Annotated in this window: 113 protein-coding genes (1 of these 113 cut by a window edge); 57 read left to right on the plus strand and 56 right to left on the minus strand. The window is 61.4% G+C overall.

Annotated elements, in window-relative coordinates; genetic code table 11:
* Positions 1-585, plus strand: a 585-nt coding sequence (locus ACR0EZ_RS15145) for a hypothetical protein (protein WP_480614491.1), incomplete at its 5' end; no start/stop codon positions are given.
* Positions 586-596: 11 nt separating this feature from the next.
* On the opposite strand, the gene ACR0EZ_RS15150 is transcribed toward ACR0EZ_RS15145, so the two are convergent.
* From ACR0EZ_RS15150 to ACR0EZ_RS15160, 3 genes are all read right to left on the minus strand, one after another.
* A complete protein-coding gene (locus ACR0EZ_RS15150) occupies positions 597-1331 on the minus strand; it encodes a tyrosine-type recombinase/integrase (RefSeq protein ID WP_480614493.1) in 735 nt (244 codons plus the stop codon).
* 138 nt (positions 1332-1469) lie between these two features.
* On the minus strand, positions 1470-1751 hold the full coding sequence (locus ACR0EZ_RS15155; RefSeq protein ID WP_480614496.1) for an integrase arm-type DNA-binding domain-containing protein: 282 nt from the start codon (positions 1749-1751) through the stop codon (positions 1470-1472).
* Positions 1752-1970: 219 nt separating this feature from the next.
* Positions 1971-3242 carry an MFS transporter gene (locus tag ACR0EZ_RS15160; RefSeq protein WP_480614499.1) on the minus strand — a complete coding sequence of 424 codons (1272 nt, stop codon included), beginning with the start codon at positions 3240-3242 and terminating at the stop codon, positions 1971-1973.
* Between the two features lie 288 nt (positions 3243-3530).
* Between ACR0EZ_RS15160 and ACR0EZ_RS15165 the strand changes: the two genes are divergently transcribed.
* The 3 genes from ACR0EZ_RS15165 to ACR0EZ_RS15175 all read left to right on the plus strand — a co-directional run bounded on the left by ACR0EZ_RS15165 (position 3531) and on the right by ACR0EZ_RS15175 (position 5469).
* On the plus strand, positions 3531-4604 hold the full coding sequence (locus ACR0EZ_RS15165) for an anhydro-N-acetylmuramic acid kinase (RefSeq protein WP_480614952.1): 1074 nt from the start codon (positions 3531-3533) through the stop codon (positions 4602-4604).
* 102 nt (positions 4605-4706) lie between these two features.
* On the plus strand, positions 4707-4994 hold the full coding sequence (locus ACR0EZ_RS15170; RefSeq protein WP_480614502.1) for a hypothetical protein: 288 nt from the start codon (positions 4707-4709) through the stop codon (positions 4992-4994).
* Positions 4995-5004: 10 nt separating this feature from the next.
* Complete coding sequence (locus ACR0EZ_RS15175) at positions 5005-5469, plus strand: hypothetical protein (RefSeq protein ID WP_480614505.1); 465 nt, start codon at positions 5005-5007, stop codon at positions 5467-5469.
* 8 nt (positions 5470-5477) lie between these two features.
* On the opposite strand, the gene ACR0EZ_RS15180 is transcribed toward ACR0EZ_RS15175, so the two are convergent.
* Together ACR0EZ_RS15180 and ACR0EZ_RS15185 are read right to left on the minus strand one after the other, a co-directional pair.
* Positions 5478-6368: a fatty acid desaturase gene (locus ACR0EZ_RS15180; protein WP_480614507.1), complete on the minus strand. Its 891-nt coding sequence runs from the start codon at positions 6366-6368 to the stop codon at positions 5478-5480.
* 3 nt (positions 6369-6371) lie between these two features.
* A complete protein-coding gene (locus ACR0EZ_RS15185) occupies positions 6372-6791 on the minus strand; it encodes a cupin domain-containing protein (protein ID WP_480614510.1) in 420 nt (139 codons plus the stop codon).
* Between the two features lie 84 nt (positions 6792-6875).
* Between ACR0EZ_RS15185 and ACR0EZ_RS15190 the strand changes: the two genes are divergently transcribed.
* Positions 6876-8294 (plus strand): protein adenylyltransferase SelO, encoded by a 1419-nt coding sequence (locus tag ACR0EZ_RS15190; RefSeq protein WP_480614954.1) that lies wholly within the window; start codon positions 6876-6878, stop codon positions 8292-8294.
* On the opposite strand, the gene ACR0EZ_RS15195 is transcribed toward ACR0EZ_RS15190, so the two are convergent.
* Positions 8270-9187 (minus strand): adenylate/guanylate cyclase domain-containing protein, encoded by a 918-nt coding sequence (locus tag ACR0EZ_RS15195; protein WP_480614513.1) that lies wholly within the window; start codon positions 9185-9187, stop codon positions 8270-8272. The genes ACR0EZ_RS15190 and ACR0EZ_RS15195 overlap by 25 nt on opposite strands.
* A 188-nt stretch (positions 9188-9375) precedes the next feature.
* On the opposite strand from ACR0EZ_RS15195, the gene ACR0EZ_RS15200 reads away from it, so the two are divergent.
* The 5 genes from ACR0EZ_RS15200 to ACR0EZ_RS15220 all read left to right on the plus strand — a co-directional run bounded on the left by ACR0EZ_RS15200 (position 9376) and on the right by ACR0EZ_RS15220 (position 13516).
* On the plus strand, positions 9376-10080 hold the full coding sequence (locus ACR0EZ_RS15200; RefSeq protein ID WP_480614516.1) for an endonuclease/exonuclease/phosphatase family protein: 705 nt from the start codon (positions 9376-9378) through the stop codon (positions 10078-10080).
* An 86-nt stretch (positions 10081-10166) separates the two neighbouring features.
* Positions 10167-10580 carry a Fur family transcriptional regulator gene (locus ACR0EZ_RS15205; protein WP_480614519.1) on the plus strand — a complete coding sequence of 138 codons (414 nt, stop codon included), beginning with the start codon at positions 10167-10169 and terminating at the stop codon, positions 10578-10580.
* Positions 10581-10715: 135 nt separating this feature from the next.
* On the plus strand, positions 10716-11597 hold the full coding sequence (locus tag ACR0EZ_RS15210) for a DMT family transporter (RefSeq protein WP_480614522.1): 882 nt from the start codon (positions 10716-10718) through the stop codon (positions 11595-11597).
* 123 nt (positions 11598-11720) lie between these two features.
* Positions 11721-12998 (plus strand): phosphopyruvate hydratase, encoded by a 1278-nt coding sequence (gene eno, locus ACR0EZ_RS15215; protein WP_480614525.1) that lies wholly within the window; start codon positions 11721-11723, stop codon positions 12996-12998.
* Between the two features lie 347 nt (positions 12999-13345).
* Positions 13346-13516 carry a hypothetical protein gene (locus ACR0EZ_RS15220; RefSeq protein WP_480614527.1) on the plus strand — a complete coding sequence of 57 codons (171 nt, stop codon included), beginning with the start codon at positions 13346-13348 and terminating at the stop codon, positions 13514-13516.
* Positions 13517-13558: 42 nt separating this feature from the next.
* On the opposite strand, the gene ACR0EZ_RS15225 is transcribed toward ACR0EZ_RS15220, so the two are convergent.
* The 3 genes from ACR0EZ_RS15225 to mazG all read right to left on the minus strand — a co-directional run bounded on the left by ACR0EZ_RS15225 (position 13559) and on the right by mazG (position 15876).
* A complete protein-coding gene (locus ACR0EZ_RS15225) occupies positions 13559-14008 on the minus strand; it encodes a GNAT family N-acetyltransferase (RefSeq protein WP_480614530.1) in 450 nt (149 codons plus the stop codon).
* Complete coding sequence (locus ACR0EZ_RS15230) at positions 14005-14946, minus strand: nucleoside hydrolase (protein WP_480614531.1); 942 nt, start codon at positions 14944-14946, stop codon at positions 14005-14007. Before ACR0EZ_RS15230 ends, ACR0EZ_RS15225 begins: the two co-directional genes overlap by 4 nt.
* A 63-nt stretch (positions 14947-15009) precedes the next feature.
* Positions 15010-15876: a nucleoside triphosphate pyrophosphohydrolase gene (mazG, locus tag ACR0EZ_RS15235; RefSeq protein WP_480614534.1), complete on the minus strand. Its 867-nt coding sequence runs from the start codon at positions 15874-15876 to the stop codon at positions 15010-15012.
* A gap of 66 nt (positions 15877-15942) precedes the next feature.
* On the opposite strand from mazG, the gene ACR0EZ_RS15240 reads away from it, so the two are divergent.
* The 5 genes from ACR0EZ_RS15240 (at position 15943) to ACR0EZ_RS15260 (ending at position 19952) form a co-directional block, all read left to right on the plus strand.
* Positions 15943-17106 carry a M20 aminoacylase family protein gene (locus ACR0EZ_RS15240; protein WP_480614536.1) on the plus strand — a complete coding sequence of 388 codons (1164 nt, stop codon included), beginning with the start codon at positions 15943-15945 and terminating at the stop codon, positions 17104-17106.
* A gap of 23 nt (positions 17107-17129) precedes the next feature.
* A complete protein-coding gene (gene speB, locus ACR0EZ_RS15245; protein WP_480614539.1) occupies positions 17130-18095 on the plus strand; it encodes an agmatinase in 966 nt (321 codons plus the stop codon).
* 63 nt (positions 18096-18158) lie between these two features.
* On the plus strand, positions 18159-19106 hold the full coding sequence (gene speB / locus ACR0EZ_RS15250; RefSeq protein WP_480614542.1) for an agmatinase: 948 nt from the start codon (positions 18159-18161) through the stop codon (positions 19104-19106).
* A 57-nt stretch (positions 19107-19163) separates the two neighbouring features.
* Entirely contained in the window at positions 19164-19565 is a 402-nt protein-coding gene (locus ACR0EZ_RS15255; RefSeq protein WP_480614544.1) for a DUF1499 domain-containing protein, read from the plus strand.
* A 39-nt stretch (positions 19566-19604) separates the two neighbouring features.
* A complete protein-coding gene (locus ACR0EZ_RS15260; protein WP_480614547.1) occupies positions 19605-19952 on the plus strand; it encodes a DUF6404 family protein in 348 nt (115 codons plus the stop codon).
* Positions 19953-19956: 4 nt separating this feature from the next.
* Here ACR0EZ_RS15260 and ACR0EZ_RS15265 read toward each other — a convergent pair whose 3' ends face one another.
* On the minus strand, positions 19957-20247 hold the full coding sequence (locus tag ACR0EZ_RS15265; RefSeq protein ID WP_480614549.1) for a hypothetical protein: 291 nt from the start codon (positions 20245-20247) through the stop codon (positions 19957-19959).
* Between the two features lie 63 nt (positions 20248-20310).
* On the opposite strand from ACR0EZ_RS15265, the gene prfA reads away from it, so the two are divergent.
* From prfA to ACR0EZ_RS15280, 3 genes are all read left to right on the plus strand, one after another.
* The gene (prfA, locus tag ACR0EZ_RS15270; protein WP_480614956.1) at positions 20311-21366 is read left to right on the plus strand and encodes a peptide chain release factor 1; all 1056 of its coding nucleotides are present in this window, start codon (positions 20311-20313) and stop codon (positions 21364-21366) included.
* Entirely contained in the window at positions 21363-22208 is an 846-nt protein-coding gene (gene prmC, locus ACR0EZ_RS15275; RefSeq protein ID WP_480614551.1) for a peptide chain release factor N(5)-glutamine methyltransferase, read from the plus strand. Before prfA ends, prmC begins: the two co-directional genes overlap by 4 nt.
* Before the next feature lie 240 nt (positions 22209-22448).
* Positions 22449-23033 (plus strand): DUF4167 domain-containing protein, encoded by a 585-nt coding sequence (locus ACR0EZ_RS15280; RefSeq protein WP_480614554.1) that lies wholly within the window; start codon positions 22449-22451, stop codon positions 23031-23033.
* Between the two features lie 54 nt (positions 23034-23087).
* On the opposite strand, the gene rsmA is transcribed toward ACR0EZ_RS15280, so the two are convergent.
* The 5 genes from rsmA to lptG all read right to left on the minus strand — a co-directional run bounded on the left by rsmA (position 23088) and on the right by lptG (position 29467).
* Positions 23088-23930 carry a 16S rRNA (adenine(1518)-N(6)/adenine(1519)-N(6))-dimethyltransferase RsmA gene (gene rsmA, locus ACR0EZ_RS15285; protein WP_480614555.1) on the minus strand — a complete coding sequence of 281 codons (843 nt, stop codon included), beginning with the start codon at positions 23928-23930 and terminating at the stop codon, positions 23088-23090.
* 80 nt (positions 23931-24010) lie between these two features.
* Complete coding sequence (pdxA, locus tag ACR0EZ_RS15290) at positions 24011-24976, minus strand: 4-hydroxythreonine-4-phosphate dehydrogenase PdxA (RefSeq protein WP_480614558.1); 966 nt, start codon at positions 24974-24976, stop codon at positions 24011-24013.
* A complete protein-coding gene (locus ACR0EZ_RS15295; protein ID WP_480614561.1) occupies positions 24973-26226 on the minus strand; it encodes a peptidylprolyl isomerase in 1254 nt (417 codons plus the stop codon). Before ACR0EZ_RS15295 ends, pdxA begins: the two co-directional genes overlap by 4 nt.
* Entirely contained in the window at positions 26217-28367 is a 2151-nt protein-coding gene (locus tag ACR0EZ_RS15300; protein WP_480614564.1) for an LPS-assembly protein LptD, read from the minus strand. The genes ACR0EZ_RS15295 and ACR0EZ_RS15300 overlap by 10 nt, the downstream gene beginning before the upstream one ends.
* Positions 28367-29467 (minus strand): LPS export ABC transporter permease LptG, encoded by a 1101-nt coding sequence (gene lptG, locus ACR0EZ_RS15305; protein ID WP_480614958.1) that lies wholly within the window; start codon positions 29465-29467, stop codon positions 28367-28369. Before lptG ends, ACR0EZ_RS15300 begins: the two co-directional genes overlap by 1 nt.
* Positions 29468-29696: 229 nt before the next feature.
* Here lptG and ACR0EZ_RS15310 point away from each other — a divergent pair, with 229 nt between their 5' ends.
* Genes ACR0EZ_RS15310 through ACR0EZ_RS15320 form a run of 3 tightly spaced genes read left to right on the plus strand, consistent with a single transcriptional unit; the run spans position 29697 to position 32710 of the window.
* Positions 29697-31163 carry a leucyl aminopeptidase gene (locus tag ACR0EZ_RS15310; protein ID WP_480614568.1) on the plus strand — a complete coding sequence of 489 codons (1467 nt, stop codon included), beginning with the start codon at positions 29697-29699 and terminating at the stop codon, positions 31161-31163.
* A 4-nt stretch (positions 31164-31167) separates the two neighbouring features.
* Complete coding sequence (locus tag ACR0EZ_RS15315; protein WP_480614571.1) at positions 31168-31626, plus strand: DNA polymerase III subunit chi; 459 nt, start codon at positions 31168-31170, stop codon at positions 31624-31626.
* Between the two features lie 37 nt (positions 31627-31663).
* The gene (locus ACR0EZ_RS15320; RefSeq protein ID WP_480614574.1) at positions 31664-32710 is read left to right on the plus strand and encodes an aldo/keto reductase; all 1047 of its coding nucleotides are present in this window, start codon (positions 31664-31666) and stop codon (positions 32708-32710) included.
* 76 nt (positions 32711-32786) lie between these two features.
* On the opposite strand, the gene ACR0EZ_RS15325 is transcribed toward ACR0EZ_RS15320, so the two are convergent.
* Positions 32787-33773, minus strand: a complete 987-nt coding sequence (locus ACR0EZ_RS15325; RefSeq protein WP_480614577.1) for a GlxA family transcriptional regulator — start codon at positions 33771-33773, stop codon at positions 32787-32789.
* A 132-nt stretch (positions 33774-33905) separates the two neighbouring features.
* On the opposite strand from ACR0EZ_RS15325, the gene bcoG reads away from it, so the two are divergent.
* The 3 genes from bcoG to ACR0EZ_RS15340 all read left to right on the plus strand — a co-directional run bounded on the left by bcoG (position 33906) and on the right by ACR0EZ_RS15340 (position 37116).
* Positions 33906-34823 carry a 3-dehydrocarnitine:acetyl-CoA trimethylamine transferase BcoG gene (bcoG, locus tag ACR0EZ_RS15330; protein WP_480614579.1) on the plus strand — a complete coding sequence of 306 codons (918 nt, stop codon included), beginning with the start codon at positions 33906-33908 and terminating at the stop codon, positions 34821-34823.
* A gap of 77 nt (positions 34824-34900) precedes the next feature.
* Entirely contained in the window at positions 34901-36364 is a 1464-nt protein-coding gene (locus tag ACR0EZ_RS15335; RefSeq protein WP_480614581.1) for a carnitine 3-dehydrogenase, read from the plus strand.
* Positions 36361-37116, plus strand: a complete 756-nt coding sequence (locus tag ACR0EZ_RS15340; RefSeq protein WP_480614584.1) for an SDR family oxidoreductase — start codon at positions 36361-36363, stop codon at positions 37114-37116. The genes ACR0EZ_RS15335 and ACR0EZ_RS15340 overlap by 4 nt, the downstream gene beginning before the upstream one ends.
* 8 nt (positions 37117-37124) lie before the next feature.
* Here the strand turns inward: ACR0EZ_RS15340 and ACR0EZ_RS15345 are convergent, their stop codons facing one another.
* Positions 37125-37307, minus strand: a complete 183-nt coding sequence (locus ACR0EZ_RS15345) for a hypothetical protein (protein WP_480614587.1) — start codon at positions 37305-37307, stop codon at positions 37125-37127.
* Positions 37308-37394: 87 nt separating this feature from the next.
* Complete coding sequence (locus ACR0EZ_RS15350; protein ID WP_480614590.1) at positions 37395-38267, minus strand: helix-turn-helix domain-containing protein; 873 nt, start codon at positions 38265-38267, stop codon at positions 37395-37397.
* 108 nt (positions 38268-38375) lie between these two features.
* Between ACR0EZ_RS15350 and ACR0EZ_RS15355 the strand changes: the two genes are divergently transcribed.
* From ACR0EZ_RS15355 to ACR0EZ_RS15365, 3 genes are read left to right on the plus strand one after another with little or no spacing between them, the layout of a single operon-like run.
* Positions 38376-38579, plus strand: a complete 204-nt coding sequence (locus ACR0EZ_RS15355; RefSeq protein WP_480614593.1) for a DUF2061 domain-containing protein — start codon at positions 38376-38378, stop codon at positions 38577-38579.
* Positions 38572-39474 (plus strand): fatty acid desaturase, encoded by a 903-nt coding sequence (locus ACR0EZ_RS15360; protein ID WP_480614596.1) that lies wholly within the window; start codon positions 38572-38574, stop codon positions 39472-39474. The genes ACR0EZ_RS15355 and ACR0EZ_RS15360 overlap by 8 nt, the downstream gene beginning before the upstream one ends.
* Positions 39475-39495: 21 nt before the next feature.
* Complete coding sequence (locus ACR0EZ_RS15365) at positions 39496-40398, plus strand: EamA family transporter (RefSeq protein WP_480614599.1); 903 nt, start codon at positions 39496-39498, stop codon at positions 40396-40398.
* Here ACR0EZ_RS15365 and ACR0EZ_RS15370 read toward each other — a convergent pair.
* From ACR0EZ_RS15370 to ACR0EZ_RS15385, 4 genes are all read right to left on the minus strand, one after another.
* A complete protein-coding gene (locus ACR0EZ_RS15370) occupies positions 40395-41741 on the minus strand; it encodes a DEAD/DEAH box helicase (RefSeq protein WP_480614601.1) in 1347 nt (448 codons plus the stop codon). The genes ACR0EZ_RS15365 and ACR0EZ_RS15370 overlap by 4 nt on opposite strands.
* A 184-nt stretch (positions 41742-41925) precedes the next feature.
* A complete protein-coding gene (locus ACR0EZ_RS15375) occupies positions 41926-42855 on the minus strand; it encodes a glycosyltransferase family 2 protein (protein ID WP_480614604.1) in 930 nt (309 codons plus the stop codon).
* A complete protein-coding gene (locus ACR0EZ_RS15380) occupies positions 42852-43607 on the minus strand; it encodes a hypothetical protein (RefSeq protein ID WP_480614607.1) in 756 nt (251 codons plus the stop codon). The genes ACR0EZ_RS15375 and ACR0EZ_RS15380 overlap by 4 nt, the downstream gene beginning before the upstream one ends.
* A gap of 49 nt (positions 43608-43656) precedes the next feature.
* Positions 43657-45261 (minus strand): peptide chain release factor 3, encoded by a 1605-nt coding sequence (locus tag ACR0EZ_RS15385; RefSeq protein ID WP_480614610.1) that lies wholly within the window; start codon positions 45259-45261, stop codon positions 43657-43659.
* A 109-nt stretch (positions 45262-45370) separates the two neighbouring features.
* Here ACR0EZ_RS15385 and ACR0EZ_RS15390 point away from each other — a divergent pair, with 109 nt between their 5' ends.
* From ACR0EZ_RS15390 to ACR0EZ_RS15430, 9 genes are all read left to right on the plus strand, one after another.
* Entirely contained in the window at positions 45371-45733 is a 363-nt protein-coding gene (locus tag ACR0EZ_RS15390) for a nuclear transport factor 2 family protein (protein ID WP_480614612.1), read from the plus strand.
* 97 nt (positions 45734-45830) lie between these two features.
* Positions 45831-46538, plus strand: a complete 708-nt coding sequence (locus ACR0EZ_RS15395; protein WP_480614615.1) for a hypothetical protein — start codon at positions 45831-45833, stop codon at positions 46536-46538.
* A gap of 123 nt (positions 46539-46661) precedes the next feature.
* Positions 46662-47441: an SDR family oxidoreductase gene (locus ACR0EZ_RS15400; protein ID WP_480614618.1), complete on the plus strand. Its 780-nt coding sequence runs from the start codon at positions 46662-46664 to the stop codon at positions 47439-47441.
* A 3-nt stretch (positions 47442-47444) separates the two neighbouring features.
* Positions 47445-48557, plus strand: coding sequence for a hypothetical protein (locus tag ACR0EZ_RS15405; protein WP_480614620.1), 1113 nt, complete (start codon positions 47445-47447; stop codon positions 48555-48557).
* A gap of 102 nt (positions 48558-48659) precedes the next feature.
* Complete coding sequence (locus ACR0EZ_RS15410; RefSeq protein WP_480614623.1) at positions 48660-49706, plus strand: methyltransferase domain-containing protein; 1047 nt, start codon at positions 48660-48662, stop codon at positions 49704-49706.
* 80 nt (positions 49707-49786) lie between these two features.
* Entirely contained in the window at positions 49787-50872 is a 1086-nt protein-coding gene (locus ACR0EZ_RS15415) for an ABC transporter ATP-binding protein (RefSeq protein WP_480614626.1), read from the plus strand.
* Positions 50873-50984: 112 nt separating this feature from the next.
* Positions 50985-51767 (plus strand): 5'/3'-nucleotidase SurE, encoded by a 783-nt coding sequence (surE, locus tag ACR0EZ_RS15420; RefSeq protein WP_480614629.1) that lies wholly within the window; start codon positions 50985-50987, stop codon positions 51765-51767.
* Entirely contained in the window at positions 51764-52414 is a 651-nt protein-coding gene (locus ACR0EZ_RS15425) for a protein-L-isoaspartate(D-aspartate) O-methyltransferase (RefSeq protein WP_480614631.1), read from the plus strand. The genes surE and ACR0EZ_RS15425 overlap by 4 nt, the downstream gene beginning before the upstream one ends.
* Before the next feature lie 63 nt (positions 52415-52477).
* Complete coding sequence (locus ACR0EZ_RS15430) at positions 52478-53650, plus strand: peptidoglycan DD-metalloendopeptidase family protein (RefSeq protein ID WP_480614634.1); 1173 nt, start codon at positions 52478-52480, stop codon at positions 53648-53650.
* Between the two features lie 63 nt (positions 53651-53713).
* Here ACR0EZ_RS15430 and ACR0EZ_RS15435 read toward each other — a convergent pair whose 3' ends face one another.
* Positions 53714-54385 carry a helix-turn-helix transcriptional regulator gene (locus ACR0EZ_RS15435; protein ID WP_480614637.1) on the minus strand — a complete coding sequence of 224 codons (672 nt, stop codon included), beginning with the start codon at positions 54383-54385 and terminating at the stop codon, positions 53714-53716.
* Positions 54386-54406: 21 nt separating this feature from the next.
* Complete coding sequence (locus tag ACR0EZ_RS15440; RefSeq protein ID WP_480614640.1) at positions 54407-54712, minus strand: hypothetical protein; 306 nt, start codon at positions 54710-54712, stop codon at positions 54407-54409.
* Positions 54713-54932: 220 nt separating this feature from the next.
* Between ACR0EZ_RS15440 and ACR0EZ_RS15445 the strand changes: the two genes are divergently transcribed.
* The 4 genes from ACR0EZ_RS15445 to ACR0EZ_RS15460 all read left to right on the plus strand — a co-directional run bounded on the left by ACR0EZ_RS15445 (position 54933) and on the right by ACR0EZ_RS15460 (position 57447).
* Entirely contained in the window at positions 54933-55148 is a 216-nt protein-coding gene (locus ACR0EZ_RS15445) for a twin-arginine translocase TatA/TatE family subunit (RefSeq protein WP_170450201.1), read from the plus strand.
* Between the two features lie 6 nt (positions 55149-55154).
* Positions 55155-55613 (plus strand): Sec-independent protein translocase protein TatB, encoded by a 459-nt coding sequence (gene tatB, locus ACR0EZ_RS15450; RefSeq protein WP_480614643.1) that lies wholly within the window; start codon positions 55155-55157, stop codon positions 55611-55613.
* The gene (gene tatC, locus ACR0EZ_RS15455) at positions 55610-56488 is read left to right on the plus strand and encodes a twin-arginine translocase subunit TatC (RefSeq protein ID WP_480614645.1); all 879 of its coding nucleotides are present in this window, start codon (positions 55610-55612) and stop codon (positions 56486-56488) included. Before tatB ends, tatC begins: the two co-directional genes overlap by 4 nt.
* 116 nt (positions 56489-56604) lie before the next feature.
* Positions 56605-57447 (plus strand): ATP-binding protein, encoded by an 843-nt coding sequence (locus ACR0EZ_RS15460; protein WP_480614648.1) that lies wholly within the window; start codon positions 56605-56607, stop codon positions 57445-57447.
* A 59-nt stretch (positions 57448-57506) separates the two neighbouring features.
* Here ACR0EZ_RS15460 and ACR0EZ_RS15465 read toward each other — a convergent pair whose 3' ends face one another.
* From ACR0EZ_RS15465 to purF, 3 genes are all read right to left on the minus strand, one after another.
* A complete protein-coding gene (locus ACR0EZ_RS15465; RefSeq protein ID WP_480614651.1) occupies positions 57507-58151 on the minus strand; it encodes an SDR family NAD(P)-dependent oxidoreductase in 645 nt (214 codons plus the stop codon).
* A 42-nt stretch (positions 58152-58193) separates the two neighbouring features.
* A complete protein-coding gene (locus ACR0EZ_RS15470; protein ID WP_480614654.1) occupies positions 58194-58442 on the minus strand; it encodes a hypothetical protein in 249 nt (82 codons plus the stop codon).
* A 284-nt stretch (positions 58443-58726) separates the two neighbouring features.
* A complete protein-coding gene (gene purF, locus ACR0EZ_RS15475; protein ID WP_480614655.1) occupies positions 58727-60250 on the minus strand; it encodes an amidophosphoribosyltransferase in 1524 nt (507 codons plus the stop codon).
* 361 nt (positions 60251-60611) lie between these two features.
* Between purF and ACR0EZ_RS15480 the strand changes: the two genes are divergently transcribed.
* The gene (locus tag ACR0EZ_RS15480) at positions 60612-60833 is read left to right on the plus strand and encodes a hypothetical protein (protein WP_480614658.1); all 222 of its coding nucleotides are present in this window, start codon (positions 60612-60614) and stop codon (positions 60831-60833) included.
* A gap of 59 nt (positions 60834-60892) precedes the next feature.
* On the opposite strand, the gene ACR0EZ_RS15485 is transcribed toward ACR0EZ_RS15480, so the two are convergent.
* The 15 genes from ACR0EZ_RS15485 to ACR0EZ_RS15555 form a co-directional block, all read right to left on the minus strand.
* The gene (locus ACR0EZ_RS15485; RefSeq protein WP_480614660.1) at positions 60893-61459 is read right to left on the minus strand and encodes a CvpA family protein; all 567 of its coding nucleotides are present in this window, start codon (positions 61457-61459) and stop codon (positions 60893-60895) included.
* A gap of 41 nt (positions 61460-61500) precedes the next feature.
* On the minus strand, positions 61501-62865 hold the full coding sequence (gene radA, locus ACR0EZ_RS15490) for a DNA repair protein RadA (protein ID WP_480614663.1): 1365 nt from the start codon (positions 62863-62865) through the stop codon (positions 61501-61503).
* A gap of 132 nt (positions 62866-62997) precedes the next feature.
* A complete protein-coding gene (locus ACR0EZ_RS15495) occupies positions 62998-63780 on the minus strand; it encodes a DNA repair protein (RefSeq protein ID WP_480614665.1) in 783 nt (260 codons plus the stop codon).
* Positions 63781-63928: 148 nt separating this feature from the next.
* Positions 63929-64381 carry a paraquat-inducible protein A gene (locus tag ACR0EZ_RS15500; RefSeq protein WP_480614668.1) on the minus strand — a complete coding sequence of 151 codons (453 nt, stop codon included), beginning with the start codon at positions 64379-64381 and terminating at the stop codon, positions 63929-63931.
* A 14-nt stretch (positions 64382-64395) separates the two neighbouring features.
* Positions 64396-64797 carry a hypothetical protein gene (locus ACR0EZ_RS15505; protein ID WP_480614671.1) on the minus strand — a complete coding sequence of 134 codons (402 nt, stop codon included), beginning with the start codon at positions 64795-64797 and terminating at the stop codon, positions 64396-64398.
* 38 nt (positions 64798-64835) lie between these two features.
* Positions 64836-65582, minus strand: a complete 747-nt coding sequence (locus ACR0EZ_RS15510; RefSeq protein ID WP_480614674.1) for an ABC transporter ATP-binding protein — start codon at positions 65580-65582, stop codon at positions 64836-64838.
* Positions 65579-66361 (minus strand): MlaE family ABC transporter permease, encoded by a 783-nt coding sequence (locus ACR0EZ_RS15515; protein ID WP_480614677.1) that lies wholly within the window; start codon positions 66359-66361, stop codon positions 65579-65581. Before ACR0EZ_RS15515 ends, ACR0EZ_RS15510 begins: the two co-directional genes overlap by 4 nt.
* A complete protein-coding gene (gene alr / locus ACR0EZ_RS15520) occupies positions 66358-67392 on the minus strand; it encodes an alanine racemase (RefSeq protein WP_480614680.1) in 1035 nt (344 codons plus the stop codon). The genes ACR0EZ_RS15515 and alr overlap by 4 nt, the downstream gene beginning before the upstream one ends.
* Before the next feature lie 238 nt (positions 67393-67630).
* Positions 67631-68677, minus strand: coding sequence for a Hint domain-containing protein (locus ACR0EZ_RS15525; RefSeq protein ID WP_480614682.1), 1047 nt, complete (start codon positions 68675-68677; stop codon positions 67631-67633).
* Positions 68678-68791: 114 nt separating this feature from the next.
* Complete coding sequence (locus ACR0EZ_RS15530; protein WP_480614685.1) at positions 68792-70282, minus strand: replicative DNA helicase; 1491 nt, start codon at positions 70280-70282, stop codon at positions 68792-68794.
* 259 nt (positions 70283-70541) lie between these two features.
* Positions 70542-71219, minus strand: a complete 678-nt coding sequence (locus tag ACR0EZ_RS15535) for an orotate phosphoribosyltransferase (RefSeq protein WP_480614688.1) — start codon at positions 71217-71219, stop codon at positions 70542-70544.
* A gap of 137 nt (positions 71220-71356) precedes the next feature.
* Positions 71357-72538 (minus strand): ammonium transporter, encoded by a 1182-nt coding sequence (locus tag ACR0EZ_RS15540; protein ID WP_480614691.1) that lies wholly within the window; start codon positions 72536-72538, stop codon positions 71357-71359.
* 196 nt (positions 72539-72734) lie between these two features.
* Positions 72735-73211 (minus strand): CinA family protein, encoded by a 477-nt coding sequence (locus ACR0EZ_RS15545; protein WP_480614694.1) that lies wholly within the window; start codon positions 73209-73211, stop codon positions 72735-72737.
* Positions 73208-73705, minus strand: coding sequence for a phosphatidylglycerophosphatase A family protein (locus ACR0EZ_RS15550; RefSeq protein ID WP_480614697.1), 498 nt, complete (start codon positions 73703-73705; stop codon positions 73208-73210). The genes ACR0EZ_RS15545 and ACR0EZ_RS15550 overlap by 4 nt, the downstream gene beginning before the upstream one ends.
* Positions 73702-74832, minus strand: a complete 1131-nt coding sequence (locus tag ACR0EZ_RS15555) for a bifunctional 2-C-methyl-D-erythritol 4-phosphate cytidylyltransferase/2-C-methyl-D-erythritol 2,4-cyclodiphosphate synthase (RefSeq protein WP_480614700.1) — start codon at positions 74830-74832, stop codon at positions 73702-73704. The genes ACR0EZ_RS15550 and ACR0EZ_RS15555 overlap by 4 nt, the downstream gene beginning before the upstream one ends.
* A 181-nt stretch (positions 74833-75013) precedes the next feature.
* Here ACR0EZ_RS15555 and dusB point away from each other — a divergent pair, with 181 nt between their 5' ends.
* The 7 genes from dusB to ACR0EZ_RS15590 all read left to right on the plus strand — a co-directional run bounded on the left by dusB (position 75014) and on the right by ACR0EZ_RS15590 (position 84057).
* On the plus strand, positions 75014-75997 hold the full coding sequence (gene dusB, locus ACR0EZ_RS15560; protein WP_480614703.1) for a tRNA dihydrouridine synthase DusB: 984 nt from the start codon (positions 75014-75016) through the stop codon (positions 75995-75997).
* Positions 75994-77082 carry a two-component system sensor histidine kinase NtrB gene (locus ACR0EZ_RS15565; protein ID WP_480614705.1) on the plus strand — a complete coding sequence of 363 codons (1089 nt, stop codon included), beginning with the start codon at positions 75994-75996 and terminating at the stop codon, positions 77080-77082. Before dusB ends, ACR0EZ_RS15565 begins: the two co-directional genes overlap by 4 nt.
* Positions 77082-78449, plus strand: a complete 1368-nt coding sequence (locus tag ACR0EZ_RS15570; protein WP_480614708.1) for a response regulator — start codon at positions 77082-77084, stop codon at positions 78447-78449. Before ACR0EZ_RS15565 ends, ACR0EZ_RS15570 begins: the two co-directional genes overlap by 1 nt.
* Positions 78450-78548: 99 nt before the next feature.
* Complete coding sequence (locus tag ACR0EZ_RS15575; RefSeq protein WP_480614711.1) at positions 78549-80837, plus strand: sensor histidine kinase NtrY-like; 2289 nt, start codon at positions 78549-78551, stop codon at positions 80835-80837.
* Positions 80834-82243, plus strand: coding sequence for a nitrogen assimilation response regulator NtrX (gene ntrX / locus ACR0EZ_RS15580; RefSeq protein WP_480614714.1), 1410 nt, complete (start codon positions 80834-80836; stop codon positions 82241-82243). The genes ACR0EZ_RS15575 and ntrX overlap by 4 nt, the downstream gene beginning before the upstream one ends.
* A 16-nt stretch (positions 82244-82259) precedes the next feature.
* A complete protein-coding gene (locus ACR0EZ_RS15585) occupies positions 82260-82829 on the plus strand; it encodes a helix-turn-helix transcriptional regulator (protein ID WP_480614717.1) in 570 nt (189 codons plus the stop codon).
* Positions 82830-82872: 43 nt separating this feature from the next.
* Complete coding sequence (locus ACR0EZ_RS15590; RefSeq protein ID WP_480614720.1) at positions 82873-84057, plus strand: MFS transporter; 1185 nt, start codon at positions 82873-82875, stop codon at positions 84055-84057.
* On the opposite strand, the gene ACR0EZ_RS15595 is transcribed toward ACR0EZ_RS15590, so the two are convergent.
* Positions 83984-84511: a hypothetical protein gene (locus tag ACR0EZ_RS15595; protein ID WP_480614723.1), complete on the minus strand. Its 528-nt coding sequence runs from the start codon at positions 84509-84511 to the stop codon at positions 83984-83986. The genes ACR0EZ_RS15590 and ACR0EZ_RS15595 overlap by 74 nt on opposite strands.
* 96 nt (positions 84512-84607) lie before the next feature.
* Here ACR0EZ_RS15595 and trkA point away from each other — a divergent pair, with 96 nt between their 5' ends.
* The 4 genes from trkA to hflX all read left to right on the plus strand — a co-directional run bounded on the left by trkA (position 84608) and on the right by hflX (position 89153).
* Positions 84608-85984, plus strand: a complete 1377-nt coding sequence (gene trkA, locus ACR0EZ_RS15600; protein WP_480614726.1) for a Trk system potassium transporter TrkA — start codon at positions 84608-84610, stop codon at positions 85982-85984.
* Positions 85984-87522, plus strand: coding sequence for a TrkH family potassium uptake protein (locus ACR0EZ_RS15605; RefSeq protein WP_480614729.1), 1539 nt, complete (start codon positions 85984-85986; stop codon positions 87520-87522). Before trkA ends, ACR0EZ_RS15605 begins: the two co-directional genes overlap by 1 nt.
* 120 nt (positions 87523-87642) lie before the next feature.
* Positions 87643-87882: an RNA chaperone Hfq gene (gene hfq / locus ACR0EZ_RS15610; protein WP_010440340.1), complete on the plus strand. Its 240-nt coding sequence runs from the start codon at positions 87643-87645 to the stop codon at positions 87880-87882.
* Positions 87882-89153 carry a GTPase HflX gene (hflX, locus tag ACR0EZ_RS15615; RefSeq protein ID WP_480614732.1) on the plus strand — a complete coding sequence of 424 codons (1272 nt, stop codon included), beginning with the start codon at positions 87882-87884 and terminating at the stop codon, positions 89151-89153. Before hfq ends, hflX begins: the two co-directional genes overlap by 1 nt.
* A 1-nt stretch (position 89154) precedes the next feature.
* On the opposite strand, the gene ACR0EZ_RS15620 is transcribed toward hflX, so the two are convergent.
* From ACR0EZ_RS15620 to hemB, 4 genes are all read right to left on the minus strand, one after another.
* Positions 89155-89550 carry an SgcJ/EcaC family oxidoreductase gene (locus tag ACR0EZ_RS15620; RefSeq protein ID WP_480614735.1) on the minus strand — a complete coding sequence of 132 codons (396 nt, stop codon included), beginning with the start codon at positions 89548-89550 and terminating at the stop codon, positions 89155-89157.
* 108 nt (positions 89551-89658) lie between these two features.
* The gene (locus ACR0EZ_RS15625) at positions 89659-92121 is read right to left on the minus strand and encodes a penicillin acylase family protein (protein WP_480614739.1); all 2463 of its coding nucleotides are present in this window, start codon (positions 92119-92121) and stop codon (positions 89659-89661) included.
* Positions 92122-92287: 166 nt separating this feature from the next.
* Positions 92288-92860, minus strand: a complete 573-nt coding sequence (locus ACR0EZ_RS15630; protein WP_480614742.1) for a lipid-binding SYLF domain-containing protein — start codon at positions 92858-92860, stop codon at positions 92288-92290.
* A gap of 144 nt (positions 92861-93004) precedes the next feature.
* Complete coding sequence (gene hemB, locus ACR0EZ_RS15635; protein ID WP_480614745.1) at positions 93005-94003, minus strand: porphobilinogen synthase; 999 nt, start codon at positions 94001-94003, stop codon at positions 93005-93007.
* A gap of 117 nt (positions 94004-94120) precedes the next feature.
* Between hemB and ACR0EZ_RS15640 the strand changes: the two genes are divergently transcribed.
* Entirely contained in the window at positions 94121-94645 is a 525-nt protein-coding gene (locus ACR0EZ_RS15640) for a component of SufBCD complex (RefSeq protein ID WP_480614748.1), read from the plus strand.
* A 21-nt stretch (positions 94646-94666) separates the two neighbouring features.
* Positions 94667-98122, plus strand: coding sequence for a transcription-repair coupling factor (gene mfd / locus ACR0EZ_RS15645; RefSeq protein WP_480614751.1), 3456 nt, complete (start codon positions 94667-94669; stop codon positions 98120-98122).
* Here mfd and ACR0EZ_RS15650 read toward each other — a convergent pair.
* The 5 genes from ACR0EZ_RS15650 to ACR0EZ_RS15670 all read right to left on the minus strand — a co-directional run bounded on the left by ACR0EZ_RS15650 (position 98119) and on the right by ACR0EZ_RS15670 (position 103972).
* A complete protein-coding gene (locus ACR0EZ_RS15650; protein WP_480614754.1) occupies positions 98119-98793 on the minus strand; it encodes an SH3 domain-containing protein in 675 nt (224 codons plus the stop codon). The two genes, mfd and ACR0EZ_RS15650, sit on opposite strands and share 4 nt — an antisense overlap.
* Entirely contained in the window at positions 98790-100454 is a 1665-nt protein-coding gene (locus ACR0EZ_RS15655) for a tetratricopeptide repeat protein (protein ID WP_480614756.1), read from the minus strand. The genes ACR0EZ_RS15650 and ACR0EZ_RS15655 overlap by 4 nt, the downstream gene beginning before the upstream one ends.
* Before the next feature lie 59 nt (positions 100455-100513).
* The gene (locus tag ACR0EZ_RS15660) at positions 100514-101722 is read right to left on the minus strand and encodes a multidrug effflux MFS transporter (protein ID WP_480614759.1); all 1209 of its coding nucleotides are present in this window, start codon (positions 101720-101722) and stop codon (positions 100514-100516) included.
* A gap of 76 nt (positions 101723-101798) precedes the next feature.
* The gene (locus ACR0EZ_RS15665) at positions 101799-102458 is read right to left on the minus strand and encodes a DsbA family oxidoreductase (RefSeq protein ID WP_480614762.1); all 660 of its coding nucleotides are present in this window, start codon (positions 102456-102458) and stop codon (positions 101799-101801) included.
* Complete coding sequence (locus ACR0EZ_RS15670) at positions 102455-103972, minus strand: class I adenylate-forming enzyme family protein (RefSeq protein ID WP_480614765.1); 1518 nt, start codon at positions 103970-103972, stop codon at positions 102455-102457. Before ACR0EZ_RS15670 ends, ACR0EZ_RS15665 begins: the two co-directional genes overlap by 4 nt.
* Before the next feature lie 65 nt (positions 103973-104037).
* Between ACR0EZ_RS15670 and ACR0EZ_RS15675 the strand changes: the two genes are divergently transcribed.
* Entirely contained in the window at positions 104038-104661 is a 624-nt protein-coding gene (locus ACR0EZ_RS15675; protein ID WP_480614768.1) for a helix-turn-helix domain-containing protein, read from the plus strand.
* On the opposite strand, the gene ACR0EZ_RS15680 is transcribed toward ACR0EZ_RS15675, so the two are convergent.
* Both ACR0EZ_RS15680 and ACR0EZ_RS15685 read right to left on the minus strand, forming a co-directional pair.
* Positions 104650-104889 carry a hypothetical protein gene (locus tag ACR0EZ_RS15680; RefSeq protein WP_480614770.1) on the minus strand — a complete coding sequence of 80 codons (240 nt, stop codon included), beginning with the start codon at positions 104887-104889 and terminating at the stop codon, positions 104650-104652. The two genes, ACR0EZ_RS15675 and ACR0EZ_RS15680, sit on opposite strands and share 12 nt — an antisense overlap.
* Before the next feature lie 510 nt (positions 104890-105399).
* A complete protein-coding gene (locus ACR0EZ_RS15685) occupies positions 105400-107214 on the minus strand; it encodes an extracellular solute-binding protein (protein WP_480614773.1) in 1815 nt (604 codons plus the stop codon).
* A 286-nt stretch (positions 107215-107500) separates the two neighbouring features.
* Between ACR0EZ_RS15685 and ACR0EZ_RS15690 the strand changes: the two genes are divergently transcribed.
* Together ACR0EZ_RS15690 and ACR0EZ_RS15695 are read left to right on the plus strand one after the other, a co-directional pair.
* Positions 107501-108274, plus strand: coding sequence for a 3-hydroxybutyrate dehydrogenase (locus ACR0EZ_RS15690; protein ID WP_480614776.1), 774 nt, complete (start codon positions 107501-107503; stop codon positions 108272-108274).
* 64 nt (positions 108275-108338) lie between these two features.
* Positions 108339-109364 (plus strand): patatin-like phospholipase family protein, encoded by a 1026-nt coding sequence (locus tag ACR0EZ_RS15695; protein WP_480614779.1) that lies wholly within the window; start codon positions 108339-108341, stop codon positions 109362-109364.
* Here ACR0EZ_RS15695 and ACR0EZ_RS15700 read toward each other — a convergent pair whose 3' ends face one another.
* Both ACR0EZ_RS15700 and ACR0EZ_RS15705 read right to left on the minus strand, forming a co-directional pair.
* Positions 109365-110042, minus strand: coding sequence for a DUF502 domain-containing protein (locus ACR0EZ_RS15700; RefSeq protein WP_480614782.1), 678 nt, complete (start codon positions 110040-110042; stop codon positions 109365-109367). It abuts the gene before it with no gap.
* A gap of 64 nt (positions 110043-110106) precedes the next feature.
* On the minus strand, positions 110107-111010 hold the 3' portion of the coding sequence (locus ACR0EZ_RS15705; RefSeq protein WP_480614785.1) for a pseudouridine-5'-phosphate glycosidase. It continues 8 nt past the right edge of the window; only the last 904 of its 912 coding nucleotides appear in the window; the start codon falls outside the window, past its right edge; it ends in the stop codon at positions 110107-110109.

The raw sequence follows: 111010 nt of genomic DNA on the forward strand, positions 1-111010 counted from the left end.
TCATCCAACCAATATAGATCGCTCATATCACCGCTCGATTTTCGACCGGTGAATCACGCCGACATACAGAAATCAATGGGTCCTGACCCTAAGCGAGGGTACCTAGTGGGTGAGCTGGTGGAACTAGTGGATCGTCGCTCAATACAAACGACATCTTCGGCCCAAACTAAGCCCTTCACGTCTAACTTTTTGCAAAATTTACTCAGGGCTTTGAGCAAACCAACCATAGGCATTCCAAATTTTCTGACAGCGGCATGTGCCATTACTATGGGCATAGGTTGGTTGGTGCCCTGGTATTTGTGGTTTCCAGTATGTGCGATTCTTTGGGTATTCGCATGGCTGTTTGTTCGTGCGCGGGATCGGGCATATATGTTCCGAAGTTTGCTAAAATTATGGGCATTGACGGGCTTAGGCTTAATAGCGTTACGCCAGATGATTTCCTTTGCCGTTGACTCAGGTTGGCTTAGGGTGGAGTTCGGTGATTTCGACATAAAGTTTCTGTCAGTGTATATTCTGATTGGGATTCTCACTGGCGCAATGGCCTTTAAGGAGACTGAAAATTCCAATGCAACCGGATTCAACTAGACCAATTCAAGTTAGTCTTTGAGGTTCTTTTGTTGTTGTTTGCCAACTCCAAAACCTATCCTTTGCGTAGCTTCCCTTGTCTGCGCCTCGGTACTGATGGCGTAGTGTTTCATTAGTATTGAAGCGTCCTTGTGTCCGGACACTTGTTGAACCACGTGAACAGGAAACCCTTGTGACAAAAGGTTTGAGATAACCGCCTTTCTGAGTTGATGAACGCCGAAGCCTTTAACTTTGGCTTTGCGCCCCTGAACTTTTCCAAAGTCTGAAAGCCAATTGTGGTGCGCCATTGGAAAAATCGGGCCTTTACCCCCACGAAGATAGGATAGGGCCTCACGAGCCAGATCATTCAGCCACACAACGTGTTCTGTTCGTTGCTTTCGAATTTCTGCTGGAAAGACAATTGAATCTTTTTGGATATTTTCCCAACGAAGCTTCATAATCTCTGATCCCCGTTGTCCCGTAGCAGCACACAAAAGGAGGGCGCAAACCTTGTGTTTGTTGCTGTGTTCCCTTGCTACGTTCAGAACTTTCGAAATTTGGTCGTTGTCAACCAATAGCCTCTTGGGCTGCATAGTAATAGGTTCGATTGTTAGGGTTCTGTCTTTGGTGCACCACTCATTGATGAGTGCAATCTTGTATATCGCCTTAAGCAGCCTTCTCACATGAAACGCGGTTCCCTTTCTTTCTGTCGCAATCGCAACCACGAGATCGGCTAGGCGGTACAAAGGCACCTGATCAAGCAGCATTGCCCTCAAGTCAGTTGGGACGCATCTCCAAGCTTGATCAATCTGTTGAAGGAACGATGTTGACTTGCCTTCTTGTGACTTCTTGCGTTGGTAGTACTCAAAGGCTTGAGCCAGTGTCAGATGTATTTCGTTTTTGACCTATTTGTTTTCTTCTTGCTCACGCCTCAGCTTGTCCAATGCTTTGATTGCCAGAGAACAAGACATGTTAGGCCATTCGCCCAACTTGCGTCTTAGAACTTTCTTCGTTCTTGGGTTCCACAGCCGTGCATAAAATACCTTGGACCCGCTACACCTGACTCGGATGGTCAAACCTCTGGTGTAAGTTTTGGTGTAAGTCAGCTCCCCTTTTTCGGGTAAGGGAATATTGCGAAGCGTTTTCTCGGTGATCTTGCCGAGCTTAAGTTTTTTCGAGTGTTCCATGGAGATTCAGCCCTTTTTTCAATGAGCTGAAAGACTCAAGGCACGATTTGACCCCCAGGAGCGAAGCGAACGACCGTGCCAAATCGTATCATCGTGGCGATGAAATCCGATTTGGGGTGGTAGGTCATATCGTGCCCTTTGGGTTAATGTTGCGCGGCAACGTATAGGGCCGTGCAATGCCAAGTAAAAGGTGCATTTGCCCGTTTTAACGTGCAGAGCTCAGCTTTTGGTCGGCGGCAGGCGGAAGGCAAACACCATCGCAATCAGGTTCAACGCCGCCAGCACGAAGATCGGCGTGACCGGGTCGTGCAGATGTGCCACGGCCCCCAGAACTGCTGCAAAGGCGATGCCGACCAGGCCGGCGGTGACATCCCCGAGGGCGACGAGATAGGGGCGCTCGTTCTCGTTGGTCATTTCGATGACATACAGGTAGCGACCATAGATTACGCCGTTGCCGCCCAGCGACAACAGCAGGATCACCGCCGCATACAGCCAGACGTTCTGCGCATAGCCCATAAAGGTGAATGCCAGCGCCAACACCGCCGACAGGGTCGAGATCAGGCATCCCAGCCACATCACCGGCTTCACGGAAATCCGCCCGCTGAGCCAGCCCCAGATGATCGAGCCGATCACGACGCCTGCGCTGGCTCCGATCACGAAGTAGCTCAGCGAGTGCTTCGTGCCCACGTGATAGGTGGCGGCGTGGATGGTGTAGAAGGGCATTGCAAGTTCGACCGATACGAACAGCAGCCGGGTGAACAGGAACTTGCGGTACCAGGGATAGCCCATGCCGGTCTTGAAGCCTGTCGCCAGTTCGGCCAGCGGTTTGGGTTTGGCGGCGGCAGCAGGGTTGGGCGGCTGGTCTTCCTCGAAGATGCGCACACCGGCAAAGCTGATCCCGGCGGCGAACATGGCGACAACGCCGCACCACATGACGACGATATGACGCTGCATGGGTTCTTCCGAAACCAGAAGGTCTTTCGTCACCCAGACAACGACAATCGCCAAAGTGCCCGAGATGGTGGCCTGCGCAAACACCATCCGGTTGCGCTTGGCATCCGGCACCGAGACGCCATAAATCTGGCTGGTGCCGAGACTGGACAGCCCCTGACACAGGCCCATGATGGCCGCCGTGGTCAGGAAAAGAAGAACGACCAAAACCTGCGGCAGGTTGGTCGCAAAAAGCGCCACGATGGACAGGATCACCCCGGTCAGGATGTTGGGTATGTAGACGGCCAGCTTCGCCCGCGTGACACGGTTGATGAAGGGTGAAACAAAAATCTCGGCAATCAGGCGGGCACCGGTCACGCAAGGCAGCAGCAGACCCGCGATAAACGTAGGCGCACCCAGGGCGAGGTACAGGAACGGCAGCACCAGACGCGGGTTGACCAGTTGCGACCCGATGGTCGATAGCGCCCCCGACCAGAAGATCAACTGGTAGTTCCGGTTTTCAACCGTTCGCGTTTGCTTTGACGTCTCGGGTTGTCCCATTCTTTCTCTTCGCACGACTGTATTGGTGTCCCGCTTTCCCTCAATGCTGGCTCAGATATCGATTTTCTGCAATGGGATTGGGGCTTTGGTGTTGATCCCGGGGCGCAGGCGGCGAAAAAAGCGGAAGGATGCGGCGCAAGGCCCTTGCCATGGGCCGCGGATAGGTTGCAGTTTGATCGGGTCGCAACCCAAGGGTGTAAAGCCCCTGCGAAAATCCACATCACCAAGCAGGAGAGAGGCGTGGGCCTGGCCATCAAGACGAACAAGGCGATCCGGGCGCTGGGCGCGATGTCGGGGACTTCGCTGGACGGGGTGGATACCGCCGTGGTGGAAACCGACGGGCACCGGATATTCGGGTTCGGCGAAAGCGGCTATCGCGCCTATTCTGAGGCCGAGCGTGCCCAACTGCGCGCCGCGCTTGGACAGTGGAGCGGGCCGCAGGTCGATGCGGCGGCGGAACTGGTGACGCTGGCCCATGCCGAGGCGCTGTCGGAATTCGAAGATGTCGACCTGATCGGCTTTCACGGCCAGACCCTTGCGCATGAGCCGCGCGGGCGGGGGACACTGCAGGTGGGCGATGGCTTTGGTCTGGCGCAGGCGCTGGGCCTGCCGGTGGTCTGGGACTTTCGCAGCGACGATGTGAAAATGGGGGGCGAGGGCGCGCCGCTTGCGCCGTTCTTCCATTTTGCCTGCGCCAAGTGGATCGGGGCAGAGGAACCCTTGTGCTTTCTGAACCTCGGCGGTGTCGGCAACCTGACCTATGTGGACCCGTCCTTTGACGGGCCCGAGATGCCGGGGGCACTGCTGGCTTTCGACACCGGCCCAGCCAATGCGCCGGTCGATGATCTGATGCAGGTGCGGCTGGGCCTGCCGATGGATCGCGACGGTGCGGTTGCGCGCGGAGGGACGGTCGAGACCGGCGCGCTGGAACTGTTCCTGGCCGAGCCGTTCTTTGCCCGCATGCCGCCGAAGTCGCTGGACCGCAACGACTTTGCCGAGATGATCGGGCTGGTGCAGGAACTCAGCGATGCCGATGCTGTCGCCACGCTGACCGGCATGTGTGCCGCCGGGGTGGTGCAGGGGATGGAGCATTGCCCCAAGCCGCCCGCGCGGCTGCTGGTGACAGGCGGCGGGCGTCATAACCCGGTGCTGATGGAGATGCTGCGGGCCGCGTTGGACTGCCCGGTCGAACCGGTCGAGACGGTTGGTCTGGACGGCGACATGCTGGAAGCCCAAGCCTTTGCCTATCTCGCTGTGCGCGTGGCGCGCGGGCTGCCGACCTCGTGCCCCGGAACGACTGGTGTGCGGGCTTTAGTGGGCGGCGGGGTTGTCAGCGCAGTGTCGATGGATCGCGCTGTCTGAACCGCTTTGCAGGAACCGCCACAGAACAGCAGTTCAAAAAACCGCAATGATGTGCAAGGGTTAGGGCGCGGTCTGATCCGGGCATATTGAAGGTGGGTATTGATGGCGACCAAGGCGGAACTGGAAGCTGAGCTGAACGCGCTTCGCGCGCGCAACGCGACGTTGGAGGCAAAGGCTGAGGAACCTCCGAGGCCCGAAGCCTCGCCGCCTTTGAAAACGGCGGACGAGATTCGGAAACTGTTGGAAGAGCACGGCATAGACCTAAAAAAGGCCGAAGCGCTGGGCGAGGATGTGGTCGAAGAATTCGGCAGGCTGCAGAAGCAGTACCCGATCACCGCTTTGCTGATTGCCTTTACCCTTGGATATGTCGTTGGCCGCGCGCGCAGTTAGGATACGGGACATGAACAGACTCAGCAAAAACCTGACAACGATCTATCGCACCGAACGCCTGATCACGCGCCGCCGTTTTGCCGTCATGCAACAGCAGACCATTCTGATGGTCCTGGCGGGAATCTCGGCCCTTGCAGGTCTGGTTCTGTTGGATGTCGCGCTGTTCTTTATGCTGAAAACATGGATGTCCTCGGGGGCCTCCGCCGCTGTTCTGTCGCTGGCCAACCTGCTGCTGGCCGTGCTGCTTGTGCTGTTTGCAAAACGCACGAATGTCGAGGATGAGATCGCCCCGGCGGTCGAGGTTCGCGACATGGCCATCGCCGATATCGAGGATGAGCTGGAAGAACTGGCGGTTGAGGCACGTGAGGTTGTTCAGGCGGTCAAAAGCATCGGTGCGAACCCTCTGGGGTCTCTGCCGGCCCTGTTGGTTCCGCTTCTGACCGCGATTCTGCGTGCGAAAGAGCGTAAGGAATAACGCGGGTCTCAGGTCTTCAAGGTGCGCGCGTAGTCGGCCGCAAATTCGGTATAGCCGTCCGAAGTGGATTTCAGATGCGCCTGCGTCCAGCCATGGAAGGCGGGCAGTTGGTGGAACGGCACGTTAGGGAACGCATGGTGTTCCGCATGATAGGGCATATTCCACGCCACGAACCGAACGATCCGGTTGGTGAAGGTGGTGCGCGAGTTTTCCAGCATGTTGGCGACGGGCGGGCACAGCCCGTGCTCTGCCAGCAGGTAGAGGCGCAGAAAGGGCTGGCCGATCAGCACGGGCAGCAGCCACAGCCAGAACAAGACGGACGTATAAAACAGGCTGAGCGCTGCGAGGGCATAGAGCGCCAGAAGAACCCGCGCCTCGGCCCGGATGGCGCGATGCTGGCGGGCGGGCAGGTAGGGCGCGTCAATCTTTCCGGCGGCGTTGCGCAGAAGGGTCTGCGCCATGCCGGACCAGTAAGGCCATCCGCTGAGGTAAACGATCAGGCTGCGCCAACTGTCGGGGCGCGGTTTGCCGTCCAACTCGGGGTCTTTCTGCGGATGATTGGTCCATTTGTGATGCGCCAGATGGAAATACCGGAACCACGTAAAGGGCAGGGCGATGGGCACCGAGACCAGATGCCCAACCGTGTCATTCAGCCATTCGGTTCTGAACGGCGTCTTGTGGGTGCATTCGTGGCTGAGCGTGAACAGGAAGACGAACAAAATCCCCTGCGGCAGGATCAGCAGCGGCCACAGCGGGATTTGCGCGGCGATCCCGGTGCTGGTCACGGCGAGCGCCCCGAAATACAGCGCCAGATGCTTCAGACCTGCTGCATCGGACCGTTTTTGCAGACGATCTTTTGCTTCGGGCGGAATTGCGGCGATCAGGGCGCGGTGATCCATCTTTTAACCCTTCGGGATATCGAAATCCGGGGCGGCCAGTTCGAAGCCTTCGAACTCAAACCCCGGTGAGACGGTGCAGCTTACCAGAGTATAGTCGCCGGTACTATGCGCAGCCTGCCAATGACCTTTGGGCACGATCACTTGCGGCGCGCCTTGGGACAGGTCGGGCGTCAGCAGGTGGTCGCTGGCAGGCCCTGTGTCGGATTCGCTCAGCGACAGGACCAACGGCGCACCAGCGTGATACAACCAAATCTCGGTCGCATCGACCCGATGCCAATGGCTGTTTTCTTCGGCCTTGAGCAGGAAATAGATACAGGTCCCGGTGGCGCGGCCCGGATTGTCGGCGCGCCAGGTCTCTTTGAACCAGCCACCTTCGGGGTGTTGTTGCAGGTTCAGGTGGTCGATGATCTGGTCAGCGGTCATGGGGGCCTCGTGGTTCAGGGCGATTATGCACGCAAGCGCGCGATCCGCTATGGCAATCATGCGCAGGGGGCATATGTTTGCGACATGACCCTGACGATCCCTTTTGATAACTCCTACGCCCGCCTGCCGGACGGGTTCTTTGCACGGCAAGCCCCTGTTCCGGTGCGCGCGCCGCAGATGATCGCGTTCAATGACGACCTCGCGCGGCTGTTGCGGGTCTCGCCCGGTGACGTGCAGGAAATGGCCGAGGCCTTTGCCGGGAACACCCTGCCCGAAGGGGCCGAGCCGCTGGCGCAGCTCTATTCCGGGCATCAATTCGGTCACTATAACCCGCAGCTTGGCGACGGACGCGCCGTTTTGTTGGGCGAGACCATCGGGACCGACGGTATCCGCCGTGACATTCAGCTTAAAGGTTCCGGCCCCACGCCGTTCTCGCGGCAAGGGGACGGGCGGGCCTGGCTGGGGCCGGTTCTGAGGGAATACGTAGTGTCCGAGGCCACGCATGCGCTGGGCATCCCGACCACCCGCGCACTGGCCGCCGTTGAAACGGGTGAGGTGGTTCTGCGCGAAGGCCCGATGCCCGGCGCGGTTCTGACCCGTGTGGCGCAAAGCCACCTGCGTGTGGGCACGTTTCAGGTCTTCGCGGCGCGCGGGCAGTTGGACAGCTTGCGGCGCCTGACCGACTACGCCATCGCCCGCCATTACCCCGAGGCCAAAGGCCCGATGGGTCTGCTGCGTGCGGTGCGGGATGCGCAGGCGCGGCTGATCGCCGGGTGGATGAGCGTTGGCTTTATTCACGGGGTGATGAACACCGACAATTGCTCGATTGCCGGGGAAACCATCGACTATGGGCCTTGTGCCTTTATGGACAGCTACCATCCCAATACGGTCTACAGTTCGATCGACCAGATGGGGCGCTATGCCTATTCCAACCAGCCGGACATCGCCGTATGGAACCTCGCCCAACTGGCGACAGCGCTGATCCAGCAATACGAGGATAAAGAGGCCGCAGTCGAGGAAGCCACCGAGGTCATCCACGCGATGCCAGACCTGCTGCAGCAGAACTGGCTGATACGGTTCCGCGCGAAGATCGGTCTTTCAGCGCCCGAAGATGGCGACCTTGCGATGATCTCGGACCTGCTGACCCGCATGGCGCAGAATCAGGCCGATTTCACCAATACGTTCCGGGCGCTGGGCGGCGGCAAAGCGCGGGACCAGTTCACCGATCCCGGCGCTTTTGACAGCTGGTCAGAGGGCTGGCAGGCCCGGCTTCAGCGCGAGGCTGACCCGCACCGGGTCATGGCCTTAGCCAACCCGGCCTACATCCCGCGCAATCACCGGATCGAACAGATGATCACCGCTGCTGTCACCGGCGACTACGGACCGTTCCACCGATTGAACACGGTGCTCGCGAACCCTTACGAGGATCAACCGGACCAGACCGACCTGACGCGGCCCCCGGCGGCGAATGAGGTGGTTCAGGCGACGTTCTGCGGAACCTGAGGGCGGCCGATTATGTCGAACCGCAGGCAGGCCTCGGACTGTTCGATGGGCAGGGTGGGCGAAATCAAGCCGCCGCCGGTCAGCATGATCGTTTCGCGTTTCAACTGAATTTCCTGCCCGCCTTCCGATTTGACATAGGTGCCCGAGGTGCTGCGATCCGTCAGAAACAGCTTGCCATTTTTCATGCTCAGAACGGCGTGCAGCCTTGAAACCCATGGCTGCGGCAACACCACGTCGCAGTCGGACGACCTGCCCAGTTTGAACTCACCATCGCCCCGGCACCGCCAGGCCCGATCCTTGTAGCTGAGAATCAAAGTCAGGGTATCCCCGGTCTGCAGGTTGCTTTCGGTCCTGCCGAAATCCAGCGGCAGGCGGGTTTGCGTTGACGGGTCCAGTACAGAGTTGACCAGCGAATATGCCGTAACCGGCTCGCTCAGCCCTTTCAGGGTGAGCCCGCCGAGCGGTTTGAGAAGCTGCCGAAGTTTCGGAGACAGCATCGAGGCCACATCGTCGCTGATACAGGCCTCGCGCGGGTTGGCGGCGGTGGACAGGCGGGCGGTGACGTTGACGGCCTCGCCATAGATACCCCGCTCGGCAACAACGATCGGCCCGCTATGCACACCAACATGAACGGACACCGGCGCTTCGACCGGGCGCTCGATCATCTGCAGGGTCGCATAGACCGCCGCATCCGGGTCGTCGAAATAGCTGAGGACATCGTCGCCTTTCTGGCCAACCGGTATGCCGCCGAACTCCAGCATGACCGTCCGCAGCCGGTCGATTTCAAGCTGAAGCAGCCGCTGCGCCTCATCATCGCCCACCGCCTTGTACAGCGGTGTGCTTCCCGAAATATCGGCGATGACCATCGTCGCGAACCTGGAATTAACGTCCAACCCTGCATCCCCTTTTTTTGGTGCAGTTTAACGGTGCATACCGATCTGTACATGGTTTTATGTCGTTTCTGTGTGCATAGGGTGAAGTTCCCGATGCGCGGTCATCGAAAAGGCAAAGTGTTGCAAAATCCGGTTGCGTATGGCGTCGAGTTTGGCACCCTTGCACTTGATTGTTAAACCGGATGCCCATGACCAGTTCCCGCACCCTGCGCCTTGCCAGCTACAATATCCAGAAATGCGTCGGGTTGGATTTCCGCCGTCAGCCGCAGCGCATCCTGCAGGTGCTGGACAAGATGCAGGCCGACATCGTGGTGCTGCAGGAGGCCGACAAACGCCTGCCGCCCCGGCCAGCGGCACTGCCGCATTTCATGCTGGATGAGGCCGGGTGGCAGATCGTCGATCTGGGCGGCGCGGGCAGTCTGGGGTGGCACGGCAACGCGGTGATCTGGCGGGGCGAGGGGATCTCGGTGCGTCAGACGGCGCATCACGACCTGCCGGGGCTGGAGCCGCGTGGTGCGGTGCGGGTCGAATTTGACACTCAGATCGGGCCGTTGCGGGTGATGGGGCTGCATCTCGGGCTGATCCCGGCGTCGCGGCGCCAGCAGATTTCGCATCTCAGGCGGTGCGATTCGGCTCTGGACAGGATGCCGACGGTCTGGGCCGGCGATTTCAACGAATGGTCGCGCCAGCCGGTGCTGGACAACCTTGCGCCCGAGATGCGGTTTTTGCCACCGAAACCCAGCTTTCCGGCGGCGCAGCCATTGGGCGCGCTGGACCGGATCGCGCTGGGTCAGGGGGTCGAGGCCCTGGCCCATGGCGTACACGAAGACCGCCCGGCGCATATCGCCTCGGACCATCTTCCGGTCTGGGCGGATTTGCGGCGCAGCGCCTGAATCCCGCCCGGTTTGAACCGAATCCCTGTGGCGCTGGACGCGCAGACATACTAAGACAGAAACCCGAGTAGTTCCTGAGGGGCATCATGACGGATTCGATCATCGCGCGTTGCGAAGCCAAAGGGCTGCGCATGACAGGCCAGCGGCGGACCATTGCGCAGGTTCTGGAGCAGAGCGAGGACCATCCCGATGTCGAAGAACTGTACGGGCGCGCCTCGGCCATGGATTCGGGAATTTCGATTGCTACCGTATACCGCACGGTGAAACTGTTCGAAGAGGCCGGGATTCTCGAACGTCTGGAGTTCGGCGACGGGCGCGCACGCTATGAAGATGCCGAGCGGGATCACCATGACCATCTGATCGACATGCAGTCGGGCAAGGTGATCGAATTTGTCGACCCCGAGATCGAAGCGCTGCAGGAAAAGATTGCGGAAAAGCTGGGCTATCAGCTGAAAGGCCACCGGCTTGAACTGTACGGGGTACCGCTCAAGCGGGACTGACCCATAACGGCCCCGGATCGCCGGGATCACAGGAAATCATCCATTTCGGCCGGATAATACTTGCCACAGACCCCATGCCTGGGGTGTTGTGCCGGCAAGGCGGGAATTCATCCGCCGTTTTTTGTGGACCACGACATGAACAACGTTAACGGCATCCTGCTGGTCATTGCCGCAATGGCCGCTTTCACGATCGAGGACGTCTTTGTCAAAGAACTGTCGGTCACGGTATCGACGGGGCAGATCCTGCTGGTGCTGGGGCTGGTCACGATGTGCATCTTCCTGACCATGTCGCTTGTCACCCGCAAACGCATTTTCTCGGCCCGTGCCTGGGGTCCGTTGCCGTTGTTTCGTACAGTAGCCGAGGCGACCGCCTCGGTGGCTTTCGTCACGTCCCTGTCTCTGGTCGATCTGTCCACCGTTGCGGCGGTGTTTCAGGCCATGCCGCTGGTGGCCACGACGGGCGCGGCCCTGTTTCTGGGCGAGCAGGTCGGCTGGCGCCGCTGGAGCGCCATCGGTGTCGGCTTTGTCGGCGTACTGATGATCATCCGCCCGGGGCTCGAGGCATTTGACGCGGATACGCTCTATGTCGTTGTCGCCGTTGTCGCCGTGGCGGCGCGCGACCTGATCACCCGCAAGATTGACCACAGCGTCGCCTCGTCTGTGGTGGCGATGCAGGCCTATCTGGCGCTGGCTGTTGTGGGCGCGGGTCTGATGATCACGACACCGGGCTCGGTCTCGCCGCTGTTGCCGGGGCACCTGTGGCTTTATGCCGGGGCGCTGTCGTTCGGGGTGTTTGGCTATTACGGTATCATCCTGGCGATGCGGGTGGGCGAGGCTTCGGTCGTGATCCCGTTCCGGTACACGCGGCTGCTGTTTTCGATCATCGCCGGGATGATGGTGTTCGGCGAACGGCCCGATCTTCTGACCTTTGCGGGATCGGCGCTGATCATCGGATCGGGCATGTACACCTTTATCCGCGAACGCAGGCTGGCGCGCGAATTGACCGTTACGGTCTGACGGATCGTCGCAGGTTGGCGCAAACACCGGCCTCTGTCGTTGTTAGCGATAACGGAAATGGTTTACTTTTTACCCGGTAATGCTATGAGGCGTGCAACCAAGTCAGCCACAGGGACGGGCCTCATGAGCACGATCATCGACATCCATGCACGCGAAATTCTGGATAGCCGGGGCAACCCCACCGTCGAGGTGGATGTCATTCTGGAAGACGGCACCATGGGCCGCGCCGCCGTTCCCTCGGGTGCTTCGACCGGGGCCTATGAGGCGGTGGAAAAGCGCGATGGCGACAAGGCGCGCTATCTGGGCAAGGGCGTGCTTGAGGCCGTCGCAGCCGTGAACGGCGAGATTGCCGAGGAACTGGTGGGCTTTGACGCGACCGAGCAGGTGGCCATCGATCAGGCGATGATCGAGCTGGACGGAACCGAGAACAAGGGCCGTCTTGGCGCCAACGCCATTCTGGGCGTTTCGCTGGCCACCGCCAAGGCGGCGGCGGATTTCACCACGCAGCCGCTGTATCGCTATGTCGGCGGCACTTCGGCCCGGGTGCTGCCGGTGCCGATGATGAACATCATCAATGGTGGTGAACACGCCGACAACCCGATCGACATTCAGGAATTCATGATCATGCCGACCTCGGCCGCGAATATCCGCGAGGCGGTGCGCATGGGCTCCGAGGTATTCCACACGCTGAAAAAAGAACTGTCCGCCGCCGGTCTGGCGACCGGTGTGGGCGACGAGGGCGGCTTTGCCCCCAACATCGCCAGTACCCGCGAGGCGCTGGATTTCATCCTGAAGTCCATCGAAAAAGCAGGCTACAAACCGGGTGAAGAAATCCACCTGGCTCTGGATTGCGCGGCCACCGAGTATTTCAAGGACGGCAAATACGTTCTGGCTGGTGAGGGCATCACCCTGACCTCGGAAGAAAACGCAGCCTATCTGGCCGCTTTGGTCAACGACTATCCGATCATCTCGATCGAAGACGGCATGTCCGAGGATGACTGGGACGGCTGGAAGGCGCTGACCGACGCCATCGGCGGACAGGTGCAACTGGTGGGCGACGACCTGTTCGTGACCAACCCGGAACGTCTGGCCGAAGGCATCGAGCGCGGCTGCGCCAACTCGATGTTGGTCAAGGTGAACCAGATCGGATCGCTGACCGAAACCCTGCGCGCCGTCGATATGGCCCACCGCGCGCGGTACACCAACGTCATGTCCCACCGCTCGGGCGAGACCGAGGATGCCACCATCGCCGATCTGGCCGTGGCGACCAATTGCGGTCAGATCAAAACCGGTTCACTGGCGCGGTCGGACCGGTTGGCCAAGTACAACCAGCTGATCCGCATCGAGGAGTCGCTGGGCGAGGTCGCCGAATACGCCGGGGCTTCGATCCTGAAGCGCTGAGTGGTGCTGTGGTCCCCGGACTAGTCGGCGGACCAAGTTGGAATCCAGAACGCCGGATCGCTGCAAAGCGGCCCGGCGTTTGTTTTGGGCGGGCCGGGAAAATACGCTCACGCTTTGCGGGAAGTTTTCGCGGTCCTGTCACTTCTGGGGGAATTTTTGCGCGGAAATCGCAGTGCCCGCGAGGAAGAGGTAAAAATAAATTGTTTCCGTTAGCCTTTGTTTTTCAGCCGAAAATCGCGAATAACCCTTGCAGCAGAAGATTTTATCTAACTTTTGTGTGAACTTTTACCTATTAGCGAAAGCGCACTGTTTCCTATCCTGACTGTATTACAGAAAAGGGGAACAACATGACTGGTTCGAAATTCATTCTCGTAGCATCAGTTATCGCCACTGTTTTTCTGGCGGCATGCTCCGCACCCGGCACGTACCCGATCAGCGGACAACAGGTGTCGGCGGACGATCCCGTCCATGAAATGAGCTATAATCAGTCGATGATTTTCCGTGGGGAATCCCGCTGATCCGATGGCAATCCGGCGGGGCGTGCCCCGCCCGTGACGCTATCAGAGCTTCCGGCTCATCAGCATATACCGGTCACGGGGTTTGAAACCGGTACGCAGATACAGCTTTTGCGCGGACTCGTTCTTGCGGTCCACTTCCAGATGCAGGGCAGTCAGGCCGGCTTCGGCCAGCGCTTTGGGGAGATCCAGCAATACTTCGGTCGCGATCCCGCGGCCACGAACGGCGGGGCGGATGTAGATTTCGTCGATGAAGCCGTCCATCCCTCCGAATTCGACCGACCAGCCGAAGGTCAGGATGATATAGCCAAGCGGCGCACGGCCCGGACCGATCAGATAGACGCAGCCGTGGGTGATGCCCTCGAGCAGCGGCAGCAAAGCATCGCGGCGCTGGTCCGCATCCTGTTCGATACCCTGTTCAGCGTGAAAGGCCGACACCAGCGCCATCAGGCGGTCCAGATCTTCGGGGCGGGCAAGGCGGAGGGCGGCGCTCATAGTCGGGCCAGCCTTTCTGTTAGCAGGTCGAAAAAGCCCTGGGCGTCCACGTCGCCCATAAACATGGCATTGGGCGCGCGGTCCGTGACCCGCCACCAGTCGGCCACTGTCATGCCCAGGGTCAATTCTGACTGGGTTTCGATCTCGACATTGATGTGGCGGCCCGAGAACAGTTCGGGGCAGATCAGGTAGGCGGTCACGCAGGGATCGTGAAGTGGCGCGCCTTCCGAGCCATATTTTTCTTTGTCGAAGCGTTCAAAGAAATCGGTCATCTCGGCAACGGCATGGCCGACCTTGGACCCCAGAGCGCGGAATGCGTCGTTGCGATGTGGCGTGACCAGCGCATCATGGGTGACATCCAGTGGCATGACCACGATATGAGCGCCGGATTTAAACACGATATCAGCGGCTTCCGGATCGACGTAGATGTTGAATTCCGCCGCCGGGGTGATGTTCCCGACCTCGAAATACGCCCCGCCCATCAGGACGATTTCCTGAACCCGGTCAACGATATCGGGCGCTTTCTGAAAGGCGGTCGCGATATTGGTCAGCGGCCCCAGCGGGCACAGCGTCACGGTCCCCGGTTCCTGCGCGCGCAGCGTGTCGATGATGAAGTCCACCGCGTGCCCTTCGGCCAGCGGCATCTGAGGGTCGGGCAGGACGGGGCCGTCCAGCCCGGTTTTGCCATGCACATGTTCCGCGGTCACCAAAGGGCGGTTCAGCGGACGGTCGCATCCGGCATAGACAGGGATATGCGCATGATCGGCCAGTTCACAGACAATGCGCGCGTTCTTGGCGGTCAGCTCCAGCGGCACGTTTCCGGCGACGGCGGTGATGCCCAGCACCTCGATCTCTTCGGGGCTGGCCAGCGCCAGCAGGATCGCGACGGCGTCGTCCTGTCCGGGGTCGGTGTCGATGATGATCTTGCGGGGTGCCATGCTCTGCCTCCGGGGTCTTGAAGCGCGGACACTCGCAAGTGTCGCAGCACTTGTCCAGCCGTTTTAAGCACCGCCCCGCGCGCTGTTGACCCGGGCGGGCGGGAGTTTGCCGTTGGCGCGGTGTTCTTCGATTTTGACCTCGTCCCAGAGGGCATCCATTTCCTCCAGCGTGCTGTCCGTCGGCAGTTTGCCCCGCGCAGCCAGCCGCGCCTCGACCTGTTCAAAGCGGCGGGTGAACTTGGCGTTGGTGCGGCGCAGGGCGGCCTCGGGTTCGATGCCCAGATGGCGGCCAAGATTGACCATGACGAACAGCAGGTCGCCAAACTCGTCCTCGAGCGCGTCTGCATCCTTGCTGTTGCGGGCCTCTTCCAGTTCGGCGGCTTCCTCGGTGATCTTGGCCAGCACATGGCTGGCATCGGGCCAGTCGAACCCCACACGGGCGGCACGTTTCTGCAATTTATGGGCACGTAGCAGGGCGGGCAGGTTGGCGGCGACACCGTCCAAAGCGCCTTTCTGTTCCTTGCCCGCACGCTCTGCCGCTTTGATGGTTTCCCAGTCAACCGTCTGCTGTTCCGCCGATTTCTCGCGGGATTCGTCGCCGAACACATGCGGGTGCCGCGCGACCATCTTGTCGGACATGGTGCGCACCACATCCTGAAAGGTGAAATGCCCGGCCTCGTCGGCCATCTGGGCGTGGAACACGGATTGGAACAGCAGGTCGCCCAATTCGCCCTTCAGCTCGTCATAAGCCTGCCGTTCGATGGCGTCTGCGACCTCATAGGCTTCTTCGATCGTGTAGGGGGCGATGGTGCCGAAATCCTGTTCGATATCCCAGGGGCAGCCCGTCTTGGGATCGCGCAACCGGCGCATGATTTCCAGCAGACGCTCGATCCCAGCATCCGAGTCGTGGATCAGCGGATTTTCAGCCATTGCGAAGCCCCTTGTTCCGGTGTCTGATGCATCCATCCCGCAGCTTGGATCAGGAGTCCACCCCATATGCCCGTCGTGAACCGAATTGCCGATTTCGCCGCCGATATGGCCACGTGGCGCCAGCACCTGCATACGATCCCGGAACTGGAGTTCGAATGCCATGAAACCGCGGCCTTTGTGGCGGACCGGCTGCGCGAGTTCGGCGTGGATGAGCTGCACGAGGGGATCGCCAAGACCGGGATCGTCGCGATCATCAACGGACAGGGTGAGGGGCCGACAATTGGCCTGCGCGCCGATATGGATGCGCTGCCGATCCCCGAAGAAACCGGCGTGCCCTATGCCTCGAAATACCCCGGCAAGATGCATGCCTGCGGCCATGACGGGCATACCACGATGCTGCTGGGCGCCGCGCGCTATCTGGCCGAGACGCGCAATTTCGCGGGCCGCGTCGCGCTGATCTTTCAGCCCGCCGAGGAAGAGGGCGGCGGGGCCGGCGTGATGGTCGATGAAGGGATCATGGACCGGTTCAACATTTCTCAGGTCTTTGCGCTGCACAACGCGCCGGGTTTCGATCTGGGATCGTTCCACACAACGCCGGGGCCGATCATGGCCGCTGTCGATACGTTCGAAGTGCATATTCAGGGCCGCGGCGGCCACGGGGCCATGCCGCATGAAACCCGCGATCCGGTGATGGCGGCCTGCGGTATCGCGCAGGCGATCCAGACGATTGTCAGCCGCAATCACTATGCGCTGGACGATCTGGTTGTGTCGGTGACGCAGATTCACACCGGGACGGTGAACAACGTGATCCCCGACACCGCTTACATCAACGGCACGGTGCGGACTTTTGATCCGGCCGTGCAGAAGATGGTGATGGAGCGGATGGAGCAGATCGTGCAGGGGCAGGCGACCTCGTACGGGGTCGAAGCGCGGCTGGAATACGAACGGAATTACCCGGCCACCATCAACGATGCCGACAAGGCCGGATTTGCTGCCGAGGTGGCGCGCGATGTGGCCGGGGCAGACAGGGTGGTCGACCATACCGGGCGCGAGATGGGGGCCGAGGATTTCTCGTACATGCTGCAGGCCCGGCCCGGAGCTTACCTGTTTCTGGGGCAGGGCGAAGGGCCAAGCCCGCATCACCCCAAATACAATTTCAACGATGAAATCTCACCGATCGGGGCCTCGTTCTTTGCCCGGATCGTGGAAAAGGCGCAGCCGGTGGGCTGAGCAGGAAGAGGACCAAAGACAAGATGGCATTGGAAGATGCGAAAAATCAGGTGGATGAGGCGTTCACCAACCCGGACCTCAAAGGCTTGTCCTATGAGAATACGTTCGGCGGGGCGACCTCGTTCCTGCGGCGGCTTTACACCAAGGACCTTGCAGGCGTCGACATAGCGGTCACCGGGGTGCCGTTCGATCAGGCCGTCACCAACCGCCCCGGCACCCGTCTGGGACCACGTGCCATCCGCGAGGCCAGCTCTTTGCAATCACCCGATGCGCCCTACGGCTGGCCGTTTGATGCGCTGAGCGAACTGGCAATCGTCGATTACGGCGACATGGCCTATGACTATGCCAACATCCCGGCCTTCCCCGACACGCTGACCGATCATATCCGAACCATTCTGGCCGCCGATGTCGCCTCGGTCGCTTTGGGCGGGGATCACTATATCAGCTTTCCGATCCTGAAGGCCTATGCCGAGAAATACGGGCCGATATCGCTGCTGCAATTCGATGCCCATACCGACACTTGGGCCGATGACGACATGTCCCGCGTCGATCACGGGACGATGTTCTACAAGGCGGTGAAATCGGGGATCGTGGACCCGAAGCGCTCGGTTCAGGTGGGCATCCGCACCACGAACGAGGATACGCTGGGCGTCAATATCATCGACGCGCGCGAGGTCTACGAAGCCGGCCCCGCCGCCGTGGCGCAGAAGATCAGGGGCATTCTGGGTGACAGCCCGGTCTATCTGAGCTTTGACATCGACGGGCTGGACCCGGCCTTTGCGCCGGGGACAGGCACGCCGGTCTGGGGCGGGCTGACCTCGATCCAGACACAGATCATTCTGCGCGACATTGCCGGGATCAATATCAAGGGCGGCGACGTGGTCGAGGTCTCTCCGCCCTTTGACACCTCGGGCGCGACGGCGATTGCCGGGGCGCATGTTGCGACGCAGATTATTTGTCTGCTGGGGTGGAACAAGCTGAGGCCTTAACCTTTGGTTAGCCATCCTTCCGCTATCAGGTTAACCAAAAGACCGGACAGGAGGCATAGGGGCATGACCGAGTTTAACCAACCCATCAGCGGCAATGATCTGGCGCGGTTTTCCGGGCCGAATACGTTCATGCGGCTGCCTCAGGCGGCGTCGTTGGCGGGGCTGAACGTGGCAGTGCTGGGGATACCGATGGATATCGGCACCTCGTGGCGGTCGGGCACGCGGTTCGGCCCCAAGCAGATCCGCGCCGAAAGCGCGATGATCCGGCCCTATAACATGGCCAATTCCGCCGCGCCGTTTGACAGTCTGCAGATTGCCGATATCGGTGATCTGGCGATCAATACGTTTTCGCTGTCCGAGAGCCTGAAGATCATCCGCGAAAGCTATGACGGTATTCTGGCGCAGGACGTGACCCCTGTGGCGATGGGGGGCGATCACTCGATCACCCTGCCGATCCTGCGGGCGGTGGCGGCCAAACATGGCCCCGTCGCGCTGGTTCATGTCGATGCCCATTCGGACGTGAACGACGAGATGTTCGGCGAGCGCGAGACCCACGGCACCATCCTGCGCCGCGCCTACGAAGAGGGGCTGATCGTTCCCGAAAAGACCTATCAGATCGGCATCCGGGGCTCGGGATACGCTGCAAGCGACTTTACCGAGGCAAAGGGCTGGGGCTTCAAACAGTTCCCGGCCTGGGAGCTGTGGCAGCAGAACCTGACCGGCATCGGCACGATGATCCGGAAAGAGGTCGGCGATCATCCCCTCTACATCACCTACGACATCGACAGTCTGGACCCGTCTTTCGCCCCCGGCACCGGCACGCCCGAGATTGCCGGTCTGACCACACCGCAGGCGCTGCAACTGATCCATGCGCTGGGTGGGGCGAACGTCGTGGGCTGTGATCTGGTCGAGGTCTCTCCGCCTTACGACCCATCCGGCAACACGGCGCTTATGGCGGCGAACCTGTTGTTCGAGTTGCTGTGCATCCTGCCCGGAGTGACGTCACGGTAGGGCGGCTTGCCTCGGTGCGCTTTGCAAATAGGTTGGGGCACAAGGGACGGGACAGGGATGAAAAAAGTGCTGCTTTTGCTGATTGTCGGAGTGGTTGTTCTGTTGGGGGCGTATATTCGTCTGACCCCCTCTGATCCTGATCGCTGGCACGTCGCGCCGGTCGGAGATGCAAACCGGGACATGCCAACCGGCGTGGTGCGGGTGGTTGAGACTGGGCCGAACGGGCTGGCAGAATTTGATGCCATCGCCCGCGCAGCGTCGCGAACCACCGTGCTGGCCGGATCGGTTGAGGATGGGATGATCACTTATGTCTCCCGCACCAAAGTCATTGGGTTTCCGGACTACACCACCGCGCAACAGGACGGCGACACCCTGCGCATCCATGGCCGGTTGCGGTTTGGCCGCAAGGATTTCGGAGTGAACAGGGCGCGGGTGGATGGGTGGTTGGAAAATCTCTAATAGGTTGAAATCATAGATCGAAATACCCACATGGGTAATATGAACGACTATGAAGAAAAGTACCGACGCGCCACGGCCGAGTTGGAATATGCTGGTTTGCAAGAGCGCGGTTATCCCGCCCCATATCTAGGTCATCTTCGGAAAGCGGGTTTCAAACCCAGACCCAAATATTATCGCAGCAAAGCCGCTCGGCTCACCGTGGGTCCATTGCTGTTCGGTGGCATCTGGGGGTTGGCTATGTACATTGCTGTCTTGCCGCCAAACTGTCTGATCCTGCGGTTTGTTCTGTATTCGCTGGCTTTTGGCGTTTTCTTTACCCTTGCCGAGGAAATAACGATCCGGCGCGCGCGCAAAAGGCACAAGCTCAGCACGTGGGAAGACTTTTGAAAGGTTAGGTTGCGTCAGGGGCAGGGGCGGTCACACCCGGCTCGGGCCACTCGGACTGTAATCCTGACGACAAACACCCCTCCTGCACCTCGCGCCACATGGGCACGTTCAGCGACATCTGGCATTGCGCCATGAACATGCGGCCATCGACCTGCAGGCAGATCATCTCGCCCAGTTCCACGCGGCTGCCGGCTTTGTCGGTGCAATAACAGTCCTGAACCTTGCCATTCGGGCCGTAGACATCGGCCATCGCAGGTGCCGCACACAGCGCTAAGACAAGAGCAATTCGTTTCATGCGCCACAGCTTAGCACAGCGACGGCCCTTGACCAAAGCCCCGGATTGATAGACACCGCCGGGATGATCCCCGAAGAACGTCTTGAACAGATTACACAGCGGTTCCAATACCTCGAAGCTGCCATGGCCGATGGCGCCTCGGGTGGTGATATTGCGACGCTGGCCAAGGAATATTCCGACCTCAAACCGGTGGTCGATCAGATCATGGCGTGGCGGCAACTGGTCGCCGATCTGGCCGAGGCCGAGATGATGCTGTCCGACCCGGACATGAAGGAACTGGCCGAAGAGGAAATCCCCGCGCTTCAGGCGCAGATCCCCGAGGCTGAGCATGCGCTGCAACTGGCGCTGCTGCCCAAGGACGCGGCGGATGCGCGCCCCGCGATGCTGGAAATCCGCCCCGGCACCGGCGGGGATGAGGCCGCGCTGTTTGCGGGCGATCTGCTGCGGATGTATCAGCGCTATGCGGAAGGTAGGGGCTGGACGTTCGAGATCATCGAAGAACAGGCATCCGATCTTGGTGGCATCAAAGAGGTGGTGGCCCATATCAAAGGCGACAACGTCTTTGCCCGGATGAAATACGAATCCGGTGTGCACCGCGTGCAGCGCGTGCCCGAAACCGAAAGCGGCGGGCGGATCCATACCTCGGCGGCGACGGTGGCGGTTCTGCCCGAAGCCGAAGATGTGGACATCCAGATCGACGCGAATGACCTGCGTATCGACACGATGCGGTCCTCGGGCGCGGGCGGGCAGCATGTGAACACCACCGACTCGGCGGTGCGGATCACCCACCTGCCCAGCGGAATCGTTGTGACGAGTTCCGAAAAGTCCCAGCACCGCAACCGCGAGATCGCGATGCAGGTGCTGAAAACCCGCCTCTATGATCTGGAACGTCAGCGGATCGACAGCGAACGCTCGGCGGACCGCGCCAGTCAGGTGGGCTCGGGCGACCGGTCGGAACGGATCCGGACCTACAATTTCCCGCAAGGCCGCATGACCGATCACCGCATCAACCTGACGCTTTACAAGCTGGATCAGGTCATGCAGGGCGATTTGGATGAGGTGATCGACGCGCTGACCGCCGATGGCCAGGCGCGATTGTTGGCGGAGTTGGCGCAATGATCGCGGCGCTGACAGCGGCTCAGGCCATGGTCGCCGCGACCGCGCGTTTGCGGGCCGCAGGTGTCGAGGACCCGGCGCGGGACGCGCGCGTCTTGCTGGCCCACGCCGCACGGATCGAGGCCAGCCGCGTAACGCTGATCGCGCCCGAGGAGTTGCCGCCGGATATCGCCGAGCGCTACGATCAGCTTGTGTCACTCCGCTCGATCCGGGTGCCGGTGTCGCACCTGTTGGGAGAGCGCGAATTCTACGGCCGCCGCTTCCGCGTCAGCGGCGATGTACTGGACCCGCGGCCCGAGACCGAGGCGCTGATCGAAGCCGCCCTAAGCCAGCCGTTTGACCACGTTCTGGACCTTGGCGTCGGCTCGGGTTGCATTCTGGTCACCCTGCTGGCGGAACGGGCGAGCGCATCGGGTTTTGGGGTGGACTTGAGCGAAGCCGCCTGCCTGCAGGCCAGCGCAAATGCGGTGCTGCACAAGGTTCAGGATCGGGTCGAAATCCGCAAATCGGACTGGTTCGCGGCGGTGGACGGCAAGTTCGATCTGATCGTATCGAACCCGCCCTATATCTCGCTGGCGGAAATGCACGACCTGTCCCCCGAGGTGCGCGATCACGAACCCCGGCTGGCGCTGACCGACGAAGGTGACGGGCTTGATGCATATCGTCGCATCGCCGCAGATGCACCAGATTTTCTGGTGCAGGGCGGGCGGATTCTGGTCGAAATCGGCCCAACGCAGGCAAAATATGTCTCGGCGCTGTTTGATGCGGCAGGGTTGTCGGATATCCGCGTGATCCCCGATCTGGACGGGCGCGATCGGGTTGTTCGCGCAACAATGCCGGGCTGAACCGCAGGATTGAGGCCGAAAATCGCCGCTGAATGTAAAAAACCTGCGAAATTGACGATTACCCTCTTGTCTGTACGGGCAGGACATGTTTACTCAGGATTAGTCGGAGAGGTTGACGCCGTTCCAGCGCGCCCCCGACGCCAAGCCCAAAAAAGTCGATGACACGGTACGGGACAAGCTTCTGAGCAGTGCAAGGTACGGGTTGATCGACAATGAACGACAAGGCTGACGTAAAGTAAGATGAGATCTTCCAAATCCCGTTCGCGGGCCAAGAATAACCGCAATCGTCCTTCCGGCGGCAACGTCGTAAACCGGGTTTTTGACAGCTCGGGCCCCGAGGGCAAAGTGCGTGGCACGCCGCAGCAAATCATTGATAAATACAACCAGCTGGCGCGCGACGCCCAGTTGTCGAATGACCGTGTGGCGGCCGAGAACTTCCAGCAGCATGCCGAGCATTACCTGCGGATGCTGAGCGAAGCGCAGCGCGAGATTGAAGCGCGCCGCGAAGAGCAGGAGCGCCAGAACCGCGAACGCCAGGCCGAACGCGACCGCGAACGTGCCGAGCGTCAGGAACGCGAAGCCGCGCGTCAGGCCGACCCGGCCGAGGCTCCGCAACCCGATGTGATGGATTTTGCCGAACCTACTGCCGCGCCGGAAAGCGGTCTGGTCGAGACCCCGGAAAGCCAGAACAAAGCTGCCGATGCCGAGCCTGCCGAGCGCAAGGAAAAGCAGCCCCGCCGCCCGCGCACCCGCAAACCCAAGGCGGCGCCGGCCAAGGAAGACGCCGCCAGCGACAACGGTGACGCGTCAGAGGCTGCCGAGTAAATCGCCAGACAGATTTGTCAAAAACCCCGGCCGATGCGCCGGGGTTTTTTGCGTTCAGGACTTGCGGATTTCCCGTGCCAGCGCGCAAAACGCCTCAAGCGGGACCTGTTCGGCCCGTTCGGTGGGTTTGATCCCGGCGGCGGTCAGGCGGTCTTCGATGTCCGGGGCCACGCCTTTCAGCGAGGCGCGCAGCATTTTGCGGCGTTGGTTGAAGGCGGCAGCGACGACGCGCGACAGGGTGGCGGCGTCGGCTGGATAACGGGGTTCGGGCAGGGCGGTCAGGTGTACGACGGCGCTGGAGACCTTGGGCGGTGGCGTGAACGCGCCGGGGGGCAGGGACATGGCGATACGGGCATCGGCGCGCCATTGGGCCAGAATCGCCAGACGGCCATAGGCCTTGCTGCCGGGCTGGGCCACGATCCTCTCAGCCACCTCGCGCTGGAACATCAGCGTCAGGCTTTGCCAGAAGGGCGGCCATTCGGGTGGTGTCAGCCAGCGCACCAACAGCTCGGTCCCCACATTGTAGGGCAGGTTGGCCGCGATGCGGATCGGTGGGGTCAAATGCGCAAGCGGGTCGATTTCCAGCGCATCGTCGTTGATGACCTCGAGCCTGCCGGGATACGCGGCGGCAATATCGTTCAGGGCGGCGATGCAGCGGGTGTCTTTTTCCACCGCGACGACCTTGCGTGCGCCTTCGGACAGCAACCCCCGGGTCAGGCCACCGGGGCCGGGGCCGATTTCGAGCACGTCACACGCGGTCAGATCCCCGGCCTGCCGGGCGATTTTGGCGGTCAGGTTGAGGTCCAGCAGAAAGTTCTGCCCCAGCGATTTGCGAGCAGACAACTGGTGGGCGGCGATGACTTCGCGCAGCGGGGGAAGGGTGTCGATGGCGCTCATGCGTTATCGTGGCGTGTGTTTGGGGCGGTGCGCCAGAGGTTTTTTGCCTCCGGCGGGGATATTTTCAGACAGGTGAAGCATCAGCGGGCGCTTGCCATGCGGTGGGCGAGTTTCAGGGCCTCGATCAGGCTGGTCGGGTTGGCGATGCCCTGACCGGCGATGTCGAGCGCGGTGCCGTGGTCGGGCGAGGTGCGGATGAACGGCAGGCCCAGTGTCACGTTCACGCCCCGGTCGAAATCCAGCGTTTTGATCGGGATCAGGGCCTGATCGTGATACATGGCGATGGCCGCATCATAGCGGGCGCGGGCGGCGGCGTGGAACATGGTATCTGCAGGGTGCGGGCCGCTGACGGTGTAGCCGTCGGGCTGCAGATCGGCCAGCAGCGGGGCGATCCAGTCCAGTTCCTCGGTCCCCATCTTGCCGCCTTCGCCCGCGTGTGGGTTCAGCCCGGCGACCGCGATGCGCGGATGCGCGATGCCGAACTGGCGGCGCAGGCCGGCAGCGGTAATCGCGATGGTGTCCAGCAGCAAGTCAGGCGTCAGTTTGCTTGTCACGTCTGACAGGGGGATGTGAATCGTGGCCGGGACAACGCGCAATTGTGCGCTCGCCAGCATCATCACTACCCGTTTGCGCCCCGCGAGGGCGGCCAGAAACTCGGTATGTCCGGGGTAGGAGAACCCGGCCCCGTCGATCAGGGCTTTCTTGTGGATCGGGGCCGTGCACAGGGCCGAGGCGGCACCGGATTGCACCAGCGCGACGCCTGTTTCGATGGCTTCGATCACCGAAGGTGCGTTTTCCGTGGCAGGTTGGCCCGGGATATTCGGTGCGGGAAAGTCACGGTGCAGAACGGGCAGAGCCGCGGCGCAGGCTGCTATGGCCTGTGTGGGATCAGTGATCTGTCGCGTTGGCGTGCTCGCAGGCAGATGAGACCCGTCGCCGATATAGAAAAACGGGCAGGTGCCACGCAGGCTGTCCCACGCTTTTGCCGCGATCTCGGGGCCGATACCGGCGGGATCACCGCAGCTCAGCGCGATGGGGGCTGTCATTGTTCGATGATGGTGGCGTCGGCCCGCAATTGTTCCAGCAGGCTTTCGGAAAACGCCTGCAGACGCTGCTGGGTCAGGGCATTGGCCACATCCTCGCGCGAGGTTTCTTCGCCCAGATCGCGGGTCCGGTTGCACAGCATCAGGAACATCAGCGTCTGCCCGTTGTTGCGGGTCAGGGCGGTCGAAACCTCATTCCGGTCCAGCTTGGCCAGTTCAAGCGCCACATCGCGGGGGATTTCGGATGGGCTGGCGGTGATCCGTTCCAGCACGTTGGCGGGCTGTTCCTTGGCGATACCGTAAAGGTCATCGCAGGTGTCGATCTCTTCCCTCAGCCGCGCGGCCGAGGCGAGCCCGTCGGCGCTGCGCCCGCCGGGCAGGTAGTAGATGGCGTAGTCAATCTCGGCAAAACGCGGCGCGCCGGTCGATACTTCGCGCAGGCCGCGCAACTGGAACAGCGCCACGGCATTGGGCAGGCTCAGCGGATCGGTAACCTCGCCGTTCTTGAGCCCCAGGATCACCGGCTGCAACGCGGGCGGCAGGTTCGAGATGTTCAGCCAGTCCAGCCGGCCACCATCGTTTCGGGTTGCGGCGGCTGAATATTGCGTGGCCGCTGAGGCAAAAGCGTCGAACCCTTCCAGTTGCGAGATTTCCTCGGCCAGAAGCTCGGTCTGAGCCACCGTTTGCGGGTTTACCGGTATGATGATTTCGGACAGCAGGACCTGCAGGCCGCCGCCTCCGGTCTGCCCAAGTGCGCGGTTGATTTCGTCCTGCGTCGGTCGGGCCTGCGACAGAAAACGGGCGCTGATATAGTCGCGCCACGAAAGTTGGTCGGCCACGAAATCGCGGACCGTTTCCGGATCGACGCCCTGATCGGCCAGCAGTTGCAGGAACTGTTCGGTCGAAAGCTGGCCCCGTGCGGCAAATTCGTCGATGCCGCCCTGCACATCCTCGGCTGCGGCCTGAATACCGGCGTCGCGCAAGGCCTGTTTGCGCAGGCGGTCATCGATCAGGTCCTGACGCACCTCGGCCTCGGTCCCGCCGGGGATGCCCAAGGCATTCAGGAACTGCTGACGCTGTTCCAGTTCGTACCATGTAACGATGTCCTGATTGACCCGGATTGCCGGTGAAAACAGGCTTTGCGCTGTCACCTGAGACGCGGCGACTGCGACCAGCGCAGTGGCCAGAACCGGCGCGACCATTTTGCGCCGACGGGAACGAAGAAACCTGAAGATACCTGATATCAACTGCATGTTCTCTTGTATGTCTTACCACCGCCTTCAAGGGCGTATCCTGTCAGCGACAGGGTAAAGCCGAATTCTGTCGAAGGCTCAATAGTCGATGTTGAAGTAAAGCGCCGACTTACGGACATGTTAACCTGAACGCATTCGTTCTGATAGGTCACATCCAGCCCCAGACGGATGGGTTCGGACTCGCTCAGATCATAGCGCGCCAGCCCTCCGGTCCGCCAGTTCTGGTCCACCTGATAGCTTCCCAACAGCAGCAGTTCGGAAATCTCTTCGTTCAGGTTTTCGGCAGGGTCGGGCTCCTGCCAGATATAGCTGCCGGCCAGTCTCGCGCCTTCCTGCTGCCAGCCGCCGCGCAGTTCCGCCTTGGCAAAACTCAAATCGCCGTTCAGCAGACCGCGGCCCGCCAGCGACCAGCCATTCGCGGTCTTGATCTGCCCCGCCAGCAGCACGTCGGACGAGGTGCCCTGCAAGCCCGAGGTCAGGTTGAAATCCGGGTCCGCATCCGCCCGAAAGACCTGACCGACTGTCGCCAGCGCCTGCCAGCCGCCCGCAGCATACCGGGCCCAGTTCACGCCAAGGACGGCGGTGGCACCATCTTCGCGCTGATCCTCGGCCGGGAAGCGCGACAGGGACAGCAGGTTGCCCTGATCAAACTCCTGAAAGGTGCTTTCGTCGTTGGGAACATCCGTGTTCGAGACATGGGTCCACCCGACCTGCGCGATGGGCTCCAGAAACTGTGTCGCCCCGGACTTTTCGCGCCGGGTCATCGGATAGCGCAGGGTCAGCGCCGCGCGCGGGGTCGACCGTGTGACCTGATCCGGGAACTGGCTGTCGTTGCGAATATCGAACGTATCGACCGAGGCCCCGAACTGCGCATCCGCACGCAGACCGGACGCAAAGGTCCAGCTGCGCAGCCACTCTGCGTCAAAGGTCGCCCGCGCAATGTCCCGGCCGATGATATCGGCATCGCTGGTGCGTTCATGGGCATGGCCGATAAAGGCAAGGCGCACTTCGCCGCCTACCGCATTGGGAAAGAACCGTTTTTCGTAGTTCAGGTCGAAGACGCGGGACGGGATTTCGTCCTGATCCTCGCTGTCGCGCAGGGTCTCGTAGTGGATGAAGCTGGTTTTGAACGCGGTGTCCCGTTTGATCCTCTCCAGCGCGATTTCGCTGCGCAGACGGTCGAAATCCGGCAGGCCGTAATCTGCAAGATAGGCGTCGTCCGAGGTTGTGCGCAGGTTGAAGGACAGGCGGTAATCGTTCTTCAGGTTGAAGGACCCGTTCGCGAACAGATACCCGCGATCCTGATCGGGTTGGATGTCGTCGCGGGTAAAGGCCCCCTCGATCTGAATCCGTCCGTTCACAAAGGCCTGACGGTAGCGGTAGCCGAGGGTCTTGGTTTTCGCCGACACGTAGGGGGTCAGCGTCAGGTCCCGGTGATCGCCGATCTTGAAGAAATAGGGAACCTGAACCCCGGTTCCCAGCTGCGAGGTGCTGCGGATCGACGGAACCAGAAACCCGGTCGCCCGGTCCAGCGTTGGGTCCGGCAGGCGCAGATACGGGAAGTAGAACACCGGAAGGTCCAGAACCCGAAGCTGCGCTCCTTCAAAGTAAAGCTGGCGCTCCAACTGGTCATGCGTGACCTTGCGCGCCCTGATCTGCCAGATTGGCGGCCGTCCGTTCTCGCACACATGGCAGGATGTGGCCGAGACCTTGCTGAACTGCGTATACCGCCCCGCAGCCCGTTTCGCCTGAACCGAGGCAATCTGAACCTGCTGGTCGAACACCATCCGCGCGCCAATCAGCAGCCCGTTCTGAATACCGCTGTCCAACTCGCCCGAATCCGCCAGCAGGGTGGATTGCCCGCCCTGATCGATCCGGATGGGGCCTTCGAGAACAAGCTCTCCGGTCTCCTGATCGTAGATCACGCGTTGGGCGGACAGCTTGGTGTCGCCCTGAAAGGCCTCGACATTGCCTTCGGCCACCAGCTTGCGGTCGTTGGTGATGAAAACGCGGTCAGCGACCAACAGGGCGGGCTGATCCTGTTCCTGCTGAGCCTCGGCCGGGGCCGTCTGGGCGGCAAGGCCAGCGGGGACGGACAAGGCCATCGCGCTTGTCAGCAGCAGGGGAAGGACGTGCTGCATCAGCCATCCTCCGCATGCAGAAGCAGGCCGAGTGAGAGCAGAATTGCGGCAAAGGGCGGGGCCCAGGCTGCGACGTAGATGGGCAATTGTCCGTTTTCCCCAAGGATTTGCGCAAAGTTGCGCACGAAATAGATGGCGAAGCCCAGCAGCACCGCCGTCAGCACCGCGATGCCGGTGCCGCCAAAGCGCACATGCCGCATGGTGAAGGCGGCCCCGATCAGGACCATCGAAACCAGAAAGATCGGGCGGGCAAGCTGAACCTGCAGCCAGACCTCGTACTGCTTGGTGGAAAATCCGGCTTCGCGCAGGTCTTTGATCAGTTGCGGCAGATCGTAAACCGAAACCGAGTTCTTCTTGCCCAGCGTGTCCAGAATGCGGTCGCGCGTCAGCGATGTCGGCAGGTCAAGGCGCTCGTGCTGCGCCGAGTTGAACTCGGGGTTCTGACCAGCCTCCAGGTTCCAGACCTTGGCATTGGTCAGCACCCATTTGCCATCGTCCAACTCGGCCCGGTCGGCGATGATCTGCTGCGTCGGTTTGCCGTCACGGGCGAAGGTGATGATGGTCACGTCGTCCAGCCCCAGCGTGTCCCCATTCGAGGTTCCACGCGCATGGATCACCGCCTGACCGTTTTCGGCGCTTTGCCGCAGCCAAAGCCCTTCGCTGCTGATCGACAGGGCGGAACTGCCGTTGTTGCGATAGGAATCCGACAGGCGCTGGAACTCTTCGGACGTGGCGGCGGCGATAGGGTTCAGCAGCGCCACGGCCAGCGCGCCGATGGTCAGGGCCAGCAGAACCGGCGCGACCAGCGCGCGGATGCCCGACCGTCCGATGGCGCGCGTGACCACAAGTTCGGAACTGCGCGCCAGACCGACAAACAGCGCGATGGTGGCCAGGATCACCAGCAGGGGCAGCATCTCGCTGATTGCGGCGGGGGTGTTCAGCAGGCTCAGTTGCAGCAATTGCCCGAAGGACAGATCGACATCATCGAACCGGCGGACCTGTTCGATCAGGTCGATCAGAATCATCAGGGTCAGGAAAATGCCGCCGATGACGAAGAAGCTTTGCAGAAATCGGCGGGCGAAGTAGCGGTCAAGGATCACGGGAACGCCCCCGTCGGGCATGGAAAACGGGTGTGCAGGCCAGAATCGTCCCCGCATCTGAATATGCGCGACGGCGTGTGCCTGCCGTTTCGTGCCACGTCTTTCTCCCCCGGACCTGCCAGTTATTTTTTCGCGACCTTAATGCAAATGCGGGCCGGGGAAAACTGCTATCTGGTCAAGCCGCGCGGTGCGGGCTAGGTCTTGGGGAACAGAATTTGAGGAGTTTGCAATGAGCAGTCTGATATCGATCCGTTTTCAGGCCTTTGACGTTGACGCGATGGCGCAGGCAGCCGGGCGCGTGGCGGTCATCATACCGTCCGAGGGCAAGATGGGCCCTGCCGCCCGCCGCGCCAATCGTCTGACCAAGGGGGCCGTTGCCCGGCTGGTCGAAAGCGAGAAATTCGGCAAGGCCAAGACCGGCGACGTGATCTCGCTGGCGTGGCCTGCGGGGATGGAGGCTGAAGCGCTCGACATTCTGGTCCTGCCGCGCCGCCCGGAACCGGCCGAGGCGCGCAAGGCCGGGGCCGCGCTGGCCAAGCTGGCGGGTGGCAAGGACATGCTTGTGATGGCGGGCAATCAGATCCGGGCCGAGGATCTGGCGATGGGGATCGCTCTGCGCAGCTATGACTTCGATGAGCACAAGACCAAGGACAGTGAAGAACCCGGAACGGTCACGATCAGCCACTCGAAACATACCGAGGCCGAAGCCGCCTTTGCCCCGCTTTACGCCGTGGCCGACGGTGTGCGCATGACCCGCGACCTGACTAACGAACCTGCGAATGTGCTGACCACCACCGAATTCGCCGACCGTCTGGACGAGATGAAATCGTTGGGGCTTGAGGTTGAGGTTCTGGAAGAAGACAAACTGGCCGATCTGGGCATGCGGACGCTGCTGAGCGTCGGGCAGGGTTCGGACAGCCCGTCGAAAGTGGTCGTCATGCAGTGGAAGGGCGGTGACAAGGATGATGCGCCGCTTGCGTTGGTCGGGAAGGGCGTGGTGTTCGACACAGGTGGCATCTCGTTGAAACCGGCGGGCGGCATGGAAGACATGACGATGGACATGGGCGGCGCAGGCGTTGTCGCGGGCACCATGCGCGCGCTGGCCAAACGCAAGGCCAAGGCCAATGTCGTGGGTCTGGTTGGGCTGGTGGAAAACATGCCCTCGGGCAACGCCACCCGTCCCGGCGATGTGGTGAAATCGATGAAGGGCGACACGGTCGAGATCATCAACACCGATGCCGAGGGCCGCTTGGTGCTGTGCGACGTGATGTGGTATGCGCAGGACCGGTTCGAGCCGGTCGGTATGATCGATCTGGCCACCCTGACCGGCGCGATCATCATTGGTCTGGGTCATGAAAATGCCGGTGTATTCTCGAACAACGATACGTTCTGCGATGCCTTCCTGAAATCGGCCAAGGCCGAGGATGAAGGCGCGTGGCGGATGCCGTTGGGCGAGGCCTATGACAAGCAACTCAAGTCGCGCATTGCAGACATGAAGAATGTGGGCGGACGGCCAGCGGGCTCGATCACGGCGGCGCAGTTTCTGCAGCGGTTCGTGAAAGAGGAAACGCCGTGGATTCACCTTGATATCGCGGGCGTGGCCTCGGTGTCTGCCGAGACTTCCTATGCGCCCAAGGGGGCCACAGGCTGGGGCGTGCGCGCGCTGAGCCGGTTCGTGCAGGACAATTTCGAGTAATCGGATGGGGGCCGTCTATTTCTACCACCTGACCCGCCAGCCGCTGGAGCACACCTTGCCCGTGCTGCTGGACAAGGCCCGGCAGGCCGGGTGGAAGATCGCCGTGCGGGGCACGGATCCGGCGCGGATGGACTGGCTGGACGAAAAGCTGTGGCTAGGGCCCGAGGACGGGTTCCTGCCGCATGGCCGCGCTGGCGGCCCGCATGATGCGGCGCAGCCGATCCTTTTGACCACGGACGCCGATGCTGCCAACGCACCCGCCTGTGTGATGGCCGTCGACGGCGCGCCGGTCGAGCCGGACGAAGTGGCGGCGCTGGAACGGGTCTGTATTCTTTTTGACGGCAATGACAGTGAGGCCGTGCGACAGGCGCGCGGGCAGTGGAAAGCGCTGACCGACGCGGGCTGTTCGGCGCAATACTGGTCCGAGGAATCGGGCCGGTGGGAGAAAAAAGCCGAGGCCTAGGGAACGGCCGGGGCGGATCAATTCAGGAGATTTCAGGATGAAAATGAAGCCGCTGGGCCGTACCGGTATCGACGTGACAGACCTGTGCCTGGGCACTATGACCTTCGGGTCTCAGACATCCGAGGATGACGCGCATCGCCAGATGGATATGGCGCTGGACGCTGGCGTGAACTTCGTCGACGCTGCCGAGATGTACCCGGTGAACCCGGTCGCCAAGGAAACCATCGGGCGCACCGAAGAGATACTGGGAAACTGGAACGCGGCCAACCCGTCGCGCCGGGGCGATTATGTTCTGGCCACCAAACATTCCGGCGCCGGGTTGAGCCATGTCCGCGAGGGTGCGCCGATAACCGCGCAGACAATCCCCGGCGCGATTGAAGGCTCGTTGCGGCGATTGCAGACGGGCTACATCGACCTCTATCAGTTTCACTGGCCCAATCGCGGCAGCTATATGTTCCGTCAGAACTGGAACTATTCCCCGACCGGGCACAACACGAACGAAGTGCTGGACAACATGCAGGATTGCCTTGCGGCGCTGCAGGTGCAGGTGGATAAGGGCAATATCCGCGCATTCGGCCTGTCGAACGAAAGCGCCTGGGGCACCGCGCAATGGCTGCGTCTGGCCGAGCAGATGGGCGCGCCGAGGGTGGCCTCGGTTCAGAACGAGTATTCGATGCTGTGCCGGCATTTCGATACGGATATGGCTGAACTCAGCATGCACGAGGATGTGGGTCTGATGGCCTTTTCGCCGCTTGGGGCGGGGTTTCTGACCGGGAAATATCAGGGCGGGGCGGTGCCCGACGCCTCGCGCATGTCGCTGAACCCTGATATGGGCGGGCGCAAGTCCGAGCGGGTTTTTGATGCGGTTGCAGCCTATCTTGAGATCGCCGCACGGCACGGGATGGACCCTGTGCACATGGCGCTGTCATGGTGCCGGACGCGGCCTTTCATGATGTCGGCGATCTTCGGCGCAACCTCGGTAGCGCAGTTGGAGCATATTTTGGCGGGGCGCGATCTGGAATTGTCGTCAGACGTGCTGGCTGAGATCGGACAAGCCCACCGGGCGAATCCGATGCCATACTGAGGCAAGGGGGCTCTGCCCCCGTCGCGCTAAGCGCGCCGCCCCCGGGATATTTTGGGACAGATGAAGAGGGATCCGGTCAGTGATGGGTGGGCTGCGTGCGCTCTTGCCTGAGGTCGCGGGCGGATTGGCCGTGGGCGGTGCGGAAGGCGCGGGCGAAGCTGGATTGTGAGGCAAAGCCGGTGGCCAGTGCGACATCCATCAGGGGCAGGTCCGTGTCAGTGACCAGACGGCGGGCCTCGGCCAGTCTGAGTTGCAGGTAATGGTCCTGCGGCGTGGTGTTCAGGCGCAGGCGGAACTGTTGCTGCAGGGTGCGGGGGCTGGTGCCCAGCGTGTCGGCGATGTCGGCGAGTGTCAGCGGCTCGTAGAGTGAGGATTCCATCAGCGCGTTTGCCTTGGCGGTTAGGGCCGTATGGCGATGCGGTGCACCCGTGCGGCTTTGCGGTTTCGAAGGCTCGGACGGGCCGTCATAGAGAAACAGGCCCGAGACGCGGGCGGCGAAGCCCGCGCCGTGGCGCGCCGCGATGATCTGCAGCATCATGTCGACCGCCGGGATGGCGCCGCCCGAGGTCATACGGTTGCCCGAGATCGTGAACCGGTCGGGGCGTACGTCGATATTGGGGAAGCGCGCGGCGAAGTTTTCCAGATCCTCCCAATGGGTGGTGGCGGCGTGGCCGTCCAGCAGGCCCGCCTCGGCCAGCAGCCAGGGGCCGCCGTCAATCCCCGCCATCGCGGCCCCGGTGCCCGCGATCCGCCGCAGCCCGGCAAGCAGGCTGGGGGTGGCGTGACGGGCCAGTTGAAACCCGGCGACCACGATCATCAGGTCGCAGGTCTGCAGGCGGGCCAGCGGGATACCGGGAACGCTGAGGGCGCTGGTCAGCATCGCGGGCTCTGCCGTGGCGGTCACGTAGTCCCAGTCAAAGGCGGGGCGGTCTGCCAGACGGTTGGCCGCCCGCATCGGATCAACGGCCGAGGCGAAGCAGAGCGTGTTGCATTCATCCAGCACCAGCACCGCCGTTTTCAGGGCGCGATGTTCGGGTTGCAGTATGTTTTTTGCGGATTTCATCAAGTCTGATTCGCATTCTGGCAAGTGTTTCCCCAAGGCTGCGCCAGACTCGGGCGCGAACGCAAATTGATAACCGGGGAGAAGTCTGGGGAAAACCCGACGCACAAGCCGGTATAAGTTGGGGAAAACGCCATGCCTCTGGAAATGAACCGCGAAGTCTTTATAACCTGCGCCATCACCGGCTCGGGCGGGACACAGGATCGCAGCCCGCATGTGCCGCGCTCGCCCGCGCAGATTGCCGACAGCGCGATTGCCGCCGCCAAGGCAGGGGCGGCGGTGGTGCATTGCCATGTGCGGGATCCCGAGACCGGCGCGCCGAGCCGCCGGTTGGATCTGTACCGTGATGTGACGGACCGGATACGGGACGCCGACGTGGATGTGGTTTTGAACCTGACGGCGGGGATGGGCGGCGACATCGTGTTTGGCGGCGTCGAGACCCCGTTCCCGGTGAACGAGGCCGCAACCGACCTTATCGGGGCGTCTGAGCGGGTTGCACATATCGCGGAATGCCTGCCCGAGATTTGCACCCTGGATTGCGGTACGATGAATTTCGCCGAGGCGGATTACGTCATGACCAACACCCCCGGTGCATTGCGGGCGATGGGCAAGATGATGACCGATATGGGTGTAAAGCCCGAGATTGAGGCGTTTGACACCGGGCATCTGTGGTTTGCCAAACAATTGGTGAAGGAAGGGATTCTGGAGCCAGATGCGCTGGTACAGCTATGCATGGGGGTGCCGTGGGGCGCGCCGGATGATCTGAATACCTTCATGGCGATGGTGAACAACGTGCCGCAGGACTGGACGTTCAGTGCGTTTTCCCTTGGTCGGCACCAGATGGCTTATGTGGCGGCGGCGGTGCTGGCAGGCGGCAATGTGCGCGTCGGGCTGGAGGACAACCTGTGGCTGGACAAGGGTGTGCTGGCCGAGAACTGGCAGCTGGTCGAACGCGCCGGGACGATCATCGAGAATATGGGTGCGCGGGTGATCGGCCCGCAGGAGGTGCGCGAGAAGCTGGGGCTTGTGAAGCGGGATCCGGCGGCGAAGTGAGATGGTACGGAGAATTGGGGGCCAGCCCCCAAACCCCCGGAGTATTTTTGAAAAGATGAAGTTTGGGGCGTGATGCGATGAAGACAGCGGCGATCATCGGGGGTGGCGTGATCGGTGGTGGGTGGGCCGCTCGGTTCCTGCTCAATGGTTGGGATGTGCGGGTGTTCGATCCGGACCCCGAGGCCGAGCGGAAGATTGGTGAGGTTTTGGACAACGCGCGACGGTCTTTGCCGGGGTTGAGCGATATGCCGTTGCCAGCCGAAGGGTCGGTGAGTTTTCATCGCGAGATGGCCGAGGCCGTTCAGGGCGCGGTCTGGATACAGGAAAGTGTGCCAGAGCGGCTGGACCTGAAGCTGAAGGTTTACAAAGCGTTGCAGGAGGCTTGCGATCCGGGCGCGATCATCGGATCCTCGACCAGTGGCTTCAAACCCTCGGAACTGCAGGAGGGCGCGCTGCGGCCTGAACAGATCGTGGTGACGCATCCGTTCAATCCGGTTTACCTGTTGCCGCTGGTCGAGCTTGTACCGACCGGGAAGAACGCGCCCGAGATGATTGAGCGGGCCAAGGACCTGCTGAGTTCTGTGGGCTTTTTCCCCTTGCACATCAAAAAGGAAATCGACGCCCATATCGCCGACCGGTTCCTTGAAGCCGTCTGGCGCGAGGCGTTGTGGCTGGTCAAGGACGGTATTGCCACAACCGAAGAGGTTGATGAGGCGATCCGCATGGGTTTTGGCATTCGCTGGGCGCAGATGGGCCTGTTCGAGACCTACCGCGTGGCCGGGGGCGAGGCCGGGATGCGGCATTTCATGGCGCAGTTCGGGCCCGCGCTGAAATGGCCCTGGACCAAGCTGATGGATGTGCCCGAGTTTACAGACGAACTGGTCGATATGATTGCCGATCAGTCGGATGCGCAGTCGGGGATGCACTCGATCCGGGAATTGGAGCGTATCCGGGACAACAACCTTGTCGGCATGATGCGCGCGCTCAAGGCACAGGACTGGGGCGCGGGCGCGGTACTGAACCGCCATGACGCGCAGCGCAAACCCGATGCGCTGCCCGATCTGGACCAGGCCGATCTGAGCCAGCCGATCCTGACCCTGTCGCGCGCGGTGCCGCTGGATTGGACCGACTATAACGGCCACATGAACGAATCGCGGTTTCAGGAGGCCTTCGCCGCCGCCACCGACCGGTTCATGGAACTCATCGGTTGCGATTCCGATTATGTCGCCTCGGGCGGCAGTTATTTCACCGCGGCGACCCATGTGCGCTACCTGGATGAGGTCCATGCGGGCGACCGGATTGCAGTGCGGACACAGTTGCTTTTGGGCGAGGGAAAAAAGCTACATCTTTTCCATTGGATGTATCAAGGTGAGGCGATTCTTGCGACAGGAGAGAGTTTTTTGCTGCACACCGATCTTGAAACCAGGCGCCCCTGTGCGCCGTCCCCGGATATCGAATCCGCCATGGCACGGGTTGCGCGCGCGCAGTCCGGATTGCCCTATCCGGAAGGAGCGGGTGATGCGATCCGCAAACCGTCATGAGCGGGCGCGTTCTGATCACTGCGGGCGCGTCCGGCGTGGGCCGCGCCATGGCCGAGGCTTTTGACGCGGCGGGTGCGCAGGTCTGGGTGACCGATGTGGATGCGGCGGCCCTGTCGGAGTGCCCCGATCATTGGCAGCGATCCCAGGTGGATGCCGCTGACGATGCCGCTGTCGCAGCCCTGTTTGCCGAGATCGAGGCACAATGGGGTGGGCTGGATACGCTCTGCGCCAATGCCGGGATTGCCGGGCCGACCGCCTTGGTCGAGGACGTATCGCTGGAGGATTGGCGGCGCTGTCTGTCGGTCAATCTTGAAGGCACGTTTTTGTGCGCAAAACATGTCGCGCCGATCATGAAGCGGCAGGGCAGCGGTGCGATCGTGGTGACTTCTTCGACCGCGGGCCAGCACGGCTATCCAAACCGCGCGCCCTATTCCGCGTCGAAATGGGGGGTGATCGGGCTGGCCAAGACCCTGGCGATGGAGCTTGGCCCCTTCGGGATTCGCTGCAACACGATCTGCCCCGGTGCCGTTGAAGGCCCCCGGATCAATGCTGTGATTCAGCGCGAAGCCGATGCCCGAGGCGTGAGTTTTGACGAAGTCTATCAGGGCTATGCGTCAGGCACATCCATGCGCCGCTTTGTCGAGGCGCGGGACATTGCCGATATGGCGGTGTTCCTGGCATCGGACGCGGCACGGCTGGTGTCGGGGCAGGTCATTGCCGTCGACGGTCACCTGGTCAATCCCGGCTCTTAAGGGCTGGCTCAACCCTGATTTGGGCCTCTGATCTGGCGGATCGTGCTGCGCACGGCCTGCCAGTTCTTTGCCTCTTCGGTATTCCCGGCGTCCTCGCATTCGCGCATTTTCTGGGCGGCTTCCGCCTCGGCCCGGTCACCGTGGGCGGAATACAGGGCACGTGCGTATTGAGCGGTTTGTAGTGCGTCCATTCCAGTCATCCTCCGTGTCAGATCGGAATGTCTGATGGTTGTACAGCCCGACTATACAACAGGTGCGGCCAATTCATACCCCAAGTGTCATGATGAGACTTGCGTGATTTCCGCCCGCAACCGTTTCAGGTGATCCGGAAAATGGCGGGCGGTCATGTCGGCCTCGCGGATCAGGGTGTCGAAATGGCGGGTGAACACCTCGATCCTGTCGCGATCCCGGAAGGCCATATAGTGGCTTCCGGCGTAAAACACGCAGAGCAGCGGCCCAAAGATCGTCACCGGCGCGGAATAGAGCCGCTTGGCATCGAACAGATAGATGCGCAACCGGGGGTAGAGCTGTGCGCAGATGTCCAGCAGGTGGTCGATCTGTTCCAGACGAACCTGCAGCGGCAGGCCGTCATAATACCCGACCCCATGCGCGAAGCTGTAGACCTCGAACAGGGGCATGGCGATTTCATAATCCGATTGGGCGCTACGCATCCATGTCAGCCGGTCTGCTGAAGCCCCGATCGCCTGATCTGCGGTCCGGCCCAGATGCGGGGCATATTCCCATTCCAGAACGGCGCGGGTTTTCAGCATGTCGGGCAGCGTCGCCGGCACGTAACGGATTTTGTACCCCGCTGCCTGCTGGTGCCATTCAAAGATGCGTTCGTCGACCAATGCGCGAGGGGCCTCGGCCATGGTCAGGGAACCGGCCAACAGTTCGGCGGCACTTTCGGGACGGTCCGACAGGCTAAGCAGCCAGTCTGCCGAAACCCCAAGCGACGATGCGCAACTGCCCACCACATGAGCGTTTGGCAGGCGCGCACCTTCATCCGTCAGCAATTGCGAAACGGTCGAACGGTCGACGCCAATGTTGCGGGCAAGGGCGCTTTGGCTGACGTGGCGCTCCTCCATCGCGCGGGCAAGGCGTAGACGAAACTGAGCAGCGCGGTCGCGTTTGTCGATTTTGTCATCCATGTGGTGATAAATATCATGAACGGTGAGTTTTGTTAATCATATTCAGAATGTGCAGCAGCCGGGCCCGCATGTAACGCTTTTGTGAGAACAATAAGAATGGGGTCCGGAATGGAAACGCGACGAAGATCGGTCGTGAAAGCAATCGTGTGGAATGTGATAGGCTTGGCGGTCATGACGCTGGTCGGCCTGATCGCTACAGGCTCTGCCGCCGTTGGCGGGGCCGTCGCGCTGGTCAATACGGCGATCGGTCTGACGATGTATGTCATCTACGATCGCATCTGGGCGGGGATTTCGTGGGGGCGGCATGGCTGAGCCTACGACGCCCAGATCGCCCGAATGGGGCACTTTCGCGCTGATCGTGGCCTGCTATTCCGCGTGGCTTGCGGTGGTGTTCTGGCTGGCGGCATTGTCCCTATGGCTGGCAATTCCAGCCATGGGTCTGGTTGCGGCGCTGCATTCCTCGCTCACGCATGAGGCGCTGCATGGTCATCCGTTTCAGGCAAAGTGGCTGAACGAGGCGCTGATGGCGCTGCCGCTCACCCTGTTCATACCGTTCAACCGGTTCCGGGACCTGCATCTGGCGCATCATCAGGATGCGAATCTGACCGATCCCTACGATGACCCCGAATCAAACTATCTCGACCCTAAAGTCTGGGTTGGGCTGAACCGGTGGCAGAGGCTGCTTTACACCGCAAACAACACGCTTCTGGGGCGTATTGTTCTGGGCCCGGCCATCGGGCAGGTGGCCTTCCTGCGGGATGAGGGGCGCGGCGCGTTGCGCGGGGACGCTGCCATTTTGCTGGCATGGGCGCTGCATGTCCCGGGGGTTGTGGTCACTTTGTGGGTCGTCTCGCACTCGGCGATGCCAGTTTGGGCCTTTGTTCTGTCCGCCTATATCGGCCTGGGTCTGGTCAAAATCCGCACCTTCCTTGAACACCGCGCGCATGAGAAATCCCGCGCCCGGACCGTGATTGTCGAAGACCGGGGGCTTTTGTCTTTCCTGTTTCTAAACAACAACCTGCACGTCGTTCATCATATGAACCCGGCCGCGCCTTGGTATCGGCTGCCCGCGCTCTACAAAGCGGGAAAGGACAGGTACCTGGCTTGTAACGAGGCTTATGTGTATCGCTCTTACGCTCAAATCTTCCGCGAACACCTCTGGCGGGCGAAAGACCCGGTCGCGCATCCGCTCTGGCCAAAACCGTAAATTGGGGACAGAAGGGAATTCATGAGTTTATGGATTCCCGTCACCATCGCCGCCGCCTCGTTCCAGACGGTGCGGTTCATGCTGCAGAAATCGCTGAGCAGCGTGAAACTGTCGGCAGCAGGCGCGACCTTTGCGCGATTTGCCTATTCCATGCCTTTGGCGGTATTGGCGCTGCTGATCGTGCTGTGGGGGACGGGGGCCGAGTTGCCGCCGCTGACTGCGCGGTTCTGGATGTTCGTGGCAATTGGCGGCACCGCGCAGATTCTGGCGACGATCTGCGTTGTCGCCCTGTTCAAGCAACGCAATTTCGCCGTTGGGATCACCTTCAAGAAAACTGAGGTTATTCAAACCGCTATCGTGGGTTTCCTCATCCTTGGGGATGAGGTCTCTGCCGGGGCCCTCGGGGCGATCCTGCTGGGCCTGATGGCCGTGCTACTGCTGTCGAAAACGCCGGGCGGCGATGGCGCGTGGTGGCGGCATCTGACCAACCGGGCGTCGCAACTCGGGCTTGGCTCGGGCGTGCTGTTTGCCTTTTCGGCGGTCAGCTATCGGGGCGCTTCGCTGGAACTGGGGGACATAAACGCCTGGTTTCGGGCGCTGATCACGCTGGCGGCGGTGGTGACGTTCCAGTTCGTCAGCATGTGGCTATGGCTGATGTGGCGCGACCGGGCCGAGCTGCGCGCGGTGTGGGAGACACGGGCGACCGGCATATTCGTCGGGCTCACCAGCCTCGGCGGGTCGTTTTGCTGGTTTCTGGCCTTCACCTTGCAGAACGCGGCTTATGTGAAGGCGCTGGGGCAGGTCGAGCTGATCCTGAGCCTCGGCGCATCAATCCTGTTCTTTCGCGAAACCATCACCCGGCGCGAAGTCGCCGGGATGTCATTGCTGGGATTATCGATTCTGGTGCTGGTGCTGGCAATCTAGCCAGCGCGCCGTTCATCAAAGCTGAGCGCGATGAAGCTGGGCATGTGATCGCCCATGCCCACCACGGCCCGGCCATTGTCCTCTTTGCGGCCCCGACCGCGCCCCTTGGGTTCGCGATCCTTCTTGGTGTCTTTTTTGCCCTCGGCTTCTTTGACCTTTTTCTCAGGCTTCGGCTTGTCGGCCTTGGGCTCGTCCTTCACCGGATTGTCCAGCCGTGGGATATCCTTCTGGATCAGTTTTTCAATCGCATCCAGCGCTTTTTCATCGCGGCCCGAGCAGATCGTGACCGCCTTGCCCTCGCGCCCGGCGCGACCTGTGCGACCGATGCGGTGGACGTAATCCTCGGCATGACCGGGAACGTCGAAGTTGAACACATGGCTGACCGAAGGGATATCCAGACCCCGCGCCGCCACATCTGAAGCAACCAGCAGGCGCAGTGAGCCATCGCGGAACCCGTCCAGCGTTTTCATCCGCTGTGACTGGTCCAGATCGCCATGGATGGCGGAGGCGTTGTAGCCGTATTTCTTCAGCGACTTGGCGCAGATATCAACATCCGTCTTGCGGTTGCAGAAGATGATCGCGTTGGTGCATTTCTCGCCCTCGGCATCGATCAGCGCGCGCAGAACCTTGCGTTTGTTGCTGGCCTCACGGTCGCGACGCCCGCCTTTGAACATGACCACGCCCTGTTCGATGGTCTCGGATGCGGTGGCCTGACGGGCAACTTCGATCCGGGCAGGGGCGGACAGGAACGTGTCGGTGATGCGTTCGATCTCGGAAGCCATGGTGGCTGAAAAGAACAGCGTCTGGCGCGTGAACGGCGTCAGAGAGAAGATGCGTTCGATATCGGGGATGAAGCCCATGTCCAGCATCCGGTCGGCTTCGTCCACCACCATGATCTGAACGCCGGTCAACAGCAGCTTGCCGCGTTCGAAATGGTCCAGCAGTCGGCCCGGCGTGGCGATCAGCACGTCAACGCCGCGGTCGATCAGCGCGTCCTGTTCTTTGAAGCTGACGCCGCCGATCAGCAGTGCCTTGGTCAGTTTCAGGTGCTTGGAATAGGTGTCGAAGTTCTCGGCCACCTGTGCAGCCAATTCCCGCGTGGGGCACAACACCAGCGACCGCGGCATCCGTGCGCGGGCACGGCCACGGGCCAGCATGGTGATCATCGGCAGCGTGAAGCTTGCGGTCTTGCCGGTGCCGGTCTGGGCAATGCCCAGCACATCGCGCCCTTCCAGCGCAGGCGGAATCGCGCCTTCCTGGATCGGGGTGGGGGTTTCGTATCCGGCTTCCTCAATGGCTTTGAGGACCTTCGGGTTCAGGTTCAGTTCGTTAAACTTTGTCATGTATGTCCGGTTCATGCGGACACTTGACCTGGCCCGCGCGTCTGAGAGTTGCCGGGCCCGGATGGCCATGCGCCTCGTGCGCATTTCGGCTTGAGCGCGGACATAACAAAAACGTGGGGCAGGGTCAAATGAAGAGGTTTTAACCTGTTGCAATCAATCCCCGGCCGGGATTTTCTGCAACAATTCAGCAGCTTCCGGGAAAGTGTTTCGCGATCTTTTCATCCAGGTTCAGGGGCCGATGCCGGATCAGGCCATGGTCATTGAGCCGGGCGCGGACATCCGGATCAGCACCGCTCATTTCATCGAAAAACCGGCGCAGGCCTTCGGTGCCGTGCTCGCCCTCGATCCAGCTGTGCAGCTCGTGCTTGGTCAGCCCGCCCAGTTCGCGCGGAACGTTGGGCGAGTTTCCGGCCTGATACGAGCCACGCTCCATCCGGAACCCGTAATGGGCCAGCCAGTGTTCCCAATCCGGGGCGTGGCGGTGGCACAGCTCCAGTTGCGGCAGTTCGAACTTGCAGGGCAAAAGCTCTTTGTTCTGGAACAGGTTGTGGATGCGGAAGTTCAGGTTTTCCATTCCGTTGCGCACGATCAGCTTGCCCTGCACGTGGCTTAGAAACCCGCCCAGAACGAAGCCGCCATAGTTGGGGTAAATCTCCTGCACCAGCGCCTCACGATCGGGTCCGGCGGGGATGTGGGCCTTGAACAGGTCCTCGCCACCCGCCATCGCCTCCATCGGGCGGACACGCACCGCCGGGATATTCGCGGGGACGGAGTTCAGCAGGTCCGCGATGGGTTCGGACGGCCAAAGGAACTCGTCGACGTCAATATGGGCCAGCCAGTCCAGACCGGTATTGCGATAGGCAAAGGTGGCGTGGACGGTCTGGCGGATCTGATGTTTGTCGGGCCGGTTGCGTTTGCGTTTTAGCCAGAACGCTTCGTCACACACCCGAACCCGGACGTTCGGATGCTGCCTGAGCGCCCGGAACGCAGGGCGGTTGGGTTCGTCCATGTAGATGTACATAAAATCCACCCCGAGATCGAGGTGATGCGCCGCGAAGCCCAGAATATCCCGGGTTTCGCCCCGGACCATGGAAACGATGCCCCAGGTGGTCATGCGCGGGCTTGCCGGGCGAGCCGTATGCCGCGCATCCGTTTCAGGCGGCGAAACACGCTGCCGGGGTCCTTGTTCAACTCGGTCATCAGGTGATCGACCAGCGGCGCAATCGTCGGGTCGGTCAGCGCTTTGGTCCAGATCGGGGCGATCAGGGTGACGGCCAGACCGCCGCGTTCTAGGGAAAAGGACTGCATTTCATAGGGCAGGTCGACTCCTGCCTTGTTGCGGAATCTGAACGGCGTTTCCGGCGGGGTGCCAGAGAACAGGCGCTCAAATTCGTAAAGCTTCATCATTCCGAAGAACACTCGCAGGGCGTGCCCGGTCTCGCGTTGTGTTGGGGTTTGGCCATGATCCGCGAAAGTCTGGACCGAGGAGACAAGCCAGCGCAGGTCCAGCGCCGATAACAAATGTTCGGATTGCTCGGCCCAAAGGCGGCAGAACAACTCCGGCGCGTGGCGCGGATAGGACCGTTTACGCAGGTTCGAGATCAGTTGAGCGTTCAGAAAGGCCAGTTCCGACTTGCCGAGAAATTCCACCGCGATCTGCGCGCGTTTCCGGTCCCACGAGGTTCTGTCTTCAACCTCGGGCAATTGGGTCGCGCTGTCCGGCACAAGCCGCTGGGTCAGGGGTTCAAGGTCCACATCGAGCGGGGGCAGTGTTTGAGTGCCGAATTCAAACGGGCTGCGCCGGTTCTCAAAACTGTCCAGCATGTCGGGCAGGCCGCCGGGAAAGGTCAGATCATCCTCGCTCATGCGCGCAGAGTTGCACAGCCGAGTTCGGCTGCGCAATTGACCAGTTGCCTCATGTCATCATCTCTTTCGTGGCGGTCAGGTTCAGCGCTGGATAGTCGCGAACTACCCGGTCAATGTCCCATTGCAGGCGGGTCAGATAAACGATGTCGCCGTCATGGTCATGGGCGATGTGCTGCTTGTTGGCATTGACGAATTTCTCCACCTCGGCCTTTTCACCGCTGACCCAGCGGGCCGAGGTAAACTGAGACGCCTCGAACCGCACGGGCAGGCCATATTCCATCTCGATCCGGCTGGCGAGCACTTCGAATTGCAGCGCGCCGACGACGCCAACGATAAAGCCCGACCCGATCGAGGGTTTGAACACCTTGGCCGCGCCTTCCTCGGCAAACTGCATCAGGGCTTTTTCCAGATGCTTGGCTTTCATCGGGTCGCCCGCGCGGACACCTTGCAGCAGTTCCGGCGCAAAGGACGGAATGCCGGTCACGCGCAGCGCTTCGCCTTCGGTCAGCGTGTCGCCGATGCGCAGCTGCCCGTGGTTGGGGATGCCGATGATGTCCCCGGCCCAGGCCTCATCCGCCAGTTCCCGGTCCGAGGCGAGGAACAGCACGGGGTTCGAGATCGCCATCGGCTTTTTCGACCGCACATGGGTCAGCTTCATACCGCGCTTGAAATGACCCGAAGCCATGCGGACAAAGGCAACCCGGTCGCGGTGCTTGGGGTCCATATTGGCCTGCACCTTGAAGACAAAACCGGCGACCTTCTTTTCATCAGGTGCGATCTGACGAGGTTCAGCCGACTGCACCTGCGGCTGCGGGCCATAGGCGCCGATGCCTTCCATCAATTCCTTGACACCGAAGGAATTGATCGCCGAGCCGAACCAGATCGGGGTCATGTGGCCTTCCAGCACCGCCTGCGGGTCCAGCGCAGGCAGCAATTCGCGCGCCATCTCGACCTCTTCCAGCAGCGTCTCGAGCAGATGTTCGGGTACATGTTCCGCCAGCTTGGGATCGTCCAGCCCGTTGATCTGGATGCTCTCGGCCACCTTGTTGCGGTCGGCGCGGTCCATCAGTTCCAGCCGGTCGCGCAGCATGTCGTAGCAGCCGATGAAATCGCGCCCCACGCCAATCGGCCACGCGGCAGGGGTGACGTCGATGGCCAGCATTTCCTGAATTTCGTCGATAATCTCGAACGTATCGCGGCTTTCGCGGTCCATCTTGTTACAGAAGGTCAGGATGGGCAGGTCGCGCAAACGGCAGACCTCGAACAGTTTCTGGGTCTGGCTTTCCACACCTTTCGCGCCGTCGATCACCATCACGGCAGCATCCACGGCGGTCAGTGTGCGATAGGTATCCTCGGAAAAATCCGAGTGGCCGGGTGTGTCCACCAGATTGAACCGGAAGTTGCCATAATCGAACGACATCGCCGAGGCCGAGACCGAGATGCCCCGATCCTTCTCCATCTGCATGAAGTCCGAGCGCGTGCGCCGCGCCTCACCCTTGGCGCGCACCTGACCGGCCATCTGAATCGCACCCCCGTACAACAGGAACTTTTCCGTCAGCGTCGTCTTGCCCGCATCCGGGTGCGAGATGATGGCGAAGGTCCGGCGCCGGGCAATCTCGGGCGGCAGGGCGGGCTGGTTCGAGGTATCAAGCATAAGCGCGCGTATAGGCGTGGAATCCTGCCGAGGCAAGACAAAGGGGGTGGTTCGAATCATGTCCTTATGGCAATAAGAACATATAGTGAACAAATGATGGAGTTGACCGATGAATTTGAAAGAGATTGCCGACGAACTGGTCGCAGGGTGCCGTGAAAACCGCACCAAGGAAAACCTTGAAAAACTCTATGCACCCGATGCCGTCTCGGTCGAGGCGCATGAAATGGAAGGCATGGGGCGTGAAACCCATGGCCGGGATGCGATCCGCGGCAAGCATGAATGGTGGGACAGCGCGCATGAGGTCTCGGGCGCGTCGGTCAGCGACCCGTTCCCGCATGGCGACGACCGTTTTGCGGTGATTTTCGAAGTGCAGGGCAAGGTGAAGGAAACCGGCGAGAGCTTCGATATGAAAGAGGTAGGAATTTATCACGTTGCGGATGGAAAAATCGTGCGCGAGGAGTTTTTCTACTGACGCGGCGCCGCGACTTTGATCTGGTCGGGTGGGGCGCTGCAAATTTTGGGGCAGCCCCTGCCTGAGCAGATAAGAAGTTACGGTACTAAAGGTCGAAATGAGCAATATTACAACGAAATTGTCACTGGTTTGCATGGCCGCTGCGCTTCTTTTTTCACAGCAGGTTCAAGTTGCTTCGGCCCATCCGGGTCACAGCCTTCCGGAACAACCGGATGCCCGGGTCGATTGCGGTGGGTGCAATGACGACCCTGGCGTGGCTCAGACCAGCCAAGAAAGCCGGTCTGAAGCGGATGGCAATAGCGGCGAGGAGCTGAATACCAAGCCAGCGCGAATGGCAGCGGATGCCAAGAACCTTATGCAGAGAATGGAGACAACGCAGCGCAAGGTTGCCACATTAAGCGGTCGCATTTCTCAGGCGCACGAGGTGGTCCGACAAACGGGAAAACTCAGCGCATCGTTCCGCCGTCAAATCCTGCGCTCGCTCCGGTCGGCACGTCGAACGAATGAGAGACTGGCGCGCGAACTGGGTGCCTTTGTTGATCTCTACTCTGGCGATCTTTCGGTCGAGTTACAGAACCAGTTGAATGCGGAATTGGCCAAACTGAACGGCTTTACCAGCTTGATGTCCGAACAGGAGGCCAGTCTGAAGGGCGCGCGCGGATGTTCCGCCGATCAGTGTTCCGAAGTCATTCAGACGGTGTACGATCAGGGCAATTGGTCAGGTGAAGGCACAAGCACTGACGGGTTGACCAAGATCCTCGGTTCTCTTGATGCTGCCGAGGCACCAAGTCAAAAGGATCTCTGAACAGATCAGTGATGGGAAGCAATAAGCGCCGTTTCGGTCGACTGACCGTTGCCGGTATTCAATACATCATGAAGATGGCGTCAGGTTCTGGCGGCGTACTGAAAACCTAGTGGGGAAATTTGAATGGACCTGGGAATTCGAGGAAAACGCGCGCTCGTCTGCGCCAGCAGCAAAGGGCTGGGACTTGGGTGTGCCGAGGCTTTGGCGGCCGAGGGCGTCGATCTGATTATGAACGCGCGCGGGGCCGAAGTGCTTGAGGCCGAGGGTGCGCGTTTGCAGACGGACTACGGCATCGCCGTGCAGACAATCGCCTGCGATGTCACCTCACCCGAGGGGCAGGCGCAGGTGATCGAAGCCGCGCAGGGCATTGATATTCTGGTAACAAATGCCGGTGGCCCGCCGCCGGGTCTGTGGTCGGATTGGGATCGGGAGGATTTCATAAAGGCGCTGGACGCCAATATGCTGACGCCGATTACGTTCATGAAAGCACTGCTGCCGGGCATGATGGACAAGGGCTGGGGCCGGGTGGTCAATATCACCTCGCAATCCGTGCGTGCGCCGATCCCGGCTTTGGGGTTGTCTAATGCGGCGCGGACAGGGCTGACCGGATATGTGGCCGGTACGTCCCGACAGGTTGCTCCGCATGGGGTGACGATCAACAACCTGCTGCCGGGTATCCACGCCACGGATCGGGCGATTTCGCTCGATGGTGGGGTGGCGGCGCAAAAAGGAATCTCGAGGGACGAGGCGCAGGCTGAACGCGCCGCGACGATCCCGGTGCGGCGCTATGGCACGCGGCAGGAATTCGGTGCCGCCTGCGCGTTCCTTTGTTCTCAGCACGCGGGGTTCATCGTGGGGCAGAATATTCTGCTGGACGGTGGATCAACCAACCTGACGATGTGAACCATGGCGCAGAATTTCTCGTTGAAAGATCAGCTGTTTAACGCCGAAAAGACGCGCTATCTGGCCGATCTGTTCGCACAGGCCGATCCGTCTTTCGGTGCCGAGGACTTCCACGCGCGTGTCATGTCCCGCCTGCTGGACCTTGAGTTGAAAGAGCGGATCGCCTGGATCGCGACATGTCTGCAGGAGGCTTTTCCGGGTGAACTGCCGCAGGTTGCCCCGGTGATCCTGAGAGCTTTGCCGCCGCCCTTGGACCCCGACAAGACGGATGATGATTTCGGCGATTTCATCTTCGCGCCGTTGGGGGAATGGGTGGCGACGGTTGGCATCGAGCATCCCGAACTGGCGCTGGACGTACTTGCAGACCTGACCCAGCGCTTTTCGATGGAATGGGCGATCCGCCCGTTTCTGAACCGCTGGCCCGATCTGGTGCTGGCCCGCATGCAGGTCTGGTGCAACCATGACAGCTATCACGTGCGTCGGTTGGTCAGCGAAGGCACCCGGTCGCGCCTGCCATGGGGGCAGGCGGTCGCGCTGGACATGTCGGACCCGCTGCCCTTGCTGGATCGTCTGCACGGCGACCGCACCCGGTACGTGACACGCTCGGTGGCGAACCATCTGAACGATATCACTAAGAAAAACCCTGATCTTGTTTTGAACCGCCTGCGGACATGGCACGGCGAGGGGCGACAAAAGGCGGACGAGTTGGACTGGATGACCACCCACACCCTGCGCGGTCTCGTCAAGGCGGGGCATCCGGATGCAATGAAGATGCTGGGCTATGACCCGGACGCGAAACTGGCGGTGAGCATCGACCTGAAAAACGACGCCCGCATCGGCGACGCGCTGGAGTTTTCCGTTTCGCTGCAAGGGGCGGGCGCGCAGCCGGTTCTGGTGGATTATATCATTCACTTTCAGCGACCTGGCGGGAAAACCTCAGCCAAAGTGCATAAGCTGAAACAGGCTGCGCTGAAAGACGGCGTTTTGCAGTTGGACAAGAAGCACAAACTGAAGGCTAATGCGACCACGTTCAAACTGGTACCGGGCGCGCATAAGCTGGAGATTCAGGTGAACGGCAAGGTGCGGGCCAGCACGGACTTTGAGTTGTTGGAGTAAGCGCCGGACCTCTCACGCTTTCGTCAAAGTTCCAATCGCCACATTGCGAAGACCGGCGCTCTGCATTAGCTGCATGTCAGCAAACAGGGAAGGATTGCTGCGATGAAGCATGAATCGGTGCAGAATTACTATGGCGAAGTCCTGCAAAGCAGCGCGGACCTGCAGACCAATGCATGCTGCACGCCCGATGACATGCCCGATCATGTCAAGAAAATCCTTTCGAAAATCCATGATGACGTGCTGACGCGCTACTACGGCTGCGGCCTGATCGCGCCGCTGGACCTTGAGGGGATGCATATCCTCGATCTGGGCTGCGGCGCGGGCCGGGATGTTTACGCTCTGTCTGCGATGGTCGGGGAAACGGGGCGCGTTGTCGGGGTGGATATGACGTCCGAGCAACTCGACGTCGCCCGGGCGCATCAGGACTATCACGCGCAGGCCTTTGGACATTCCACCAGCAATGTCGAATTCCACCACGGCTATATCGAAAAGCTGGACGAGCTGGACCTTGAGCCGGGCAGCTTTGATATCATCGTGTCGAACTGCGTCGTCAACCTCGCCACCGACAAAGCCGCCGTTCTGCGCGGGGCGCACCGGCTGTTGAAGGACGGGGGCGAGATGTATTTCTCGGACGTCTACGCCGACCGCCGGGTGCCGAAAGCGATGGCCGAAGATGAGGTGCTGTACGGCGAATGCCTGTCCGGCGCGCTCTATTGGAACGATTTCCTGTCCATATCGCGGGCAGCCGGTTTCGGCGACCCGCGCCGGGTGACGCATCGCCCGCTGACCATCGAAAACCCTGTGTTGGAAGAACGAGTCGCACCGCTGAACTTCCTTTCGGCCACCTATCGCTTGTTCAAACTGCCCGAACTGGAACCGGCCTGCGAAGATTACGGTCAGGCGGTGATCTACAAAGGCACCGTTCCCAACGCGCCGCATGAATTTGTTCTGGACGATCACCACCTGATCGAAACCGGCAAGGTCTTCCCGGTCTGCGGCAACACCTGGATGATGCTGAACAACACCCGCTTTGCCCGGCATTTCGACTTCATCGGTGATTTCTCGACCCATTACGGCATTTTCGAAGGCTGCGGCGGGGAAAGCCCGTTTGAAGCCTCGGGCGCGTCTGCATCCGGCGGGTGCTGCTGATCACTTGCGCCTGACGGGCGGGGTTGCTATCCCCGCCCAAGCCCGATGAAATTGATCGGGAAAGGCAACGGGGCCCATCGGTGACAGTAGACGTAACTCCTCCTCGTCTTGAAATTCGCAATATTATCCGCCGGTTCGAGGGGCGGCTTGTGGTGGATGACGTCTCGCTGACGGTTCAGGCGGGGCAGGTCACGTGCCTGTTGGGGCCGTCCGGTTGCGGCAAGTCCACGACCCTGCGCATGATCGCCGGGGTCGAGATGCAGGACTCGGGCGAGATTTACGTCGACGGCAAGCTGATCTGCGACACGGTGTTCCGCGTGCCGCCCGAACGGCGTGAGATTGGCCTGATGTTTCAGGACTTTGCCCTGTTCCCGCATCTGAGCGTCGCCAACAATGTGGCCTTCGGGTTGCGGGGCAGCAAGGACGAGAAACGCGCGCGGGTCGAGGAATTGCTGCGAAAAGTCGACCTGATGCGGTTCATCGACGGCTTTCCGCATCAACTGTCGGGGGGCGAGCAGCAACGGGTCGCGCTGGCCCGCGCGCTGGCCCCGCGTCCCCGGATCATGCTGATGGACGAGCCGTTCTCGGGCCTCGACAACCGCCTGCGCGATGGCATTCGGGACGAGACGCTGGCGATCCTCAAGGAAGAAGACGCCGCCGTTCTTCTGGTCACGCACGAACCGGAAGAGGCAATGCGCATGGCCGATGAAATCGCCCTGATGCGGCGCGGCAAGATCGTGCAGCAGGGCGCGCCGTATAACGTTTATACCCGCCCGGCGGACAAGGCTGCGGTTGCGTTTTTCAGCGATGTCAACGTGTTGCCGGCGCAAGTGAATGGGGCTTTGGCCGAAACACCCTTTGGCCAGTTTCTGGCGCCGGGCTATCCGGACGGGACGGATGTGGAGATCGTCTTCCGCCCGCAACACGTCAAGCTGGACTTTGACCGTAACGGCAAGGGGCCTTTGCCGACGCCAACCGACGGCGTGGCGGCGCGCGGTGTTGTCGAGCGGGCGCGGTTTCTGGGCAATGAAAGCCTGGTCGAATTCCGCATGGATCATGACGGATCGATCCTGAAAGCGACCGTGCCGAATGTCTTTGTGCCGGGTCCGGGGCGGGTCATGTGGTTGACCATTCGCCGCGACCGGTGCTTTGTCTTCCCTGTCTGAGCGGTAATTTCCGCCCGAGTGGTGCGGGAATGCCGCAGATTGCGCCGCTGCGTCGCTTGCCGCAGCACGGGGGCGCGTCTATCAAGGTCAAAACGCAAGGATGGATGGGGCAATGCGTATTCTTCTGACCAATGATGACGGCATCAGTGCACCGGGGCTGACCGTGCTTGAGGCCATCGCCGCCGATCTGGCCGGACCCGGGGGCGAGGTCTGGGTCGTCGCCCCGGCTTTCGAGCAATCGGGCGTGGGGCATTGCATCAACCATACCCGCCCGTTCTCGCTGGAAAAACTGGCCGAGCGCCGTTATGCCGCCGAAGGGTCGCCCGCCGATTGCGTGCTTGCGGGGGTGCATGACGTGATGCGCGACTGTCCGCCCGATCTGGTGCTGTCGGGCGTGAACCGGGGCAACAACGCGGCGGAAAATGCGTTGTATTCCGGTACGATAGGCGGCGCAATGGAAGCAGCGCTTCAGGATATTCCGGCCATCGCGCTGTCGCAGTATTTCGGCCCGCGCAACCGCAGCCTTGCCGACCCGTTCGAGGCGGCGCAACGCCACGGGGCCGATCTGGTGCGCCGTATTCTGGCGGCCAGCCCCGAAGAACAGAGGGATTACCGCCTGTTCTACAACGTCAATTTCCCGCCCGTCCCGGAAGATGAAGTGCTGGGCACGCGCGTTGTCCGGCAGGGCTATCGCCGGGGGACGCGGTTCGGGGCCGAGCCGCATAATGCACCCTCGGGGCGGCGGTTTTTGTGGATTCAGGGCGGCGATCAGCAAAACCCCTCGGGGGCCGGAACGGATGCGGCGGCCAATCTGGAAGGCTACATCTCGGTCACGCCGATGCGGGCCGATCTGACGGCGCATGATGTGCTGGGAGCGTTGAAGTCAATCGAATGAGCGGGCTTGATCCAGAAATCGTCATGCAGTTCCTGTTCGCCCTGCGCAAGCGCGGCGTCCGGGATGCGCGCGTACTTGAGGCGATGGAACAGGTTGATAGGGGCCGCTTTGTCACCGGCCTGTTCGCGGACCGCGCCTACGAGGATATGCCGCTGCCGATTGCCTGTGGGCAGACGATCAGCCAGCCCTCGGTGGTCGGGTTGATGACACAGGCGCTGGACGTGCGCCCACGGGACACGGTGCTGGAAGTCGGTACCGGCTCGGGCTATCAGGCGGCCATCCTGTCCAAACTGGCGCGCCGGGTTTACACCGTGGAACGCCACAGGCGGCTGGTCAACGAAACCGGCAAGCTGTTTCGCGAGTTGGGGCTGACCAATGTCACGGCAATGCTGTCCGATGGTTCTTTCGGATTGCCCGAGCAAGCGCCGTTTGATCGGATCATTGTGACCGCCGCCGCCGAAGATCCGCCGGGACCGCTCTTGGCGCAGCTTAAAATCGGGGGTATTATGGTGTTACCCGTGGGACAGTCGGATGCGGTGCAGCAGTTGATCAAAGTGACGCGCACCGAGGATGGTCTGGATTACGACGAATTGACGGCAGTTCGTTTCGTGCCTCTGATCGAGGGGCTCGGGAAGGATGAGACGTAACAGGCTTTACGATTTAGTCACCGGAACCCCGGAAAACAGGGGCAGGTGTTGAGGGCAGACGTTATGAGAGCAGTTTCCAAATCAGCGATACGCCGCTGTGCGACCGGGGTTGCAGCTTTGGCCATTCTGGCCGGGTGCGAGGGGCCGTTGGACTATGACCTGCGCGGTCAGGTCGGCGGGTTTTCGACCACCGACGCCGCGCAATCCGCAACCACGAGCCGTCCGGTGCCGGACGGACGCGGGGTGATCAGCTATCCCAGCTATCAGGTCGCCGTGGCCCGGCGGGGCGACAAGGTAAGCGATGTGGCCGCCCGCGTCGGCTTGCCCGAGGCGGAACTGGCAAGGTTCAACGGGTTGCAGCCGAGTGACAAGCTGCGCGAGGGCGAAGTCATTGCCCTGCCGCGTTCGGTCGGGGCGGGCAGCGGTGTCGATATTGCTGCCGTCGCCGGTGCCGCCATCGATCAGGCCCCGGCGTCCGGAGGGGTGCAGACCACCACGCTGGAACCCGCCAGAACCGCACCAGCACCGGCCCCTGCGCCGGTCGGGCCCGAGCCGGTCCGGCACAAGGTCAAGCGCGGTGAAACGGCCTATACGATCTCGCGGCTGTATCAGGTGCCGGTGGAATCTCTGGCTGAATGGAACGGCTTGGGACCGGATTTTGCCATCCGTGAAGGTCAGTTCCTGCTGATCCCAGTCAAGAACCAGTCCGCACCGCGCCAGACGGCAGCCGCCGCTCCGGCTGAGCCGGCGACGAATGTGACGCAACCGGGCCAGGGCTCTCCGACGCCCACGCCGCCCAGTGCAACCCAGCCGTTGCCGGATGAAAAGGTCGAGCCGCTGGCCGACCCCCCGGATGTGACGGCCGAAGCGCCGAGCAATTCCAGATCCTCGGCGCTGTCGCTGCCGGTGACGGGGCGGATCATTCGGACCTATGACAAGGGCAAGAACGAAGGGATCGACATCGCAGCCTCGCCCGGAACCGCCGTTCAGGCGGCTGAGGCCGGGACAGTTGCAGCGATCACCGCTGATGCGGATCAGGTGCCGATCATCGTGGTCAAGCACAACAACGACCTGCTGACCGTCTATGCCAATGTCGAAGAGATCACGGTCAAAAAAGGCGACCGGGTCCGGCGCGGTCAAAAGCTGGCGCAACTGCGGGGTGGGGACAATGCCTATGTCCATTTCGAGGTGCGCGAGGGGTTTGAATCGGTCGATCCGGAGCCTTACTTGAAATGACCTGAATGGCCCGTTCCGGGCCATGCCTCCGGCGGGAGTATTTTTGAAAAGATGAAGGGCGGATCACGTGTTTGGGTCGTAGTCGCTCAGGCGTTTGCCGGGTTCGTCCTGAAACAGTTTGGGCAGGGGCGTGACCTCTTCGATCAGGTCGATGCGGAAGACGCGGAAGCCCTGACGTAGTTCGCACCATGCGGTCAGAGTCCAGACGCGGCCCCAGTATTCCATGTGCAGGGGACGGATGATCCGCTCGGTGAGCACGCCGTCGATGCGGCGGTAAGACAGGCGCAGTTTCTGGCGGGATTTGATGGCGGCGCGGATCGGGGCCATATGCGCCAGTCCGCGGGCGACATCTGCAAAGGGGTAGACGGCGAATTTCCATGTATCCGCCTCGGCCACGACCTGCGTCGGCAGCACGGCGTCGATCTTGTCGGCCAGGCTCTCGGCGGCGGCTTTCAGGTCGGGGTCGGCAGCCTCGGCCACGATGGCCATCCCGAGGTTCAGCGCTTCGAGCTCTTCGGGCGTCAGGTTCAGCGGGGGCAGGGTGATCTGCTCGCGCACCATGTAGCCGACGCCGCGTTCGCCCTCGACCGGGACACCCGAGGCAACCAGTGTATCCATGTCGCGATAGATCGTGCGGACCGACACTTCCAGCCGGTCCGCGATGTCCTGCGCGCGGTGCAGTTTACCGTCGCGCAGGATCTGGATGATGTCGAACAGGCGATCCGTGCGGCGCATGTCACGCCGTCCGAGCCGCGATCAGGCGGTCAATTTCCATAGCACATTCTCGTGGCGCATCTGGATGCTGGCCGGGTCAATCGCGGTCATAAGCGCGGCGGCAAACTCCTGCTGCGGGAATTGCGCGGCGGCATCCTGCGCGGCCTTCATATCCGTCCAGATGACATAATCCGTCCAGCGGCCATCCTCGCCCTGGCTCAGTTGGCGGTGGGCAAATCCGGGCGCAGAACGGACGAACGTTTCCGTTGACTGGCTGAGCTTCACGAACTCTTCCGGTGTGGTGCCGTCTGCCAGTGTGAAGGTGACGATTTCTGCAACATGGGTCATTTGTGTCTCCGTTGACCAGGTTTCGATAGAATTGTCCTAGCCCGTTACAACTGACATAAACCTGTCAGTTGGAAAAAGCGACCCCCTGGAAAAAGCGCAAACGGTTCAAATTTGATGGCCGATTTGATCTGTCGCCCTTTTGGTGATGCGTTTCGAGGCGTAAACACGGACCAAATCGGACATCCGGCGCATGATGCGCCGACTCAAGAGGAGAAGAGACATGCTTAACAATATTGGCCTTCCCGGTCTTCTGCTGATCGCAGTTGTGGTGCTGGTGCTGTTTGGCCGCGGCAAGATTAGCTCGTTGATGGGTGAAGTCGGCAAGGGGATCACGGCGTTCAAGAAAGGCGTCAAGGACGGCTCGGAAGAGATTGAACAGGACGCATCGGAACTGGCTAAGGACGTCACGCCTGAAACCGAGAAAGACAAGGTCTGATCGGCCATGTTTGATCTGGGCTGGACCGAGCTTCTGGTCATCGGCATCGTTGCTCTGATCGTCGTGGGGCCAAAGGACCTGCCGGTGCTGTTTCGCAATGTAGGACGCTTTGTCGGCAAGGCCCGCGGCATGGCGCGCGAGTTCACCACTGCGATGAACGAGGCGGCGGACGAAGCCGGGGTAAACGAGATCAAGAAAGGTCTGAATGCCGCGACGAACCCTGTCGGCAGCGCCATGGATGGCGTGAAACAGGCGGCGCAGGACATGGCCAAAAGCATTGACCCGACCAAGTTCGACCCCGACAGCGAAACCGGCAAGCTGGCCGCCGAACGGGCCGAGCAGGCCAAGAAGATCCAGGCCACGACCGCCCGCGCCGCGGCCGAGCGCAAGGCCAAGGAAGCCGCTGACGCGCTGGCCAAGGCCGAAGAGGCCGAAGCCGCGCTGAACTCTGAGAACAAGACATGAGCAAAACCGACGAGATCGAGGATACCTCGGCCCCATTGATCGAGCATCTGACCGAGCTGCGCACGCGGTTGATCCACAGCGTCGTGGCGTTTCTGGTCGGCATGATCATCTGTTTCACGGTGGCCACGCCGATCTTCAACTTCCTGACGCAGCCTCTGTGCGCGGTGCTCAGCGAACGTGGGCAGGATTGCGGGCTGATCTTCATCTCGCCGCAGGAAGGGTTCTTTGTCGCCATCAAGGTCTCGCTGCTGGGCGGGTTCATGCTGGCATTCCCCTATATCGGAATGCAGATGTGGCGGTTCGTTGCGCCTGGACTTTACAAGTCCGAGAAGAACGCGTTTCTGCCCTTCATGCTGGCCTCACCCTTCATGTTCCTGTTGGGGGCCAGCTTTGCCTTCTACGTCGTGACGCCGCTGGCCTATGACTTCTTTCTTGGCTTCCAGCAGTTCGGTGCCGAGGGCGAGGCGGTGGTGGACGAGGCCGCATCCGCACCGCTGAGCGTGGTGTTCCAAGGCTCGGCGCAGGAATATCTGAACCTGACGATCAAGTTCATCGTGGCCTTTGGCCTGTGTTTCCAACTGCCGGTTCTTCTGACGTTGATGGGCAAGGCCGGGCTGGTCAGTGCCGAGGGGCTGGGCTCGGTCCGTAAATACGCCGTTGTCGCCATTCTGGTTCTGGCCGCTTTGGTGACGCCACCGGATGTGATCACGCAGATCATCCTGTTCGTGGTGGTTTATGGGCTTTACGAGGTGTCGATCTTCCTCGTCGCCCGCGTCGAGAAAAAGCGCGAGGAACAGCTGCGTGCCGACGGCTACTATGATGACGAGGCCGAAGCGGATGAAGACCTGATGGCAGAGGCCGAGGACGAAAAATAACACGGCATGAAAATCGGATCAGGCGCGCCCCAAGCTGGCGCGCCTTTTTCGTTGCCAGACCTTGTTGCGCCGGTTGGAACGTGGTTTGAACGCCAAAACACGAGCCGGAGGCCCCAATGGACGACCAAGCCCTGAACCGCATCGCCGACGCGTTGGAGCGGATGGCACCGGCCCCTCTGGCAGCGCCCGATTTCAATGCGGCCTCAGCCTTTGTCTGGCATGTGGAGCCGGATCGTCTGGAGCCGGTCGCGCAAGTCAATCGCGTCGATCTGGACCTGCTTGTGGGCATCAACCGGTCGCGGGATACGCTGCTGGACAACACCCGCCGCTTTGCCGCCGGGTTCAAGGCCAATAACGCGCTGCTGTGGGGCGCGCGGGGGATGGGCAAGTCCAGCCTCGTCAAGGCGGTGCATGGCACGCTGCAGTCGGACCATCCCGAACTGAAGCTGGTCGAGTTGCAGCGCGAGGATATGGGCTCGGTCGCGCGCCTGCTGAACCACCTGCGCGCCGCGCCGCACCGGTTCATCCTGTTCTGCGATGACCTGTCGTTCAGCCATGACGACCAGCACTACAAATCGCTCAAGGCGGTGCTGGATGGCGGCATCGAAGGCCGCCCGGAAAACGTGGTGTTTTATGCGACCTCGAACCGCCGCCACCTGATGCCGCGGGACATGATCGAAAACGAACGTTCCAGTGCCATCAACCCGTCCGAGGCGGTCGAGGAGAAAGTCTCGCTGTCCGACCGGTTCGGCCTGTGGCTGGGCTTCCACCCCTGCGATCAGGACGAATACCTTGCCATGATCGACCGCTATTGCGCGGCATACGGCGTCAGCGTCGACCCTGACACCTTGCGTGCCGAAGCCATCGAATGGCAGGCCACCCGAGGTGCGCGCTCAGGCCGTGTCGCCTGGCAATTCTTCGTCGACCTCGCCGGGCGCAACGGCACTCATATCGCCTGATCCGAACTTCATCTGGCCAAAAAATATCCCCGCCGGAGGCATGGCCCAAAGGGCCATTCCTACAACAGCGCCACTATCCGCGCCGCCTCATCCGCCGTGTTTGTCAGGGCCTCACGATCCTCGCCCGGATGGAACCGCGCGCGTACGGCGGTTGGCATAGGTGCTGGTTCTAGAATGGAAACGCGCGGCCCGGTGCGCTCGGTTTCCGCCTGCCAGCTACGCGCCAGTGCCATCTGCGCGGCCTTGGTCGCTCCGTAGATGCCATAGAATTTCTCGCCCGCCTTGGGGTCGTCGAAGAACACCGCGTGACCTGCTTCGCCCAACAAAGGCGCGATGTATGGGATCAGAACGGATGTGGCATTAGCGTTGATATTGACCGCCTTGGTCCATTCCTTGGGATCGACAAAATGCGCAGGTGTCAGGGCCGAGGTATGGACCGCCGTGTGCAGCCACAGATCGACCTTGCCCCAGCGGTCGTGAATGCCACGGCACAGCGTCGCCATGGCGTTCGGGTCCGCGATATCCATCGGGGCCAGCGTGGCCGCCCCGCCTTTGGCCTGAATGCGGTCGTCCAGTTCCTCAAGCCCGCCAGTGGTGCGGGCGACGGCGACGATGTGGTATTCGGGTGCCAGCGCTTCGGCCAGCGCCGCGCCCAACCCGCGAGAGGCCCCAGTGATGAGGGCGATTTTGGTCTGATCGGTCATGGGGGCGGTTTGAACCCCTACGCGCAAGGCGTCAAGACGCGATTAGCTGCCGGGAATGGCGATCCGCACGGTCTGGCCGCTTTGTCGCAGCATGACGCCTTCCTCATCGATGGCCACGATCTGGCCCGAGGCGACGCGGCTGCCGGTTTTGACCTTTTTCACGCGCCCCGAGGACATGCGCATCAGCGCGTGCAGGTCCGCTTTGGGACCGAAGATCCCCAGAACCGAGACAGAGTTCTTCTTCAGCGCGCCCTTCTGCGTGGCCGCGCTTTTGACGGTGGCGTTTGACATGTTCCGTGGATCGGGTCTGGCCCGGACCCCCTAATCGAGTGAGTGGCAGTGGCGCGCCGGATAGCAAAGCCTTATGCCGAGCGGAAGGCGGCAAGGCGCGCATCATTCTGGCGCGCAACGCGGGTCTGACGAAGCCGTTGCAATTGCGGCGGGTTCATCACTGGGTTGTGGCGGGAATCCACCCATTGGCTTGTGGCAGAGGGCACAACGGCCCCCACAAAAGCAATCGATCAAACCCGCCGAACAGACAACGATTCGCGCTTACACTCAGGGATCAAACAGTGTCAGCCCGAGGCCAGTTTGGCCGCGTTCCAGGACCCACCGACGACCTGCATATCTCTTTTCTTTTTGCTGACCCGGCTGCTGTTTTCCAGACTGTCCAGATAATCCTCGCTGACGCTGCCGGTGATGTAGTTCCCGTCGAAACAGGAACAATCGAAGGCCTCGATATCCGGATTGCCTTCCTTGGCGGCCCAGATCAGATCGTCGAGATGCTGATAGAACAACGCGTCGGCCCCCAGTTCCTGCCGGATTTCCTCGATTTCCTTGCCGTTGGCGATCAGCTCATGCTTGGTGGGCATGTCGATGCCATAGACGTTGGGATATTTCACCGGCGGTGAGGCGCTTGCTATATAGACCTTCTTTGCGCCGGCCTCGCGACACATCTGTACGATCTTTTTGATCGTGTTGCCGCGCACGATCGAGTCGTCGATCAGCAGGACATTGTGGCCTTTGAACTCCAGCGGAACCGCGTTCAGTTTGCGCCGCACGGATTTTTGCCGCTCTTCCTGACCGGGCATGATGAAGGTCCGCCCGACATAGCGGTTCTTGACCAGACCTTCGCGATAGGGGATGCCGGTGATCTTGGCAGCCTCGAGCGCGACCGGGCGGGCGCTGTCGGGAACCGGAATGATCCGGTCGATCTCCAGCCCCGAGTCCTGTATCTGCTTGGCCAGCGTCTGACCCATCCGCATCTGGGTCTTGTAGACCGACACGCCATCCAGCAGCGAATCCGGGCGCGCCAGATAGACATATTCAAAGATACAGGGGGTCAGCTTGCCCTCGACGGCCTGGAACTCGTGCATATTGCCGTCCAGATCGATCAGGATCGCCTCGCCCGGGTGCAGGTCGCGCAGCTTGTCGAAACCGTTGATGCCAAAGGCTATGTCCTCGGAGGCAAAGGCATAATCGTCGCCGTCACCCGGTGCCTCGCGTTTGGCCACCGAAAGCGGGCGAATGCCATAGGGGTCGCGGAAAGCCAGCATGCCGACACCCGCAACCAGACAGATCACTGAATAGGCCCCTTGAATCCGTTCCATCGTCATCTTCACACCGGCAAAGATGTTGCGGATCGGATCAGCGTTGCCGTTGACCTTGATCGCGTCGGCAACCTTGTCGGCCAGGACGTTCAGCAGAACCTCGGAATCCGAGGTTGTCCGCAGATGCCGGCTGTATTTGGCCGTGACTTTCTCGCGCTGCTCTTCGGTATTGGTGATGTTGCCGTTGTGAACCAGATAGATGCCATAGGGCGCGTTTACGAAAAACGGCTGCGCTTCGGCCGCGCTGAGCGATCCTGCGGTCGGATAACGCACATGGCCCATGCCGACCCGGCCCAGCAGGGTTTCCGCGTCTCCGGCATTGAAGACATCCTTGACCAGACCATTGGCCTTTTTTTCACGGAGAAACTCGCCGTTGTAGGTAACAATCCCCGAGGCGTCCTGACCCCGGTGCTGCAACATCAGCAGCCCGTCATAGATTTCCGCAAAGACATCATGTGTCCGGTTTGCGATCCCCAAAATCCCACACATGTACGGGCTCCAATTTCTGTGGCGTTCTGACGCTGAGTTTGACAGGCATTCGGAATTCCCGCGCGGTCCGCGCCGTGCGATTGGCTGCTGTTCCTGACGCCAAAAGGGCGGTCATCATTGCGGCGAGCGCGCATGAGAACAGAAAGAACAAGATCGGCAGCTCCGATTCCGTGGCGGTTTGGCCCTCACATAATGCCTATTCGCGCGGCTGTCATCAAAGGATCATACTCACGTTTTGCCGCAGGTGGTATTTCTGCCAACCCTGTTACCGGTCGGGATGGATGACAAGCGCCGTCTTATGTGCTGTCATGTCGCTGGTTCGGTCATATCGACCGGCCGCGGGTGCAGGAAACGGATGCGCATGTGGCAGAATAAGCCGCCATCAAAGAAGCAAGAGCCGGTCAAGCGACGGTGCCATCGCTGCCGGGGGCAGGGGCGCGCGCCCTGTCAGATCTGCAACGGCGCGGGTGAGGTCATCAAAAGCCGGGACATCTACGGCAAGCCGGTGTTCAGCCGGTGCGACGGGTGCTTCGGGCTCAAAAGCATCCGCTGTACCGTTTGCGGTGGTGAGGGGTTTGTCTGACCCGAAATGAAAAAGCCCGGATCGATCCGGGCTTTTGTTCGCGTGGATGCTGGGGGCGGTTACTGGTTTGCGCCCGCTGTGCAGCTTGCCACCAGTTCCTCATATTGCGCGGTGACCCAGCCCAGAGCCTCTTCGGGGTTCTGCTCTTCGATCTTGTCGCTGAACTGTTCGAACACTTTGGCCGAGCGACTTTCGTCCACAATCGTGTAGGACTGGCCGGTCATGACCGTGTCGTAGACGAAGAAGGCAATCGCGACAAGCAGGATGCCGCGGGCGATGCCGAAGAAAAAGCCGAGCGCCTGATCCAGCCCACCCAGTGCCGAACGCTGCACCAGCGATGAAAACAGCGGCGTGAAAATGCTGACGACGATCAGCGCAATCGCGAAGACAGCGGCAAACCCGGTGATGACCGACAATTCGCAACTGTCGCGCAGGAAATCCCCGACAACCGGTATCTCTTTGACCAGCGGCACCGCTTGCGGCGCGAAGATAAAGGCCAGAATGGCAGCGGCAACCCAGCCTGCGATGGCCAGAACCTCGCGCATGAAACCGCGCGAATAGGCCAAAATGCCTGACAGCACGATGATCAGGGCCACAACCCCGTCAATAATTGTAAAACCTTCCATGGCCCTCGCCTGTTCTTTTTGCTGCCCCTCGGGTCGCGACTTTAACCTGCTCCGAAGGTTTCGCCAACAAACCCAACCAAATCAGAGGGTCGGGTGAGTGTCAGACCTGCCACAGTGCCGGTTTTGCCACCTGCCGGAGCAATTGCCGCTGTGAAACCAAGTTTTTGTGCTTCTTTCAACCTGTTTTCGGTCTGCGGGGCCGGTCTAAGTGCCCCGGATAGCGAGATTTCTCCGAAAACGACGGTGTCGGCGGGCAGGGCGGTATCCTCGCGCGCGCTGAGCAATGCGGCGGCCACGGCGAGGTCGGCGGCGGGTTCGCTGACTTTCAGCCCACCGGCGACGTTCAGATAGACATCGAGGCCCGCAAAGGGGATTCCACACCGCGCTTCGAGCACCGCGAGGATCATCGCAAGCCGCCCGCTGTCCCAGCCGACAACCGTTCGGCGCGGTTGCGAATGGGGCGAGGGGGCCACCAGTGCCTGCAATTCAACCAGCACGGGGCGGGTTCCTTCGATACCTGCAAACACGGCTGAACCGGGGCTGGGCGTGCCGCGTTCCGACAGGAATAGGGCCGAGGGGTTGGTGACCTGTGCCAGCCCCTTGCCCGTCATTTCGAACACCCCGATCTCATCCGCCGGGCCAAAGCGGTTCTTGACGGCGCGCAGGATGCGGAACTGATGCCCGCGTTCGCCTTCGAAATAGAGCACGGTATCGACCATATGTTCGACCACACGGGGGCCCGCGATCTGGCCTTCCTTGGTGACATGGCCGACCATGATGATCGAGACGCCGTGTCGTTTCGCAAACGTGGTCAATTCATGCGCTGCGGCCCGGACTTGTGACACCGAGCCCGGCGCGCTGTCCACGTTGTCGGCCCACATGGTCTGGATCGAGTCGATAATGGCAAGGCCGGGCTTTTCAGCCTCGAGCGTGGTCAGGATGTCCCGCAGGTTGGTCTCGGCCGCAAGATGCACCGGTGCGTCCTCCAGCCCCAGACGGCGGGCACGCATGCGGACCTGCGCGCTGGCTTCTTCGCCCGACACGTAAACCGTTTTCACACCGGCGCGCGCGAACCGGGCGGCGGCCTGCAGCAGAAGGGTGGATTTGCCGATGCCGGGGTCTCCGCCCACCAACAGGGCCGAGGCGGGGACAAGGCCGCCGCCCAGCACGCGATCCAATTCCTCGACCCCGCAGAGGGTGCGGGGCGGGGGTGTTTCCTCGGTCGACAGGTCCGTGAGTGCGATGGGCTGGCCCCGCTTGCCGCCGAGGGATTTTTTGGCCGGGCCAGCCGAAAGCGGCACGTCCTGAACAATGGTGTTCCACTCGCCGCAGGCGTCGCAGCGCCCGGACCACAGGGTATGCGTTGCGCCACAGGCCGAGCAGGAGAAAGAAGTCGTCTTTGCCATGGCGCAATTCGTGCCCGAGGATGGACGGTTCTTCAAGCCCTTGCGGGCATTCATCTCCGCCGGCGGCGTGCCGCGGTCTCAGGCCCTGCGGGCCATCCTCCGCGGCAGGCGCTTGCGCGCCGGGGTGGGTGGTTATTCGGCCGCGCGCGGCGGGGTCATGGCAACCACGCTCGAGGCGGTGGGATCTTTGCCATCGGGCGCGGATTGCAGTTGCGCCGACAGTTCGGGCAGCAGGTCGAACAGCTCATCCCGCAGGCGCGCCAGTTGAGATTTGGCGATGGATTCCTCGATCTCGATATCGCGGGTCCATTGGCGCAACTCGTGCTGGATGACCTGAGCTTCTTCGATCCGGTGCTGGAATTGCTCAATCTCTTCCTGCCGCTGTTTCAGGAAGGTGCGGGCGCGGTCGACCTTGGCGTCGCCATAGGTATCGGCCAGTTCCTGGCTGATCTGGCTCATCTGCGCGGCCAGTTCCAGCACCTGCGGCTCGAGCCCCTGCAGATCGGGATGATCGCGCAGAAAGGCCATGCGTTCCTTGACCGCGTCAAACTCGGAAGACAGCGCGAACGCGCCGCTGCGGTCGGCGGCATGAGCAAGCTGATAGGCCCCGGCCACGTCCTGCATGTTGAGCGAGAAATTGCGGTGCGTCCGTTCCAGCGCCATCATGCGGGCGTTTGCGGGCAGGTAGAAGGCCAGCATCATGATCAGCGCGGTCAGGCCGATCTGGATGTAGAGGCCCGCATCAATGACCTCACCCCCGCCCAATCCGGCGTGCATGGACAGCCAGGGAAGGATGCCGAAGGCAGAGAGCAGAGTGGATGCGACCGCGAATAAAGCAACCGTGCAGATCAGGAAAAAAGTAAGTTTCAAAAAGACATTCTGGAATTGCAATGTGACAGAGTGAAGGGCGGCCATGATTGTCGATCTCCTTCCTTAACCGATACAAAACCGGGTCAAAGCGGACGATCAAAAAGCACGATGCGATCCGCTTAGGACCCGTGAACTACAAACACGTTGCTGCTCGAAATATCTAAATGATACTCAGAATTTTGTTTTCAATCAATCAGGTCTGAGGTTTTCGTGATCCGAATGTCATCTCTGTAATATGGCCCACGGCAAGCGAGGCCAGAATGCAGCCGGTAAACAGGTATAGCCCCCAGGCGGTTTCAATGGTCGCGTAGGAAATTCCCTTGGCCAGCGTGATGTAGAGCGCGATCAGGAAAATATCGGCCATCGCCAGCTTGCCGAGGATGTTCAGCGCGGGCTGGACGCGCGGGTCCAGCAGGTTCCACTGGATCAGGGCGGTGCCGATGGTTTTGACAAAGGGCGCAACGAGGGCGAAGACGGTTACGACCAGCGCGAGGAAGATGTCGGACTTCCACAAGGACTGCAGGCCAGTGATAACGCTGATTTCGCTGAGGCCGAAGATCGGCAGGAGGCCTGCGCGCATCAGCGGCGCGAACCATGCGATGGGGTAGAGGATTAGCAGCGAGAGGGTGGCGAGGCGGAGGGTCATGGCTTCATATTCGGTTAAAAATAAAAGAACATACCAATTAACAGACAAGCAAAATCCAATTTTCTCGGTGAACCCTCCCAATCGCTCAAAAATTGTTTGCGAATGAAAAGTCCCAAAGAGAAAAGTAGCAATCCGATAGCAATGTTGAGCGCTGGTATTTGAGCATTTCCCACCCAATTTAGTGCATAGTAGGCAGCCACAATAAGCAGAATTGTGAGCGGAACCACCAATATAAAATGTATGGGCTTTGCTTCGTCATTGGGCACTTCACCGGCACCACAGCCGAATTGTTGTCGGCGAATGAGTGCTTGCGCTTGTGCATACTTGGTTTTTGAAATCAAAGACTTCCCAAATCCGGGAAGGATGCCGGATGTGGCGATGACCACTGCCGGGGCATAGCTGAGGCCGATATCCATTACGTGGATTGAAAGATTCAGGAGTGCCAACCCACCACTCACCGAACCGCCTCAATCGGCCCTTCCGCGCTTCCGCTGATAAACTGCTCCAGATACGGATCGCCCGAGGTATCCATCTGCCCCACAGGTCCGGTCCACTGGATCACCCCGTCATGCAGCATCGCCACGTTGTCGGCAATCGCGCGGACCGAGCTCATGTCGTGGGTGATGGTCATCGCGGTGGCGCCCATCTCGGTCACGATTTCGCGGATCAGGTCGTTGATGACGCCGGACATGATCGGGTCCAGACCCGTGGTGGGTTCGTCGAAAAAGATAATCTCGGGCTCGGCGGCGATGGCGCGGGCAAGGCCCACGCGTTTTTGCATCCCGCCGGACAGCTCCGAAGGGAAGCGGTCGGCGACGTTAGATTTCAGGCCAACGCGGCGCAGCTTTTCAATGGCGATTTCGCGGGCGTATTCCGGCGGGCGTTTCAGCGGGCCGCGCAGCAGGCGGAAGGCCACGTTTTGCCAGACGGGCAGTGAATCAAACAGCGCCGCGCCCTGAAACAGCATCCCGAACCGGGCCAGAAAGGCGTCGCGGTCGCCTTTGGATGCGTCTTTGCCGTCCACATAGATCATGCCGCTGTCGGGCTTGATCAGGCCGAGAATGCACTTCAGCGCCACCGATTTGCCCGTACCCGAGCCGCCGATGATAACCATCGAGGTGCCCTTGGGGATCTCAAGGTTCAGGCCCTGCAGGACGTGGTTTTCGTCAAAGGCCTTATGTACGTTCTCCATCCGGATCATAGCGAGAAGAACACCCCTGTAAGGACAAAATTGGCGGCGAGGATCAGCACGGCAGCAGCCTCGACCGAGCCTTTGGTGGCCCGGCCCACGCCCTGCGCGCCTCGGCCTGAGGACATGCCGTAATAGCAGCCCATGATGGCGGCGATCACGCCAAAGGCAGCCCCTTTGACCAGCGACGAGACGATGTCGCGCGTTTCAAGGAAATCGACGGTGTTTTTCAGATAAGCCGCCGGGTTGAAGCCCAGATTTTGGGTGGCGACGGTATAGCCGCCTGCGATGCCGATGACGTCTCCGACCGCGACCAGCGCGGGCACGGTGATCAAAGCGGCCAGCACGCGTGGGGCGGTCAGGTATTTCATCGGATGCGTGGACAGCGTGACCAGTGCGTCGATCTGTTCGGTCACTTTCATCGTGGCGATCTCGGCCGCGATGGATGAGGTCACCCGGGCGGCGATCATCAGGCCGACGAGCACCGGGCCAAGCTCGCGCACCATGCCGATGGCGACGATCTGAGGCACCACGGCCTCGGCATTGAAGCGCGCGCCGCCGGCGTAGATTTGCAGCGCCAGCGCGCCGCCGGTGAAGATGGCGGTCAGGCCGACTACGGGCAGGGACAGCCAGCCGATATTCAAAAGGGCGATGCCGAATTCACGCGGGTAGAATGGCGGGCGGAAGATATGGGACACCGCGTCCAGCGAGAACAGGGCCACGCGTCCGAAAGCGGCCATGATGTTCAGAACAGCGCGACCCAGCCCGCCCAGCACGGCCAAGGGGTTCATTCCACGTATCCCCTGGAAAACCGGCTGCCCAGAGAGGTCAGGATTTCGTATCCGATGGTGCCCGCGGCCTCGGCCAGATCATCGACGGTCTGATGGCCGTTCAGAATGCGCAGGCGTTCGGGGTCTTGCGGCAGGTCGGTCACGTCAACCGTGATCAGGTCCATCGAGATGCGGCCCACCACCGGGCAGGGCTGGCTTCCGGCGAAGGCGTCGATGCCGCCGCCAATCGCGCGATGCAGCCCGTCCGCGTAACCCGCAGCCACCGTCGCGATGCGCGAGGGGCGGCGTGCGGTCCAGGTGTTGCCATAGCCAACGGTCTCACCAACCTCTACCGCGCGAACCTGAATGACGGGCAGGTCAACAGTGACCACAGGTTTGGCCCCCTCGAACGGCATACCGCCAAACAGCCCCACGCCGGGGCGACAGAAATCAAAGTGGAACTCGGGGCCCAGAAGGATGCCGCCGGTCGCTGCCAGAGACCGTGGCGCAGCGACGCCGTCGGTCATCTGCCGGAAGGTGTTCAGTTGCTGGCGGTTCATCGGATGATCGGGATCATCCGCGCAGGCCAGATGCGACATCACGACGACCGGGTTCAGCGCCTCGGCCCGTGGCCGGAGTTCGGCCCAGTCATGGGGTTCCAGCCCCAGACGGTTCATGCCGCTGTCAAGCTGGATGCCAAAGGCGTGGTCGGGCAGGGCGTCGACGTGGCGCTGAAACTGTTCGGGTGCGTTGATCAGCGGCGTCAGGTCATGCGCGCGCAACAGATCGGTGTCGCCTTCCATATGCCCGGAAAAGATGCAGACCATCGGGCCGGGGCCAACAGCCTCGCGCACGGCGGCCCCTTCTTCGGCGACGGCGACAAAGAACTTGCGCACGCCTTCCTCGGCCAGCGCGCTTGCCACCGGTCCCGCGCCCAGCCCATAGCCATCGGCCTTGACCACGGCACCGGTTTCGACTTCCGTCTTTGCATCCAGCGCCCGCCAGTTGCTGGCGACGGCCTGAAGATTGATCGTTAAATGTGCGGTACTCATGGGCCTGTTCATGACATCGGATTGCGGCAGGTCAAGAGGGTTTCGGCCAATTCTGCATGAGTTTTGTGCGACATAGGCAGCTTCCGGCTGGATGTGCGCAGAGTTTAGTACAGTCGGGGAAGCAGGCGCTTAAAACCTGACGCAAGGGCAACTGCGCGTGGATTGTCCGGTGCTGAGTATCAAACGGCAAGCGACCGACGTATCGTTCACCTTTCAGTTCTGCACGCAGCGCAACGCTCTAATCTGCCGCGCGCTGATCCAGCAGGGGTTTGTTGTTCCGGCTGTGGCGCGCCACAAGCTGTTTCTGCCGGCGGCCGCTTGGGATGAAACAGGCGGATTCCAATTGATCGGCATCTGCCAGTTCGGGGAATAGCAGCATCAGCTCCGCCCGGGCCTCGACCGTCATCGCTTGCAGCGCCTGCGGACCGGCAAACAGGCTTTCGCTGGGCGCCCCTTCGGCAAACAGGACGACATGGCGGTCAAAAACAAGGTGGTGATAGGTGATCGTGGCAATGTCCTGGTCGACATAAATCCCCGGCAACCCGGTCAGGCGGATCGCCGAGATCAGAACGGACCGCGTGCCGAACATCCGCTGCGGGATGGCAGAGCGGACAAGCATCCGGTGCTGCCGGGACACCAGCAGGTCTCGCTGCGGCAGTCCCTGACCCAAGGCACCCGAAACGACCCGCACCGGATACAGTTCCGGCGTCTTGATCAACTCGGACAGCCGCAAAGGGCGGGACAGGATCATCCGGAGGGGCTGATACCCGCCATCCAGCGTCAGGACCCTGTCGCCCGGTCTCAGATGTTCTACCGCAACCTCACCCTTGGCCGTGGTGATGCGCGTGCCCGAGGTGAAGCACGGCGCGCCGGGGTTTGGGTTGGGATTTTCGACAAAATTGACCCCGTCTTTCGAGGTCAGAGAAGCAGTGTCGTCCGTTCCGTTTGACCCGACCTGCGTTGACGTCAGGCCATTGGCCGGGCCTTGGGTGGCCGTGACCTGCGTATCGAATGAGACAAAGCTCAAGACAGATCCGTTGTCATCCAGCGACACAGCACCGAACCGATTGATCCGGGCCGAGACCACGTAGTAATCGAAGCCGCCAACGGTGGTCATCGGCGCGGTATCGACCGCAGTCGAACTGCGCAGCGTGCCGTTCTGGTTGTAAACCCCGACAGTCAGGTTAGACACATCTGTACCTGTCGGCACGCGGATTTCGATGAAATCCCCGCTCGGCGGAAAGTTAGGGCCGTTTCGGTAGCGTATTTCCGAGATGATAGCCATCAAATGCTCAGAGCCCCGACCGGGTTCAACCTCAGGTTTTGACGCAGTCTACCACACTATAGGCTGCACACCAAAATTACGTTGGATTCCGGTAAATTGGACGTAAACGGGCGATCAATACCCTTCGATCTGCCCGTCCTGCTGCCACGGCTTGACCAGATTGCCGAAGCGGGTGAACTGGGCCTCGAAGCTGAGTTCAACTGTGCCGATGGGGCCGTGGCGCTGCTTGCCGACAATGACCTCGGCCTTGCCATGCAGGCGTTCCATGGCCTGCTTCCACTCTTCCATCTTTTCCAACTCGTGATCGCCGGGCTTTTCGCGTTCTTTGTAGTATTCCTCGCGGAAGACGAACATCACCACGTCGGCGTCCTGTTCGATCGAGCCGGATTCCCGCAGGTCAGAAAGCTGTGGCCGCTTGTCGTCGCGGCTTTCGACCTGACGGCTGAGCTGAGACAGGGCGATGACGGGAATGTTCAATTCCTTGGCGATGGCTTTCATGCCCATCGAAATCTCGGCGATTTCGTTGACGCGGTTGTCGGCCATGCCACGGCACAGCTGCAGATAGTCGATCACCAGCAGGTCCAGCCCGTGCGTCCGCTTCAACCGCCGCGCGCGGGCGGCCAACTGAGAAATCGGCAGGGCGGGGGTGTCGTCGATGAACAGCGGGCAAGCTTCGAGTTCCTTGGCCGCATCCACAAAGCGGCGGAACTCGGACTCGGTCATGTCGCCCTGACGGATTTTGTGAGACGAAATCTCAGAGGCTTCGGCCAGAACCCGGCCTGCCAATTGCTCGGCGCTCATCTCAAGCGAGAAAAAGCCGACCACGCCGCCATCAATTGCGCCTTCGGTCCCGTCGGGTTTGGTGCCGCGCTTATAGGCCTTGGCCACGTTGAACGCCACGTTGGTCGCGAGCGAGGTTTTACCCATCGACGGACGCCCCGCCAGAATGATCAGGTCAGACGGGTGCAGGCCCCCCAACTGCTTGTCCAAATCGGCCAGACCGGTGGAAATCCCCGCCATGCCACCACCGCGCTGGTACGCTTCGTTGGTGACGTTGACGGCTTCTGTGACCGCCTTGAGGAAGGATTGAAACCCCTGTTCGGTCTGGCCCTGCTCGGATAACTGGTAAAGCTGTTGCTCGGCCTCGACGATCTGCTCCTTGGGTTCGCTGGAAACCTCGACGCGCGCCGCCTTGTCCGAGATATCGCGCCCCAGACGGATCAACTCACGCCGGATGGCGAGGTCATAGATCATCTGGGCGTAGTCATGCACCGCAAAGGCGCTGATCGATGCGCCGGCCAGTTTGACCAGATAGGCCGGGCCACCCAGTTCCTTCAGGCCGTCGTCCTCGGCCATGAAGGATTTCAGCGTCACCGGCGAGGCCAGCGCATTCTTGGCAATGCGTGCGGCCGCGACCTCGTAGATGCGGGCGTGAACCGGGTCATAGAAATGCTCGGCCCCGATGATCGAGGCGACCCGATCATACAGGTCGTTGTTGGTTAAGATCGCGCCCAGAAGCTGCTGCTCGGCCTCAATGGAATGCGGCATTGTTTCGGCATTCTGAATCTGTGCCGCTGCCTGCTCGATACTGCTTATCTCGTTCATTTTGTCCCCGCTGCCCGTCTGGCGGTTCTACACGCGAAACCCCGGCGCAAGCTATCTGCAAATGAGTGGGGGTAACTTGGGATAACCGCCCGCCGCTTTGGGATAACTGCCCACCCGAATGGGGATAACATCTGCCCAGTTTTGCACGAGTGCGGCGTTACCGCAACATTTGGTGTGATCGCTGCCGTTTTCGACTAAATGCGCGGGCAATTAGCCGATTCGAATATCAACAATCCACAACCTGCCCACAGGCCGGAAATCACGATTTATGCGCTTCCTGCCAGCCGCGCGGGTCGTTCAGGAAGGCCTCAACCCCGTCAAGTGTCTCCTGATCAAAGGCTTTCTGTGCCTTGGCCTCGGCCAGCACATCCCACCAGGTGCAGAGCGAATGCAGCTTCACGCCATGATCGCCCAGGGTCTTTTCGGTCTCGGGGAAAATGCCATAGTAAAAGATCACCGCCGTATGCCCGCAGGTCGCGCCGGTTTCGCGGATCGCATCCACGAAAGACAGTTTGCTGCCGCCATCGGTGGTCAGATCCTCGACCAGCAACACACGTTCGCCTTCGCCCATCGCGCCTTCGATGCGGGCGTTGCGGCCATAGCCTTTGGGTTTCTTGCGCACATAGGTCATCGGCAGCGCCATCCGTTCAGCGACCATGGCGGCAAAGGGGATGCCTGCTGTCTCACCACCGGCGATGTTGTCGAACGCCTCGAACCCCGCGTCGCGCATCACGGTGACCGTCAGGAAATCCATCAGGGCCGAGCGGATGCGCGGGTACGAGATCAGCTTGCGGCAGTCGATATAGGTCGGGCTGGGCAGGCCGCTGGCCAGCGTGAAGGGCTCGCGGGAATTGAAGTGTACCGCCTTGATCTCCAGCAGCATCCGTGCGGTCAGGCGGGCGATTTCGGTGCTGTCGGGAAAGGAACTGGGGATCATGGTGCAAACCTCTGGGCTGAAAGGGTGTCGCGGGCTGATAGCCCGACCCTTGGGCCAGAGTCGAGATGCGGGCAAAAGAAAAGCGGACCTCGTACGAGGTCCGCTTTGCCCTTGCGGGCACAACAGCCAAGGTGGGCTCAGCTGCTCATATCGTAGGCGCGTTCCCCGTGTACCGACAGGTCGAGCCCGTTTGTCTCGGTCTCAGCGTCTACGCGAAGCGGGGTGATCAGCGCAACCACCTTGACCAGTACAATTGTCACAACTGACGTAAAGACACCCACGATCACCAGTCCGCCAAGCTGCGCGGTCCATGTGCCAAGGCCGAACAGCGCAATCATCAGCGTGCCGAAGATGCCGCCGACGCCATGCACGGCGAAGACATCCAGCGTATCGTCGATGTTCAGCTTGTTGCGGATGACGTTCACGGCCTCCTGACACAGCACACCGGCCACGGCGCCGATGATCAGCGCCTGCACCGGGCCGACAAAGCCCGAAGCCGGGGTGATCGAGGCCAGACCAGCGATCGTGCCCGTCACCAGACCCACCATCGATGCTTTGCCGAACCGGATGCGTTCCCACAGCGCCCATGTCAGCGAGGCCGTCGCGGCAGAGATATGCGTGACCGTCATCGCCATCGCGGCCCCCCCGTCAGCGGCCAGTTGCGAGCCGCCGTTGAAGCCGAACCAGCCGACCCACAGCATCGCCGCGCCGACCATGACAAAACCGGGATTGTGCGGCGGCGTCGTGCGGTTGCGGCGCGGGCCCAGGATCACGGCGATGATCAGCGCCGCCAGACCGGCGGTTTCATGCACAACGATGCCACCGGCAAAATCGCGCACGCCGATCTCACCCAGAATGCCGCCATCGGTCAGAATGCCTCCGCCCCAAATCCAATGCACCACCGGGGCATAGCAGAGCAGCATCCACAGGGCCGAGAAGGTCAGGACAAAGCCAAAGCCGACCCGTTCGACATAGGCTCCGACGATCAGGGCCGGGGTGATGATCGCGAAGGTCATCTGGAAGGCAAAGAACAGCACCTCGGGAAGGGTACCCGACAGGCTGTCGGCATCCACGCCGTTCAGAAAGGCCTTGCCCAGACCGCCCCACAGGCCTGACCCGCCATCGCCGAACGCGATGGAATAGCCCGCGACCAGCCACAGAATGCTCATCAAACAGGCAATCGAAAAGCAATGCATGAACACGCTGAGCACATTTCGCGCACGCACAAGGCCGCCATAGAACAGGGCAAGCCCCGGCAATGTCATGAACAGGACCAGTGCGGTGGCAACGATGATCCAGGCTGTATCGGCTCCGTTCATGGGCCGGTCTCCTCTCTTCTTACGATTGCGCCGGATGGGCACAGGTCCCGATCCGGCGCGGTGAGCGTATGGCCCCGGGTTAGAAGCGGAGGCGGGTGCGGAAAAAAGAGGCAAGCCCCGAATACGCCGCCTGTTTTGGCGGCTTTTTTGCAAGTGACGCTTAAATTTGCGCCCTGAGGGGATGTTTGACTAAAAATTAGGCTGAGCGCAAAAGGGCGTCGTTCAGCAATGCCAGCGCATGATCCCGCGCTGCACGGCGGACAGAGTCGCGGCCCAATGCGCCGAACTCCACAGTCTCGGTCCGGGTGGTCTGGCCGTTTGCAGCCAGCCCGAAACAGACCCGGCCTTCGGGCTTGAACTTTGACCCGCCCGGTCCCGCGATCCCGGTGACCGAGACCGCCAGTTGCGCCTGGGAGTGCCGCAGCGCGCCCTCGGCCATCTCGCTGGCAACTTCTTCAGACACCGCGCCATGCGCGTCCAGAGTGCTGGCGCGCACGCCCAACATCTCTTGCTTGGCGGTGTTGGTGTAGGTGACAAACCCACGTTCGACCACGGCGGAACTGCCGGGGATATCCGTCAAGGCAGCCGCGACCATGCCGCCCGTGCAGCTTTCGGCGGTGGCGATCATCACGCCCTGCGCCTTGGCGCGGTCCAGCAGGGCGGGGACGTTCATAGGCCCATCACTCCATGCGCGATGCCTGCAAGGATCAGGACACCGATTGCGGCGAAGACACCTGCGATCACGTCGTCCAGCATCACGCCCATCGCGTCGTTGCGCCGGTCGGCCCAGCCAACGGGGCCGGGTTTGGTGATGTCGAACAGGCGGAACAGGATGAACCCGGCCAGCCAGCCGGGCCAAAGCGCCGTGATCTCGATCCCATGCGCCCAGGACGGGTACGAGACCGCCCAGATCGCAACGAACTGACCGGCGACCTCGTCGATGACGATTTCTGACGGGTCGTGGTTGTCCTGCCCCTCGGTCATCACGCGGGTGGCCCAGAGCCCGCCGCAGAACACGGCAACGGTTGCCACGGCCAGCAGAGGGAAGCCGCCCAGCATATGCAGAACCCACGCCAGCGGCAGCGCCGCCAGCGAGCCCCATGTTCCCGGCGCCGGGCGCAGATAGCCCACGCCGCAAACGGTGCTGATCAGGCGCGCCGCGCTCATGCCTTCACCAGACAGGCGGTGGCCAGCGCGGCGATCCCTTCGCTGCGCCCGGTAAAGCCCAGACGTTCGGACGTGGTCGCCTTGACTGAGACCTGATCGGCGCGCAGCCCCATGATCCGTGCCATCTCGGCCCGCATGGCCTGCGCATGCGGCCCGATCTTGGGGTATTCGCAGACCAGAGTGCAGTCGGCGTTCGAAATCCGGTATCCCATCTGCCCGGCCAGTTCGACCGCGTGGCGCAGGAAAATCTCGCTGGCCGCGCCCTTCCATTGCGGGTCCGAGGGCGGGAAATGCTGGCCGATATCGCCCTGCGCCAGCGCCCCGTAGATCGCATCCGTCACGGCGTGCATGCCCACATCGGCGTCCGAATGCCCCTGCAACCCTCGGGCATGAGGCACTTTCACGCCGCACAGGATCACGTGATCCCCATCGCCGAAACGGTGCACGTCATACCCATTGCCCAGCCTTACATCCATATCCGTTCCCATTATGCGTTCCGCCCGGGCAAAATCCTCGGGGCGGGTGATTTTGATATTGTCGGCGTCGCCCGGCACGATAGCCACATCCATTCCGGCGGCACGCGCGACTTCGACGTCGTCGGCGGCCCCTCCGGCATGGCTGGCATGGGCCGCGACGATGGCGTCATAGTGAAATCCCTGCGGTGTCTGCGCGGCGAACAGGCCGGTTCGGTCCTGCGTGCCGGTGACACGCTGCTCATCCCCGGTCCAGAGCGCATCGGTTACGGACAGTCCCGGTGCGGCGGCGGGGTGCGTATCAAGCGCGGTCAGAACATCCTGAATGATGCGGGGGGTGATGCAGGGGCGGGCGACGTCGTGGATCAGAACCTTTGTCACGCCATGGCTCTTCAGCGCCTCTAACCCCTGCCGCACCGACCCGGCCCGGTCACTGCCGCCGGGGGCAAGGATCAGGTCTGTGTCCTGAAACTCGGCCCAGGCTTCCGCGTCGTCCGGGGACAGCACCAAAGCGATGTGATTCACCCGATCCCGGAACCTGTCGATGGTCCAGTCCGCCACCCGGCGTCCACCCAGCGCCCGCCATTGTTTCGGCGTCCCCCCGCCAGCGCGCAATCCGCGTCCTGCGGCGACAATGATGGCGGCGGTTGTCATGGGTCGGACGCTCCTGTTTGCACGCATTGTTTAGGGTGAGGTGAATGCAGAGGCAATCACCCGCGTCAATCTGCTTAATAATTATGCACATGATGATTTTGCGGGCTTGTGGGCCGCCATTTTCTTGTTCATATGCCGGGAATTCGATATCAAACGCTCAAATGCCCAAGGATTAAGCACATTGACCCTGCATCTTGCCGACAAGGCCCTGAACCCGCCGGTGCTGCTGGCCCCGATGGCCGGAATCACGGATCGCCCATTCCGTGATCTGGTGATGCGCTTTGGCGCGGGCATGGTGGTGAGCGAGATGGTCGCCAGCCAGGAGATGGTGCAGGCCAAGCCCGGCGTGCGCGAACGCGCGGAACTGTCGGCGGATGTGGAAAACACCGCCGTGCAACTTGCAGGGCGCGAGGCGCATTGGATGGCCGAGGCCGCGCGACAGGTCGCGGACCGGGGCGCACGGGTGATCGATATCAACATGGGCTGCCCAGCCAAGAAGGTCACAAACGGCTATTCCGGCTCGGCGCTGCTGAAAACGCCGGATCACGCGCTGACGCTGATCGAGGCCGTCGTTGCAGCGGTCGACGTGCCGGTGACGCTGAAAACCCGGCTGGGATGGGATGACACCCTGCTGAACGCGCCTGACGTGGCGCGGCGGGCGCAGGATGCCGGCATTCGCATGGTTACGATCCACGGACGCACGCGGTGCCAGTTCTACAAGGGCCGCGCCGATTGGGCGGCGATCCGGGCGGTGAAGGATGCGGTCTCGATCCCGGTGATCGCAAATGGCGATATTGTTGACACCAACGCGGCACGCACGGCATTGGCGCAATCCGGGGCCGACGGGGTGATGGTGGGCCGGGGCGCGCAGGGAAAGCCCTGGCTTTTGGCGCAGATATGTCATGGACTTTATGGTTTGGATGCACCGCAAATCCCCTCGGGCGCGGCACTGGTTGACATGGTGCGCGCGCATTATCAGGCGATGCTGGAATTTTACGGCACCGCTCTGGGCCTGCGCGTCGCCCGAAAGCATCTGGGTTGGTACATGGACGAGGCAGGCACGCCCGCACCCCTGCACCGCGCCGTTCTGACCTCGCGCGATACGGATGAGGTGCTGCGCCTGCTGGGCGATGCGCTGAGCGGCACGGCAGAGGTGGCAGCATGACTTCGGATCAAAGCATCTGGAACTCGCTTCCGGTTCCTGCCTTCATCATCGACGAGGATGACCGGATCGCCGACGTCAATTCCTCGGGCGAGGGGTTTTTGAACGCGTCCCGCAAGTCCGTCATCGGTCACCCGGTCTGGGATCAGATCGCGGTGGATGCCCCGCTGGAAGAGGCCTTTCTGCGCGCGCGCCAACACGGGACGCCGTTGTTCGTGAACGACGTGGACGCCGGATCGGGCAATCGCGCGCCGCTGCAATGCGCGCTGCAGATTGCGCCGCTGGTCGGACACCCCGGATCGATGATCATGATCATCTCGCCGCGCGAACTGGCCGGGCGGATGACGCGCGGCAATACGGTTAAATCCGCTGCGCAATCGGCCATCGGCATGGCCGAGATGCTGGCGCATGAAATCAAGAACCCGCTGGCCGGCATCACGGGCGCGGCGCAGCTGCTTAGCATGAATATCCCCAAGCAAGACCTTGAATTAACAGACCTTATTGTCGCCGAGAGTCGCCGGATTGTGAAACTGCTGGAGCAGGTCGAGCAATTCGGGAACCTGCAGCAGCCCGATTTCAAGCCGGTCAACATCCACGACGTTCTGGACCGCGCCCGCCGGTCGGCGCTTTTGGGATTCGGAGCGGATATGACCATTATCGAGGATTATGACCCCTCGCTGCCGCTGGCCTATGGGGACCCGGACCAGTTCCTGCAGGTGGTGCTGAACCTGCTCAGAAACGCGTCCGAGGCCGCAGGGGCCGAGGGCGGCACGATCCGCCTGCGCACCTATTTCGAACATTCGTTCCGCCTGCGCCGCAGCGACGGCTCGGGGCATTCCCTGCCGTTGCAGATCGAAATCATCGACGACGGGCCGGGGCTGCCGGACAATATCCGCAGCGACATTTTCGATCCCTTTGTCTCGGGCAGGGATAACGGAACCGGGCTTGGTCTGGCGCTGGTCAGCAAGATCGTCTCGGACCATGACGGCTGGATTTCGGCGGAATCGGTGCCCGGACGTACCGTGTTCAAGCTGTCTCTGCGCCGCGCCCCGCGCGAAGACACCAAAGATGAGAAGGAGAGCACCTGATGGATGGCACAGTTCTGGTCGCGGATGACGACCGCACAATCCGTACCGTTCTGACACAGGCCCTGACGCGCGCCGGGTGCAAGGTGCATGCCACGTCCTCGCTGACGACGCTGATGCGCTGGGTGGGCGAAGGCAAGGGCGACGTGGTGATCTCGGACGTAGTAATGCCGGACGGTAATGGCTTGGAAATGCTTCCGAAAATCGCACAGGACCGGCCCGGTTTGCCGGTGATCGTAATCTCGGCTCAGAACACGATCATGACGGCGATTCAGGCGGCCGAGGCCGATGCCTATGACTATCTGCCCAAACCGTTCGACCTGCCGGACCTGATGAAGCGCACCGCCCGCGCGCTGGAACAAAAACAGCGGTCGCAGCCCGAGCCCATGGATCAAAGCGGTGAACGCCCGGACGAATTGCCGTTGGTCGGGCGGACCCCGGTGATGCAGGCGCTGTACCGGCTGGTGGCGCGGGTGATGAACACCGATCTGTCGGTGATGATTTCCGGTGAAAGCGGTACCGGTAAGTCATTGATTGCGCGGGCTATTCACGATTTTTCGGACCGGCGCACATTGCCCTTTGTCACCGCCACAGCGGCCGATCTGCGCGATCTCGAAGGGCCAGCCCGCATCATGGCCCGGGTTCGCGGCGGCACGTTGCTGATCGATGAGATCGCCGATATCGACGATGAAATTCAAGCCCGCATCGTGCGCATGATGGACACGCCCGGCGACCACGTTCCGCGTTTCATGGCGACCAGCCAGTCCGATCTGACCGAGGGGATGGAAAGCGGCCGTATCCGGCAGGACCTGTACTATCGCCTCTGCGGTGCCACGGTTCACGTTCCGGCGCTGCGCGAGCGGGTCGATGACATCACCCTGCTGGCCGAGCATTTTCTGGTCCGGGAAGAACGTGAAAGCGGCACGAAACGCTGGCTCAGCCCTGACGCGGACGAACTGGTCCGGCGCTATTCCTGGCCGGGCAACGTGCGACAGTTGGAAAACGCCGTCCGCCGCCTGAGCCTGACCAGCCGCGCCGATGAGATATCGAAGGCCGAGGTCGAGATGGTGCTGGGCAGCCAGCCCGAGGCTGAACCGGTTCTTGGGGGTGGCGAACGCGAAAAGCTCTCGACCTCGGTGGGGCGTCATTTGCGGCGTTACTTCGATCTGCATGGCAATATTCTGCCCCCGCCGGGCCTGTATCAGCGGATTCTGCGCGAGGTCGAGGCCCCCCTGATCGAGATCGCGCTGGACGCAACCGGCGGAAATCAGGCGAAATGTGCCGATCTGCTGGGGATCAACAGAAATACGCTGCGAAAAAAAATCACCGATCTCGATATTCAGGTGACACGCCGACGCAAACTGATGTAATATCGCCACACAAAGCGTGGCATCTGGGTTCGCACCCGGCAACGACCACGACATATGGCGGTAGGCCGCGCAAGCGGCACATCAGGATGAGGGCAGACGGTGGCAACCCGGGCACAGAGCGGGCCGATTCCAGCGATTAATCGGTGGCGGAAATCCCGAAAACTGCGCAATTTCGGCACTTTGGGGCTGGTTCTTCTAGGCCCTGCGCTGGCGTTGGCGACGTATTTGGTTATCGGTCCCTTCGACCTTGGGGCGACCGCGCCGACCCTGCGTCTGATTCTTCTCGCCGATCTGGTCTATGTGCTGGTGGTTGCGGCCCTTGTGCTGGGCCAACTCGGCTCTCTGATCGCGGCCCGCCGCGCCAAATCGGCCGGATCGCGGCTGCACCTGCGGCTGATCGGGGCGTTCACGCTGCTTGCGCTGGTCCCGACCGTCACGGTCGCGATTTTTGCCGGTCTGACGGTGAATATCGGCCTTGAGGGTTGGTTTTCTGATCGTGTGCGGCAGGTTGTGGGCTCGTCCCTGACCGCTGCGGAAGCCTATGAGACCGAGCATCGTCAGGGTCTGACACAGGATTCCGCCGTTCTGGCGCGGTTTCTGGACAATGCCCGCAATCTGGATTTCTACATCTCGGACGCCGAACTGCGAGAGGTTCTGGCCCAAGGCCAGTCCCAGATTCAGCGCGGGTTGCGTGAGGCTTACGTGATCGACGGCAGTGGCGAGATTCGGTCGCGTGGGGACCGGTCCTATCTGTTCAACTACGAGCCGCCCACGTCCGAGCAGATCGCCCAGTCCGAGGACGAGGGCCTGCTTATCATTGCCGACTGGGCAAACAACGAATTCCGCGCGTTGGTGCCGTTGCAGGCCTATCTGGATCGATACCTTTATGTCAGCCGCGAAGTGGATGGCCAGTTGCTGACGCTGCTGGATGACACCAAGGAAACGGCGCAATTCTATCAGCAGCTTGAAAGCGAACGGGGCAGGGTGCTGTTCGAATTCGGCCTTCTATACTTGGGCTTTGCGCTGATCCTGATCCTTGCTGCCATGTCCTTGGGTATGTGGTTCGCCGAACGGCTGTCGCGACCTGTGGGCCGTTTGACCACGGCGGCGCAGCGGGTCGGGGCGGGCGATCTAAGCGTGCAGGTGATTGAAGAGGCCAGCGACGACGAAATCGCCATGCTGGGCCGGTATTTCAACCAGATGACCCGGCAGTTGAAAGGTCAGCGCGACACGTTGCTGGAAAACACCCGCCAGATCGAGATTCGCCGCCGCCTGTTCGATTCGGTGCTCAGTTCGGTGACCTCGGGTGTGGTCGGCGTTGACCCGGATGGGGGCGTGACCTTCGTGAACCGCTCAGCCGAACGTCTGCTTGACTGGTCGCGGGGCGAGGAACAACTGGCTATCGGCATCGCGGTGCCCGAGTTCCTGCAACTGTTCGAAAGCCTCAAGGAAGGCGGGCAAGAGGCGGTTCAGGGCGAGATCAAGGTCGTGCGTAAGGGACGGCTGGAAAACCTGCTGGTCCGCATGGCTACCCGCCGGGGCGAGGATGGCGGTCTGGAAGGCTATGTGGTGGCCTTTGACGACGTGACCGATCTGGTCAGTGCCCAGCGTATGGCCGCCTGGGGCGACGTGGCCCGGCGCATCGCGCATGAGATCAAGAACCCTCTGACCCCGATCCAACTGAGCGCCGAGCGGATCAAGCGCAAATTCTCGCGCAAACTGGATGAGGAAGACTGCGATAGCCTGGAATCCATGACCGACGTAATTGTGCGGCAAACCAATGACTTGCGGCGCATTGTTGATGAGTTTTCGAAATTCGCACGCATGCCCGAACCTGACCGGCGGGAAGAGGATATTGTCGGCCTCGTGCGCGAGGCGGTTCTGTTGCAGCAGGCAGGCCAGCCGGATGTGCAGATCGACGCGGATCTGCCCGACCAGCCGATCTCGTTGGATATTGACGCGACGATGCTGAATCAGGCGCTGACAAACCTTATCAAGAACGCAGGCGAAGCCATTGAAACCTTGAAGCAAAAAGGCGCGCCTGAAAACCTGTCACCACAGATCAAGGTCGCGGTGTCCAGTGACGACGCGGGCACCGTGATTACCATTGCCGACAACGGCATCGGCCTTCCCGAAGACCGGGCGCGGCTGTTTGAGCCTTACGTAACCACCCGCGACGAAGGGACAGGTCTGGGCCTGCCCATCGTCAAGAAGATCATCGAAGAACATGGCGGTGCGCTGTCCTTGGAGGACGCGCCCGTATTCGACGGACAGGACCATTTCGGCGCGATGGCCGTGATCCGTTTGCCAGGGGCAGAATTTTCCCCATCCGTCGCGCCACAGAAGCAGACAATTAAAACCAACAAACTGAAAGCAGGCCAAAGATGAGCGACATTCTGATCGTAGATGACGAACGCGATATTCGCGAACTGGTGTCCGACATTCTGGAGGACGAAGGCTATTCAACCCGGCGGGCCGGAAACTCGGATGAGTGTATGGCCGCCATCAACTCTGAGCCACCGGGGCTGTTGATTCTGGATATCTGGCTGAAAGACAGCCGCATGGACGGCATCGACATCCTGAAGGCGGTGAAACGCGACAATCCGGATGTGCCGGTGGTGATCATTTCAGGTCACGGCAACATCGAAATCGCCGTGGCGGCGATCAAACAGGGGGCTTACGACTTTATCGAAAAGCCCTTTAACATCGACCAGTTGATGGTTGTGATCCGCCGCGCGATGGAAACCTCGCGCCTGCGGCGTGAAAATGCCTCGCTCAAGCGCAAAGAGGTCAGCAACTCAGATATGATCGGCAAGTCGGCCTCGTTCCGCGCGATGCAGGGTCAGTTGGACAAGGTGACCAAGTCGAACGGCCGTGTGATGCTGAGCGGCCCTGCAGGGTCGGGCAAGGAAATCGCCGCGCGTTACATTCACGCGCATTCCAACCGGGCAAACGCTCCCTTCGTGACGGTGAATTGCGCCGGGGTTGAGCCCGAGCGGATGGAAGAGGTTCTGTTCGGGCGGGAATCGGCAGAGCGTGGCGTTGAATCCGGCCTGCTGGAAGAAGCCCATGGCGGCGTGATCTATTTCGATGAGGTCGCGGATATGCCGCTGGGCACCCAGTCGAAAATCCTGCGGGTGTTGGTCGATCAGCAGTTCCAGCGGGTTGGCGGCACCGACAAGGTTCGCGTCGATCTGCGCGTGATTTCTTCGACCAACCGGGAGCTTGAGGCCGAAATCGCCGCCGACCGCTTCCGCGAGGAGCTTTACCACCGCCTGAATGTCGTTCCGATCGACGTGCCCTCGCTTGAGGACCGGCGCGAAGATATTCCGGTGCTGGCGCAGCATTTCATCGAGATGTGCAACGAATCCCAGGGCCTGCCGATCCGTGATCTGTCCGAAGAGGCCGTCGCCCTGCTGCAGACGATGACGTGGCCCGGGAACGTACGGCAGTTGAAGAATCTGATCGAACGGGTGCTGATCCTTGGCGACGGAAGCGGCCCTATCGAAGCCCGGGAATTGCCCAGTGAAGAGGATAAGTCCGTCGAATCCGGCCGTGTGGTTCTGTCGGGCGCGCTGGCGACCCTGCCGCTGCGCGAGGCGCGCGAGGCGTTCGAGCGGGAATACCTGCTGACCCAGATCAACCGCTTCGGCGGCAATATCAGCCGTACCGCCAGCTTTGTCGGGATGGAGCGCAGCGCGCTGCACCGCAAGCTGAAATCGCTGGGTGTTGTCACCTCGAACAAATCCGGCGCGCGGGTGGCGCAACTGGACGAACCGGAACCGGCAGAGTGATCTGCCGGGCAGCGTGATGGCGAATGCCAACCTGACTGCGGATCGCAGCTATCCGGCCTTTGGCAGGCGTCTCAGACGTCTGCGCCGGTCGGTTGGTCTGAAACAGTCGGCCCTGGCCGATCTGTTGGAGGTGGACCAGACCACGATCTCAAGATGGGAAAGCGGTCGCCAGACGCCGTCGCCCGACCAGCAACAGGCGGTCTTTTCCGTGCTCGGTCCGGCGCGGGCGGATGACAGCGCGTTGCGGCGGCTGGTCATGGGATCAACCGACTGCGTGCATCTGGTGGAAGAGGCCAGCCATAGATGTCTGGCGTATTCCCCCAGCCGGGCGCGGGACTGGAAGACCAGCCAGCGGGCGCTGCTGGGTGTGTCCCTGTGGCAGTTCGCGACCGATGAAATCCGGCAGGCGGAAGGCGAGTTGAAAGACGAAGGCTGGTGGGACCTGCACACACCCAGCCCCAAGGCGTTTCTGACGTCCGAGGCGGTGCATGACCGCATCCGGATCAGCGCCGGTGAGATTATCTGGGAACGGCTCTATCTGGCGGACGGAACGCCGGTGCGGCTGGTCAGCGGATCGCGCGCATAATTTATGCGTTCCTGAACTGCGGCAGCCCCGATAGAACCATGGCATGATTAGCTTTTTGAAGGTCATCCTGCTTTGGTTCGCGGGTCTTGGCGCGGCCACTCAGTTCGCCAAAATCGCGGTTCCGTTTCCCGAGGTCGCCTTGCTGTATCCCGCACAGGCAGAATCGATTGGCTGGCTATTGTCGATCATCAGCCTGATCGGCGCCGTTCTGGGTGCAATGTCCGGTGCCATTGCGGGCCGGGTTGGGCCGTCCCGATTGCTGATCTCAGGGCTTGTTCTGGGCGGCGGCCTTTCGCTGTTTCAGGCCAGCGTGCCGGGTTTTGCCCTGATGCTGACCAGCCGCGTTATCGAGGGGCTGTCGCATTTGGCCATCGTCGTGGCGGCACCGACCCTGATCGCGCAGATCACTGAAGGTCGGGCAAGAAACGCCGCCATGGTGCTGTGGAGCAGCTTTTTCGGCGTCGCCTTTGCCCTGAATGCGTGGATCGGATTGCCGCTGGTCGCCAAGTTCGGCTTGCCTGTCTTCTTTGTGGTGCATGGTATTCTGATGCTGCTGATTGCCGGTTTGATTGCGGCCAGCCGCATTCACGTCGATCTGAGCCATCCGGACGGCCTCGATTGGGGACTGGCGGCGTTCATCTCGGCCCATGTGCAGACCTATCGCTCGGCCTTCATTTCCGCCCCCGCGATTGGCTGGTTCTTTTACACGCTGACCTTCGTGTCGCTGCTGGCCATACTTCCCGGTCGCCTGCCTGATGGGGTCAGCGGTCCGGTCGCCGGGCTGATGCCTTTGGCGGGCATCGTTGTGTCATGGCTGGCTGTGCCTTTGCTTTCGACCTTCATGTCCTGCGTCGCGGTCACAGTTCTGGGCTTCGGTTTGAGCATCGGGGCGATCATCGGCGTATTTCTCGGCCTGCCGCTGCCGATTGTCTGCATCGCCCTGTTTGCGGTTCTGGGCCTCGTGCAGGGTGGCAGTTTTGCCGCCGTGCCGGAACTGAATTCAACCGCGCAGGCGCAGGCCCTCAGCTACGGGGCCATGGCGCAGATGGGGAATGCGGGGAACCTGCTGGGCACGCCGGTTCTGCTGGCCATCCTTTGGCGGGGCGGCGAGGGTGGGATGCTTGGGGCCGTTATCACATTCTACGTTGCCGCGATCATTGCCCATCTATGGTTGGCGCAGCGGCGCCTGATCCAGCAAGCTGACCACCCGAAACACCGGGCGAGATGATCTGAAACGACCCGTCCTCGAACTTGACGAAACAGGATTGCGAGCCAAGCGGCGGCAGCGTGGTCGTCGGGCGCGGGTGCACCTGGGATTTTACCCGGCTTTTGCAGGGCGGCAGACTGACCGGGCGATAGCCTTTTTGGGCCATGCATTGCGCCTCGACCGTGTTGCGCAGACCCTGGTTCACATCGACTGTGTAGATCTGGCCGGGCTGCCACCAGCCGCCGGTGCGGTGGCACCTGCCGCGGCTGTCGCAATAGGTCCGGCCGGGCCAATAGGTGGGCGGGCCTTGCCGCACCTGATTGGCGACAGGGGCGTCCTTTAAAGCCTCAACCTGACATTTCGTGGTCTCGGCCTGCATCCGCGAAACGCTTTCGCCTTCGCGGTAATACAGCGACAGCGGCCCGCACGAGGACAGGATCATCACAGGAACAAGCAGACGAAGCAGTGTTTTCATGTGCTTATCTTGCCTCAGCCAAACGGGCATGACAAATCAATTGACCGTCTTGGGGGCATCTGTCATTCAAACATTTCAGGCAGAAGGGCCAGGGATATGAAGGTCATTATTTGCGGCGCGGGCCAGGTTGGCTGGCAGATCGCCCGGCATCTTTCAGGCGAGCTGAACGATGTGACCGTCGTGGACAACAACCCCGATCTGGTGCGCCGCGCGACCGAAACGCTGGATGTGCAAGGGATCGCGGGCTTTGCCAGCTATCCTGATGTGCTGGAACGGGCCGGTGCCCGTGACGCCGACATGATCATCGCCGCGACCCATTCGGACGAGGTGAACATGGTCACGTGCCAGATGGCGCATTCGGTGTTCTCGATCCAGCGCAAGATCGCGCGCCTGCGCTCGAAATCTTATCTTGAGGCGATCCATTCCGACCTCTACCGCCGCGATCACCTGCCCATCGACGTTGTGATCAGCCCCGAGCGCGAGGTCGCCGCCGCCGCGATGCAACGCCTGTCGGCCCCCTCTGCCTTTGACACCGAGGTTTTCATGGAGGGCAAGGCGCAACTGCTGGGGATCCGGGTCGAAGAAGACTGCCCGATTGTGAACACGCCCCTGCGGCAGTTGACCGATCTGTTCTCGACCCTCAGTTCCATCGTGGTGGGCGTGCGGCGTGAAGGGACCTTGTTTGCGCCGGAATCCGAGGACCAGCTGTTCGTCGGCGATGAATGCTACGTTTTTACCAACGTCAAAGACGTGGACCGCACGATCGAGGTGTTTGGCAAAACCCAAAAACGGCAGGACCGGGTGGTGATTGTCGGTGGCGGCAATGTCGGGCTGGAAGTCGCGCGCACGCTGGAAGAGCGTGAAAGCCGGGTGCGCGCCAAGATTGTCGAGCGCGACCGCCACTGCGCCGAACTGGCCGCCGAGGCTTTGGAGCGCACGATTGTCCTGAACGGCGACGGGCTGGACGCGGGGCTGCTGAGCGAGGCCGGGATCGACCGCGCCGATGCGATGCTGGCCGTAACCGACGATGACCGAACCAACATGCTGGCCGCCGTGCGCGCCAAGGCCGAAGGCTGCGCGCTGGCGATTGCCCTGATCAACGATCCCAGCATGGTGGCGTTGATGGGCCCGCTGGGCATCGACGCCTATATCAACCCGCGCGCGACGACCGTCAGCTCGATCCTGCGCCACATCCGCCATGGCCGCGTGCGTCAGGTCTATTCCATCGGCGATGCCGAGGCCGAAGTGATCGAGGCCGAGGTTCTGTCGACCTCACCCATGGCCGGGCAGAAACTGCGCGACATCGACTTCCCCGAGGGGGTGCTGGTCGGTGCCGTGCGCAAGGGCGACGATGTTTTGCGCCCCACCGGCAGTCTGCGCATCGATGAGAAAGACGTGGTTGCGATCTTCGCCATGGCCAAGGACGTGCCCGAGGTCGAGCGCCTGATGCAGGTCTCGATCGATTTCTTCTGATGGCCTATGCGAAGCCACAGCAGGTCGGTCTATTGCGGCGATTGCCGCTGTTTCTGCTGATCTGGGGGATCGTCTCGATCTCTATGTGGATACCGGCGGTCTATGCGCTGGCGCTGGATGATCACGATACGTCGCGGTCCTTCTTCTATTCGGGCCTGCTGGGCGTGTTTCTGGTTTCGATCATCGCGCTTGCGGCGTCCAACCGGGTGCCCCGGCGCGGGACATTGGGGCAGTTGGCGGTTCTGCTGGGCTGCTTCACCGTTCTGCCGATCTTTCTGGCGATCCCGTTTCATGATGCGCTTGGCACCACGACCTTTCTAAACGCCTATTTCGATATGGTCAGCGCGTTGACAACCACGGGCGCCGACCTGTTTCCCGACCCTGACCGCCTGAGCGCGCCGCTTCATTTCTGGCGGGCTCTGGTCGGCTGGATGGGCGGTCTGCTGATGTGGATTTCAGCCGCCGCGATTCTGGCCCCCTTGTCGCTCGGCGGGTTCGAAGTCACCGCCCGTGGCCAGCCCGGCCGCCCAGTGTCGGGCGTGGCCCAAAGCGAGCGGGTCGATCCGCGGGGCCGGTTGTTGCGCGTGACGCGTACGCTAGCACCAGTCTATACAGGCCTGACAGGCGTGGTCTGCATTCTGCTGATGATCGCCGGAGAGCAAGGGTTGACCGCAGTGTGCCATGCGATGTCCGTCATGGCGACCTCGGGCATTTCGCCGGTTGGCGGGCTGGAGGGCGCACAGTCCGGGATCACGGGTGAGGCAATCCTGTTCCTGTTCCTGTTCTTCGCGCTGTCGCGCCTGACCTTCTCGGCGGATACGGCCACAACCGGCTATGCCCGTCTGGACAAAGACCCCGAGTTTCGCATTGGCCTGATGATCGTTCTGGGCGTTGCGCTGCTGCTGTTTTTCCGGGTCCTGGCTGGTGTGGCCGAGATCGGAGGGCAGGTGCAGCCGTTACAGGCCTTGCAGGTGATCTGGGGGATGCTGTTCACGGTTCTGGCCTTTCTGACCACCGCCGGGTTCGAAAGCGCGAACTGGAACGATGCGCAGCAATTGTCGGGGCTGGGAACGCCGGGGTTGGTTCTGATGGGGCTGGCGCTGATCGGCGGCGGTGTCGCCACCACGGCCGGGGGGGTCAAGCTGTTGCGGGTCTTCGCGCTCTACCTGAACGGCGCGCGCGAGATTGACCGGTTGATCTATCCGTCTTCCGTCAGCGGTGTGGGCGGCGGCAACCGGCGCATCCAAAGCGACGGCGCATTCATCGCCTGGATCTTCCTGATGATGTTCGCGCTGACTTTGGCCCTGTTCAACCTGCTACTGGCGATGATGGGCGCGGGGTTCGAGCAGGCGATGGTGCTGAGCGTGGCCGCGCTTAGCACAACAGGGCCGCTGATCGAACTGGCAACGGACACGCCGATCCGTCTGATCGACCTGTCCGGCGGGGCCAAGCTGACCATGTGCGCGGCGATGGTGATCGGGCGGCTGGAAACGCTGGCGATCATTGCCCTGATCACGCCAAACCTCTGGCGGGCTTAGATTAAGGTGTTAATACCTGATTTTTCATCTGGAATATCTCTGCGCGGCACTCCATACTCACCCGGAGGGAGCGCGTTGGTCCGCAGCGCGTAGCAAGAACAACGGCGAGACTATAAAAATATGGCTTCGGACAGACAGAATCTTCAGGACGCCTTCCTGAACAATGTACGAAAAGCAAAGGTCCCGGTCACAATTTTCCTGATCAATGGCGTTAAATTGCAGGGTGTGATCACTTGGTTCGACAATTTTTGCGTTTTGTTGCGTCGCGACGGACAGTCGCAACTGGTCTACAAACATGCGATTTCAACCATCATGCCATCGCAGCCGATCAGCTTGTATGAGGGCGAAGACGCCTCTTGATGGAACATGACAGGACGCGCACCCGGGCCTGGGTGCTGCATCCGGAAATCAAGTCAGATGAACAGCGCCGTGTCCCCGAACCGGCGCTGGCCGAGGCGGTTGCACTTGCGGCCGCCTTGCCCGATCTGGATGTGATCGGGTCCGAAATCGTGCGCCTGCAACGCGCCCAGCCGGGGCTGCTGTTCGGCAGTGGCAAGATTGACGAGTTGGGGGAACGGCTGCATGACCACGAGATTGAACTGGTTCTGATCGACGGACCGGTAACGCCCGTCCAGCAGCGCAATCTTGAAAAAGCGTGGAAGGTCAAAATCCTCGACCGGACCGGGCTGATTTTGGAAATATTCAGCGACCGCGCCCGCACCCGTGAAGGTGTGCTGCAGGTCGAGATGGCGGCGCTCAGCTATCAGCGAACGCGGCTGGTCCGGGCATGGACGCACCTTGAACGGCAGCGGGGCGGATTGGGGTTTGTCGGCGGTCCCGGTGAAACCCAGATCGAGGCTGACCGCCGGGCGATTGACGAGCAACTCGTGCGGTTGCGGCGTCAGTTGCAGAAGGTGGTCAAGACCCGCACCCTGCACCGTGCGGCTCGGGCCAAGGTGCCTTATCCGATTGTCGCGCTTGTGGGCTATACCAACGCGGGCAAGTCCACGCTGTTCAACCGCCTGACCGGGGCCGAGGTGATGGCCAAGGACATGCTGTTCGCCACGCTCGACCCGACCATGCGGCGGGTGGAACTGCCCGACGGCCCCGAGGTGATCCTGTCGGACACGGTGGGCTTCATCTCGAACCTGCCGACCGAACTGGTCGCAGCCTTCCGCGCCACGCTGGAAGAGGTATTGGGCGCTGACCTGATCGTGCATGTCCGCGACATCAGCCACGAAGAGACCGAGGCGCAGGCCGAGGATGTGCACGCCATCCTGACCTCGCTTGGTGTGGACGATGAACGCCCCGGGCTGGAGGTCTGGAACAAGATCGATCTGCTGAGCGCAGAGGACCGCGACGCCACATTGGCGCGGGCGGAACGCGACCCGGAAATCTATGCCATCTCCGCCGTGACGGGCGAAGGGCTTGATCCGTTGCTGGCCGAAATCGCAACAAAACTGCAGGGCGTCCGGCACGAGGCCACGCTGAACCTGAGCTTTGCCGAAGGCGACAAACGGGCTTGGCTGTTCCGTCAGGACGTCGTGCGGTCCGAGAACCAGACCGAGGACGGGTTTGAGATCACCGTGCTGTGGACGGATAAACAAGCGGCGCAGTTTGCCGGTTTGTAATCTACTTTCCGTCAATCTGACGCTGGTAGTCGTCAGCATCGAACCAGCCCAGCGAGGATTGGACCTTGTTGTCTGGCGTCAGTTCCCATTCCTCCCAGCCGCGTGCGACGACAAGGTTGCCGGTATCGGAATGGTGCCCCTCTAACGTCCAGACGAAGATAGCGTGAGGCCCGGCCCAACGCATCATGTCACAACGGACCTCCAGATCGGGGAAGTCGGCATAAAACCCGCGCGCCATTTCAGCAACTGCCGCACGCCCCTGAATGGGTTCGCCTCGATTAATTGTAATCTGCCCGTCGGGCGCATAGAAACTGGCAACCGCGTCCGGATCGCCGGAACTCCATGCGATAGCATAATCCCGCGCGAGATTGTTTAAAGTATCCCGAATACTGGCCATTTCCGCCCCCTTGGTCCCACATAATCGGCCTGCCAATGGTAGGCGAAAACTGGCCCGCACGTCCACGACGCGCCGCTGGGCAGGGCGGGGAGTCGCCGAGTGGGCGGATTATTGCGGGGTCAGGTGTGTGACGCCAACGGCCGCCGCGCGGGCCAGATCGATGTCCAGCGACATCGGAATGTACTCCCCCCGCCGCCAAAGCTGGGCCTGATCGTCATAATAGCGCGACAGGAAGTGGCCGGACTGGCCGGTGGCCGTGATGAACACCGAACTGTCGGGATCGGCAAAATCATACACTCCACGATAGCCCGCGCCATGCACGTTCTGGAACGGATCGGGGCCTTCGCCCGAGGTGCGCCCGCGCAGCAGCGTATTGTCACCGCCGCTGGTGGACTGGCGAATGTTCACAAAGAACCGCAGCACCGGGACATTGCCCAGAACCGGATGGTCATGGGTTGCCTGATGCGCATCGCCCCAGCGCAGGGATTCCAGCGCGGTGCCGTATTGCTCGCCGATCCAGATCAGCGCGTCGTCCAGCGCCAGTTTTGCCATGTCGGTGCAGGTCTCGACCGGTGCGCTTTGGCGTACATCGCACCAGACCGAGGCTCCGTCGATGTCGCGGTAAACACGCTCGATGAATAGGGGCTGAACATGTTTGTATTCGCTGGCCAAAGGGCCCAGCTCGTCAGAGATCAGACGGATCTGCAGCGCGCGCAGCCATGCGGCGTAGATCAGCGGTTCCGGCAAGTGCTCATTCATCTCGCCGTTCCATTCGGCCAGAAGCGACAGAGCGATCTGGCGCTGGCTATCAAGCGTGCCTTCGGGGGCCGAGGCCCCGGTAAACCACAGGTCGGCCCCGATCAGCGGCAGCAAGGATCGGGCGGTGAAGCTGACCGTGTCCAGCTGCGCTTCGATAAAGCTGTCGCGTGTATGCACCTCTCGCGATTGCATCAGGCGTTCCCACCGATGGACGCGCTGGGTGTCGCCCCATTCATAGGACACATGTTCAGGGAACGGGCGGTCGATGATCTTGTTGTTGGTGTTGCCGAGGACACCGCCGACAGGGGCCACGAATTCCGGGTTGTCGGCATAGGGCAGGCGGCCGCTCCAGCGGTTTTCGGTCAGCCAACCGGGCGTCGGGATGCGCCCCCGGCTTTGGTTCTGCAGATCCCGCCGGGGCATCGCGCCGATCAGCTTCATCCCGATGGTGGTCTTGTCGACCAGCGACAGGTTTTGCGAGGGCGCAATGAACTTCTCGCCAACCTCAATCGCCTCTTGCACCGTTTCGGCGTTCATCAGCGCCATCGACGCGGTCATCGACGTGTCCTGAGCGCTGAGCGCCGTCCACGACAGCGAGGCGACATGACCCGGCGGCGTAATCGTCTCCAGATCGTAATGGGTGCCGGGCAGGACAGGGCCGTTTTCCGTCCACCGCAGGGTCAGGGTGATCGGGGCCTCATCCTTGATTTCGATGATCGAGGGCTTGGTCTGGAACTCCTTGTATCCATCCGGGGTCAGGTATTCCTCGGGGTTGTCGGGGTTCAGCTGTTCGATATGCACGTCCTGATCGTCCAAATAGGACGAGGTCAGCCCCCATCCCAACCTGTCGCTACGCCCGGACATCACAGCCGGGATGCCCGGAATTGTCGCGCCGATCACGCCGCCTTTGGCCAGCCCCAGATGGGCCAGATACCACACACCCGGCGCGGTGAAGCCCAGATGCGGGTCATTGGCCAAAAGCGTTCCGCCACTGGCCGAGCGCGAGGGCGCGGCGGTCCAGGCATTCGATGCGCCAGCCAGTCCGCGTTTGGGAAAGGGCGACAGGGGCGTGTCTGGCATATCCGTTCCGGCGGCATAGCGGGGCAGGTTGGGAAACAGCGCAGCATATTCCGGCAGGGCGGCGATGCCGGGTCCGGGGACATCGGGCAGGATATCCGCCAGCCGCGCCGGATCGTTCAGCATCAGCGAGGTGCGGGCGCGCAGAACCTCATCCTGCAGATGGCCGGACAGTTGCAGCCCCATCAGCTTGATCACGGCGATGCTGTCGCCGGGCTGCCAGGGAGATACGGGCGCATTGAACAGGAACATCTCGGGCGCGCCGCGGCCCAGAGCCTCTTCGTTGATCTCGGTCAGGCGGGCGTTCACCCCTGCGGCGTACGCGTCCAACGCGGCCTTGGTGTAATCGTCCTGCACCTCGACCGAGCGGTGGGCCAGCCCGTACAGATCGAACCGGCGCAGCAGTTTGTCGATATGCACGGTGCGCGGGCCGAACACCTCGGACAGGCGGCCCTGCGCGGTGCGGCGCAGAACCGTCATCTGCCACAGGCGGTCCTGCGCGTGGGCATAGCCGAGGCCAAAGAACACGTCCGGGTCGTTTTCGGCCAGAATATGCGGCACGTTGGCGGTATCCCGGATGATCTCGACCGGGGCGGTTAACCCTTTGACGTCAAGGGTTTGATCGTAGTCGGGCAGGGATTGGTTGGCCAGAAAATACACAAGGCCAACCGCCGCCAGAACCAGCAGGATCAACCCCGATGCAATCCGCACCAGCCAGCGAAACACAAGACCCATCGACGCCCCACATTCTTGGTCATTTATCGTTTGCGCCGAGAGTAAAGGATGCAACCGCAGACCGAAAGAGGAACGCCGCAGGAACCTTTGCCGTGAGGTTCAAAGAACAACCCCGCCGCACTTGGTTCAACTGCGACGGGGTCGGTTGGGGGGTGGTATTTTGGTGCTACGGAATAATGCGGGTGTATTTGGTGCCATCGACGGTTGCGCCGATCTGCAGACCGGCCTGCCCGAACACGGCAGCCAGAACCGGAGTGCGCAGCGTCGTGGTGTCGGTCGACAGCTGGTCGCCCTGATCGCTGACCACGTAGCCGATATCGGCCCCGGCGGTCCAACCGCTGGAGCGGCGGAAATCGTTCAGCGCGTCCTCGGTCATGAAGAACAGAACGTGGGCATATTGCTGCGCCCCGATCTGCAAACCTGCGGTGCCTTTCACGGCCGAGTAATAGTCGACCGTCGCCCCGTTGATGCGCAGGGCGCCGCGACCATAGCCGCCACCGAACACGAATCCGGCCTCGGTGATCAGGGGCATGACCAGCATGCCATTGGCCTTGTTGGCGATTTCAACGGTGTTTGGATAGCGCGAATACATCTCGCTCAGCGTCGCATCGACACGGGCGTCGATGGTCGCCGCGTTCGAGTTGCCGACGCCGTTGCCGCACGCAGCGGTCAGGGTCAGCCCGGCCATGCCAAAGGCAAAGCCGCGACGGCTCAGTCGGGGGGATTGGGAACTGCTCATGTTTCCTGTCTCTTGATATATATGCCTGATTAGCCGGGTGATCCCGATCTTATGTGCAAGAATACGCCGATTGCCGCGTCGTGTCACGGGAAAGCTGCGGGGGCAGGCTGTTCAATCGGCGATAAATCGCGACAATCTGGGGTTTTAGCCCTGCAACGCGCGCGCAACCCGAGGCGCGAAATAGGTCAGGATGCCGTCGCAGCCAGCGCGTTTGAAAGCCAGCAGGCTTTCCATCATAACCTTGTCGCCATCGATCCAGCCATTCTGGGCCGCCGCCTGTATCATCGCGTATTCGCCGGAGACCTGATAGGCATAGGTCGGCGCGCCGAACGTGTCCTTCACGCGGCGGCAGATATCCAGATAAGGCATGCCCGGCTTGATCATCACCATATCCGCGCCCTCGGTCAGGTCGCGTTCAATCAGGCGCAGCGCCTCGTCCGAGTTCGCCGGGTCCATCTGATAGGTCTTCTTGTCCCCGGTCAGCGCGCCCGAGGCCCCCACCGCATCGCGGAACGGGCCGTAAAACGCGCTGGCGTATTTTGCGGCATAGCTGAGGATCATCACGTTGTGATGGCCCGCGCTCTCCAGCGCGCGGCGCATTTCGCCGATGCGGCCGTCCATCATGTCCGAGGGTCCGATGATATCGGCCCCGGCCTCGGCCTGCGCGAGGGTCATTTTGACCAGCGCCTCAACCGTCCGGTCGTTCACGATCTCACCATCCACGACATAGCCGTCATGGCCGTTGATGTTGTAGGGGTCCAGCGCCACGTCGGTCATCACGGCGATATCGGGCGCTGCCGTCTTGATTGCCCGGATCGCCCGGTTGGACAGGTTGTCGGGATTCCAGGCCTCGGCACAGTCTTCCGTCTTCAGGCTGGAATCGGTGTAGGGAAAGATGCAAATCGCGGGAATTCCAAGCGCTTGCGCCTCGACCGCTGCTTTGGCGATCAGATCAACCGAGCGGCGCACAACGCCGGGCATCGAGGGGACGGGCTCTTCAACCCCTTCGCCGTCGCGCACAAAGACCGGCCAGATCAGATCATCGGTGGTCAGCGTGTTTTGCCGGACCAGCCCCCGAATAGCCTCGGACTGACGGGCGCGGCGAAAGCGGGTCAGGGGATAGGGGGCGATGGTCGGCTTCATGGCGCGTTCTCCTTGAACATTGCCGCATTGGGTGGCATGAATTTGCCGAGGGCTCAAGGGTACCAATGGCCGCGCCGGCGCAACAGAACCCAGTGAGAATTTGATAAAGGACTGGGTTTGGACTGGTACACTTCGATCTTCGAACTCATTGATATGCGCAGCTTTTCGAATCTGTGGTTCTGGATCGTTCTGGCGGTGATGTGGTCCTCGGCCAGCCACTGGTCGATGGGTGTTCCCTACGATCTGGTGATCCGCGCGCGCCGGATCCGGGGGCAGAGTGAAAGGGATTTGCTGGATCTGGTGCGGATCAATACCAATCGGATTCTATATATTGTTCAGATGTCGGGAACGATCCTGCTGGCCCTGCTGTGTTTTTCTTTTACAGGCCTTGCGATGCTGGGTTTTTATTACGGGATGGAGTTCGCGCAGGCCGTGTTTCTGCTGCTGTTTCCGATGGTGATCGTGACGCTGGTCAATGTCTTTCACGCCCGGCGATTGCGGCAGCATGAACTGACGCTGGAACGCGTGGCCAAGACGCTTTTACGCTGCCGGCTTTATACCCAGATCATCGGCATGATCTCGGTACTGGTCACTGCGCTGTGGGGCATGTATCAGAACATTTCGATCGGCGTTCTGGGATAGCGAAATCTGAAAGGCAAGGCGATGAAGGCTCCGAACCACGTGACAGTCGGCGGCGCCCCCGAAGGGTTTGATGCGCAGCTTGTCCTGAACGAGATTTCGCGTTCCGGCGGGCCGGTTTGCCACGTGGCCCGCGACGACAAGCGGATGGAGGCGATGCGCGCGGCGCTGGCCTTTTTTGCGCCCGATATGCCGGTCTTTGTGTTTCCGGGCTGGGATTGCCTGCCGTACGACCGGGTGTCGCCCAACGCGGATATCGCAGCGGCGCGGGTGGCGACGCTGGCTGCACTGGTGCATCAGATGCCGGGGCGGTTTGTGCTGCTGACAACGCTCAACGCGGCGACCCAGCGCGTTCCTGCGCGCGAGGTACTGCGCGAGGCGGCGTTCACCGCGCGCGTTGATCATCGGATTGACGAAGATGCGCTGCGGAATTTCCTTGTGCGCATGGGCTTTACCCAAAGCCCGACGGTGATGGAACCCGGCGATTACGCCGTTCGCGGCGGGATCATCGACATCTTCCCACCGGGTGATTCCGGCCCCGTCCGGCTGGACCTGTTCGGCGACGTTCTGGACGGCGCGCGCCGCTTTGATCCGGTCTCGCAGCGCACCACCGAAAAGCTGCAGGTGGTAGAGCTTGCGCCGGTGTCCGAGGTAATTCTGGACGACGCGGCGATCACACGGTTCCGGCAGAACTACCGCATCGAGTTTGGCGCGGCGGGCACCGATGATCCTTTGTATGAGGCCGTCAGCGCGGGACGCAAGCATCAGGGTATCGAACACTGGCTGCCGTTTTTTCACGAAAAGTTGGAAACGCTATTTGACTATCTGCCGGATGCGACGATCTCGGTCGATGATCAGGTCACGCCCGCCCGGCTGGCGCGGTGGGATACGATTGCCGATCAGTACGAAACCCGGCGTCTGGCGCTGGAAAACCGCTCGCGCATGGATACGGTCTATAAGCCGACGCCGCCGGGATTGCTGTATCTGGACGATGCGGCGTGGGAACAGGCCGTAGGCGACCGTCGGGTGCTGCAATTCAGCCCTCTGCCACAGGCCAGCGGCCCGGGCGTGATCGACGCGGGCGGTCGGATCGGACGTAACTTTGCCCCTGAACGCCAGCAGGAGAGCATCAGCCTGTTCGGCGCGCTGGCTGCGCATATCACCGACAAGATGGCGAAAGGCCCGGTGCTGATCGCGTCTTATTCTGAAGGCGCGCGCGAACGCCTTACCGGGCTGATCGAAGACGAAGGGCTGGCCGAGGCGATCCCCGTCGCCAACGGCACCCGCGTCGGCAAACGTGGGCTGCATCTGGCCGTCTGGGCGCTGGAGCACGGGTTCGAAACCCCCGACCTGACAGTGATCGCCGAGCAGGACGTGCTGGGCGACCGCCTGATCCGCCAGCCCAAGAAACGCCGCAAGGCCGAGAACTTCCTGACCGAGACTCAATCGCTGTCCCCCGGTGATCTGGTGGTGCATGTGGATCACGGGATCGGCCGCTATCAGGGGATGGAGGTCGTCAACGCCGCCGGGGCCGCCCATGAATGCCTGCTGCTGGAATATGCCGAGCAATCCAAGCTGTACCTGCCGGTCGAAAACATCGAACTGCTGTCGAAATACGGCCATGACGAAGGGCTGCTGGACCGGCTGGGCGGCGGCGCATGGCAGGCCAAGAAGGCCAAGCTGAAAGAGCGCATCCGCGAGATGGCGGACAAACTGATCCGCATTGCAGCCGAGCGTGCCTTGCGCAAGGCGCCGGTCATGGACCCACCGCCGCATGCGTGGGAGGAGTTCAGCGCCCGCTTCCCCTATCAGGAAACCGACGACCAGCTGCGCGCGATTACCGAAGTGATGGAGGACATGCACTCCGGCGCACCGATGGATCGTCTGATCTGCGGCGACGTGGGTTTTGGCAAGACCGAGGTCGCCATGCGCGCGGCCTTTGTGGCGGCCATGTCGGGCGTGCAGGTCGCAGTGATCGCGCCAACGACGCTATTGGCGCGCCAGCACGCGGCCTCGTTCAAGGACCGGTTCCGGGGCTTCCCGCTGGAGGTTCGGCAATTGTCGCGCTTCGTGTCTGCGAAAGAGGCGCAGCAGACGCGGGACGGCTTGGCGCGCGGCACGGTGGATATCGTGATCGGCACCCATGCGCTGCTGACCAAGGGGATACGGTTCCAGAAACTGGGCCTGCTGATCATCGACGAGGAACAGCATTTCGGCGTTTCGCACAAGGAACGTCTGAAACAGTTGCGCAGTGACGTGCATGTTCTGACCCTGACTGCGACACCCATTCCGCGCACGCTGCAACTGTCCCTGACCGGTGTGCGCGACCTGTCGATCATCGGTACGCCGCCCATCGACCGTCTGGCGATCCGCACTTATGTCAGCGAGTTCGATGCCGTGACGATCCGCGAGGCGTTGCTGCGCGAACATTATCGCGGCGGGCAGAGTTTCTACGTGGTCCCGCGCATCTCGGACCTGCCGGACATCGAACAGTTCCTGAAGGATCAACTGCCGGAACTGACCTACGCGGTGGCCCACGGGCAGATGGCAGCGGGGGAACTCGATGACCGGATGAATGCGTTTTATGACGGCAAGTATGATGTGCTGCTGGCGACCACGATTGTCGAAAGCGGGCTGGATATTCCGACGGCGAATACAATGGTCGTGCACCGGGCCGACATGTTCGGTCTGGCGCAGCTGTATCAAATTCGCGGCCGGGTGGGGCGGTCAAAGACGCGCGCCTATGCCTATCTGACCACGAAACCGCGCCAGAAACTGACCGCCACGGCCGAAAAACGCCTGCGGGTTCTGGGTTCGCTGGACACGCTGGGGGCGGGTTTCACACTGGCTAGCCAAGACCTCGACATTCGCGGTGCGGGCAACCTGCTGGGCGAGGAACAGTCGGGCCAGATGCGCGACGTGGGCTATGAGCTCTATCAGTCGATGCTGGAAGAGGCGATTGCCAAGATCAAAGCCGGTGAGATGGAGGGGCTCAGCGATGCCGACGACCAATGGGCGCCGCAGATCAATCTGGGCGTGCCGGTCCTGATCCCCGAGGAGTATGTGCCCGATCTGGATGTGCGTCTGGGTCTCTATCGCCGCCTGTCATCGCTGTCGACCAAGGTGGAACTGGAAGGGTTCGCAGCCGAACTGATCGACCGGTTCGGCAGCCTGCCGAAAGAGGTCAACACCCTGATGCTGGTCGTGCGCATCAAGGCAATGTGCAAACGCGCGGGCATTGCCAAGCTGGATGGTGGACCGAAGGGCGCGACGATTCAGTTTCACAACGACAAGTTCGCGTCACCTCAGGGGCTGGTCGAGTTCATTCAGAACCAGCGCGGGCTGGCCAAGGTCAAGGACAACAAGATCGTCGTGCGCCGCGACTGGAAGAAGGACAGCGACAAGATCAAGGGGGCCTTTGCCATCGCCCGCGATCTGGCTGAAAAGGTTGTTGCGGTGAAGAAGAAGGCCAAAGCCTAGTCACCGCTGACAAACGTACAAAGTTGCCATATGCCCGCATCTGATTTCACCAGCGCCGCGCGGTATCCGGTCATGGACCACAGAAAGTCTCTGTGAATGTACCCCGACCCGCCATCGGTCAGGCGTACCTGTTGGTAGTCCGACGCATCCTGATAGTCGGGGATCAGAACAACCTCGTGGCTGATTGCGCCCAGCCGCACCCCGTCGCGCGACGGGGTCTGCCGGAGTGAGACATTCTCGCCGGTCACGAAATAGGCAATCCCCGGATCCAGCGATGCGGGCAGGGTGATCTGCCATTGGTGTGGCATCCAGAATTCGCCCTGATCGTCGAAATAGCCGGGCTGTGACAGCGTGTTTTCCAGCGCCGCCCAACGGGCGTCGCGGATGGCGTCCGCTTGGTCGCGCTCATCCTCGGGCAGGGTTTCGGGCGGGACGGTCAGGTTGGTACGGAATGCGTCGGGGCCGCTTTCGGCAACATGGCTGAAATAGATATCCGGGCAGGCCATCGCGACGACGGCCTCAAGATCCCGCGCTGCGACTTTGGCCCGCAGGTCATCGCGAAATTCAACCAGGGTGGGATCGCGGCTGGCCTGATCCTCGGGCGGGAAAGACTGCCGATCCGCCCAGACCGGCCCGCAGAGGATGACGGCCAGCAGTGCAGCCGCTCTCATTCCGCCGCCTTCATCGCCGCCTGAGCGCAGAAGCACGATGCGCCAACGGCCCGGTCCGCGCGGGCCAGCGCCAGATCGAGCCTTTGTTTGATCAGCTTGATTTCCACGCTATCACCGCGCGCTTTCAGGCAATCGTGCAGTCCTTTAAGGCTCCAGACATTGTCGGGATGGATCGAGGCGCGGCTGAGGGTGCCGCCCATGCCAAGGTCTTCGCGATAGACAGCCTCGGCCTCGGTTACATGCCCTTGCTCAAACAGCAGCGCGCCAAGCGCGTGACGGGTGGGCTGCATCCAGCCCCATGGCTCATCATAGGGCAGCGTGTCGTCCAGCTCGACCGAGCGGCGCAGGTGGGCAAAGGCGACCTCGTAGTTTTCTTTGCGATACTCGATCTCACCGCGCAGCATCTCCGCTGCGATGTCCAGCAGATCGATGACCCGGTTGTTGTGCAACAGCCGGGTTTCCGGCACGCAGGTTTTTGCGGCGAGGAACAGTTGCTCTTCGGCTTCCGCCTCGGCGACCTGTCCGGTCGCCGCATGGGCAACTGCGCGGGCGTAATGGGTCGTCGCGGTCAGAGTGCGGTACAGATCGGGGTCCGAGGGCAACTCCAGCGCCTTGGCATCTTCCCAGCGGCCAAAACGGATCAGGATATGCGGACCCATCGACATGTAGCTTTCGAAATAATCCGCCATGGGCGGGCTTTCGATGCGCAGCATGTCCTCGGGCGTGGTGTCCCAGATGCCCTGATTGGCCCGCAGCGCCGGTTCCATCTGGCCTAGGAACAGAGCGCCGTAGATGGCGAAATGATAATTGTGCTGGCGATAGCCGGTGTAGATGTTGAACGCGCCCTCGCGTTCGTAATATTTCAGATCGGCTTCAGATGCCTTTTCGTTCCAGTGAACGACATTCTGATAATGGCCGCACTGAACGTCGATATGGGTCGGCATATGCACCAGATGCCCGGCATCGGGTACCAGAGTCCGCAGGATATCCCCGGCCTTCAGCGCCTTTTCCGGCGTCGGCGACATTTCCATCAGGTGGACATAGAGATGCAACAGGCCGGGATGAGACATGGCTGCCGGATCATGCTCCATCGCCCATTCCAGTGCCTCTTGCGCTTCGAGAGTCGCGGCACCTTCGGCTGGTTGGCCGGTTTGCAGATCCCACATCTGCCAGGGCGTGAGGTTCATCAGCGCCTCGACATAGATCGTGCGCAGGTCCAGTTGATCGGGCTGCTCGGCAAAGGCAGCGCGCATTGCGTCGGCGAAGTCATAGTCCCACCGGTGCATATCCTCGGTCGGGTCGCGTTGTGGGTAACGCGCGGGCAGGGCGCGGATCAGCGCTTGTTCGACCGGGGTGCAGGTATCAAGCAAGGCCAGCGCCTTTTGGGTCGCGTCATAGGCAGTGGCCAGCGATTTCTGCTGCCCGTTTTCGTCGCGCAACTCCCATGGCAGGTTGTAGTTCGGACCTGCGGCATAGGCGACGCCCCAATGCGCCATGGCGCAGTTCGGGTCGAACTCGGCGGCGCGCTGGAAACAGACCACAGCCTCGTCATGGTTATAGCCGTAGGTCCAGATCAGCCCGCGGTCGAACCAAAGCTGCGCCTCGGGCGACGCGGTGGTGACAGCACAGGAATAGGTGCCCAGATCATAATAATCGCTCATCAAAGCCTCCCCCCAGAAAATGGGGACAGGCTAGCGCGATTCAGGCAGGTTGCACAGGCTCAAACCAGCAGCCGGTTCTCAATCCGCCCCATATGCAGCATCAGGCCGAAGCCCACTACGCACATGGTCAGCACGCCGGTTGTCAGCGGTGTGATCGAGCCATCGAACAGCAGCCCGACCGGGGCCGCAATTGCCGCCGCCAGCACGGTGGCGATTGAGCCGATGACCGAGGCCGCCATGCCCGCGATATGGCCCATCGGCTCCATCGCGATGGCGTTCAGGTTGCCCATGGTGACACCTGCCATGAAGAAGATCGTGGTCTGCCAGACGACGAACAGGGCAAACGAGGCGTCGGGCGACAGCGGAGCCATGTTCAGGATGATGACGCCGCTTGTGATCACGATCTGCGCGCCAAGGGCCCAGGTCACGATCCGCCGCATGCCAAGACGCACGACCAGCGCGGCGTTCAGCAGACTGGCCGAGCCGGAAATCAGCGCCACGAAAGCAAACCAGAAGGGAAAGCTTTCGGCCCGATCATGCACGACGTCAAAGACCGGCTGCACCATGGTCAGCATGGTGAACAGCAGCCCCATGCACAGCGTTTGTACGAAGATCGAGAGGCGCACGGTGGGATGGGCAAACATCTCTTGCACCGCTGCGATCATCAGCGGCAGGCGGAAGGGGCGGCGGTTTTCGACGGCAAGGGATTCGGGCAGGCGCATGGCCATCCAGATGACAATGACCGATGCGAACAGGATGAAGGACACGAAGATACCGCGCCAGCCGACCAGCGCGATGACGCCCGCGCCCATCAGCGGTGCAATTGCCGGAACCAGCGTGAAGATCATCATCGCGATTGAGATGATGCGCGCCATTTCGCGGCCCGAGAACAGGTCTCGGATAATCGCCATGGCAACGACACGCGGCCCCGCAGCGCCCAGCCCCTGAACGACACGCGCGGCCAGAACCAGTTCCAGAGAGGTGCTGGCCCACGCAACGGCGCAGGCGATAATGTACAGGGCGACGCCGCCGTAAATCACGGGTTTGCGCCCGACCGCGTCCGAGATCGGCCCGGTGAAAAACGTGCCGATCCCCATGCCCAGCACAAAGGACGTCAGGATCAGCTGCGCCTTGTTGAGATCGGTCGGGCTGAGCTCGGTGCCGATCTCGGGCAGGGCGGGCAGCATGGAATCGATCGAAAAGGCAATGGTAGCGAACATCATCGCGACCAGCGCGATGAACTCCGCCCGGGACATGCGGTTAGCCATAAAGGTCTCCTTACCCGTTCGCGCTATCATGGCGGATCGGGTTGCGCCAGACCTGAATTTTGCACAGGCCTATGTGCTATTCTGCAGGGGAAGCCTCAAGTTGAGACATGATTTCAGCAATCACTTTTTCCCACATTTCAGGGGGTTGTGCGCCCGGAACGGCGTGCTGATTGGCAACGATGAAAGTCGGGACCGAGCTCACGCCCATCTCGCGGGAATGGGTGTCGCGCTGGCGGATATCCTCGCGATCGGCGTCGGATTTGAGTAGTTTCAGCACCACAGCGGCGTCCATCCCTACGCTGTCGGCGATGTCGGCCAGAACCTCGGGGTCGCCGATATCGCGGGCCTGAACGAAATAGGCATCGAACAGCGCATCGACAACGGTACCCTGTTTGCCCTCAATCCCCGCCCAGTGGATCAGGCGGTGGGCGTCCAGAGTGTTTGGGGTGCGCTTCATCCCTTCGAAATCGATCTTGAGGCCCGCAGTCTCGGCATGTTCAACAACCGGCGCATAGGCGCGGATTGCTCCGTCTTTGCCCCCGAACTTGCGTTCCAGATATTCCCGCCGGTCCATGCCTTCATCGGGCATGTCTGGGTTTAGCTGGAACGGGTGCCATTCGATGACGAACGGATGATCAGGTATGGCCGCCAGCGCCTTGTCCAGATGTGTCTTGCCGATATAGCACCACGGGCAGATCGGATCGGACAGGATATCGAGCTTTACGGTCTGGGTCATTCGGTTGACGCCTTGAAATAGGCCGGCAGGGCGCGGCGCTGGAGTTTGCCGTTGCCGCCGGTCGGCAGGGCAGGAAGATGGACGAAGGCGCGCGGTTGTTTGTAGCGGGCCAGATTAGCCTCGACATAGGCGCGCAAAGCCGTTTCGTCCAGTTTTTCCGGGCCGGTGTAGAAGGCGGCGATGACAAAGGTATCCTCTTTGACCTCGACCGCCGCCGCGCCGACCTGCGTGATGCCGGGATAGCGGGACAGGGCGGATTCGACCTCGACCGGGGAAACGCGGTAGCCGCCCGCGTTCATCATGTCGTCGTCGCGGCCCAGATAGGTGATCTGCCCGTCAATGGCCATCGCGCCCTGATCCCCGGTCAGGAACCAGTCGCCCTGCATGCGCGATAGGGCCTCGTCCGGGGCGTTCAGATAAGTCAGCATCAGCCCGGGGTCGGACCGATGGATGGCAATCGTACCCTCTTGCCCTTGCGGTACCGGGCCATCGGGTCCGACGATCGCCACGCTGCGGCCCGGCTGCGGTTGCCCCAGCGCATCGCCGCGCGCCGGATGATCCGGGCTGGAGGAGATGAAGGTCGAGCATTCGGACATCCCATAGGCCTCATACAGTTCGGTTCCGGTGGCCTGGTGCCAATGCTCGTGCAGGTGGCGCGACAGCTTCTCGCCGGCACACAGGCCGTGGCGCAGATCGGGCAGGTCGATCCGGTCCGGGCCCTGCAGCATCTTGCGAAAGACACCGGGGGCGGCGGCAAAGATGGTCGCACGGTGCTGGCGCAGCAGGTCGGGCAGGGCCGAGATATCGGTGCCGGGTTCCGGGATCAGCGCCGTTGCGCCAATGGTCCAGGGGTCCATCAGGCCGGTGCCCAGAGTGTAGGTCCAGTTGAACGCGCCCGCATGGCACAGGCGGTCGCTGTGGCGCAGGCTGTACCAGCCATCGACCATCATCTGCCGCGCCCAGATCGCCCTGTGGGCATGGGCAACCGCGCGCGGCTTGCCGGATGTGCCCGAGGTGTAGACGACATAGGCCAGCCGCTCGGGGTCGCCCATCCGGAAACTGGCAGGCGGCAGGTCTCGCATGGCGGTCAGCTCGGGCAACGTGATCTGACGCGAATGCGGTGCGCAGGCGACCGCAGGGTCCCGCAAGATGGCGGCAGGCGACAGATCCCCGATCATCCGGGCTGTTTCCGGCTCGGTCAGTTGTGATGAGGTTGGGACCGGCACAATGCCCACCGCAATCGCGCCCAGATAGGCGATGGGAAAATCCACCGTGTTCCCTAGCCGCATCAAGGCGATATCGCCGGGTTTCAGCCCTGCCTGCAACAGCCCGGCCCCCGTGCCCAGAATGGCCGCCTGCAACGCGCCATACGTCCAGTCATCGGCCCCATCCGCGCGCAGAACCGACAGCGCGGTTTTGTCCCGGCAGTGCTCGGCTTGACGCAACACATGGGCGGCCAGATTGAACGGTGCGGGGCAGGGTGGCGGTGGCCCCTGATCGAAGATCGAAAGCATGGTGTCTGGCTATCTTGGCGCATGGCGCGTTGCAAGCGGGACGGGCTGGCCCTATAGACAGGATCATGAGCACGCAGGACCCGAAATCCCTTATCCGCATCGCCCGAGACTCGGGCGGCCACACAGAGCTTGAGCCGCTGGACCTTGGCGCGCGGGTGCGGGAATTGCGCAAGGCGCGCAACTGGACGCTGGAACAGGCCGCCACGCAGGCCGGATTGGCGCGATCAACGCTCAGCAAGATCGAGAACGGGCAGATGTCGCCCACCTACGACGCCCTGAAAAAGCTGGCGACCGGGTTGGAGATTTCGGTGCCCCAGCTTTTCACACCGCCGCAGCGGGATCAGGTAATAGGTCGCATGGCCGTGACGCGCACCGGCGAAGGGACGGCTCATGCAACGACGACTTATGAGCATGAACTGCTGGCGGAAACGCTGACGAAAAAGCAGATGCTGCCCTATCGCGCCCGCGTTCGCGCCCGGTCCATGGACGAGTTTCAGGGATGGGTGCGCCACGACGGGGAAGAGTTTCTGTATGTCCTGACGGGCGTTGTGAAGCTTTATACCGAGTTTTACGAGCCTGTCGAAATGCGCCGGGGCGACAGTGCCTATTACGATGGCAGCATGGGGCACAACGTCATCTCGGTCAGTCCCGAAGACGCGACAATCCTGTGGGTGACTTCACTCGCCTAACGCCGGTTGGTGCAATTCCCGGTTCAGGCCTTCCGTGAACAGAAAATCCTCAACCTCTTCACGGGCCTCGTTGACGGTCAGGTGATGGCGCTCGGCCAGATAGGCCTCAAAGCGTTTTCGGTCGCTCCGAACCCGCGCCATATCCTTGTCACGCAAGTTCGGAAAGCGGCGCTTGGCGCGTGCGTAAGACGCATCCCAGTCTTGCGTCAGATCGGTCCATTTCAACATGTGCGAGCTTTCCAGTTATTGTTTTCAGGTCTGCTCTCCCCACAACAGGGTACGTATAGGTTGACGCGGAGGAAGGTATGACAAAATGTCGCATCACCGGGAGCGTCCCGAAACGGCGTGAAATCACGGAGTTGGGCAGGAAGGGACAGCCTTGAGCAACCACAGGATAATTCCCGGCGGCGTATAGCCCGACCGGGCAACGGATGAAGCCAAAGGGCGGGCTCAGGGTATTGAGCAAAAAGAAGATTTCCAACTGTATGTTTAGCGCCAATTGCACATGGCCGCATTGAACGGCGTTGGTTCGCGGACAGGTTGTGCAATCTTTGCCGGGGATGCCCAAACATCTACAAGCACCCCAAAAATTGAGGGGTTTGCGCTATCAGACCGCAACAACTTGTGACGCAGAGCCTATGTGCCGATTTCCGCCGATCATCGCCCTTGCGGTTCGCGTCGCAGACCTCACTCGGTTCCCAAAGGCCGGCATATGGAATCGCCCTGTAGCGGTTGCGGCTATTCCTCGTACCACCAGACTTCGGGCATGTATTGCGGCCCATCACCGTAGATCGGCAGCATTTCCGGAAACTTCAACGCGCTGGAATGGGCGATGCGGCCAACGTCAAAGTTCCAGATCGGGATCACATAGCGCCCGGCGGTCAGAACCCTGTCCAAGGCGCGGGTGGCCGCAACAAAGTCGTCGCGGGATTCCGAGGCCAGCATGGCGTCGATCATTCCGTCCACCGCGGGCGATGCAACCCCCATAAGGTTCCGCGTGCCCTGCGTTTCTGCGCCCTCACTTCCCCAATACAGCCGCTGTTCGTTGCCGGGGGACAGGGACAGCGCGCGGCGGAACGGGGTCATGTCGAAATCCAACTCGGCAGTACGACCGGTGTATTGGGCATTGTCGACCTGTTCGGTTGTGACCTGAATGCCCAGACGCTCCAACGCGCGCTTGTAGATTTCGACGGCGGTCTGCATGTCGCTGTCGCCTTGCTGCAGCAGTACCGTCATCTGGAACGCATCACCGTCTGCGTTGCGCAAAACACCGTCCTGAATGGTCCAGCCCGCCTCGGCCAGCAAAGCTGCGGCCTGTCGCAGGTTCTTGCGGTTGCGTGCTGACCCGTCGCCTTGCGGCTGGGTGTATCCCTCAAGCGTGCCCGGCGGAAGGTCATCGGCGTAGGGCTGCAACAACTCGGCAACGCGCCCTGTGGCCGGGCCGGGTTGCATGGCCAGATCCGAGCCCGAGAAATACGAGGTGATCCTTGGCTGCGCGCCACCGGTGATCGTGTCGTTGATGAATTCGAAATTGAAGGCCAGCGCCAGCGCCTCGCGCACGCGCCAGTCATCGAATGGGGCCTTGCGGGTGTTCATCACAAACCCCGTCATGCCCGAAGGCTTGCCATGCGGTATCTCGGTTTTTATCACGTCGCCGCGCTGGACGGCGGGGAAGCCGTATTGGGTATCCCATTTGTCGGCGTTGAATTCGCGCACGGCGGACAGTTCGCCGGCTTTGAACGCCTCGAACAGAACCGTGGCATCGCCGTAAAACTCGATCCGAATCTCATCAATGTTCATCGTGCCGCGCCGGAAGGGGACATCACTGCCCCAATAGTCAGGGTTCCGGCGCAGGTTCACATAACGCCCGGCCTCATAATCGTCGATCACATAGGGGCCGCTGCCAATGGGAATGTCATGCAACGGGGCGTCGGCAAACGATTTCCCCTCCCACTGCGCCTTTTGCAGGATCGGGCGCAATCCCGCGATCAGGGCCAGTTCGCGGTCGGGTTCGTTGAACGAGATCCGGACGGACTGCGGGCCGGTCTGTTCGATGCTGTCGATCTTTCCCCAAAGCCCGCGATAGCGCAGGTGCCCTTCGGTGCCGAGCGTCTCGTATGACCAGATCACGTCATCGACCGTGACCGGGCTGCCATCCGAGAATCGAGCCTCCTCCCGCAGGGTGAATTCTACCCACGAGCGGTCATCTGCCGTCTCAACTGATTCGGCTAACAACCCGTAAAGAGTGAAAGGTTCGTCCCAGGACCGGCCCATCAGGCCTTCATGGGTCCAAAATCGCAACTGCCATGGAGAGGTGCCTTTTTGCACAAACGGGTTCAGACTGTTATAGCCGCCGGTATTTCCGAAAACGACCTTGCCGCCTTTGGGCGCGTCGGGGTCGGCATATGGCAGCGACACAAAATCCGGTGGTAGGGCTGGGTCGCCATACATAGCTATGCCATGAGCCGATTCTGCGTGGGCCATCGAAGTTGCAAAAACAGTAGCGATTCCCCCGATCAAATGACGAACGGGGCGAAGAAAATCCGGGCTCATTTTGGAAACAATCCTGCTCTGGCCTTATTTTGTTGGGATTCACCGTACCGATGATTTTTCTTGTTTTCAAACTTTTAGCTTGGACGAAGGCGCGGAATTGCTTATAAAGGTCTCACTGCTCGATAGGTTTCTTGCCTGTATGAAACCTGCCTCAATAACTTAACGCCCGCTTCGTGCGGGCGTTTTTTTTCGCCCGAATTGCAGCAGGGCGCGACGTAGTTCCCCGTTTTCTTTGCAGGTGCAGCATGGCACTGTAGCGCAGACAGAATGCAGAGGGAGAGCGGTCATGAGCCTGTCTGGAAGAACGGCAATCATCACGGGGTCAAATTCGGGGATTGGACTTGGGGTTGCGCGGGAGCTGGCGAAAGCCGGGGCCGATGTGGTTTTGAACTCGTTCACGGATCGCGAGGAAGATCATGCGCTGGCCGCCGAGATCGCGCAGGAGACCGGAACGAACGCGCGCTACATCAAGGCGGACATGTCAAAGGGTGACGAGTGCCGCGCACTGATCGAACAGGCCGGGGCCTGCGATATTCTGGTCAACAACGCGGGTATCCAGCACGTTTCGCCGATCGACCAGTTTCCGGTCGACAAGTGGGACGCGATCATCGCGATCAACATGAACTCGGCCTTTCACACCACGGCGGCGGCGCTGCCGATGATGCGGGACAAGGGCTGGGGCCGGATCGTCAACATCGCTTCGGCACATGGTCTGACGGCGTCGCCCTTCAAGGCGGCTTATATCGCGGCCAAGCACGGGGTTGTCGGTATGACGAAATCCGTGGCGCTGGAAACCGCGCAGGAACCGATCACCTGCAACGCGATCTGTCCGGGTTATGTGCTGACACCTCTGGTCGAGGCGCAGATTCCCAACACGATGAAGGAATACAACATGAGCCGCGAGGATGTGGTCAAAAACATCCTGCTGGAACGGCAACCGTCGAAAGAGTTCGCAACCGTCGAACAACTGGGCGGGACAACTGTGTTCCTGTGCTCGGACGCGGCGGCGCAGATTACCGGGACGACGATTTCCGTAGATGGCGGCTGGACGGCGTTGTGATGTTCCGTGGGGGCGCTGCCCCCACACCCCCGGAGTATTTCGGAAAAGATGAAGGGGCGGTTCAATGAAACGGATCAATCTGGCCTTGCAGGGCGGCGGGGCGCATGGGGCCTTCACTTGGGGTGTTTTGGATAGGCTGTTGGATGAAGAAGACATTGAGGTTGCCGCGATCACCGGAACCTCGGCCGGAGCGCTGAATGGCGCGGCTTTCAAGTCCGGGATGGTCCACAACGGGCGTGACGGCGCGCGGGCGCGGTTGAACGAGGTCTGGAAGCGGATGGGCGCGATTGGCGACATGCGCATTGCCAACTGGTTCCGCGGCATCGAGCCCGCCCATATCGCGCAGGCTATGGAGTATTCGCTGCCGTTTTCCATAGGCGACGCATGGTCGCGGATGGTGTCGCCCTATGCTTACGGGCCGTTTTATTCGAACCCGCTGGAATCTGTCGTGGACCGGTTCAACTTTGACGAGGTTTGTGCCGATCAGGGCCCGCAGCTGTTTGTCTGCGCCACCTGCGTGCGCAGCGGCAAGATCCGGGTGTTTACCGGTGACGAGATTTCGACCCAGGCAATTTTGGCCTCGGCCTGTTTGCCGACCCTGTTCAAGGCGGTCGAAATCTACGATCCGGAAACTCAGAGGACCGAGGCGTATTGGGATGGCGGCTATACCGGCAACCCGGCACTGTACCCTTTGTTTAACGACGCTCTGCCAGACGATGTGGTGATCGTGAACATCAATCCGTTGGAGCGGGACGAGCTTCCGGTCACGCCACAGCAGATACAGAACCGGATCAACGAGATCAGCTTCAACTCATCGCTGTTCCGCGAACTGCGCGCGATCAACTTCGTTCAGCGCCTGTTGGAAGAAGGTAAGCTGAAAGCCGGTGAGATGAGCCGGGTTCTGGTTCATATGATTGCGGATAACGAGTTGATGAACAACCTGTCGGTCGCCACCAAAACCGTTCCAAACCCGGTGATCCTGCACAAGCTCAAGAAGGCCGGGCGGGACGCGGCGGATGGGTTTTTGATCCGACACAAGGATGATCTGGGGCAGAACAGCACCGTCGATTTGCCGGCGATGTTCGGCTGATCACTCGGGCGGTTGCGTCGGGTCTTTGTCGTTGGGGTAAACCAGACCGGCTGAGATCACCAGCTTGGCGGCCTCTTCAATGGTCATGTCCAGAAGGATGACATCTTCGGCGGGGAAGAACAGCAGAAAGCCCGATGTTGGGTTGGGCGTGGTTGGCACGAAGACGCTCAGCAGCTCTCCGGCTGTTTCGGCCCGCTCGCTGACTTCGCCCCGTGCCGTGGTCGAGACGAAGCCGATCGCCCAGATTCCCCGGCGCGGGTACTGGATCAGGCAGGCTTTTTCAAAAGACCGTTCCGTCTGGGCAAAGACCGTCTCGGATATCTGCTTGATCCCGGAATAGACCGAGCGGACGACGGGCATCCGGTCCACCAGGCTTTCGGTGAAGGAAATGAAGGACCGGCCCAGAATGCCCTTGGCAATCCAGCCCACCAGGATCGTGAAGATCAGGAAGATGACAACGCCAACGCCGCGCAGATTTATGCCCACGTATTCGTGAGGCTGGAACCTTTGCGGCACCAAAGGCAGAACCGCGCTGTCGATCCAGCCGACGACCGACCAGATCAGCCATATCGTCAGCCAGACCGGCGCAATGACGACGATGCCCGTCAGAAAGGATGCGCGCAGCCTTGAAAACAGGCCGGGGCGGCGGTGAGGCTCTTCGTCGAAGGGTGTGTTCATTGCGCTTCCGAGTGGTTTGCGGAATTAGGTAAGCAATCCGGGGCGTTGGTACAATAGGGCAGGTTTACACACCATTCACCAGTGATTTGGCAATCCCGGCCGCCAGACGCGCGTTGTTGCGCACCAGCGCGATATTGGCGGTCAGGGAACGGCCCTGAGTCAGTTCGAAAATTCGTTGCAGCAGATAGGGCGTGACGGCCTTGCCGGTGATCCGGTGCTTGTCGGCATCGGCCTGGGCCGAGGCGATGATCGGGGCCAGTTCCTCGGCTGCGATCTGATCTTCTGCGGGGATCGGATTGGCGACAAGTTGACCGCCGGGCAGTCCCAGCGCGCGGCGGGTTGCGTGGGCTTTGGCAATCGCCTCGGCGCTGTCCATGCGCAGCGGGGCGCTGTAAGGCGATTTGGCCGACCAGAAGGCCGGGAACTCGTCCTGACCGTAAGCAATGACCGGGACGCCCAGTGTTTCCAGCACCTCAAGCGTTTTGGCGAGGTCCAGGATCGCCTTGGCACCCGCCGCGACCACCGTCACAGGGGTTTGGCCCAGTTCGTGCAGGTCAGCCGAGATATCGAATGAAGTTTCAGCCCCCTGATGCACACCGCCGATGCCGCCGGTGGCAAATACTTCGATCCCCGCGTAATCCGCGGCGATCATGGTGGCTGCCACGGTTGTCGCCCCGGTGCCGCCGGTCGAAATGCAGGCGGCCATGTCCGCGCGCGAGATTTTGGCGACGCCCTGCGCCTTCCCAAGCGCTTTCAACTGATCCGCCTCAAGGCCGACATTCAGCACGCCGTCAATCACTGCCATCGTGGCCGGAACGGCCCCTGCATCGCGGATGTCTTGCTCGACCCGTGCCGCGACTTCGATGTTCTGCGGATAGGGCATGCCGTGAGTGATGATGGTGCTTTCCAAAGCAACGATGGGCTGGCCTGCATCTTTGGCCGCGCGGACCTCGGCCGAGTAGTGGATG

The sequence above is a fragment of the Ruegeria sp. AK4 genome (assembly GCF_056541025.1).

Coding starts and splice junctions, on each gene's coding strand:
- ACR0EZ_RS15400 (WP_480614618.1), top strand. CDS start 46,662: ATGGACCTGGGAATTCGAGGAAAACGCGCGCTCGTCTGCGCCAGCAGC.
- ACR0EZ_RS15440 (WP_480614640.1), bottom strand. CDS start 54,712: ATGACCCATGTTGCAGAAATCGTCACCTTCACACTGGCAGACGGCACC.
- ACR0EZ_RS15410 (WP_480614623.1), top strand. CDS start 48,660: ATGAAGCATGAATCGGTGCAGAATTACTATGGCGAAGTCCTGCAAAGC.
- ACR0EZ_RS15220 (WP_480614527.1), top strand. CDS start 13,346: ATGACTGGTTCGAAATTCATTCTCGTAGCATCAGTTATCGCCACTGTT.
- ACR0EZ_RS15365 (WP_480614599.1), top strand. CDS start 39,496: ATGAGTTTATGGATTCCCGTCACCATCGCCGCCGCCTCGTTCCAGACG.
- ACR0EZ_RS15370 (WP_480614601.1), bottom strand. CDS start 41,741: ATGACAAAGTTTAACGAACTGAACCTGAACCCGAAGGTCCTCAAAGCC.
- ACR0EZ_RS15620 (WP_480614735.1), bottom strand. CDS start 89,550: ATGGCCAGTATTCGGGATACTTTAAACAATCTCGCGCGGGATTATGCT.
- alr (WP_480614680.1), bottom strand. CDS start 67,392: ATGAGTACCGCACATTTAACGATCAATCTTCAGGCCGTCGCCAGCAAC.
- ACR0EZ_RS15260 (WP_480614547.1), top strand. CDS start 19,605: ATGAACGACTATGAAGAAAAGTACCGACGCGCCACGGCCGAGTTGGAA.
- ACR0EZ_RS15230 (WP_480614531.1), bottom strand. CDS start 14,946: ATGGCACCCCGCAAGATCATCATCGACACCGACCCCGGACAGGACGAC.
- ACR0EZ_RS15565 (WP_480614705.1), top strand. CDS start 75,994: ATGACTTCGGATCAAAGCATCTGGAACTCGCTTCCGGTTCCTGCCTTC.
- ACR0EZ_RS15675 (WP_480614768.1), top strand. CDS start 104,038: ATGAGCACGCAGGACCCGAAATCCCTTATCCGCATCGCCCGAGACTCG.
- ACR0EZ_RS15535 (WP_480614688.1), bottom strand. CDS start 71,219: ATGATCCCCAGTTCCTTTCCCGACAGCACCGAAATCGCCCGCCTGACC.
- bcoG (WP_480614579.1), top strand. CDS start 33,906: ATGCCTCTGGAAATGAACCGCGAAGTCTTTATAACCTGCGCCATCACC.
- purF (WP_480614655.1), bottom strand. CDS start 60,250: ATGTGTGGGATTTTGGGGATCGCAAACCGGACACATGATGTCTTTGCG.
- ACR0EZ_RS15185 (WP_480614510.1), bottom strand. CDS start 6,791: ATGACCGCTGACCAGATCATCGACCACCTGAACCTGCAACAACACCCC.
- ACR0EZ_RS15240 (WP_480614536.1), top strand. CDS start 15,943: ATGCCCGTCGTGAACCGAATTGCCGATTTCGCCGCCGATATGGCCACG.
- ACR0EZ_RS15680 (WP_480614770.1), bottom strand. CDS start 104,889: ATGTTGAAATGGACCGATCTGACGCAAGACTGGGATGCGTCTTACGCA.
- ACR0EZ_RS15630 (WP_480614742.1), bottom strand. CDS start 92,860: ATGAGCAGTTCCCAATCCCCCCGACTGAGCCGTCGCGGCTTTGCCTTT.
- trkA (WP_480614726.1), top strand. CDS start 84,608: ATGAAGGTCATTATTTGCGGCGCGGGCCAGGTTGGCTGGCAGATCGCC.
- ACR0EZ_RS15470 (WP_480614654.1), bottom strand. CDS start 58,442: ATGTCAAACGCCACCGTCAAAAGCGCGGCCACGCAGAAGGGCGCGCTG.
- ACR0EZ_RS15150 (WP_480614493.1), bottom strand. CDS start 1,331: ATGCTGCTTGATCAGGTGCCTTTGTACCGCCTAGCCGATCTCGTGGTT.
- ACR0EZ_RS15380 (WP_480614607.1), bottom strand. CDS start 43,607: ATGAGCGAGGATGATCTGACCTTTCCCGGCGGCCTGCCCGACATGCTG.
- rsmA (WP_480614555.1), bottom strand. CDS start 23,930: ATGAGCGCCATCGACACCCTTCCCCCGCTGCGCGAAGTCATCGCCGCC.
- mazG (WP_480614534.1), bottom strand. CDS start 15,876: ATGGCTGAAAATCCGCTGATCCACGACTCGGATGCTGGGATCGAGCGT.
- ACR0EZ_RS15170 (WP_480614502.1), top strand. CDS start 4,707: ATGGCGACCAAGGCGGAACTGGAAGCTGAGCTGAACGCGCTTCGCGCG.
- ACR0EZ_RS15485 (WP_480614660.1), bottom strand. CDS start 61,459: ATGGAAGGTTTTACAATTATTGACGGGGTTGTGGCCCTGATCATCGTG.
- ACR0EZ_RS15585 (WP_480614717.1), top strand. CDS start 82,260: ATGGCGAATGCCAACCTGACTGCGGATCGCAGCTATCCGGCCTTTGGC.
- ACR0EZ_RS15160 (WP_480614499.1), bottom strand. CDS start 3,242: ATGGGACAACCCGAGACGTCAAAGCAAACGCGAACGGTTGAAAACCGG.
- ntrX (WP_480614714.1), top strand. CDS start 80,834: ATGAGCGACATTCTGATCGTAGATGACGAACGCGATATTCGCGAACTG.
- ACR0EZ_RS15405 (WP_480614620.1), top strand. CDS start 47,445: ATGGCGCAGAATTTCTCGTTGAAAGATCAGCTGTTTAACGCCGAAAAG.
- ACR0EZ_RS15210 (WP_480614522.1), top strand. CDS start 10,716: ATGAACAACGTTAACGGCATCCTGCTGGTCATTGCCGCAATGGCCGCT.
- ACR0EZ_RS15190 (WP_480614954.1), top strand. CDS start 6,876: ATGACCCTGACGATCCCTTTTGATAACTCCTACGCCCGCCTGCCGGAC.
- speB (WP_480614542.1), top strand. CDS start 18,159: ATGACCGAGTTTAACCAACCCATCAGCGGCAATGATCTGGCGCGGTTT.
- ACR0EZ_RS15335 (WP_480614581.1), top strand. CDS start 34,901: ATGAAGACAGCGGCGATCATCGGGGGTGGCGTGATCGGTGGTGGGTGG.
- ACR0EZ_RS15320 (WP_480614574.1), top strand. CDS start 31,664: ATGAAAATGAAGCCGCTGGGCCGTACCGGTATCGACGTGACAGACCTG.
- ACR0EZ_RS15355 (WP_480614593.1), top strand. CDS start 38,376: ATGGAAACGCGACGAAGATCGGTCGTGAAAGCAATCGTGTGGAATGTG.
- ACR0EZ_RS15225 (WP_480614530.1), bottom strand. CDS start 14,008: ATGAGCGCCGCCCTCCGCCTTGCCCGCCCCGAAGATCTGGACCGCCTG.
- hemB (WP_480614745.1), bottom strand. CDS start 94,003: ATGAAGCCGACCATCGCCCCCTATCCCCTGACCCGCTTTCGCCGCGCC.
- prmC (WP_480614551.1), top strand. CDS start 21,363: ATGATCGCGGCGCTGACAGCGGCTCAGGCCATGGTCGCCGCGACCGCG.
- ACR0EZ_RS15685 (WP_480614773.1), bottom strand. CDS start 107,214: ATGAGCCCGGATTTTCTTCGCCCCGTTCGTCATTTGATCGGGGGAATC.
- tatC (WP_480614645.1), top strand. CDS start 55,610: ATGAGCAAAACCGACGAGATCGAGGATACCTCGGCCCCATTGATCGAG.
- ACR0EZ_RS15345 (WP_480614587.1), bottom strand. CDS start 37,307: ATGGACGCACTACAAACCGCTCAATACGCACGTGCCCTGTATTCCGCC.
- ACR0EZ_RS15590 (WP_480614720.1), top strand. CDS start 82,873: ATGATTAGCTTTTTGAAGGTCATCCTGCTTTGGTTCGCGGGTCTTGGC.
- ACR0EZ_RS15340 (WP_480614584.1), top strand. CDS start 36,361: ATGAGCGGGCGCGTTCTGATCACTGCGGGCGCGTCCGGCGTGGGCCGC.
- ACR0EZ_RS15690 (WP_480614776.1), top strand. CDS start 107,501: ATGAGCCTGTCTGGAAGAACGGCAATCATCACGGGGTCAAATTCGGGG.
- ACR0EZ_RS15480 (WP_480614658.1), top strand. CDS start 60,612: ATGTGGCAGAATAAGCCGCCATCAAAGAAGCAAGAGCCGGTCAAGCGA.
- eno (WP_480614525.1), top strand. CDS start 11,721: ATGAGCACGATCATCGACATCCATGCACGCGAAATTCTGGATAGCCGG.
- ACR0EZ_RS15255 (WP_480614544.1), top strand. CDS start 19,164: ATGAAAAAAGTGCTGCTTTTGCTGATTGTCGGAGTGGTTGTTCTGTTG.
- ACR0EZ_RS15665 (WP_480614762.1), bottom strand. CDS start 102,458: ATGACCCAGACCGTAAAGCTCGATATCCTGTCCGATCCGATCTGCCCG.
- ACR0EZ_RS15375 (WP_480614604.1), bottom strand. CDS start 42,855: ATGACCACCTGGGGCATCGTTTCCATGGTCCGGGGCGAAACCCGGGAT.
- ACR0EZ_RS15530 (WP_480614685.1), bottom strand. CDS start 70,282: ATGAACGAGATAAGCAGTATCGAGCAGGCAGCGGCACAGATTCAGAAT.
- ACR0EZ_RS15555 (WP_480614700.1), bottom strand. CDS start 74,832: ATGACAACCGCCGCCATCATTGTCGCCGCAGGACGCGGATTGCGCGCT.
- prfA (WP_480614956.1), top strand. CDS start 20,311: ATGATCCCCGAAGAACGTCTTGAACAGATTACACAGCGGTTCCAATAC.
- hfq (WP_010440340.1), top strand. CDS start 87,643: ATGGCTTCGGACAGACAGAATCTTCAGGACGCCTTCCTGAACAATGTA.
- ACR0EZ_RS15430 (WP_480614634.1), top strand. CDS start 52,478: ATGAGAGCAGTTTCCAAATCAGCGATACGCCGCTGTGCGACCGGGGTT.
- hflX (WP_480614732.1), top strand. CDS start 87,882: ATGGAACATGACAGGACGCGCACCCGGGCCTGGGTGCTGCATCCGGAA.
- ACR0EZ_RS15515 (WP_480614677.1), bottom strand. CDS start 66,361: ATGAACCCCTTGGCCGTGCTGGGCGGGCTGGGTCGCGCTGTTCTGAAC.
- ACR0EZ_RS15175 (WP_480614505.1), top strand. CDS start 5,005: ATGAACAGACTCAGCAAAAACCTGACAACGATCTATCGCACCGAACGC.
- ACR0EZ_RS15500 (WP_480614668.1), bottom strand. CDS start 64,381: ATGACCCTCCGCCTCGCCACCCTCTCGCTGCTAATCCTCTACCCCATC.
- ACR0EZ_RS15165 (WP_480614952.1), top strand. CDS start 3,531: ATGTCGGGGACTTCGCTGGACGGGGTGGATACCGCCGTGGTGGAAACC.
- ACR0EZ_RS15310 (WP_480614568.1), top strand. CDS start 29,697: ATGAGCAGTCTGATATCGATCCGTTTTCAGGCCTTTGACGTTGACGCG.
- ACR0EZ_RS15315 (WP_480614571.1), top strand. CDS start 31,168: ATGGGGGCCGTCTATTTCTACCACCTGACCCGCCAGCCGCTGGAGCAC.
- ACR0EZ_RS15395 (WP_480614615.1), top strand. CDS start 45,831: ATGAGCAATATTACAACGAAATTGTCACTGGTTTGCATGGCCGCTGCG.
- ACR0EZ_RS15655 (WP_480614756.1), bottom strand. CDS start 100,454: ATGAGCGATTATTATGATCTGGGCACCTATTCCTGTGCTGTCACCACC.
- tatB (WP_480614643.1), top strand. CDS start 55,155: ATGTTTGATCTGGGCTGGACCGAGCTTCTGGTCATCGGCATCGTTGCT.
- ACR0EZ_RS15360 (WP_480614596.1), top strand. CDS start 38,572: ATGGCTGAGCCTACGACGCCCAGATCGCCCGAATGGGGCACTTTCGCG.
- ACR0EZ_RS15265 (WP_480614549.1), bottom strand. CDS start 20,247: ATGAAACGAATTGCTCTTGTCTTAGCGCTGTGTGCGGCACCTGCGATG.
- ACR0EZ_RS15350 (WP_480614590.1), bottom strand. CDS start 38,267: ATGGATGACAAAATCGACAAACGCGACCGCGCTGCTCAGTTTCGTCTA.
- ACR0EZ_RS15200 (WP_480614516.1), top strand. CDS start 9,376: ATGACCAGTTCCCGCACCCTGCGCCTTGCCAGCTACAATATCCAGAAA.
- ACR0EZ_RS15525 (WP_480614682.1), bottom strand. CDS start 68,677: ATGGCTATCATCTCGGAAATACGCTACCGAAACGGCCCTAACTTTCCG.
- ACR0EZ_RS15460 (WP_480614648.1), top strand. CDS start 56,605: ATGGACGACCAAGCCCTGAACCGCATCGCCGACGCGTTGGAGCGGATG.
- mfd (WP_480614751.1), top strand. CDS start 94,667: ATGAAGGCTCCGAACCACGTGACAGTCGGCGGCGCCCCCGAAGGGTTT.
- pdxA (WP_480614558.1), bottom strand. CDS start 24,976: ATGACAGCCCCCATCGCGCTGAGCTGCGGTGATCCCGCCGGTATCGGC.
- ACR0EZ_RS15280 (WP_480614554.1), top strand. CDS start 22,449: ATGAGATCTTCCAAATCCCGTTCGCGGGCCAAGAATAACCGCAATCGT.
- ACR0EZ_RS15435 (WP_480614637.1), bottom strand. CDS start 54,385: ATGCGCCGCACGGATCGCCTGTTCGACATCATCCAGATCCTGCGCGAC.
- ACR0EZ_RS15595 (WP_480614723.1), bottom strand. CDS start 84,511: ATGAAAACACTGCTTCGTCTGCTTGTTCCTGTGATGATCCTGTCCTCG.
- ACR0EZ_RS15700 (WP_480614782.1), bottom strand. CDS start 110,042: ATGAACACACCCTTCGACGAAGAGCCTCACCGCCGCCCCGGCCTGTTT.
- ACR0EZ_RS15570 (WP_480614708.1), top strand. CDS start 77,082: ATGGATGGCACAGTTCTGGTCGCGGATGACGACCGCACAATCCGTACC.
- ACR0EZ_RS15295 (WP_480614561.1), bottom strand. CDS start 26,226: ATGCAGTTGATATCAGGTATCTTCAGGTTTCTTCGTTCCCGTCGGCGC.
- ACR0EZ_RS15300 (WP_480614564.1), bottom strand. CDS start 28,367: ATGCAGCACGTCCTTCCCCTGCTGCTGACAAGCGCGATGGCCTTGTCC.
- ACR0EZ_RS15550 (WP_480614697.1), bottom strand. CDS start 73,705: ATGAGCGCGGCGCGCCTGATCAGCACCGTTTGCGGCGTGGGCTATCTG.
- ACR0EZ_RS15445 (WP_170450201.1), top strand. CDS start 54,933: ATGCTTAACAATATTGGCCTTCCCGGTCTTCTGCTGATCGCAGTTGTG.
- ACR0EZ_RS15660 (WP_480614759.1), bottom strand. CDS start 101,722: ATGGCTAACCGCATGTCCCGGGCGGAGTTCATCGCGCTGGTCGCGATG.
- ACR0EZ_RS15695 (WP_480614779.1), top strand. CDS start 108,339: ATGAAACGGATCAATCTGGCCTTGCAGGGCGGCGGGGCGCATGGGGCC.
- ACR0EZ_RS15425 (WP_480614631.1), top strand. CDS start 51,764: ATGAGCGGGCTTGATCCAGAAATCGTCATGCAGTTCCTGTTCGCCCTG.
- ACR0EZ_RS15625 (WP_480614739.1), bottom strand. CDS start 92,121: ATGGGTCTTGTGTTTCGCTGGCTGGTGCGGATTGCATCGGGGTTGATC.
- ACR0EZ_RS15670 (WP_480614765.1), bottom strand. CDS start 103,972: ATGCTTTCGATCTTCGATCAGGGGCCACCGCCACCCTGCCCCGCACCG.
- ACR0EZ_RS15390 (WP_480614612.1), top strand. CDS start 45,371: ATGAATTTGAAAGAGATTGCCGACGAACTGGTCGCAGGGTGCCGTGAA.
- ACR0EZ_RS15155 (WP_480614496.1), bottom strand. CDS start 1,751: ATGGAACACTCGAAAAAACTTAAGCTCGGCAAGATCACCGAGAAAACG.
- ACR0EZ_RS15545 (WP_480614694.1), bottom strand. CDS start 73,211: ATGAACGTCCCCGCCCTGCTGGACCGCGCCAAGGCGCAGGGCGTGATG.
- surE (WP_480614629.1), top strand. CDS start 50,985: ATGCGTATTCTTCTGACCAATGATGACGGCATCAGTGCACCGGGGCTG.
- ACR0EZ_RS15325 (WP_480614577.1), bottom strand. CDS start 33,773: ATGAAATCCGCAAAAAACATACTGCAACCCGAACATCGCGCCCTGAAA.
- ACR0EZ_RS15465 (WP_480614651.1), bottom strand. CDS start 58,151: ATGACCGATCAGACCAAAATCGCCCTCATCACTGGGGCCTCTCGCGGG.
- ACR0EZ_RS15205 (WP_480614519.1), top strand. CDS start 10,167: ATGACGGATTCGATCATCGCGCGTTGCGAAGCCAAAGGGCTGCGCATG.
- ACR0EZ_RS15495 (WP_480614665.1), bottom strand. CDS start 63,780: ATGGCCGCCCTTCACTCTGTCACATTGCAATTCCAGAATGTCTTTTTG.
- ACR0EZ_RS15540 (WP_480614691.1), bottom strand. CDS start 72,538: ATGAACGGAGCCGATACAGCCTGGATCATCGTTGCCACCGCACTGGTC.
- ACR0EZ_RS15510 (WP_480614674.1), bottom strand. CDS start 65,582: ATGATCCGGATGGAGAACGTACATAAGGCCTTTGACGAAAACCACGTC.
- ACR0EZ_RS15650 (WP_480614754.1), bottom strand. CDS start 98,793: ATGAGAGCGGCTGCACTGCTGGCCGTCATCCTCTGCGGGCCGGTCTGG.
- ACR0EZ_RS15505 (WP_480614671.1), bottom strand. CDS start 64,797: ATGGATATCGGCCTCAGCTATGCCCCGGCAGTGGTCATCGCCACATCC.
- ACR0EZ_RS15180 (WP_480614507.1), bottom strand. CDS start 6,368: ATGGATCACCGCGCCCTGATCGCCGCAATTCCGCCCGAAGCAAAAGAT.
- radA (WP_480614663.1), bottom strand. CDS start 62,865: ATGGCAAAGACGACTTCTTTCTCCTGCTCGGCCTGTGGCGCAACGCAT.
- ACR0EZ_RS15385 (WP_480614610.1), bottom strand. CDS start 45,261: ATGCTTGATACCTCGAACCAGCCCGCCCTGCCGCCCGAGATTGCCCGG.
- speB (WP_480614539.1), top strand. CDS start 17,130: ATGGCATTGGAAGATGCGAAAAATCAGGTGGATGAGGCGTTCACCAAC.
- ACR0EZ_RS15605 (WP_480614729.1), top strand. CDS start 85,984: ATGGCCTATGCGAAGCCACAGCAGGTCGGTCTATTGCGGCGATTGCCG.